Origin of the sequence: Brevibacillus halotolerans (assembly GCF_026891775.1) — a bacterium.
Classification (GTDB): Bacteria; Bacillota; Bacilli; order Brevibacillales; family Brevibacillaceae; genus Brevibacillus_B; species Brevibacillus_B halotolerans.
The window spans coordinates 1-115,343 of the sequence record NZ_JAPTNK010000003.1; the positions used below are offsets into that span (position 1 = coordinate 1).

Sequence of the window (115,343 nt, forward strand, 5' to 3'; positions counted from 1 at the left end):
ATTTCCATAGGGTAACTCACTCTCGTTGCCAAAGAAAAAACACCTCCAGGTTACTTCCATATCTTACGACATGGTTGCATTCTCTTGAAGGTGTTTTGATTTGTCTCACGTTATGGGGTCAGTCCCGTTCTTGTACTACAGTATTTATTTATTGACCCCCTTCTGCAGACATGGCATCTGCCTTTGTTTTATGAACAGTACCATATAGATGCTCAGGCGGAGCATAGATAACGTAAATTTTCAGTGGCTTATTCCCCGTATTGGTTACATTGTGCCATGTTCCAGCTGGTATCAAAATTGCATAACCATCATAGGCCATTTTTTGAAAGTCTAATTTATCTTTGCTATTCCCCATTTGAACAAGTCCCTGGCCTTCTTCAATACGTATGAATTGATCAGTACTCGGATGGACTTCTAAACCGATGTCATCTCCAACATTAATACTCATCAGCGTCACTTGTAAGTGCTTCCCTGTCCATAAAGCGGTGCGGTAAGTATTGTTTTGCTTAGCAGCTTTTGCAATATTCACTACAAATGGTTTTGATCCATAATCTTTTAAAAGGATGCTTCTATAATAAGGATTCCCGTTGTTATTCCAATTGTAATAATGAGGATACCAATTATAACCCCAATTATGGTTATAACTTGGATTATTCCATTGATAGTAATTGCATGGTCTAGGGTACATACTCATTCTCCTCCCAAGATTTCTATATTTTTCTTTTATCCTATGCAATTGCCTATTTATCGGAATGCAAAATGGGCATTAATGGGCAGGAGCCTGAAGCCTAATCATTTGTGAAACCATGGTGTCTTTCATATAGTTATTGAAGAAACTGCCCGTATGAGTAATAATTTAAATTTTTTCGATCGCTTTAGGACGGCAGCATAACACTCTGAAAGGGCAACACCGTCAAATATAATGAAATAAAAATCGGCACTCAAATGATACCGAGTGCCGTTGCCATCTGAGAGATTACTTCTCCCTTTTTGATATAATATTGATCCTTAGTTCATTGTTTATTAACCCTTTAGCAACGACTTTTCTAACTGCTTCCTCATCTTCGGGCGAAAATATAGCTAGTTGCCCGTATATTGTGCATCAATCATGCCCCCCAACATGTGCCCATAGTATACTTTACTTGACGAAACTAAATTCATGGCTCCTTGACGAGTGGGATTTTTTGTTGTTATAAACTTGCTCTATCTCCCTATAATCAACGCATTCAACTTTTGAAGAGTCGGGATTATTCATAAACGATTCAGGTTCTTCCAACATGTTCATACCCAGTTACTTTAGAAGTCCCATGAAATGCGTCGGAATCCGCTAATCTGCTTTCGGTCTGGTCAAATAAATTACTTGTTCAGCTTGATCAGGGCAAACATCACAATTCTCCCAAAGACTATCAGCATATTCCCTGAAGATTTTTTGTCGCACGTTCTTATGATCTCTTGAAAAATCATACTGTTTACAATCCTGTTCCTGTTGCATAATCGCATAGGCTTGTATGCTCACGTTTTTTCAAACTTCACAAAAGCAATCTTGTTCTTCTCTTTTCTCGCCTATACCTCTGGAATAGGTGTTACGTAATTTTTCCAAGAATTAGGTTTTTCTCGTACAATCAATGCCTATACCTTTCATTCTGGACTCCCATATCTTGATAGGGATCATAAGGAAAGGAGGTATGGCATTTGAAAATTAGCCCTCTTTGTCGTAGATTCGCGGAAATTCTTAACGCCAAGCCCACAGTCGTGAATGGTGTCTGTACCGCCCAGACCTTCCGTACCAACATAAAACCTACTATCTTAGGTAGAAGGTCGAAATCTCCCTTAACCATCCCACAATTTCACTCTTTTGAAAGTAGTAAGAAAAATGGTAGGGCTTTGTGTCTTGGTGAGACGGTCATTCTCACTGAGGAGATCAATCCGTATATTTCAAGACTTAGAGAACATGGCATAAAGGTAACTGCCCTTCATAACCACTGGCTATTTACCAACCCTAATCTATGGTATATCCACTATGAAAAGATTGAGAAACCTTTGGTCTTCGCTAAAAGTGTACGTGATGCCCTGAAAGTGTTAACAAAAGAAATCGTACGCCCGTGTAAATAGAGAACATAAAGATAAGAACAGAAACGATGACGGTCGGCGCTCCCCCCCGGCTGTCTTCCTTTTTAGCTAAGGATAAGGTGCGTAATTTGTAGCACAATTTCTTTTATGTTACATAGAGGCTAGGGCTACTTTATAAATTTCTCCTGCTTTAATGATTCTTTTACAACACGCCCATGCCACCGAGTAAAGTTCTGCGGGATCGGCAAGTTCGTCATCCATGCGAACATAATACTCACAGTCGGATTCAAAAACATCTACAACGCCTCCGCAGTTTTTGCGTCATCTCTTTATTCATGAATTCACTCCCCCATTATTAGACATAATTTTCCTCCACACACAAGTAATGTCGTGTTAAATCCCCTCATTTTGGATAGGTTTTCAAAAAGTGGTGAAACCTAGAACATAAAATAACTACATGTTAGAAAGATCAAATCCGTAGGGTGGTGATTATAATGGACTCAAGAAAACGTTCCACAAAGGAAGAACCAACAATAGCTCCAAGTATGAACGGTCATGATCCACTTGAAGAAAAAGCGAGCGCTGATGAGGTAGAAAAAGGAGAGTATACTTCAGTCACTAAGCTTTTTCTTGACCGCACTCCAGAAGATTAGAAACGGGTAACATGTCCGTTTCTTTTTTTGTCCTCATCATATCTTGCGTCAGGATCGGCTGTGGTTTAGCAGTATAAATTGTTAGCGAGACACCTGTTCATTTTTTTATGCTTGTAACACGTGTTCAAAAAGTCTCATCCGAGCTTTATGGTAAATGCTACTCCCCCCTAGCAGAAGACAACCATGAAAACAATTAATAACAGAGTCCGCATTTCCTACTGTTTTATAATAAGCTAACAGACAAATCAGTTTATTTCCGGGATATATTGGAAAGGATTGTTCTAGATAGCATAATGTTCACCTACTAGGCTGATGTACAAAGCTATCATTTTGCAGGTTATTACAATAACAAATATCTGCATCATTCCCGAGGAGAATTAGATCAATATGAAGAAAAAACATGAGACATCCCAAAAACCTTCCTTTATCCCTCCATTGGCTGCTCGAATGCGATACGATCATACAGCCAGACCAGGCATGGTCAATTGGTACAATCCTAAGCAACTGATTGTAACAGGGATCAAAACATTGCTTTCGACACTATTTGGACTCTACTCGGATTTTAGATTGATCGAGGCTTATGGACAAAGCGCACCCCGTTTCGAAGATTACTCGAAAGCTATTAAACAGGATGAGCAAGGTAATTATGTAACAGACAAACAGGGCTTCTATTGTTTAGATGAGTCGCGCGAACGTGAAGAGGTATGGATTGATTATGTTAGTGACTTGGGTGATGGCTTCAATTCTACTTACACAATAGCCTACTATCTTTCCCGTCCGACATTGTGTCTAGAGGATACCGATTCTAATCATAGCCACATCACATCAAGAGGCAACATCTTAGTTTTCGGAGGCGATCAGGTATACCCTACCGCTAATAAAAAGGCATATGAGACACGTTTAATTACACCCTATTATCTTGCTATGAGATACTCTGAGCATCCCCATCCCCAAGTATTTGCCATACCAGGTAACCATGATTGGTACGATGGACTTGTTGCATTCACAAGATTGTTCTGCTCTCGTAAGTGGTTTAATGGCTGGCAAGCACCTCAGCAGAAAAGCTATTTTGCCATCAAACTCCCTCACCATTGGTGGCTGTTAGGCACAGATGTACAATTAAACTCTGATATCGATGGCCCCCAAATTAAATTTTTTGAAAGTATTGCCGAACAGATGCAAGAGGGTGACCGTGTTATTCTATGCAATGCAGAGCCCTATTGGGTTTCCTCTTCAAAATATGGAGAGTACGATCATACCTATAATGAAAACAATCTATTCTTTCTGGAAAAGCTTTTGAAAAAACAAATACAGGTGTTCATTGCAGGTGACCAGCATCATTATCGTCGTTTTGAATTCGTCCCTGAGGATTCAAAGGGGAATCCTGACCATAGCAAAAAAGTAGTCAAAATAACTGCTGGTGGCGGAGGAGCATTTTTACATCCCACACATGACTTTAAAGAGCAATACATTAAGGAACATTTTTCTGAACAAATCACTTCAAAGGAAAAGCGGATGTTTAAACGAATGAAAGATTTTCCTGACCAGCAAAAATCCAGACAGCTTTGCAGAGGAAATCTTTTATTTTTGGCCAAAAACAAAACGTTTGGTATCGTGACCTCTATTATTTACGTCATATTAGCTTTTGCTGTTTTTGGGGTGGATAGCCCTTCTCCTCCAGATGGATCTTTTGGGGACTCTCTTGTGATAACAATCTATAAAGCAACCCACTCCATTCAGGCTATATTTTGGATGTTAATCATTGTTGGTGGCTTTTGGCTATTTACCGACACTCATTCTCGAAGGTATAAATGGATTGCAGGATGTATACATGGTTTAAGCCATATAACTGCTGCTCTACTAATCAATAGCGGGGTAATATTTTTGCTTAGGTCGTACTTGGAATTGGATTGGGGCCCAGGCACTCTTGCTCTATACATGCTATTCATGGCAATTGGTGGGTGGGTAATCGGATCCTCTATAATGGGGCTTTATCTCTATATATCGTTAAATGTTTTCGGTCGGCACAGCAACGAGGCTTTTTCCTCTTTAAAGGTTGAAGACTGGAAAAACTTCCTTCGCATCCATATTGACAAGGAAGGAAACCTGACGATATATCCAATTGGCTTGGAGAAAATTGTTACCCATTGGAACCCAGCTCCCCTCACAGACACAGGTCCATTACTTGAGCCTGATGTCAAATATCCCGAGATTAGGAAAGCTGTCCCTAAATTAATCGAATCTCCCATCGTCATTTATCCGCGGATTTCAAGCAAATGACCCTTCGGCACATGCTTTTCTTATAATTCATGGCCAAAGGGTCATTTTTTTCTAATCTACTCTTGTTAAATGCTCCAGAATGTAGGGATAAACATCTCGTATGGCATTTTTTCCAAAAAGACAATCAATATGGCCATACTCTGGAATTATGTGATGTTGATAGAGAAGGCTTCCATTTCTTTCACATAGCTCGTGATAGGTCTGTTCTGTCCCTTCTGGCGTATTTACTTGGTTTTCTGCTCCATGAATAAAAGTGATCGGTATAGCTAAACGGTCTAAATGTTCCATATACACATCCGCTCCATCATGTCGCAATAATCTTCCCTCTCTAAACACAAGAGCTACTTGTTCAAAGGCAGTAATATTAGCTCCACCTAGCATTTCATGAAGACAATCATGTGTCAGTTCATTGAGCTGTTCATGCTCAAATAAAAGTCCGTACATAAAGGTCGCACGCCTACAAACAGGGCTGTGACATCTTTCCTCTAGCGGCAGAGGGTAAAGCTTCAAGGCCTGGTTATAAATCACATTAAACCAATCGTCTTCAGAATCGGAATAAGCCTGTAAAGAGTCTATGCCAAGTTTACTAAGTAACGTAGGCAAGTATAACCCTACTTTTAATCGGTTGAGGAGTGGCGGTCTAAAATGAGCAGCGATTTGGGATAAAATGATAGAACGAACTCCTTGAAGCCCATTTAGCATGGACATGGTAAAAGTTGCAGCACCGACGCAATGGGCAAGTACATCGATGTACTCGGCTCCAGTTACCGTCTGGATTTTCGATATAGCAGCAGGATAATCAAATTTTGCAACAGCATCCAATGTAAATTGATTATGATGATATGGCAATTCGATACTGGCACGCCAATCCAGTAACCATACATCATAACCATGCGCATAAAGATACTCCAATAGATTGGTTTCGATCGTATCAAGTGAAAAAATAATACTTGATACACCGAAACCATGAGTTAACATAATAGGTCCCTTATCTCCCCCTCGATACCGACTTAAGCGAAGTTCTACACCATCTCCAGTAACAAAGTAATGAATTTCTGGGGCTCCTGTACGCAATGAACGCTTTTTACGGGGAGGAGCTGTGGGATTAAATACATGCTCCTTAGCAAAAATACTTCCATACGTTTCATAAAGAGAGCCAGCAAAAAACGTTCCAAATCGGGCAATTGCCTTCATTTTTTCGATTTGATTGGTCTCATTTAATATTCGGATCGTCGTTAATTGCTTCATAAAATCTTCTTTTCCCATCATCAAAATTCCTCGGCCAAGCATGGGAGCAGTATGATCCTCTCCAGCATAAACAGAGATGTATAGAGTTGTAGTATCCGACCACATGTCTAGCTTCGAGTCATGTCTAATCTTTTTGAACCCCTCCATAAAATAAGCTTGTCCTTCTACTGAGCTCATACATAAGCGATACCACATCTCTTTGCTATCAGGGGTGGATGGATCATCTACAAGTAAATGAAATGTACCTTGATGTACTGTTAAAGGCTTGTTGGATAAAGCAGGAGCCTCTATTAAGCCGGTAACAGAAGCTTGATGTTCTTTTTTTTCCAGTAGTTCTTCTACATTATTAGTTTGTATGGTTAGATTAAACATAAAAGAAGAATTTTGTTGCTTACCAATCTCATAGCCCTTGCGATAATCATCGAGCACCTTTTCGGCAAAATAACCTTTCATGGTCTCGATAAAGGATAACCCCATTGTCCCCTGATTTTCTTTTGTCTCAGACGGCTGCATTGAGAATTCATAGTCTATTTGTAAATTACGGTCTTCCGCTAGCAAGTAACAGATACGCTCCGCCAAGGAAGCAATGGTTAATAAAGGATTGACCCCAAGCGAACGTGGAATAATTGACCCATCGCAAACATACAAACCTTCGTGAACAGCATCCCCATTTTTCCCAGAAAATAGTTGTCCCTTATGGTTAACAGCACCTTGCTCAGCACTATCAGCCATAATACAACCTCCTAAAGGATGAACCGTTATCAAATCCTTATCGAAGTATTTACTCCAAATGGGATTAATGACATACTGGCCTCCACCTAGAGATTCACTGGCCTTTTTTAAGGTTTTATTCACCGTTTTAAAAACGGCTTGCTTGCCTACGCCCTTCCATCGGACTCTTAGGCGATTATGTGTGTCATCTAGATACAATTGCCCATTCGCATCATCATGTGCCATGACGAGGTAGGTTTGAGTATTTCGGACAGCTCCGGTGCGAGCCCCACAAACAAGACTGATGAGCTCTCTTTCTTTTTCTTTTATATGATCCTCAATATGTAAGCTAAGCGGTTCTCCGAATTCCTTAGCTACTTTAGCTAAGTTCACAGGCAATAGATTAGCCAAAGGCGAAGGCAGATTCCCTTCCTCAATGACCATTCCATCTTCTAATACTGGCTGGTTTCGCATATCTATGATGCTTGTGATGCATGGTCCCACAGGCTCCATGTGTCGAGGATCTAAGAATCCGAAGCCTACCCCATTGATTTGGGTTTCTGTATTATAACTAAAAGCAACAGCGTCCCCATTTCCGGTGAAATGTTTACCAATCTGATCGGATAAAGGTAATCCAAATTTTTTAGATCTCATCAAAATTTCTGTACTTCCTAAAGATCCTGCTGAAACAATAACAATATCTGCGGTCACAAATAAGGTATCTTGAGAATGCAGAAATTCACGGCCATCATGTAGGAGATTATAGTAGACGAAATACTGCTTATCCTTTTGTTCAATATGAGAGACACTTACCTGAGTGAAAATTTCTGCGCCGAAATTAGAAGCGTCAGGCAAATAATTCATTGCCAACGTATTCTTTGCTGCATAATTGCATCCAGACACACAATCTCCACAGCATACACAAGGCTCCTGCTCAATACCTACATGGTTTTTTCCGTCTTTGAACGCTTCAAAAGTAACGGTAAGCTCTGGCTTATAAAACGGATATCCCATATCTACCGCTGATTTCTCAAGTGCTTTTGCTTTTGCTAATACAGGATAGTTATCAGGATAAGCTCGTGGCATTAGCATCTCCCGGGCTCGGGTATACCCGTCTTCAATCAAGGTATGCACATCTTCACGAATTTGTTTTGGCCAACACGTACATTCAAATACGCGAGGTTCGGCTTTTATGGCAACGTTTGCATTTATTAATGATGTCCCCCCCAAGCCACAGCCTGTTAGTACATTGATATCCTCGTCTACATGAAAGGTATATAACCCATTAGAGGAGCCTATGGTAAACTCCGGTAACTGAATCGATAACTCCCTAACAGCTTCGAATTCCGTATTAGGAAATTCCCCAGGACAAAATTCTTTCCCGCGCTCTAACAGGCAAACCTTTAGTCCAGAGCGAGCCATTCTAGAGGCAGCAATGCTTCCTCCATAACCAGAACCAATCACAACAACCTGATAATGAGGCTTTATTTCACTTGGAGCTGAGGATAACCGTTTGATTCAAATCCCTCCTATCATATTTTAAAGCATAGCGATTTCTTCTTATTATTTTTCATTTATTTACCCTTATATACAAATGGAGGTAGAATTAAAGGTATCCTGAGCATAAACATTACGATACACAGAGCTATAAATAACTCATTTTTAAAAATTTTATGATTAAAGGATCACAATAAAATGAAGAAATCCTTAAACAAGTTATAACCCATTTGGCAAACTAGCCTTCGTATGGTTCGTACTCGTACTCGTGGACCGCCTACTCGTATACTCAATTGATCTACTCTACGAACTGTGAATATGGAGGTTAGAAAACAATGAGATCTGAAAAAGAAATGCTGGAGATGATCCTTGGCTTTGCAAAAAATGATGAATGCATTCGTGCAGTAACGCTAGAAGGATCACGGACGAATCCAAATGTGCCAAAGGACCTGTTTCAGGATTTTGATATTAGCTATCTAGTGACCGATATAGATTCCTTTATTGAAGACTCGGAGTGGATTCATGTTTTTGGGGATCGAATTATTTTACAAACTCCTGAGGCTATGTCCATGTTTCCCCCTGAATTAGGCAGGCGTTTCTCATACCTGATGTTGTTTACTGATGGAAACCGCATCGACCTGACCTTAATTCCACTAAGTGAAGCGCAGAAATATAGCAAGGAAGATAAGCTACTTCTCGTTTTAATGGATAAAGATAACTGCCTTCCTAAGGTCCCTTCTCCAACCGATGTAGATTATTGGGTAAAGCGTCCGTCAGCTGCATTTTTTGCAGATTGCTGCAATGAATTCTGGTGGGTCTCTACTTATGTAGCAAAAGGATTATGGAGAAGAGAAATTCTTTACGCCCAGGACCACCTTAACAGATATGTGAGGCCGATGCTGTTGACAATGCTGGAATGGAAGGTTGGTATCCAAACGGACTTTTCAATTAGTGTAGGAAAAAACAGCAAATATTTGGAGAAATATCTTTCAGAGCAATGCTGGGAATCCCTTCTATCCACCTATGCCGATGGGAGTTACGAAGGTACATGGAAAGCGCTCTTTACGATGGGGGAATTATTTCGAAGTACAGCAAAATATGTAGCAGATCACTTGCACTATACCTATCCGCAGGATGATGATCAGCCTGTTACGACTTTTTTAAAGCATGTCCAAACATTGCCCTTGGATGCCACCAAAATCTACTGATTTTTAGGTACTTTACAGGGCTTATGTTTGCGTGCTTTGTTTGTACAAAAAAATCTGCCGTATCGACAGATTTATTTTCCGTAATGTCCTCGCCAAAACTAAAGCACTTCATTTCTATTATAGAAATGGTGCGGTACTGTTAGCCTCAAATCGTTTTTGATCAGTTTCTCCCTAAGAGGTCACTGCACACTATAGATTTGCCTTATCGTATTTAACATGAAACAAAATACTGTACCAGTTACTATATAGATTTTAAGGGAAGTCCTTTTTAGGCTCCCCGTTAGACTTAGCGGTTAACTGGTACTGGTACTGATCTAGATGTAGCATGTGCTTGTAAGCATCATATAGTATTTTTACACAATCGTTTCCCGTTGTTACATCATCTATTCAAAAGCTTAGAGCTCATACTGCAATAATGGCAGCATCCTATCTTTCCACACAGTAGAAGGTATTTCTCCTATTTGTCTAGCTCCCATTTTTAAATAAAATCCTTTTGCATGAGGATCGCTGTCAATCGTAAATTTGTCTATTCCTAATTCAATTGCTTTTTCTTTTACAAAGCTCCATAAAATGCTACCGTATCCCTGCCCCTTATAGTCCCGATGCATGTAAAGGAAATCGAGGCTATCAAGCTCTTTCCTCACAAATGAAAAAAAGCCAATGACTCTGCCTTCCTTTTCTAGCACATAAACATGATTTTTTTCTATGTATGCTTGGTTTATGGTTAAGTCCTGTTTACAAGCTAAAATAAACGCCCCGTCATAATCCCATGTTGCCTTAGAATCTAGAGCAAGTTGGCTTAGTTCCTCTGCTTCCGATACAAGAGCCTCTCTAAGCATCATCACCCATTCACCCCCAGGTCTATCGTGTGCCTACACTCGACTAGAAACGATTATCATCAGCTCAGTAGTTTCTTCCATAGTTCATCATAGTCGCCATTTACTCGTAAATTTTTGAGTTCTTCATCGGTGCTTGCTATTGGTATATCTCGCTTTGTTGCTATTGATCCTACATGATTTTTACAATACGTTGATCTAGCTATTATTTGAATGTCTTTGCTTTCTCGATTAGGAATCGCACACTGAATGTAAGAGGCATTTGCTTCACATTGAATACATGTTAAGTTAGTTGGAATGAGTTGCAATGGTTTTAATAGTTCAACGTTTACGTATGCTTTCTTGTCTGACATTTGATTCCTCCAATATTTCATTATGACTGTTTTATATTTGTATGATCTTCATTCATTCTATCTTTACATATTGTATGTCGCTATTGACAATAGTCTACTAAATGAGCATGTAACATTTGGAATTTATATAATCTTATATTATAATTCTTTATATGTAAAATAGGTGTTTTCATCATTTCTATTTATTCTCATATCAATATCAATGATACGGAGTGTTTCTAGAAGTCCGTATCATTGATCGTTTGTAAAACACAAATCCTCTTCGTGTATTCATATTTCATCAAATCATCAAAATCTCCCTGATTTCCTGCTCCGTTAAAGTAGATAAAGCTTCATGACCTGGCTGAATTACTTCCTCAATTAGATTTTTCTTTTTCTGCTGAAGCTCGTACATTTTCTCTTCCACTGTGCCTTGAGTGACCAGACGTAGAACCTGCACTACTTTTTTCTGTCCTATTCGATGGGCACGATCAGCTGCTTGCTGTTCTACAGCCGGGTTCCACCATAGATCATAGAGAATAACCGTGTCTGCCCCGGTCAGGTTCAAGCCAGTACCACCTGCTTTTAAAGAAAGAAGAAACAATTCTCGCTCCCCTTCATTAAATCTGTTACACAGCTCAACCCGTTCAGCAGCGGGTGTACTCCCATCCAAATAAAAGTACGGTACCCCTAAATACCCTAGCTCACGACCAATTAATCCAAGCATCTGGGTAAATTGAGAAAACACCAGTATTCGTTTCCCAGCGCTTAGGCACTCTTGAATAACCTCTAGGAATTGTTCAAGCTTGGCGGAGCTTCCTGCGTAGTCCTCGACAAACAGAGCAGGATGACAGCATATCTGGCGAAGCCGAGTCAAACCAGCTAGAATTTTAATCTTGTTTTTCTGAAAGTCATCCTCATCCAAATGTTTTAATGTCTCCTCCTGTAATTTTGCCAGATAGGCGACATATAATTTTTTCTGATCTGGTAGAAGCGCAGACGCTTGCAGTGATTCAATCTTTTCGGGGAGTTCCTTTAATACATCGGTTTTCACGCGGCGTAATATAAACGGTCGAATCTTTTTAGCTACCACTTCTTGCGTTACATTATGGAACGCCTTTCTATTCTGAAAGAGTTCTGGGAACACGGCGTCAAAGATCGACCACAATTCCTCCAGTTTGTTTTCCACAGGTGTTCCAGTAAGAGCAAAGCGATACTTGGCCTGAATTTCCTTTACTGCCTGTGCCGTTTGAGTAACGTAATTTTTGAAAGCCTGTGCCTCGTCCAAAATAAGAGTATGAAACATCGAGGCAGCATACAAATCGATATCCCTACGCAGTAGTCGGTAAGAGGTAATGATAACATCTACCCCTGATGCTTCTCGTATGATGCTAGTGCGCTCCACTCTGCTACCATCAGCGATGACTGTCTGAATCTCGGGTGCAAATCTTTTCAGCTCATTGCGCCAGTTGTAGACCAAAGAAGCTGGGCAGACAATTAACGCTGGCATTCCCTGTTCTCGGATCTCTGGTAGCACGGACACGATAAAAGCGATGCTTTGCAATGTTTTGCCCAGTCCCATATCATCTGCTAGAATACCGCCAAAACGATAGTGCGCTAACGTTTTCATCCATTGAAATCCATATATCTGGTAGTCTCGAAGTACATGAGCTAAGCTTTCGGGTACAGGAAAATCCAGATTGTCAGGATTTCGGATATTTTCTAAAAGACGTCGAAGCGATTTGCCCAGCTTGACGTTCTTGCCCCTTTCATGTGAATCAATCAAATGAAGTCCACGGACTAATGGAAGGCGTAGATTCGCTTCCTTCCACTCCTCTTTTCGTATTCCTAGCTCATTTATAAAGAGGGAAACCTCCTGGAACTCCACACTCTCCAACGGTAATAATGCTCCATTAGGTAATCGATAGTATTTTCGTTTCTCTTCTATCGATTTCAGTAGCTTTCGAATATCTGAATCAGGTATTCCAGCCATATCAAAATTAAATTCAAGCCATTGCATTCGCTCATCTACATCTACTGTTATCTTAGGAGGAGTATGCCCAGTGTGAAGTCTTACTTTTACTGCTGTGGTTGCATATACCTGTAAGAGCTTCTCTAGCACGGGAATGACATGGTATAAAAATTCATATTCTGCCTCTTCATCATCCATAAAATATCCTGCTTCCGTCTGCACAAAGGAGCTGTTTTCCATAAGCTCCAGAATGCGTCGCTCCTGATCACCATCCCTCATGAGAATCGGATCAGTATCTCTCTTCCGGCTAGTAGTCTCCAAAGGATTGATAATAATATCGCCATATTGAAATTCAAGACCTGCAAGCAATCGATCTCTCACTCGGTCTAGGTATAGCCTTGCCTGTAACGGTGTTTGTACGATTTTCTCAGAAACAGCTTGAGCAATATGCACACTTCCTAGCTTTATCAGACAAGGTATAACCTTTTCCATAAAAGGTTCCATTTGCTCGGGCTGAATCTGAACCTGATTCCTGTGAGATGGATCAAGCATTCTTTTTAGTTCAAGGAGACGCTTGCACTGTTCCTGCTGGAGCTTGATAAGCTTTCCATCCGAGAGGACTACTTCATATGTTTCCATGATGGTGAGCTTATTTAAGCCCCGAATATCCAACCGATAGCCTGTAGACTGCGCTTGGTCGAATTCAAATTCCAGAGGTAATGGTCCGTCGGATAAATGGATACCATCATATAGACGATCTCCCTGCTCAAGCTTTACCAATGGGGCCTTCATTAGCAGAGCTAGAAGAGACTCCCATGAAAAAGGAGGAATCAAAAGCATCCGATCATCGCTCTTCCTATTAGCATGGACGGAAATATTCCATGTATCTTGAAACATTCTTTCGTTTTTACTAATTTGAACTAATTGCTGAAGAACTTCATCATTTTCTTTTTGAAAGCTATGAAGCTCAGGATCATAGGCAAAGTGTTTCGAAAAAATAATCCCTTCACGACGATCCATTCGGTCAAGAAATTCTCTTATATGTTTAACCACATAGAGTCGTTTTGGCCCTAATTTAAGCTCTAGACCAAACATGTACCTACCATACCCATAATGGAAGGGTCTACAAATAAACTCAACGTCAAGAACCTCCCGTGTATCTAGGGGTGTACGTGTACTGCTTGGACGCAACGATTGGCGGCTAAATATCCTCAGCATATGTTTTGCCATTTGTGCATCTGAATCAGAGAACATTGCAGGCCGCTCCATAGAATCGGCAAATTTTGCTCTGGTATACTCGCGCCCCTCAGCTATCCCCTCTCTAGCCTGTATCTGAGTAGCACTAATACGATTAAATGGTCCACTACTATCCTGATCACGTTCCCGTATACTTAACAATACAGCAGCAATATGCTGACAAAATTTATCGTACGAAGAAAGGGTAGGACAAGTGCATTCCGCACTCACTTCCCCTCGGTCTACTCTAACAGTAACCTGGTAACCACTCCCCTCATTTACCGTTGCTTGATAGCTTTGTTGATCTGGGTCATAATGCGTAATCATCACCTTGCCCGTTCGATAATATACGTCACCTTTTTCGTAAGAGACCTGACCGCACAAGGTTTTAATGATCCTTCGACTTAACTGAAAGCTCATTGCACTGTTCCTTCCTTTTGCATGTTAATTTACTCTATCCGGTTTTACTTTCGTACCTATGATAGCAGAAACAGCTCCAAATAAGAAAAGGTTCCTTGATAACAAACATCTTTTGCTACTAGAATCGAAAAAATGTTCCTTCTGCAAGACAATCCCTAGTTAATATGTTTTGTCCAAATGTAAATCAAACAGTATAATGAAAGTATTTCATGCATGAGAGGAAGGTGCCCGGCTTTTGTCTACAGCAGGAGTCTTCGAACGTATTCAAATTAATTTTCACCTGTTATCTTCTAAGGAAAAAGAAATTGCAGAGTACATCCGGAAGCATAAGGATTTGATGTTAAATATTAATATTAAAGAATTAGCACAGAAAGTAGAAACATCCACTTCGACCATCACACGGTTTTGTAAGAAGATTGGCTGTAATAATTTTGTCGAATTTAAAATCATGTTAAGTCGTGAGGTTGCTCCTACAGAAACAAGTGAAAATACATTTGCTCAAGTAGGAAATACCTATTTACAGATCATCCAGTCTACGATTGAAATGATTGATCCAGCGATTATCAAACAGATTGTTCAATTGATTATAAACTCACGGGTTATTCACATCTATGGGATCGGCAGCTCAGGCTTGACCTCTCTGGAGATGAAAAACAGATTGGTACGGTTTGGCTTGCTGGTCGATGCGATTATTGATCCTCATATGATGCTGATGGATGCTTCGCTTTTAACCAGCAATGATTTGGTCATTTGCCTGTCAAATACAGGGCTGACACGTGAAGTCATTGATGCTGCTAGAGAAGCTAAGTCGCATGAAGCCACTGTCATTAGCATCACGAACTATAATCACACGCCCCTCACCGATACCTCTGATATCGTCCTGTTCACATCCAACCTTCGACGAAGTGATGAATTGCAATTGGTGCAAAGCCAGCTTGCATTCTATTTCATCATTGATGTCATTTCTATGCTGTTAGCCGAGGATAGTGATTTATTGGCAAAACGCCAAGAAACATTGCGCGTTCTTTATCAGCATAAACAAGGATAATCTTTGAAAAAAAGAAGGCTTTCACCAAGTGGCGAAGCCTTCTTTTTTAGACTCTACATCTGCCTTTCTCTTACTAATAGAGAGATAGAGTGATTATTATGCTTTCGCAAGCTGATCAACAAAACGCTTTGTAATCTGCTGTGGACGCGTTATGGCCCCTCCTACAACTACAGCATAAACCCCTAGCTCTAAGCAGCGCTTAGCCATATCAGGAGTCAAGATATTTCCCTCCGCAATGACTGGCACAGAAATACATGCAAGTATTTCTTGCAAAAGGGAAAAATCGTTATCGTACAGCCTTTGCCCGATACTCTGAGGGGTGTAGCCAACGAGAGTAGTAGAGACAAAGTCAAAACCAAGCTCCTCTGCCTTTTTCGCTTCTGCCAAGGTAGCAACGTCCGCCATAAGCATTTGGGACGGGTATTTCTCTTTTACTTCCTGAACAAATCGTTCTAGTGTTTTCCCGGCTGGTCGGATTCGATCAGTCGCATCTAGCGCAATAATTTCGCAGCCTGTCTCGACTAGCTCATCTATTTCTTTCATCGTTGGGGTGATATAGATTTCTGAATCGTCGTAATCGCGTTTGACGATTCCCATAATTGGTAGCTTGACCTGCTTTTTAATTTCTGCAATATCTTCCCGCGTATTGGCACGAATACCAACGGCACCGCCTTCCTCAGCTGCCCGTGCCATTCTCCCCATGATAAAAGCGCTGTGCAAGGGTTCATCAGGCAAAGCCTGACATGATACTACCAAGCCATGCTTAATTTGTTCTTTTATTACTTCATTTGTAATCTCATTCACGGTACCTACACTCCCAATGTTTCTTCAATTTCATTTTTAATGATAGTCACATGTGGTCCATAAATAACTTGAACGCCGTTTCCCTTCAAAATGACTCCTTTTGCTCCTGTCTTCTTCAGCTCTGCTTCAGACACTTTTTCACCGTCAAAAACGGTCATACGTAAGCGAGTCGCGCAGCAATCCACATCTTTAATATTTTCGCTTCCACCTAAGGCTTCAATAATAGTAACGGCACGGCTTGTTTGTGCTCCATCCGTTTCAGCCTCATTTAATCCCTGATCCGTTTCACGTCCTGGGGTTTTAATATTAAATTTCTTAATCGCAAAGCGGAAAGTGAAGTAGTACAAGAAGAACCAGAAAACACCAATTATCGGAACATATAACCAGTTTGTTTTGGCAGTACCTTGCAGAACTCCAAACAGAACAAAGTCAATAAAGCCACCAGAGAAGGTTTGACCAATCGTAATCTGGAAAATATGAGCCATCATAAACGCTAGACCATCAAAGAATGCATGCACAGCATACAAAACAGGTGCGATGAACAAGAATGAAAATTCGATCGGCTCCGTAATTCCTGTCAAAAAGCAGGTTAGACCCGCCGAAAGCAGTAGACCGGCAACTTTTTTGCGATTTTCTGGCTTCACACATTGATACATGGCCAGTACCGCTCCTAGTAGTCCAAACATCATGGTGATAAAGCGTCCTGACATAAAACGAGCCGTTCCGATATAAAACTGCGTTGTGTTTGGATCAGCCAATTGGGCAAAGAAAATTTTCTGAGTTCCTTCCACCAATGTTCCATTGACAACCAATGAACCGCCAAGACCTGTCGTCCAGAATGGCATGTAGAAAATATGATGCAAGCCAAAAGGACCTAGTAGACGAAGAATAAATCCATAGAAGAATGTTCCAATGTATCCTGTTGATTCAACGAGGCCACCTAGCTTGAAAATTCCTGATTGAATAGGTGGCCATACAAGAAACATCGCTACTCCCAGCAAAATAGAGGCAAATGAAGTGATGATAGGTATAAAACGTGAACCACCAAAGAATCCTAAAAATTGAGGCAGTTCAACCTTGTTATACCGATTATGCAGAAGGGCTGTTAAAACACCAACAACAGCACCTCCGAAAACCCCAGTTTCTAATGTTTGAATACCAAGCGTCATTCCCTGACCATCGGCTGCCAAATTCTCAGTTGCTAGCTTGCTCGTAATAATGAGCATCGCGTTAATAGTGGCGTTCATAACTAAATATCCTAATACTGCTGCTAATCCAGCGGTTCCTTTATCAGAACGAGCCAAACCTACTGCTATCCCAACAGCGAAGATGATAGCTAGGTTAGCAAACACAATAGAACCGGCTGAACTCATAATGGTGAAAATGGCTTGTAACCAAGGTACATCTAAAAATGGATACGCTACCAATGTATTGGGATTTGACAGGGCTCCTCCAATACCAAGTAATAAACCTGCTGCAGGAAGAACAGCGATAGGTAGCATGAATGATTTCCCAAAGCGTTGTGCATGTTCAAAGAATCCGCTCATTTTCTTCTCCCCAGTTCTATGATGAAAATTATTTTCGTTTTAATTTTAAAATAAGGTAATAATTTTCGTCAAGGTATTTTTGTAATCGTTCTCATGATTCCCCAATCCTCTCCTTTTTCCTACGTACAAAGATAAAAAAACCAGTACACTCCTGTTTTGGATTGAATGTACTGGTTTTACTCTTTTTTATTCTATCTATGTTTAGCTTTCCTCACAAAGCAGTAGCTGAACTAATCTATAATTTGGATGTCTTCTACTTTTCCATATATGGACCACCATGGAGAAGCTTTATCTAATAATTCGTTTAAATGATCAATATTATACTTCCCTTTGGTTTGTAGCCACTGACGCAACCCCTCTTCGTCTCCTTCTCCATAAGCAGCTACGCCGTCAAACCAAGTAGCCCGTCCACAAAGTACACCGCAAAAGGCAGACTCAGCTTCGATTGCGAACTCAATTGTTTTCCGGAATAATTCCGATGTAACGCCTGCACTTAAATAGATAAAGGGTAGGGTAGCTAGGTCTGACGCTTCTTTAAAATGTCTGGCAGCTTCCTCTTTCGTATAAGCATGCTCTCCATCTGCAAATCCCTCAACATAGTTGAAGTTAACAGGAACCTCTACCTTTAATACATCTATCCCGTAACGTGGCTTCGAGAATTCTTGGATGGATGCCTTAACTTTAGCAGGCTTTATTTTTGCAAACTCGATGCTTTTTGTGTCTTCCACAAGCTGATCATAAACAATGGGCTCCACAAAAAGCGGTATATCTACCGCTCTGCATTCCGCTCCTACTCTTTCCAGGAATGCATGCTTCTTTTCATTAATCTCGGCAGGTTCGCAAGGATCATAGTAGACTAAAATCTTAACGGCATCTCCTCCTTGTTCTTTAATTCGAAGAGCAGACAAATCTTCTATCACATCTGGTAAACGTCCTGGTTCCGTAGCATCATATCCTGTTTTCTCATAAGAAAGTAACAATCCTGCTCGATCATCCTTTGCTTTCATACCGTATTCTCCTGTTTCTAGGTCTAATAGGATCGCACTAACGTAAGGAGTTAATTCACGGGAAACAGCCTCTTTAAAAATCTTGACCTGTTCTATATGATATGAGTCTCCTTTGACTTTTTGAATCATTTTCTTCATAGAGCCCCTCTGGTCAATGGCTAAAGCAGCGATTACTCCTTTATCGTTCGATAACCTCTGTAATCCTTCAAATTTTCCGCGTTGCATCTTCATCTTACCTTCACTCCCTACAATTCATTGTGGAAAAGGAGATACTCCAATGCCAAACAATCCAGTTAATGCATATCAATATGCTTGGGAACTTGGCCTTCAGGAACCTTGCCGTCCATACTTAAATAGTAATGATTAATTGGGTTTAATTGATCATCCAATTCATATACCAGCGGAATACCAGTCGGAATGTTTAAGCTTACAATACCGTCCGCCGAAATTTGATCTAAATATTTGATTAAGGCCCGAATCGTATTTCCATGAGCGGAGATAATGACCTTTTGGCCTTTTTTCAATGTAGGGGCAATTTCCGTATCCCAATAGGCTAAAACTCGTTTTTCGGTATCCTCAAGATTTTCAGTGAGAGGAAATTCCCCTTCCTTTAGCGCTTTATATTTTGGATGAGAGGCTTCAAAGCGCTCATCATCCTGTGTTAGAGCAGGTGGGCGTACATCGGTTGATCTTCTCCATAATTGAACCTGCTCTGCTCCATATTTTTGACTCGTTTCTGCCTTATTTAAACCTTGCAAGGCCCCGTAGTGACGTTCATTTAGCTGCCATGTTTTATGGACAGGAATCCACATGAGATCCATTTCATGTAAAACAATCCATAAGGTACGAATTGCTCTTTTTAAAACAGAGGTGTAGCCTACGTCAAACACATATCCATTTTTCTTCAGGATCATTCCTGCTTCTCTTGCTTCTTGAAGTCCATTCGTGGATAAGTCCACATCTGTCCATCCTGTAAACCTATTTTCGAGATTCCATAAACTTTGTCCATGCCGAATAAGTACTAGTTTCATCATCACTGATACCCCTTTCTTCCCAAAAGGTCCTTTCGTAAGTGATCAGCCTGTCAGGTGTACATGAACGATTCTTTTTCTCAACTTCAAGTAAGGTTATTCATATGTAGTATAGCATTAAATTGGTATTTTATTTCCTGCGTGGAAACGACACAAACGATACAAACAAATAAAAAAGGCAACTAGAACAGTTGAATCCTTTGTCCTAGTTGCCTTAAGTCCTTCCATATTGCTACCGCTGTTATTTACGGTTGATGATTTAATAGGTCATAGCCTGTTGCACAACATGACTATCAACATATTGTTTAAATTTGACAATTTTCCCCTCATGAAGGTGATAAATGTGTACAAACTCTGCTTGAAACGCTTTGCCTGTTGCTTTATAGGTTCCAGAATAAACCCCTTCAACGATAATGATATCCTTCTCGTTTACTTCATGATAGGTGTGTACGCTTGCCTTGAAATCGTCCCATTCCGTTGCCAAACGGCTAAATACATTCTGCATGACAGCCTCTACACCAATGTATGTTCCACCATAGGGAAAGCCTGGTGCCTCCGTCCATTCTACGAAATCCGAAAGGGCTGCAAGCAAATGCTGAGCGTTAGAAGAAGATGGACCCTCGTATGTTCTGCGAATGATTTCTAAGTTAGTTAGTTGACCCATATAAGTATCCTCCAAATTCAGATAAGCAAGTCTGAAATCAATCTATTAGCATTCTCCGTCCAGTGAGCATTGCAATCCATCAAACTCGTTTGTCTTATTTTTATCTAGTTCCTTATCAATAATTTTTGCTAAGGTTTCCTTGCTAGCTAATCCCTGTACCACTTCGTCACCAATCACGAGCGTTGGAACAGCCATAATTTGTGCTTCTTCATAGGCATGCTTTAATAGCTTCTGATGCACTTCTTTATATTTTCGTGTTACCAAGGCTTCCCTGCACTCATCCATATCAAGTCCAACTTCACCCGCTAGTTTTGTCAGCACATCAATATCTTCAATGTTTTGTTCTTCTTGAAAAAATGCTGTAAACACTCTATGGTGATACTCATTTCCTTTTCCCTGTTCCTTCGCGTACTGATAGGCTTCAAATGCCAAGTGTGTATATGGATGTGGTGAAACACGCGGCAAACGCATATCAATTCCTAGCTTTTTAGCAGTCGGAAGAATAAAGGAATCCCAGGAGCCAAGCTTGTCAGGCTCCTTCCATGGATCAATTTTTGAATAAGGACTTGGACGTAATTCAAATGGCATCCATTCTACCTCTACATCTTTTTCCTTCGCGATCTCATCTAAAGGGCCTTTTCCTAAAAAACAAAATGGACATATAAAATCAGAGTAAGCTTTAATTTTTATCTTCATCGCTACATTACCTCAGCTTTCCATTTATAATCCTATTGTCATAACCATGCTAGTCCTATAAAAAGATTCAAAAATATACTATTCAACGACTGGGGATTCACAAGGAATCTTCTACAGTACTTGTCGTCTTGTTAACATGTAACAATTATAGTTACAACCAAAGTTTAAGTCAACCATTTTATACGATCCATTTTAGAATTACTAATACGTTAAAAATTTATCCTCATTCAGCCACATTTCATAATCACCTCTCTCCTTACCTTGCCGCATATGAAAAAAAGCCTTTTCTCCGTTACGAAAAAGGCTTCCACACAAAGCTTATCAATGTAATTTATCCATTTCACTCAACATCTGATATTGTCTGCGTAGCTCTCTTTTTACAATTTTCCCGCTAGGATTACGCGGTAGCTGATCCGTGACCACAACAAACTTAGGCACTTTAAAGGAGGAAAGACCTTTTTTACAAAATTGCAATAATTCTTCTGTTTCTATTTCTTCTCCTGCTTGCGCTACTACAATCGCTGTAACTGCTTCGATCCAATACGGATGCGGAATACCGATCACTGCCACCTCCGAAACCTTTGGATGCTGATACATCCATTCTTCAATTTCACGACTAGCTACGTTTTCACCTCCCGTTTTAATCATATCCTTTTTGCGATCTACCACTGTTATATAGCCCTCTTCATCCATGCTACCGAGGTCACCACTATGAAACCAGCCACCTTGAAAAGCACTTCTCGTTTTCTCCTCATCCTTAAAATAGCCAAGCATGATATGACTGCTCCGATGTACAATCTCGCCGATATGGCCAATTGGCACTTCGTTTCCTGACTCATCAACAATTTTTGTTTCTACATGTAATGCAGGCTTCCCAGCCGAGCCTGTTTTGCGAAGCTGATCATGTGGTTTTAATACGGTGGCTAGTGGAGCTACTTCTGTTTGTCCATAAAAATTATATAGCTTGCTTTGAGGTAAGCGCATACCAAGCTCTTTGATAATCTCTACAGGCATGATGGCAGCTCCGTAGTAGCATTTTTGTAACGAAGATAAATTACGTGCTGCAAAATCCTCGGAACGCAATAATGCGATCCACACAGTAGGCGGACAAAAAAGCTGTGTTGCCCCGTATCGTTCTACCGTCTCAAGCATCAGTGCAGGTGCAGCATGTTCTAAAATAGTACCGCTTGCGCCAACATATAAATGAGGACCTAAGAAACAATGAAGCTGGGCGGAGTGGAATAACGGTAAAGCATGAACAAAAATATCCTGCTCCGTCAAATCACCATCTAAGATTACACTCACGTATTGCGCTATCAAGTTTTTATGAGTAAGCATCACGCCTTTTGGCTTGGACTCCGTACCACTTGTATACATAATCTGAGCGACGTCATCATCATCCAAGTTCACATCAGGCTCCACTGTTGGTAAGTCAGTAATCATCGTACGCAATGGCATCCATTCTAAATTAGGATCGGCAGGGCTTGATATGATGGCTCGTAGTCGCAGCTCGCAGTTCGCAATCTCATTCGCTTTATCTGCTACAGCTAGGAATTCTGGCGCAACAAAACAAGCCTGAATCTCTGCATGTCCCATGATATAGGCAACATCCTCTACATTCAGCATATAGTTGATCGGGACCATAATAACTCCCGCTTTGGCTAAAGCGAACGTAACAATTACAAAGTCAAGCGAGTTACGGGATAGTACGGCAGCACGATCACCCGTTTGCAGTCCCTTAGAGCAGATATATTGAGCTGTTTGGTTTATTAATGAATCGAGTTGTTGGTAGGTAACCTCCTCCCTTTTAAAACGCAAAGCTATTTTTTTCGGAAAACGAAGACTGCTTCTTCTGATAATATCCCCTAATGTATTGCGGCGAGTTCGTTGAATTTCGCTCATTTCCATACCTCCCCACTATTTCTCTTTATTATATATGGGTTTGGTACGTTTTCAGAATGTTTCGTCATAAATAAAGCCTTTTCTTGCTCATGCACCAGTGACTGTCGCAGAGACTGCTCAGACGTTGAACAGTCTCCTTTAATCCGATTTGGTTACCCCTATTTTTTTCTGTCTGCTTTCATTAACTGTCTCTGCAACTCGTCCTTCTGTTCCTCTACTAGCAGTTGGTTTGCCATTGGAAAAAGAACCATCTCTTCTTTCATAAAGTGATCGGATAAAACTACGTAGGCTTTCGCTACAGGATCGGCCGTCATAATAGCTGAGTTCTTGTCAATCGTTACACCTACTGTGCTCATTTTTTCTTTGAAATGTACGAAATGTTGTTTCGCTTCTTGGTGTTCCTCTTCCATGACTGCAATAGGTCCGTTCTCTCCACCCGTCAGCTCAAATATCATGGGGAAAAAGAAGGTTTCTTCACGTTCGGCGTGCGTTTCTAGCATAAGCAAAAAACTGTCTACCTTTTCTTCTAATGAATGCAGACTTTGAGCATAGCTCTTCTCATCTCCTGTTTTCCCCATTGTAACGGCTTGTTCATACAACTCTTCCATTAACTGCCGGAGCGGACCATGCTCGTTCTTTAATTGTTCAAATGCAGGTGATAAATCTTTATGCATGGCACTTTTCCTCCTTGTTTTCTCTGCTTCTAGTATACTTGTTTTTGCTAGAAATAGTGAGAAGTTGTAACGTTTTTACCAAAATAAAATAGGCACCTCCTTTTGCCCCTCAAGAGATGCCTATATCCTTTTGGATCTTTACCGTTTACCTTGTATTCTCTTCTTCCTGATGGATGAATTGCTGTTCGACCAATTCCTGGTGAAAACGTAAAAAGTGTAAATAGACACGGACAGCCTCATCAAAGCGCTCCATACGACTTTGTAATTGTTGCTGTTCACTAAGACCATAGAAGCGGCATTCGTGAACATGCATCACCCAGCGATCGAAGTCTCCTTTTCCAAACCAAATACGCTGATGAAAAAATTTTCTCATCATGTATAAAAATGATTCTTGGGAATAGTGATCTTGAAACTTTACGACTTGGTTCTCCCATTCATTTCGGACTTCCTCATGAAAAACGCTTAGGAACCATTTCATCGTACCTTCCACTAAAAGTCCGATATTCGTCCAAGCAAGTAATAAATCCCCAGGCTCTGTGCTCTGCATATGTAGCCAACGGTGCAGGCTTTTCGATAAACTAATCTGGCACAATAAGGTATCTGCCGTGACTAGATGAGCAGTAGACAGTTGTTTCGATCGAGGAGGAATGCTCCAACTTGCATGAATGCTAGTGTGTCGTTCAATTACTTCATCTACGACTTGTTCTAATGGCATTTGCTCTACTTGTTCCCATGACACCATAACACGTTCTCCCCCTCATCTGTTATAATACAGTTATTCTACTCGCTTTTCTCTGTTTTGTATAGCGTAACTATTGCCCTGTTATTCTTGAACTAAGCCGTTGAACATTACCCTAATTTCTGGCTCGATCATAATCGTTATCTTTGCAAGTGCACTTCCCCAGTCCATCTGCATGTTTTTCCAATCCTGATAATAGTATGCTCTCATGTAATCTCCTAGGCCTAGAGGATCTACTTTGTGCTGCTGGAGTTTTTTTATGACCTTCTCTGTTTCTTTTTTTACTGCCTTTTCAAGAAACTTTTCGATTGATTTCATGGTGTTCTGCGCAGGAAATAAATTTACGCTTTCATTCAGGTTCGCATCCATTTTTAGCTTGATGTTATAGTAGAATTGATCATCCTTTTTTACTAGCTTCACCTTACGAGTCACACGTTCAAAGGTGGCGCTTATGATTTTGCTGTCAGCTTTATTTTTTGTTTCCTTCAGAGGTAACGACAGGGAGAACAAGCCTTTATGTAAGCGTTGAAGCATATGCATAATCGTAGTCTCCTGAAGAGAAAGCGTCGTTACAGCCTTTCCCTGCCCATTTAATAAAGCGGTTCCTTTTATCTCCAATTGATTTTTTTCTTTCTTGACAACGCCAATATAAGGTGTAATCGTCTTCTCCATTACCGTCCATTGAAAATCGAGTAACGTAGAACGCGAAATCAGGTTACGCACTGCTGTCGAATCAATTAACTGACCAAGATATATGGGCAGACGGGGCCTGTTTTTCGCTTCGAACATAATCACATCCTTCACCGGCCCATCCACCATTAAAACATTCGCATTACTAGCACTAGTCACATCCCGATACAAAACATCTAATAAGGGAAACACATCATGCGACTCCAATAATTCCCGTCCAATCAATACCTGCTGGAGTTTTGCAGTAGTTAAAAGTCCGATAGAGCTAGCATCAAAAAAATTACGTGCGTTACGAATACTATCTGCTTTAACTTCATGTGTCTCTACTTTTTTAGGTGCATCTTCATTAAAAATAGGACTTACTGAATAGTAATACAGATTTTTCCCTTTTTTATCCAAACCAAGTGTTAAATTAAACGTTGAATTCTCAATATTGATCCGTTGCGAGCATCCACTCAGCAATAAAGAGAGCAGAACGATCCACAGAAACATGTGAACATAATACTTGTTAATCATCTCTCTCGCCTCCTCTGTATGACCTTTTGAAATAGGACAAGATACAGGAAGAAGATTAGAGGGAACAAATAGCTCACGAAATAGCTGAGTGGCTGTGCTATCTCTAAAAAATGACGGATTTCCGAAAAACTAGGCGAATATAAAAGCGAAATGACGATCAAACATCCTAAAAAAATCAGAAAGTGTTTCTTCCTCATCTCAGCATGGAATAGATTCTCTACGGTATAGACAGAAAAATAACTGAGGGTAATCCATGATATCGAAAGAACAAACAAATAAAACGACAGAAAAATGACTTCAAAACGCTCTAAAAACGGAAACTCCACTACTTTTAATAAGGTAAGCGTGGGCCACATATAGTTAGCCACTTGTTCCTGTGAAAAAAAGAGAAAACAGATGATGGTGACAAACAGCAAAACCAGCATCGAAATAGTATTGGCGATGAGAGCACCCGCTGTTGCTTTTGATTTATCCTTTAAGAAGGGATAGAAAAACATGATCATCTCAAAGCCCCAAAAGAAGGTAATGGCAGGCGTGATACCTTTTATCACAGGTTCTAGTCCTTCCCGCATAATCGGAAGCAGATAGAATGGATTAGCATATTGTAAGGGAAAAATCAACAGCAAAGGCATCCACACACTTATCAAAATAGCAAATTGAGCATAGCGAGTAATGTTTTTAAACCCATGAGAACACAGCATATAAATCGGGATAACAAATAAGCTCATTAGCCAAAAGCTCGAAATTCTCTGGAGAACCCATACCTGGATTAAAAAAATGGAACCTGCTACTATCGCATAGGTAAACAAGATGAGATGGAGTGCTATCAAAAAATACATGAACCAACCAACAATTGGACCACAATAGATACGTAAAGACTGGAATAGCGTAAGTTCGGGATTTCTGGCCATCATTTTTGTGATAATGATGCTAGCGATACAAACGATGATCCAGCTCAGCACAATAGATATCCAGCCATCTATTCCTACTTCACGTGCTAAGTCTCTGGGAATATATAAAATCCCCAAACCTACCTGATTCCCCGCAATTAAAAAAATATATTGATACAGCGTTATTTGATTATGCTTCACATAACCCATCTACCATCACCTATCTGTTGGATCAGTAGCCTTTTTCTTCTTTCCCTGTAATGGACTTGCACTATGAGGTCTGATAGTCAAATATTTTGGTGCAGTAAGTACGACGGCATCTTTCCATTCTTTCATTCGAACCGGAGCAAGCGGCGAACCATACGGCGTTCCAATAGAGGTTAGCGTAATAAGGTGGATAAACATGATCATTAACCCCATGATAATTCCTACATAGCCAAAGAAATAAGCAAGCATCATCATGGGAAAGCGAAGTAAACGAATGGTTGACGACATATCGTAGTAAGGGATGATAAAGGAAGCAATTGCTGTAATGGATACCACGATCACCATAATGTTGCTTACGATACCAGCCTGAACTGCAGCCTGACCAATTACAATACCACCTACAATACTAACCGTTTGACCGATTGGCCCCGGCAGACGCAATCCCGCTTCCCGGAGCATTTCCAATGATAATTCCATTACTAAAGCCTCTAATACGGGCGGAAAAGGTACTTTTTCCCTTGACTCTCCAATGGATAATAACAGCTTTAACGGGATCACTTCGAAATGAAACGAAATTGTCGCCACATAAAAAGCCGGAAGCACAAGAGAAATCATAAAAGCAATATAGCGCAGTAGCCGAACAAACGAAGCTAATAGCCAGTTGACATTATAATCATCCTTCGTTTGCAAAAAACCAACCAGATCCATTGGTGCAATGAGTACTCCTGGGGAACGATCCATGATAATAGCGACACGCCCTTTTAAAATTTGCATTGCTGTCGTATCAGGACGTTCTGTCACCAAAAACTGCGGAAATACTGTGAATGTATTCTTTGAGATTAATTGCTGTAATTCACCGATATTTATAATGACATCCAGACTCAGCGCTTGAATGCGCCGCTCCAATTCCTCTATGACCTTTGGGTTAGCTACATCCTCCAAATAGGCCAAGGTAATAGTAACTTTTCCCCGTTCTCCAATTTTTAGCTGCCGAAGCTTTAATTCTGGGCTAGGTATGTATCTACGTAGTAAACCAAGGTTTTTTGAAGCATTCTCTACGAAACCATCATGCGCACCCTTGATTGTTGGCTCAAGATACGGCTCTTCAATCGAACGATCAGGATATGAAATGGTATTGACCTGGTAAGCTGTAGCATGGTGATGAAACAGTAAGATGCTTTTACCAATTAATAAGCTTTGTACAATCTCCTCTAGCGAGTGTGTTGGCTTCATCTCACAGCTTATTAAGGAAGAATCCTCAATCTGTGTAAGTGACGTCATGTTTTTTAACATAGGAGAAAGTACATCTTCATAGATTAATTTTTTATCAGAAAGCTCCTCCATATATAAGATGGCAGCCTCTTCACCTTGATTCCACGAAAAGCGTTGTACGGTAAGATCTGGCATCTGATCAAGCTTGGACAGAATTTGATTTATATTGTCCGTAAGTGATGTAGTAATAATAGAATCAGCTTGCGCGTGTCCTTTTCCCATGCTTCGTTTAAAAAATGGATGTTTGGGCATGCAATCACCTCTACATGTCCTTAGACTGTATGTTTAGTATGTACTGTTAATGGAGGATTATGCACATAATAGAAAACCTTGGATATTCCTTATACAAACTTGCAAAGACCCCCTTTCTTTTAAATCGATCCACTTCGAAAATGATAAAAAAAAACAGTGTAGAAGCAGGAAAAGATTCCCTTGCTACTACACTATTTTTACACGTTACATTAAAAATCGAATTCTTCATCCTCAAAGGCATCTGGTAGCGCTGACGAATCTGAGTTCCTACTAAGCTCAAAACTAGCGATTGTCTTGTCGAATCGAGATGGGATTTGCTTTAAAATTTGTAAATAAGCTTGCCCCAAGTCCTCCGCCGTTTCTCTTTTGAATAAGTTACTTGAATAGTACAGATCAAATAATAGACCCTCATCAGGCGTCTCAACAGCGATGATGGATAAATCCATTTTGGAGGTAGTATCCGCAAAGTCATAGGCTATATAAGTTAATTCTTCCGATTCTATCCTCGCTTGGTTCATATTTTGTAGGGTAAGCATCGTTTGAAATAGTGGTGTTCGACTCGTATCCCTTGGGATTTTAAGCTTTTCTACTAGAGCATCAAAGGGATAATCTTGATGGTCGAACGCTTGAAGTGTTCGTACCTTTATTTCTGTAAAGAATTCTTCAAATGTTTTCGCAGCTTGAGGATAATTACGCATTGCTAGGGTGTTAATAAACATCCCTACCACTCTTTCCAGATCAGCATGCTGCCTTCCCGCTACTGGGGTGCCAACAACAATATCCTCCTGTCCTGTACATGTAAACAGCAAGATATTATAGGCTGCTAACAGAAGCATATATAAGGTAGATTCAGTATCTTGAGCGATTTGATAAAGTTCTTCACTTTCAGCCCTAGGAAGGGTAAAGGAGATTCGTCCCCCTGCATTTGTACGTATTGATGGGCGTGGATAATCGGTCAGCAAACGTAGAACTGGTGGCTGAACAGCGAACGTATCCTTCCAATATTTTTCTTGTATCTTTACCTGCTCAGAAGCAAACCATTGATTCTGCCAATGTGTGAAATCCTTGTATTGTATAGGTAATGGCAAAAGTTCCTTTCCTTTATAGAAATCAATCAAATCCTCAATCAGGATTGCCATAGATATACCATCAGAAATGATATGATGCATGTCCATGATCAAGAAATGACGCTCTGGTCCTAACTCATACAAGCCGACGCGAAACAGAGGTGCCTGTGATAAATGGAACGGTCTTATGAATTCTTGAATTGCATCACGAAGCTCATCCTCTTGTATCTTACGTTGACTCAGATGAAAGGTTACCTGTTTATGGATTCGCTGAACCTGCTCTTCTCCTTGCCACTCAAACGAGGTACGGAGTGCTTCATGACGTTCGATTAGTTGAGTAAGAGCTGTTTCAAAACGTTCCCGATTGACTGGACCTTCAATGAGTACGCAAGTAGGAATGTTATAGCTTGTATCCCCTTGATTCAGTTCGTCGACAATCAGCATTCTCCTTTGGGCAGCAGAAATTGGGTAATACGAACGCTCTTCCACGGGTTCCAATGGGGTTTGAATAAAGGCGGAATCGCCAGACACCTGAATCAACTGCTCCAGCGACTCAATGGTAGGATGATCAAAAATTTGTTTAACCGAAAGACTCACATTAAGTTCTTTGTACAGGATAGTAACCAGCGTCATTGCCTTTAGAGAGTGACCTCCTATCCGAAAAAAATGATCCTGTATTCCGATTTTGTCTAGCTTCAAAATATCTTTCCAAATCCGTACCAATTCCTCTTGCAGAGGAGTTTTAGCCGCCTCATATGAAGCAGCTGAAGTAAGGTAATCATTCCATTGAGCTAGTTTTAATCTATTGATTTTCCCATTTGGAGTAAGCGGAAATTCAGGCAACTGCATAAATTGAGATGGAACCATATAATCTGGTAAATGGCTTTGAGTAAACTCGGAAATTTGATCAAGGGTTACTTCATTTTCCGAAACGAAATAAGCAACTAAATATTTGATCCCATCCTCGTCTGTTTTATCAAGAACAATCACTTCTCTCATGCCAGGGAATTGTAATAGCCTTGCTTCTATTTCCTCCAGCTCAATACGAAAACCTCGAATTTTTACTTGATGATCCATTCTACCTATAAATTCCAGATCACCACTTTTGAGCCAACGCATTAAATCACCAGTTCTATAGACGCGTGGCACGCATAGATGCGGTGTATCAATAAAACGCTCTTTGGTCAGCTCTGGAGCGTTAAAGTATCCATTCCCCACGCCTTCCCCACCAATACATAATTCACCTGGAATTCCCGGAGGAAGCAGTTGCAAATGTTTATCTAAGATATAAAGCTTGGCGTTATGTATTGGTTTTCCAATAGGAACCGTAGTAATTTGCTGTAATTCCTCCTTATTCAAGATATGGTACCCAGAAATATCTGTACACTCTGTTGGACCATATGTGTTGGATAACTCCGCTCTAAAATGGGGCGATTTGATCCAAGGCTGTAGTTGAACCATGTTGATCGGTTCACCACCAAGACTGATGTGGCGAATGCTTTTCAGCTTAGCAAAATCATCGGCGACATTTTCATAAAGTAAGGGATAAAATGCACTAGGAGCGCAGTTAATCGTAGTTATTTGCTCTCTATCGATCACAGTAGACATCTGACGATAATCGAAAGGACCCGGAGAATAGATGATTAATCTTCCTCCAACAAGTAACACGCTAAACAAATTTTTCTGTGCCAAATCAAAACTATTAGGAGCAATCAGCAAAGCCCGTTCATTCTCTGAAAAAGACAGCTTCTTGATATACCAGTATAAAAGATTAACAAACGAATGATGTCTAATCATAGCTCCTTTTGGATTTCCTGTAGAACCTGATGTATAGAGAACATACAGAATTCCTTCAGGTTGATAAGGTAGGTTTAGGTTTTCCGTAGGAGCAGTTGCTTGCGTCAAAATTTCTTCGATGATGAAAGTACGAGCTTGTTCTTGTGTGCCGTTCATTTTATGTTTTTGTTGGGTTAGTATCACAGAGGCTTGAGAATGTGTTAGTAAATAGTTGATTCGCTCCTCTGGATAATCAGGATCGACTTGTAGATATGTCGCACCTGATTTAACAATACCGAGGATACCAATTAATAATTCAAGAGAACGTTCCACCATAAAACCAACAATTGTCCCGGCACTCACCTCTTGTTCATGTAAGAACCAGGCAACTTGATTCGCACGATCATTTAATTCACGATAGGTTAATGATTTCCCTTCGAATACAACAGCAATCCGATCAGGCGTCCGTTCAACCTGCTCTTCGAAAAGCTGGGATACCGATTTATCGCGTGGATAGTCAAAGCTACTCGCGTTAAAATCATAAAGTAACCGGCAACGTTCATCTTCATCTAGGAATGAGATTTCCATTAAGCTTTTATCCGGTTCTCTCATCACTTCAGAGAGATAATTGTCTAGATGATGAACGATCATTTGCATCCGATCATGACTATACAAACTAGCATTATATTCAAGAGCCAGTTGTAAATGATCCGCTTTCTGAGAAAAGCTAAAGAGCGAGTCAGCTTTTAATTGGCTTACGCTGCTTTTCTCGTGGATGTCGTCTAGCATAATGCATGTATTACATAATGGGAATATCCCATCTTCAACCTGCAATCCAGCTTTTGTCATCACCTGGTAAAATGGATAGTTGGAATTTTGGCTAGCTTCCTTGATGTTTTTACTCATTTGCATAAGTAACTGCTTAAACGTCATCTTATTTCGTTGTACCTGAATACGTAACGGTAGTAATTTATTTACGATTTTCAATTCTTGCTTTTGTTTAAAGACAGGTGTACTAAACACAATATCATCTGCTTCGGTGTAGCGTGAAAGAAGATCTGCAAGAGCAGTAGCAAGAATCGTCAATATTGCATATGGAGATTGATTTGCAATCATCCGAATTTTTTCTGTTACCTCTGCCGAAAACGAATGAGTGATGACTCCCTTTTGGAATTCCTCCAGCGATGTACGTAAAAATTCAATAGGGAACGTAGAAAGCGCACTAATCCCGTTCATTTGATCTAGCCAGTATGCTTCTTCTTTTTCTAATTTTTCATGAGAGAGTATGAGATTTTCTGTGATTTTGCTAGTCGTCATGAATGCAAGCCTCCTAGATGTAGAAGATAGATGATTCCTCTAGACGTTATAATCGTTGCATTTTCCAAGTGCCATGGAGATGAAAATAGGGAACCTGCCCTTGCTCATCAATGTGAAATTGCACCGATTTAAACGTATCACTGACAAATAAAGCGTGTTCCATTGGGATCAGAACTTCTGTAACCCCATCCTCTTCCATGATAAGTTTATGATCCTGATACGTTACATGATAAACCCAGTCTGGAAATCCATGGTGTGAATAAGTCCCACAGCAAGCTTCTAGTTCCTCTGCTGATAGAGACGTCCGATCATCTGGCAATAAGTAACGGTGACAGCGATTGTTATTGATCATAAGATACTGCACACAACCGTCACTTTCCCTTATCACTTTCAGATTCAGCACATGATTTCCCTCTTCGTCATACCCCTGCAAGAAATCGCCTGTTCTCAGCAGTAGCCTAATTGGTTGGTTATTTAAGGTTAATAGCGACTGATCTTCCTTCGTAATTTCTATAAATCCTACGTTAGCTCCAAAGAAGGTTCCCGCAATGCCTGAGCATTCCTCGGTGTTATTTTGATCTTGGAGAAGCTCTGTGGAGGTTTTTGCTTGGACAAGCGGTAATTGCAATTGCTCGAACACGAGACGGATAATTTTTTCATGCGGAAAGGGGCGATTATTAAGGATAATGACAGCACTCCCCGCCTCCGTATGCATAACAAAATCACCACTATAGCTGCTAATATCGCCAAAATGTCGGGAGATACGATGACCTGTCTCTGTTTCTTGCAAGAAAAATCCCAATCCAAACCCACTTTGATACGTGTTAAATAATGGCGTGTTATATTCATGCATTTGCTGAATGGATTGGGCCTGAAGGAATTGCTTATCCATATCACATTCCTTATTCATATGTAAAAGGGCAAACTTAGCTAAATCTGTCACTGTTGACATCGCAAAAAAGGATGGATAATACGCTGTATTTTCTACAAAGCGATGCAGAACACAAATCTGATCATCATGTATATAATGCGGCAACGCCAGTGAATGGGTCATGGCAAACAATGGATCATATGTGCTGCTATTCATTTCTAGAGGAGCAAAGACTACTTCTTGAATTAAGGCTGCAAAAGCTTTTCCTGTAACCTCTTCTGCTACACAGCCTGCTAGATTGTAATGAAAATTACTATATGTATGAAGCTTTCCTGGTGGAGCCATCAATTTCATTTTAGAAAGCTCCTCAGAAACATGTCGCCGTAAGCCATCTGATTCGCGACTTCCAAGATAATCTCCACCGTTATTAAATCCTGCCGAATGGCTCAATAAAGTCCGAAGAGTTAACAGATTATTGTACGTGGGATTTTGGAGTGAAAACCAAGGAATGTAATTGATGATGGGAGTATCTAATTCAAGAAGTCCATCCTCTACTAATTTCATGATCAACGTGGCGGTAAACAGCTTAGAAATCGAGCCTATACGAAATAATGTCTGTGGACTTACCGCTACTCCTGAATCTTGCACACTAGTCACACCAAATCCCTTTGTATAGACTAATTCCTTATTATGGATAATAGCGATGGCCAGACCCGGTACACGGGCCTGCTCCATTTCCATCGTGATTTGATGCTCAAGCTCTTTTATACGTAGCATGCAAATCTCTCCTCTTCTTCTATAAATTCTCTAGATAATCAGCTAATTCTTCAATCGAGAGCGTATGATTCCCTACATCACTTGGAGTGATCTCTTTTTCTTTCTTATTGAGACAATGATTGATAATATCAAGCAAATGTTTTTTATATAGATCAATCATATTTTGTACGGTACTAAAATCGTACATGTTTTGGTTATATTCAAAGTGAAGTCGTAATGCACCATCCTGAATGATGCCAACAATTTCAAAATTGTACTGTCTCTGTACCCTGCGACTCAGAGTTGAACCTGTACGAAAAGGTGAAATTGAAAAGGCATCCGTTGAGATATCCTGATCAAATTGTCCCAGGTAATTGAACATAATTTGCGGCTTTACATTTAGATGACTGACGGTCTCTATGTCAGCAGATGTTACGTAGCGTAAGATGCCATAGCCAATTCCCTTATTCGGAACCTTCCGCAGATACTCTTTGGTATATTTAATATGATAGGCGATATCTGTATCTTTTGTTTCAAGCAACACTGGATAAAGAGAGGTAAACCAGCCAACCGTCCGCGAAATGTCTATATTCTCACTGATGGGTTCTCTACCATGACCCTCTACATGTATGAGAGTGCGATTTTCACCAGTCCACTCTCTCATTGTAAGAGCAAGTGCCGTTAACAATACGTCATTTATTTCTGTGTTGTAGGCATGGTGAACTTCTTTTAATAAATGGTTAGTCTCTTCCTGATTAAGTTCCATGGTTAATGTCTTGCTATCCTGCATCCGATCATCAATGACAATATGATCCTGAGGCAAGGACGCTATCGGTACATTAGCCAGTTGCTCCCAATAAGTAGATTCCTTTAGAATGGTTTGACTATTGGCATAAACATGAAGCTCTGTTGACCATTCTTTAAACGAATCCGTTTTATCCTGAAGTGAAATGGCTTCTCCGTTTTGTACCTGCATATAACCACTGGCAAGATCTTCAAGCAGAATTCTCCAAGAGATTCCATCAACTACTAAATGATGAATCGCGATCAATAAATGATCACCCTGATCCGTTTTAAAATGTCCAATCGCGATCAACGGACCTGTGCTAAGTGTAAATCCAGCCTGAATATTAGATGCTTCAGCCTCGATCATAGCTGGCGTCACATGCTTACCTCTGAAATCTAAGCATGTATAATCAAACAAACGATCTGAAAGTCCACGGATATTCTGTATAACGTGCCCCCCTTCTACATGAAACGTCATACGCAGAGCATCATGGTGTTCAACAAGTCGTGTAAATACCTTTTGGAGCAATAGCTCGTCCCAGCCTTGTTCATGATGTAGCATAACTGCGTGATTGTAGTGATGGGCATCTGTTACATTTTGCTGAAAGAACCAATGCTGAATAGGTGTTAGACGTACGTTCCCCTCAACTAGCTGGTTTGTTGTCCGTTTTGTTTTCATTTGTTTTACATGCATAGAAAGCTCTCTAATGGTTGGGTATTTGAATAAATCATTGATTTGAATTTTGTATTGATATTTCTGAATTAAGGAAGACACTTGTATCGCACGTATCGAATCTCCACCTAGTGAGAAAAAATTGTCATGAACGCTTACATTAGTGACACCTAGGACTTTTTGCCAAACAGCAACTAATGCATCCTCTTTATCATTGGAAGCCTCCACATATTCAACGCCCGTGTCTATCATGGTCCAGTCTACTGGTAAAGCACTCCGATCTATTTTGCCGTTTGGAGTTAAAGGTAATTGTTCCAGGGGAGCAAAATATGCAGGGATCATATAGCCCGGTAACCTCTCCGCAAGGAAACTGCGCAGTTGAGTTACATTTTTGTTTATTTTATTTGTTCCCGCTTTCCAGACAATGTAGGCAACGAGTTGTTTATCATCATTTTCATCCGTTTGCGTAGTAACTGCTGCTTCTGCAATATCTGGATGTTGAAGAATTGCTGTTTCAATCTCGCCTAACTCCATGCGATAGCCACGTATTTTGACCTGATAATCTTTTCGATCTATAAATTCAAGTGTTCCATCTGCTCGATATCGACCTAAATCACCTGTTTGGTACAATCGAGACTGTGGATCGGAAGAGAATGGATTCGGAATAAATTTCTCACTAGTCAAATCTTCTTTATTCCTGTAACCTTTCACTACTCCTTTTCCACCGATATAAATCTCACCGATCACCCCAATCGGTAGAATATGATGGTGCTCATCAAGAATGAAAATTTGGGTGTTAGCAATCGGGTTCCCAATGTAGGCAATCTGATCTGTCTCAGCTATCTGATGAATCGCCGACCAAATTGTTGTTTCGGTCGGACCATACATGTTGTATATGCTTGCCTTTGTTTGCCTTTGTATCTGATGCATCAGAGAAGCTGGGAAAGCTTCACCGCCCACTAGCAAGGCCTCAAGAGATTGTAAAAACTTCTGAGAGCTAGGATCAGCGGCAATCATCTTGAGCCGTGACGGCGTGGTTTGCATCATGGTGATCGGACGGATACTCGGAGTTGTATCGCTAGCTAAAGCTTTGACCTCGCTTTTTCTAGCGTACTTATCCTTGAAAGCAGCTAAGTGATGTAAGCTTTGAATTACAGAAGCATGATCAATACCAAAATCGAGTAAACAAGCGATTTCATTCACACCGATATGATAGAGCTGTTCAACTAATTTATGACAAGTCTTTGGTGTCCCAAGTAAAGTCGCCGTATTCCAATAGCGTTGAAAAGCGACTTCCAGAATTTGTTCAATATCCTCCTCTGATACGTTGCTCATATCCAGCATATCTGTGCCGATAGTAAGATTTTTAGCCAGATTACGTATCAAGCTCACACTAGATCTTAGATAGTCACAAAATGGTTTTTTTACTTTGTCATGTACATAATCAATATCATCATCAATAAAGGTATGAAGCATGAGTGACACCTTGAACAGCTTTGGATCATACCCATTCTCGCGGAGGGTCTCATGATACAGACAAATATTTTTTTCTAATTGATAAATATCCTGTCCAAGAAAATGCGTTAAAATGTTGGCTCCCATTTTTCCAGCTTCAATAAAGGATTCGGCTGTCCCTGTTGTTGTCACCCAAACTGAAACCTCCGATTGAATTGGTTTTGGAAATGCTTGGACTTCTACAGGGTATCCCTTCCCATTTATACGCGTTACTTTTTCACCGCGCCATAATTGGCGGACTTCTTTTATTTGTCTAAACATAAGATCATAACGCTCTTCGTAGTTTTCCGGACGTAAAACGAAATCGTCTACATGCCAGCCCGGTGCAAACGATAGGCCAACACGTCCCTTTGAAAGATTATCTACGACTGACCATTCCTCAGCAATGCGTAGAGAGTCATGCAAGGGAGATACGATGCTACCAGAACGGATCTGCAGGTTTTGGGTAATCATAGCAAGCGCCGAACTGATTACGGACGGATTAGGATATAGTCCACCGAACTCGTGAAAATGGCGTTCTGGAGTCCAAACAGCATTAAAGCCATGCTTGTCTGCGAACTTGGTTGTTTCCAAAAGCAATGAATATTTATCATCTACCTGTTGATGATCGTAGCTTGAGAAAAAGAATACGCTAAAATCCATCTGTGGCTGTTCCGTATTCGTTAAAAAACTGTCGTAGTTTTCGTACGTATCATCAGGGCTTATGACAACTTGGATTCCGCGTGTTAGTGTCCAGAATAGTTCTAGAACAGAAATATCAAAGGAAATCGTTGTTACTGATAAAAAAGCATCCGTTTTAGTTGGCTGTAGTTTTTGATCCATTGCTGTAAAAAAGTTGCTTACATTTGCATGTGTAACCATTACGCCTTTTGGATTACCAGTTGAACCGGATGTATAGATCACATAGGCCAAATCTGATCCCTTGTTTATCCCATGTGGAACAGTAATGGATTGAGTTACCAGCTTAGCATCTACTTCATCAAGGAGTAGGATAGCCGTTTCAGATCTATCACCCATTCGATTTTGAAAATGTGATTTTGTTACAAGCACTTTCATTTGACTATCGTTGATAATATAACGAATGCGCTCAACTGGATACGTTGGATCAATCGGTACATACGCTGCCCCGGATTTTAAAATAGCCAGCAAAGATACGATCATCTGCTCACTACGATCTAGCATGATTCCGACCAAATCATTTGGCTTAATTTGATACTGTCCCCGCAAATAATGGGCAAGTTGGTTGGAAAGCTCGTCTAGTTGACGATACGTCAATGTTTTATCGCCATAAACGATTGCAATCTCATCTGGAATTTTCGTGACTTGGACCTGAAACCATTCTTGAATTGTTTTTTCATCACATAAGACTAGTTCCTCATTCGTGAATGTTTGAATGATATGATTTTTTTCTGCTTGATCCAATAATTCTATATGAGCGATCAAACGATCTGGTTCAGACGTCACCGTATGCAGGATATGCATAAAATGCTTCTTGAATTGTTCCGCTTGTTCTTTTATGTAAACCAGTTCATTAAAAATAATTTTTATCTTGACTACTTGATCAAATTGAATATGCAAAGTTAAATCATAATTTGGATGTTCAGTAAATTGAATGTCTGTTACAGAAAAGCCCATGTTTTGTTTATCTTGCAAACGTTCTAATCCTTTTGAGAGTGGATAATTATCAAAAATCAAAAGGTGTGAAATAAGCTCTTGCTTCAACTGAGATTGTGACTGAATTTCATAAAGAGGATAGTACTCATAATCTTTAGACTCAAGGGAAGCTTGCTGTATTTTTTGCAATAAGGATGAGAAAACTTGATTTTCTTCGCATTTCACTCGTTTTGGAACGGTATTGATAAACAAACCAACCATTTCATCACTACCGAGTAGCGTAGGAGGGCGACCCGAAACAACCGAACCGAACACAACATCTGTATGATTGCTATACTTCTGCAAAAAGATACCGAAGCATGCCTCAAATATTGTATTGATCGTAACTTGGCGTTGCTTAGAAATTTGCATTAGCTTTTCGGTAATCTTCTCATCTAATTCGAAGATAACTTCGCCATGTTTAAATTTTCCAGATGCGCTCCCTTCACCAAAAGCTGGAAGACTTCTTGGCTGCTCATATTGCTCCAGATATTGTTTCCAATATGCGCCCGCTTCCTCATGGTTTTGTTGCTCTAGCCATTTGACGAACTGGCCAAAGGGCTGTACCGTTTTAAGCTCACATTTTTTTTCATTTCGAAGACAATCGTAAATATGGAAAAGCTCATCTAGGACAATACTTGATGACCAACCATCCATAAGGATATGATGAAATCCCCAAACAATGTAAAAGCTATCAATTGCCGCTTGAATGACTGTAACTCTAAATAAAGTATCATGAGTAAGATCAAACCCTTTTGAACGATCTGACCTAACAAATTCTTCGATATAGGACTCTTTCTCTTCCTCATCAAGATGTGATATATCGACAACCTGGATTTGTAGTGGTCGTTCCTTTAATACAATCTGTTTTGGCGTTTGAATCTTCTCATATACAAACATTGTCCGAAAAATCTCGTACCGTTCAATCAGGATATTAAAGCTTTGCTCTAAAAGCTCTGGCTGAAGCAAGCCATCTACTGTAAAGACGGCTTGCTGATAGTATGTTCCCGATGTACGATCAAGCATGGAATGAAACAGCATTCCTTCTTGAGTCGAAGTGAGTGAATATATTTTCTGAATTTGTGCGTTGTTAGTCTCCATATTTCACCTCTGCTCATGTATAAGAGATCATTCTTCTAATAGACTTAAAATATCATCCAAATCTGACATAGATAAATTGTTGTCCCCAAAATCGCTTGGCGTAAACTCTTGGGTCTTTTTACTCGTACAGTGACGAATAATTTCTTGTAGATGTCTGAAAAAACCATCCAATACCTTTTGCATCGTATCTCGCGAAAATTGATTTCTGTCGTAGTCCATCCAAAATGTCAGCTCTCCATTTTGGATCATTCCTGTAAAGATTAGCTTATGGGTGCGACTGTTGGCATTGCTGATTGGATGATCTGGTTGGATGGAGGAAAGCTGAAAAATAGCATCTTCCTTTTCCTCATCTATTTCTCCAAGATAGTTAAATAAGTAAGTCGCTTGCGATCCACCTGACAATGCTTGTTTATTCGTGTCCGTTCCAAGATATCTGAGTAGTCCATATCCGATTCCTTGATTGGGGACTTTCTTTAACAGTTCTTTCATTTCCTTTATTTGCATGGAGAGATCAGCATGATGTCTCATATCCAAAAGAATTGGATACAGTGTGGTAAACCATCCCACAGTCCGGGTTATGTCCAGTTGGTCACTCAGCTCGTGGCGTCCGTGCCCCTCGACATCAATGAGTATCATGTCCGATTTCTTCCATGAGCGAAGAGACATGCCGAGCCCCGTTAAGAGAATGTCATAAATTTGAGTATTGTAGGCACGGTGAACCTCTTTTAGCAATAGCTGAGTATCTGATGTAGAAAGTCTGCCAACCAGCCGCTCGTTCTCGCTCATGCTCCCCAAGGCACGGTCTTCTTCTACAGAGTCCTCTGTTATTTTTCCCCAGTATGAAAGCTCTTTTTGTAGCTCAGATGAGGTTGCATATTCGTATAGTTGCTGTGACCAGACAAGATAAGAATCTGTTTTATCAGGAAGCGAAACAGCTTGATTATTCACAGCAAGCTGATAGCCTTGCTCTATATCCTCTAATAAAATTCGTAAAGAAAGGGTATCGACAATCAAATGATGGAAGGTAAGAAATAAATGATCTCCAAAATCCGTGTGGAATAAACCAACGTTAATTAGCTTACCACCCCACAAATCAAGGCTTGATTGCAGCTCTCGACATATGTTTTGTATGTCACTCTTCACCTCTTTATCTGTTTTTGATTTACCTGTCAAATCAAAAACCTGACATTCATAGACCGGTTGAGCTATATCCCGAATCGTCTGTACAATGGCATTTTCTTCCTGTCGAAAGGATATCCGTAGAGCATCATGATGAGCAGTGAGCTTGTCCAGAACCTTCATCAAGCTTTCATAGTCAATTGGAGACTTGCTATCTAACATCACTGATTGATTATAATGGTGTTTTTCTTCCATCGGCTGGGCAAAAAACCAGTGTTGAATAGGAGTCAGAGGAACGATTCCTTGTACAATTTCCTGACTAGCCCGATGATTAATTGGCTGTAGATGTGGTCGCAATTCTATAATCGTTGGATATTCAAACAGGCTTTTCACTTGAAGCTTGTATCCACGCTTATAAAGCTCAGAAACGACCCTCATGGCTTTTATTGAATCTCCGCCTAAATCGATGAAGCGATCATGAATACTAATCTTATCCTCGCCAAGTACCTGGCTCCAAACACTGATAAGTACCGCTTCCTCTTCATCTCTGGCCGCTTCAAACACAGTGGAGCCTACATCACTTCTAGTCAGTAGCGAAAGCGCTTGACGGTCAATTTTTCCGTTTGGTTTAAGCGGAAAGCTAGATATCTTGCTGAAAAAATGTGGCAACATATACGCAGGTAAATGCTGCATTAGATATTCACGTATTTCTTGTGTCGATGTTCCCCTCTCTCCTTCTGAATTCATGACTAGAAAGGCTAAGAGCTGCATATCTCCCTGATGGTCTGGTTCGGCAAGCACGATCGAATTAGAAATTCCCGGGTGCTGGTTTAATGTATGCTCAATCTCTCCTAATTCAATTCGGTACCCACGTATTTTTACTAAATGATCGGCACGCCCGAGACATTGTAGCGTTCCATCCGGGAGCCATTTACCAATATCCCCCGTTTTAAACATTTTTTCATCCTTCGTTTTACCAAAGGGATTCGTTACAAACTTTTCCTCAGTCAATTCAATGCGATTCAAATACCCTTTCGCTACTCCCTCCCCAGCTATACAAATCTCTCCTTGCACTCCGATGGGAGCCAGCTTTTGATGCTGATCAAGAATATAAATTTGCGTATTTGCGATTGGCTTTCCTATTGTTATATTTTCGTTGTGCTTAGTAGCTAGTCTAGGTATTTCATGAACCGCAGACCAGATTGTTGTCTCCGTAGGACCATACATGTTGAATATTCTTGCATTGGTTTTCTTATGGAGATCGTCTATATATTGGGCAGGAAATGCTTCTCCGCCTACTAACAAATTCCGAAGAGACTGTAACAAACGCTGTGAGTCAGGCGCATCCATTAGTAGTTTAAGTCGGGACGGTGTGCATTGCATCATCGTGATCATCTCAATATGCGGTTGGTCAAGATAATGGTCATAGCTACCTAACGTATCCTCCTGCGTGTCTACCAAGACAAGACGAATTCCTCTAGTCATTGTCCATAATAGCTCCAAAACAGAAATATCAAATGAGATGGTTGTCACCGATAGAAACGTATCACTCTCTATAGGCTGTAGTCTTTCATCCATCCCGACAAAAAAATTCCCTACATTTCTATGGGTTACCATAACACCTTTCGGATTGCCTGTTGAGCCTGATGTATAGATAACATAAGCTAGATTGTCAGCGTTACGGATCGTGTCTAGCCCAGCAGTTGGTTCCGTATCTATCAAAACTTGATCCCGATCAAGAACCACAAGCGAAATAGGTTTGTATTCAGCAGAATCATTATGCTCAATGTGATTCAAAAAAGCAGATTGAGTAATGACTGCCTTCATCTTGCTATCATGAATCATATAAGCGATCCGCTCGGTTGGATACGTAGGATCAATCGGTACATACGCTGCTCCCGATTTAAGCACTGCCAGTAAACTAATCACCACTTCCTCTGTCCGCTCAACCATTACTCCCACACAATCATTGGCCTGAATAAAGGCATGACGCTGTAAATGCCAAGCAATCTGGTTTGCTCTCTCATCTACCTCTTTGTAGGTAAGTGCCTGATCTTTATACACGACTGCAATTTGATCAGGTTTCTTGGTAACTTGTATTTCCCACCAGTCTGTAATGGTTTTGTCTCGTGCAAAGGCTCTCTCTGTCTGATTAAAGCCATGGATAATCTGATTAGCCTCCTCTTCACTCATTACTTGTAGCTCTGTTAATGGCTGGGTAGAGTTTTCCATCACATTCGTAAATATCTGGAAGAGATGCTTGGACATTTGGTTCACAGTTTCTTTATAAAATAAGTCATTCGAATAAATAATTTCCCCCGTCAGTTGTTCTCCAGAAAAATGAAACTGAAAAAGAAGGTCTGAGTCATTATGTACATCCTTATGAATATTGCGAAGGCTTACTACCACGGGAAAAGCGGGGAGTCGCTGATCTTTTGGTACCAGCCCTAATTCATTAAAAATTTTCATGATAGGAATATTTTGATATTGATCTGCTTCCATGACTGATTGCTTCACTTGATGCAAGATGGTGCGAAAGGTATCATTTGGCGTCATCTGCGTTCGAATGGCTAACCGTTGACTCAGGTCTATGGCGTCATCGTTCTTGAACACAGGCATTCCAAGGATCAAATCCTCGTAACCAGTATATCTATAGAGTAGACAGTTGATCCCGCTCAAAAGAACCATATAGATGCCATGCTCTGACCCGTTGACAAGTTGTACCATCCATTTACTCACTTCATCAGGAAAAGTAAAAGGTATACTCGTCTTGTGGGCTTCTTTCTGTTCACCTCTTGAAAAATCAGGTGGATAAATGGTTACCTGTTCAGCTCCAGCTAGTTTGTTTAACCAGTAATGTCGTTCTTCTTCTAATTCACCGCTTGAGAGAAGCAGATTCTGTGTAATGTTATCCATCGCTACTTTTTTCTCCTCTCCATTTGCATGATTACCCCTGGTTATGCATTTCCCCTAGGTTTTCTATATAAGTCCCGATCACCCTCAGGACCAAAATTTTCGCTCAAGGGTGATCAGGCTTTGTGTTTCCATACACCATTAGAAATGAAAGTCGATTTCTGTTTGAATTGATTTATTAACTTTAGTAAAGGTTTTTTCCAAGGAGATATCTCGTAATTGTACTTGATCGTCTAACACAATCGTACGCAGAATATGCTGATAATCTCTGGTCATTCGTTCCGCGGTTTCTGGTGTAAATAGGCTTGTCGCATATTCCAATTCGAAATGAAGTCGATTATCCTGCTCTTTTGCTTCTAACGTAAGATCGAATTTTGCCACTTTAGTAGCATATGGATATGGTGAAACCCGCATGCCCTCCAGTTCTATTTCTGGGATTTCCATGTTCTGCATAGTAAACATCGTATCGAATAGTGGATTGCGGCTAAGATCACGTGAAAGCTTCAATGATTCTGGCAATTGCTCCATCGGATACTGCTGGTGCTCAAATGCCTGAAGGATAAGTTGCTTCACTTCGCCAAGATATTGTACGAATGTTTTATCGCTTTGAGGCTGCGTACGTATTGGTAGGATATTAATGAACATCCCCATTACGTTTTCAAGATCAGCATGCGAACGCCCTGCAACCGCAGTACCTGTAACAATATCCTCTTGATTGGCATATTTGGCCAGTAATATCTGATAAGCCGCCATTAACAACATGAAAAGGGTTGTATTGCTTTTTTTACTTACCTCATATACTCCTTGACTTATATCCGAATCAAGCACGAAACGTATCCGTTCACCCTCAAAACTTTTCATTTTTGGGCGCTCCCAATCCGTTGGAAGCGAGAGAACAGGAACTTCATTAGCGAACATATTTTTCCAGTATTCCCCTTGTGTATCCATGATTTTTTTGCCCTCTTGCGCCTGCCAATTGGTAAAATCCTTGTACTGAATAGACAGTGGAGCAAGCTCTTTACCTTGATATAAATCCATTATTTCCCGAATGAATACTCCCAGAGACACACCATCAGAAATAATGTGATGCAAATCAACGAATAACAAGTGTCTTTTAGCCGACAACTCCGCGATTGTAACCCGAAGTAATGGAGACTTGCTCAAATCAAACGGCTGGACAAACAGTTTGATTTGTTCCTCAATCTCGCGCTCCTCTACATTTATGTCATTGAGAGTTAGCTGAGATTCTTCTTGAATAATTTGCATCGGTTCCCCATCTACTAGGTCAAACGAGGTGCGTAGGCTTTCATGACGATGTACGATTTCTTGCAATGCTTTTTCAAGGCGTCCTTTATCCAGCTCACCTTCCAACAGCAGAATGCCCGGCATATTATAGCTGGTGCTTTCCATATTTAATTGATGCTGTAGGAAGAGACTCTTCTGTCCGTCAGATAATGGATAACAATCCTTTTTTGGAGCTGGCTGAATGGAAACATGCATGCTTTTCTGTGCATTACGAAGATACGTAGCCTGCTCCTTGATCGTCGGCATTTCAAAGATTTGCCGTAGACTCATCTCGACATCAAAAACCTTGTGAATACGTGATAACAGCATGATTGCCTTTAATGAATGCCCACCGTTTTCAAAGAAATGATCGGTCACGCTGATTCCCTTTATTCCAAGCACGCTTTCCCATATTTGAAGCAATTTTTCTTCTGTTATATTTGCTGCTTTCACTGATTCTCTTGTTTCATCGCTTACAGGTATAGGTAACGCTTTACGATCTACCTTTCCATTTGTATTCACAGGCATCTTATCTAATTGGATCAGGTAGGAAGGAATCATATATGCAGGTAATACCTTCGATAAGATTGCCTTCACTTCTGCGTTATCGATCTGGCTGTTGCAGACTATATATCCGCAAAGATACTTATTGCCAAATTCATCTTCAAGATCAGTGACAATTGCTTCATTGATGGCCGGAATTTGAACCAATTTACTCTCAATCTCACCTAATTCGATGCGGAAGCCACGAATTTTTACCTGATGATCCTTGCGTCCGTAGAATTCGATGATTCCGCCTGGGAGCCATCTTCCTAAATCCCCTGTTTTATACATACGCCGTCCTTTTTCTACAGGAAACGGATCATCCATAAATGCTGCTTGAGTTCGCTTGGTATCATACAGGTATCCACGACCTACTCCAATCCCAGAGACAAGAATTTCACCTTTTACACCAATTGGGCACTGCTGAAGGTTTTCATTCACAATGTAAATATTAAAATTTTGCAATGGCTGTCCAATTGGAATAGTCGGCATATCTGGTACTGTATCCATATAATAATGGGTGATGTCGTCAGATGCCTCCGTAGGACCATAAGCATTGATTATTGGAATGGAAGGATACAGGCTGAACCATTTCTTAACTACGTTTTGTTTAAGAGTCTCTCCTGTGACTAACAGGTACTCAAGTGACTGGAAGGCTTGACATTCTTTTTCCAATAGATCAAGCATGACTGACAAATAAGAAGGAACCACCTCTAGTACAGTAACACTGTCTTGTCCTACTTGATCGATAAAGTGCTTTGTATTGAGAATCAGCTCATTGGGATAGATCACTGTAGTTCCGCCGCATACAAGGGCAACAAAAAACTGCCATACCGAAATATCAAAGCAATGGGAAGAATTTTGCGCAACGATACTTTCTGATGTTATTTTTACTCCATCAACCTTCGCAAAAATATGATTCATCATCCCGATATGCTCCACCATCGCACCTTTTGGCTTTCCAGTAGAGCCAGACGTGTAAATGACGTAAGACAACTGATTCATATCAAGCGGTATGTTTACGTTATCTGCACTTTCCTTCATAAGATCATCTCTAATTTGGTCGAGACAGATTATTCTTCCCGCAAAGCCATTTCTTACTGTGTCGCTAACCAAATCACTTGTAGTTAGTAGTGCCTGTGCTTGCGATTCCTGTAGGATTCCAAGCACACGATCCAGCGGATATTCTGGATCAATTGGCGTATAAGCAGCTCCTACCTTCCACACAGCAAGGATGCTTTCTACCATACGTGGAGCTCGCTCCATGTAAATACCGACTAATCCTTCTGTTGTTAGTCCAGTTTTACTTAGGAGATGACCCAGTCGATTCGCCCCTTCATTTAATTCTTGGTAGGTTATCTGACAATCTTGGTAATGCAACGCTACCTTCTTAGGCTGTTTCAGCGCGTAATCTTCTACATAATGGTAAATCGAACGTTCTGTGTCAAAAGCTTGCTCTGTTGCGTTAAATTGATCAATAATCTCCGCTTGATTTCCCAGATAGTCTAATTCCGACAAGGTATTCTTTCCATCTGTAATCTGCTTGGCTATATGAATGAAGCAATCTAAAAATGATTCACCCGGAAATAGCTGTTGATCATAGTAAACGGAAAGCTCAACGGTATCTGATAACGCTTTGACCCATATATTAACCTGTCGCTCAGAATAACGAGGATGATAATAGTGAATATAAGTCATCTCTTGACAAACCGGAATCATCGTAAAGTTAAGATAATTGAAGTAAAAAGATACCTCTTCTTCCCCTATGATGTTTTTTTGCTCCATCATGGAAATATCTCGATATGCATGATCTTCCGATTTTATTTTCATCAAGTGAGCGAAATAGTCTTTCATTTCCATTTCTGGTTTGAAAATATGACGTGGAAACAATAAGGGTGTCACTTGATAAAAGTTTCCGACAGTATGGGAGTACTCTCGCGAACGTCCATTAATAACATTGCGTATCAGAAAATCGGATTGCTGGTTGCTATAAATTTTAACCAACAAACCATATACCCCCCATAAGAAATGGGAAAGCCGTACCTTCTCCTGTTCACAATATCTTTTGATCTGTACAAACAGTTCATCTGGTATCCGAGTGGTTTGACTTACAACTGCTGATTCCTGTTCTATACCGCTAGTAGAAAGTTGCTCCACATTAGAAAGCTTTTCCTTCCAATGTTTTTTGATGATATTGGTATCAAACGATTGTAAGTTATCCGAAACATAAGCAGGGAAGCTCTCTGTTTCCTTTGGTTTATATTCTGTACCGTTCTCCAAAGCTTCATAGCTTGCGATGATATGCTCAATAATAATTTTTACTCCTACACCATCAATGATGAGGTTATGAGCTAAAATGCAAAACGTATGATTCCCAGCCTGATCAGTAGCAAATACGAATCTGACAAGCTTTGGCTCAAATAAGTTCCATGGAACGTTTAGCTCCTGTTCAATCAGCTTTGTTATAAAAGCACTGCTTGTTTCGACTCCCTCTGTTTTGTATTCTTCGTAGGAAAACGGACTATTTTTCTTTACAGCTTGATAAAGTGTAGCGCCATCCTTAAGTAGATGAGCATGAAGCTGTGGTATCTGATTAAAGACATGCTCGGTTGCCTGCTTCCATCGCTCTTGATTGATCTTTGCTGGGAGATCGATGGAGGTGGAGAAAAGATAACATAGCCCATTGTTTTGAGTAAGCAAAATATCGTAATACATGTCTCGTTGAGTGGTTGTCAATGGATAAACACATTCATAATCAGACTTTGATAAGGCTAAATGGTTAAATAATGAGTTTTCCGTCCCGTTACTCATTTGTATCTTACTAATTTCGCTCATAGGATGCTCAAGCAGCTCTATCAGTAGCTTTTTGAACCAATCGATCAATACATCCAGCTTTGTTTCGTTAAAAATCGCTGCATTGCATTCCATAAGGCAGGATAAACCATCATTCGTTTCTTGGATTAACAAGCTTACATCACTGCGAGTAGCTGCATTTTTAACCTCAAAAGGTGTCAGCGTTAATTCCCCTGCTGATAAGGTATTTGGCAATTCATGATCTGCGCTTTGATACGTAAAGCCTGCGCGGACCTTTTCGATAGGAAATTGAAGCCGCTCTACCATGTATTCCAGTGGGTAATCCTGATTTTCAATCATTTCCACAATTTGCTGTTTCATCTCTTCAATTATATACAGCCATGTTTTATTACTCGTCACCTGTAAGCGGACAGGTAGTGTATGGACAAACATGCCTACCATATTTTCGACGAACGGATGAGTACGACCAGAGGTTACTGTGAGTACCGCAATATCCTCGGTGTAGCAGCATTTAGCAAGAAAAATCTCATAAACGGCAAATAGGGTATGATATAAGGTTGCCTTGCACTGATCACTGATTTTTTTGAGAGCTGCTGTTGTTTCTGCATCGATCTTGAAGCTTTGCACATGCCCCCGGCCATTTTGAGTCGTATTCACGTCAACATCAACTGGTAAATTTAATTCAGGAAGCGGTTCAGCTAGTAGATTACGCCAATAGGTTTCTTGCTTCTGCACATTTTCTGTAGATAAGAATGAATTCTGCCAGGCTGCAAAATCCTTATAGGTGACACTTAGTTCTGGCAACTGTTCACCCTGATATAAATGAAGCAGTTCTTTTATCAGGATATTCATGCTTAGTCCATCTGAAATAATATGATGCATGTCCAGTAGTAAAATGTGCTTTTCCTCTGCGACTTTTACTAGTTGCAGGCGTATTAGAGGTGCCTCAGAAAGCACAAAGGGTTGAACAAATTCCTCTGTCAGACTACTTAGCTGTTCCTCTGTTCCTTCTGTATACACCAATGGAATGTCTACTTCATCGTGAATTTGTTGAACAATCTCTCCCTCTCTTAGGTGAAAAGATGTTCGCAATGCTTCATGCCTCGAAATGACATGCTTAATCTGTTCACGAAGTTTTGCATAGTCCAGTTTTCCTTCGATACAAATCCCTACAGGCAGGTTATAGCTAGTTCCATTTTGGGCTTCCTGCTCTGCTAGAACGTATAACCTTTTTTGAACAGAAGAAACCGGATAATCATCTTGTTTTGTCAATTTCGTAATAAGAGGTACACCCATACCAGTTCCCTGTACAGTATTAGCCGCTAGCTCCCTGATGGTTGGATAGAGAAACATATGATGCAAAGGGATAAAGCAATCAAACTCCTTCTGCATTCTCATAGCAATGGTAGATGCCTGTAGAGATTGACCGCCTAAATCAAAGAAGTTATCTTCCGTGCCAAACTGCTTACTTCCTAAAACATCACTCCAAATCGCCCAAATTTTTTCCTCCGTATCATTGGCAGGTAAAGTAAAACCATTCTCAACTTCTTGGTAGGAAAATGGATCAGGTAATTCAGACAGATCGATCCCTCCAGCACTGCGCAGAGGCATTCCCATTTGTTTTACAAAATGAGTAGGCCGCATATATTCTGGAAGACAAGACGATAAGAACGAGCGAAGCTTTTGAATATTCAATTGATCCTGCTGACTAGTAAAGAGATACGCAGACAGAAGCTCTTTATTGTGGGCCTGATCATCAGCATTCCTCACGATTGCTCGATCTACACCAGGAAATAGCTCAAGCACGGCTTCAATTTCTTGTGTATAAATGCGATGGTTATTACGTCTCGCTCGGTTATCTGTGTTTCCTATATACTCCAATTCGCCTTCTGGTAAGAATCGAGTTAATTCCCTGGTCGCATACACAAATTGTTTATCAACATGTCCCCATGTAAGGTACAAATTCCCTGCTACACCCACTGGTACAGGCTGTCTCTGACCATCTACGATCTCTGGTTGAAAAAAGCCTATTGGATAACCTAATGGAACCTTTTGCAGGTCCGCCCCTTCTCGATCAAATGCTTCATGTGCTGTTATAAGCATCGGAACTTTCTTCATGCTAAAGGTGCGCAACAGACTTGAACCACTCGGCAAAAATTCCTTCCATTGAAGTAGGTGTTGGTAAAGTAATACTTCTGCATCAAGGACAATAAGCTTGAGCAGATCAACTTCTTGTAGGGAAGTCAGTATACGCTTTGTATGCTCGTCTAGCTGGCTACCTTTATGAATGAAAATGATTTTACCAGTGTCATTGCTTTTGCCAAGGAAAGCATCATCTTGATGAGCAATTCGCAGAGTCGCTCCATTTACTAGAGCTGGTATCCATAGCTTTTCCCAGAAGCCTACTTCATCAGCCGAAGTAATATACACACAATCCGAGCTTGTAAGCTCACATTTTTCTTTTACTGCCTCTGCATAACATAGGAGCTGTTGATGCGTAAAGCCGCCAACATCTGGTACGATTTGCACCATTTTGTCTTTACGATTCTGCGATTGGAGGTTTGTAGAAGCTACCTGTTTTACATCTTCCTGTATTTCTTGAAGATCAATAATCTGCTTAGCATGCTCCTTGACAAATGCTGTCGCTTCTCGTGTTATAACTACCGCATGCTGTAATAGATCGCTTGCTTCTTCGTTTAGATAGGTGTACGTGTAGCCTGCTTTTATCACAGCAAGAATACTTACAATCGCTTCTATAGAAGTAGGTAAGCAAATGATCATTTGCTGATTTGGTTCGATATTCATTTGCTGTATCCAGCGCGCTAATTGATTAGACTGCTCATGAAGGGATTGATACGTAATTTCACTGTTCCCGCATAAAACAGCATTCTTGTCGGGATGCTCTAACGCCCACTTTTCTACCTGCTCATGAATAAACAATTGATCCTTACTTTCTAGAAGGACTTGCTCTTTCAGGTTCTGCGAAGCTTTTAGATGATGTGTAAGCAGTGGTATACCGGAAAGTGAGCGATCAGAATAACGGACCAAATCCTCTACTAATCTAGCAAATCCATTGATCCATCCGTCTATGATTCCATGTTCAGAGAGATCAGCATTGTATTCAAATTCAAGATGTAATTCGGCCCCTACTTCAATAACATTAAGTCCAATATCCTGCTTGGTTGTAACCTTAGGAAAAGGTACAAACTCTACTGCACATTCAGGAAATTGCAAATTGCCTGTCGGCCGATCCATGTTGAAGGTTGCAGTAATTCCAGGTAGCTTAGGACTCTTTGCTTGAGCTGCTAGCATTTTGCCAATTAAAGCCATTGAGCAATGCTGATATTGGTAAACCTCAAAGGCATTCTTTTTCACTACGCTACTAACCTTTTCAAAGGTCATATCTGGCTCAATTTGCCCATGAATCGGTAGCATATTTACACATTGCCCTACTAAATGTGAGGAGCCTGCAAGCGCTTGTCCTCCACTAGGGATACCAATGAACATCGAATTTTGACCTGTTATCTTATGCAAAAACACCTGAAAAGAGGCTAAAAGAGTCATAAATAAGCTATTTCTCTGCTTCTTACTAAACCCTTTTAGTTTGTTTACAACATCGGCTTGTAGAATGAGAGTTGTGCGATTACCTATGTAGCTACGTTTTGCAGGCTTCATTTTTGAACTTGGAAAATCCAGCACTTCAAACGGTTTTGTACTCTGTTGCTCCCAAAAAGGTACTGCTTCTGAAAGCTGACTCTGCTGCTTATCTTGCCATACGATAAAATCTCTATACTGCATAGGCTCAGGGAGAACTATTTTCTGATCATGATAGGCAGCCGTATAAAGGGACTCCAATTCCTTTACAAGAATACCTACTGACCATCCATCAGCAATAATATGATGAATAATGAAAACGAGCTGATAAACATCTTTTTCTATTTGCAGGATATAGGCTTTGAATAACGGACCTTTTTCCAGATGAAAGACTTGTTTACCCTCGTTGTCCATCCACGCCTGTGCTTGTTTTTTGGCATCCACACCCGGTTGATCTAAAAAATCAACCAATGGTACGTCAATCACCATTTTGGGATGGATACACTGATATTCGCCATCTGCGCTTATTGTTGTTCGTAGGGATTCATGTCTATCAACAAGTTGCTGTATGGCATGACGCATGCTATCCACTTTTAATTGACCTGTTAATTGAAGCACGAAGCATTCATTATACGAACGCGACTCTTCCTCTCCTAATTGACAAAAAAACCATAATTGCTTTTGCTCTTCTGATAATGGTACCTGTAGCTTATTTTTAACTCCCTTATCTAGGCTCTCTTCTAAGGGAGTGTCAGGAAAAAAACCTGCTTTCTTCATCTCCTCTACACTGTCTTTAACTGCGTCAATGATCTTTTCGACATCTTGATCAGTATGAGCAGTGGACAAGAAGCAATTTCTTCCTTCCCAGGTATAAATACCACGGAACAGCAGATGGTAAAATAATATTTCTTGCGTACCTTTTAATACAAAACGGAACAAAGAGCCAAAATGAACCATTCGAATAGAGATATTTTGTTCTCTAAAATAAGCGTTAAGCGTTTGGCACATACGTGCTGTTCGTTGGTTTACCTCTTCTTGTAGGGTACTTCCTTGTTGTTTCAGATGCTCTAGAGTCACTTTTGCGGCTACCATGGTCAAGGGATGATGGCAAAATGTCCCTGCAACGAATGTACGCTTTTCCGCAACTGGTGGATAAGATTGATCGCCGTATTGCCAGTATCCTCCGTCAATACAATCTAAATAGGCAGTTTTTCCAGCAACAACACCTATAGGCATTCCGCCTCCAACAATTTTCCCATAGGTTACCATATCAGCCTGAACACCAAACCATGCTTGGGCACCGCCGGGATGGATACGGAAACCGGTAATCACTTCATCAAAAATGAGGGCTGTGCCAAGCTCAGTTGTCAGAGCACGCAAGGAGTGTAAAAACTCTTTTGGCTGTAATTCTGGATCACGGCTTTGAACTGGTTCAACCAATACCGCTGCTAGATCATCGGCATTCTCCCGGATGATTTGCAAGGCCTTCTCACTGCCATATTCAAGCACCAAAATATCATCACTCATGCTTTCTGGAACACCTGGAGCCATCGGTTTGGAGCTACCATCGTCTTTAGCCGTATCAGTGCGAGCTAAGATACCGTCAAAGCTGCCATGGTAAGAACCTGCAAAGATAGCAATTTTCGAGCGGCCCGTATAAGCTCGGGCTATCCGGACAGCAACCATAACCGCTTCCGTACCTGAGTTATAAAAGGCAACCCGATCTACTCCTGCGATTTCAGAAATTAATTGAGCCACTTCTCCGCTTAATCGTGACATGGGACCTACAGGGAAGCCTCGCTTCAACTCTTCATTGATAGCCTCTGTGATAAAGGCAGGATTATGTCCAAGCAGGTTAACCCCAAATCCCATGCATATGTCGATATATTCATTTCCATCGATATCCCACAGCTTAGAACCCATAGCTCGATCGCTAACGATCGGGTATATCATTTCTTTCCAGTTGGAACGATATCCCGCCACATTTCGATTATTAGCAAGTACATTGCGATAGTTTTGAGCTAACAGCTTGGAGGAGCGAGTTTTGTCAGAATACCTCGTTATAAAATCCTGTAGATGGCTACGTTCTTGCATTGTTACGTTCTGCGTTGACTCAAAAGAAACCTTTTGATAGGGAACGAACACTTCTTTTTGGTTGTTTTCTTTTGCTAGATTTCTAAAACCAACGGGAGATTCTTGTACAATCGCAGCTTCTCCTCTAGCTTGTAAACGACGCTCATCAATTGCTACAACAGCTGGGGCTAAGCTCTCCCTCTGACCATTCGGCTGTAGTAAACGAAATACATCCAGTTGTTTTGCCATTATTTCTAATTGCTGACTCATCAATTGCTCAAGCCCACCTAGATCGTTCTGTCCATGTCCATTGTTCGTTGGAACTGGTTGATAGTCAGAAACGTGCGGTTGAGAAGCCTCTTTACTGGCTACCTGTTCAGTTTCTTCAGATGGTTTCGTAGCCCTAGCCTCGCACTTCATAGAAGTTGCAAAGAAACTGTCAGGTAAGACTTGCGCTAGATAATTTGCTACATTGTATGTGTTATTTAATTCTTCAAAAAACATAGTAAAGGATATTTGAACACCGTATGTATCCTTGATTTGGTTGTTCAGTTGAATAAATAGAATTGAGTCAAATCCTAGATCATAAAAATTAGCATGCACATCAAATTCTTGCTCATTTATTTCTGCTTGCGTGCACACCATGTGTTTTACGTTCTGTAAAATCGTTTCTATTCTCTGACTCTCAAAATGATCGTTGTTTACTTCAGAGTTAGTAGAATGTGCATTCAAAATGTTTCCCTCTCTTTCGTCGATACATGCTGTTCGGGATTCAATCCAATATCGCTTGCGATCAAATGGATACACAGGTCCGCTGATCCGTTTTCGTTTTTCATTCCTATAGATAAGATCCCAGTCAATAATCGCTCCTGACACATATGCCTGACATAAGCTGACTAAGGCTTCAGAGCTTGTCCGGTCTGTATCCAGGTATTTCTGGGCTGCTTCTTTTGCTTCTTGCGTAAATCCTTGAATTTCTCGTTCGCTAACTTTTCCTCTTGAAAGATCACACTGTTGTTCGCGTACGATCTTATGGATTCCATAGAATACATGATGACTCACATGTAATCTGGATTCGTTTGGATGAACTGCTGATAATACGGTAGCTGCTTGTTCTAACTGCTCTATCAATTCCTGCTTGGTAGAAAATGCAAGAGCAAGACGATGAGTATAATGCGAGCGGCCTCTGTTCGCCGTATAACAAATATCTGATAAAATCTCATCTGGTTTATCCGACAAAAAACGAATATATTCCTGTACCAGCGCTTGAAGAGAAGTCAAGCTTTTGGCAGAAATCGCTAAAACTTCAATTTGCTGAGGCAAATAATCTGCTTTCTCATCCTCCTGTACGGGAGCTTCCTCTAAGATGATATGGCAATTCGTTCCACTTAATCCAAAGGAGCTAATACCGCATCGCAAAGGTTCTTCCTTTGTTTCCCATGTACGCAAAGCCGTATTAACATAAACCGGCGAATTCTCAAATGCAATCTGACGATTTGGCATTTCAAAATGAAGAGTCGGTGGGATTTTCTTGTGTTTTAATGCTAGAACCGATTTGATAATCCCTGCTAAGCCGGCTGCTGCTCCTAGATGACCAATGTTTGATTTAACAGAACCGATTGCACAAAATTGGCTTCGATCCGTGAATGTACGAAATGCTTTTTGGATGGCCTCTACTTCGATAGGATCACCTAACGCCGTACCCGTACCATGCGCTTCTATATAAGAAATGGTTTCAGGTTCAATGCCTGCATCCTGCCAAGCGGCAAGAATTACTTCTTTTTGAGCCAGTACATTAGGTGCAGTCAGACCATTGGACGTACCATCATGATTAAGCGCACTTCCTTTAATCACTGCATAGATATGGTCACGATCATGAATGGCTTGGTGTAGCGGTTTTAAAATAAGGGCGGCCACACCTTCTCCCACCCCTGTTCCATCCGAATTCCTATCGAAAGCCCTTGTACGTCGTGTCGATGATTCAATCCCTAGTTTTAATTCATTGTCTAACGGCATAAAATGAAGACCTACACTCCCGGCAATGGCCATATTGCATTCTCCGTTACGGAGAGCTTGGCAAGCGGTATGTATAGCCACCGCTGATGAGGAGCAAGTCGTATCAATTGTTAATGACGGACCTCTCAAATCTAATAAATATGCGATTCGACTGGCAATAATCGGTGACAAATTGCCTGGTATAAACAAAGGGATCGATTCATGTCCCACTTCTTTTATCAATCCTTTGTAATCATGCAAAGCATCTCCACTGAATCCCACGTATACGCCTGTCTTGCTACCTTTGCATGTTTCACCACCGTAGCCCGCATCCTCCAGAGCATGCCATGCTGATTCCAAAAACAAACGCTGGGTTGGACTCATGTACGAGGCTTCTTTAGGTGAGAGCCGAAAAAATGCAGCGTCAAATTTGTCGATTTCTTCTAAGAAGGCACCCTCATAATAAGTATCTTCAGCAGTAGATTTAATCGTACGTAGATACGCTTTTGTATCGGCCTGCCTAGATTCAGGGAAAGGACCTATACAATCCTCTCCATTGCAGAGATTATTCCAAAAAGCTTCCAAATGAGATGCCTTAGGAAATTGGCCAGACATACCAATAATTGCAATCGATTTTTTATCAACAGCTTTAATGTCACTCTCAGTCTCGCTGATTAAGCTATCAAGTTTAAATGAATCAAAATTAAGCACAGATGTCTCACTCCTACTTCTTCAGGTTACATTGACTGTTGCCTGATCCCCCGATACTTGCCACGGATTGAATCAGGCAACAATCTTTTTGAAAATACCGATCCTGTCGAAAGTTACTAATTTTCTAAGATCATTGCAAGGAGTTTCCGATAAGCATGAAGTAGTTCTTTCATTTTTTCGCTTCTAAGCCTTTGAGGCTGATAGTCGAGACGGAAGTTGATATAATTGCTATCTGATTCGATCTCAAGCAGGATATCAAATATGTCATTTATCTCACTGCGCTTCGTTGCATGTCCTTTTCGGTAAAGTAACGGAGTAACAGTGAATGGTTCCTTGGACATAACAAGTCCAGAAAGCCTATCTGCCTCGTATACCTTGATCTCCTCTTCTGCTTTTTGCTTCTGATGGACATAGCGGAACAACTCAGAAAAATTAGTCATTGAGCTTATATCTACATCTAGTGACATAAACTGATTAGGCTCTTGCATCAGTAGCTGAACAGACACTTGCTCGGACCCACTAATTTGCGATAGCAAAAATGCATAAGCAGCGACAAATATATCGTCTATGCTCACTTGTTCTACTTCCGCTAATCGCTGTAATTTCAGCATAGTGGCGGATGTTAATTCTGCTTCAAATATAGAACCCGGTTCGCTCATTTGATTACTAGCAAAATAATCTCGCCCCATAGAAATGCTTGGTAATGTAAAGGTTCTGGCTTGCTCCTTATCACCATGCATAATTAGATTCGCGATCTTACTAATTGATGGATAAGTGAACATATCGGTAACAGTCACACGATTGGGATATTTTTCATCCACACGGCTGTGCATCCGCACCAATAATAAAGAATTTCCACCGAGATCAAAGAAATTGTCGTGAACACCAAAACCAGTGACTCCAAGTAATTCTTCCCAAATAGAAAGTAGCACTTCCTCTATCTCATTTGAGGCAGCGACAAATGCCGTACCTGTAGAAAGTCTAGATGTCGTATTTTCAAGTGCCTTGCGATCAGCCTTACCGCTTGGTGTAAGTGGCATCTTCTCTGTTTGAACAAAATGTGCCGGAACCATATATTCTGGCAGTGCTTCTTTTACAAACTCACGCAGAGGAGCAACCGAAAGCTCGGTGTGAGCGACAATGTAGGCAATCAATATTTTGTTGCCAAACGTATCCTCGCTACTAAGAACGATCGCTTCCGTAATCTCATCATGGCTTAGTAAGCGTTGCTCAATCTCCCCTAATTCGATTCGATATCCCCTTATTTTTACCTGATGATCAGATCTTCCCAAATATTCAAGCGTTCCGTCCTCACACCATCTTGCTATGTCACCTGTACGATACATGCGAACAGAGCTGTCAGCATGAAACGGATCGGACACAAACTTTTCAGAGGTTAGCTTAGGCTGGTTCAAGTAACCTCTTGCTACACCATCACCCGCTATACACAATTCTCCTTGGACGCCAAGGGGGACTAGCTTGTTATGTTTGTCTACAATATAGATACTTGTATTTCCTATTGGCTGTCCGATGGTTACTGTTTCTTCATTGGTCAAATCAGCAATCGCGGAGTAAACCGTCGTCTCAGTAGGCCCGTACAAATTGAACAGCTTGGCCTGTGTGATGGCTTGCAGTCCATTCAATTGAACAGTTGAAAAAGCTTCTCCGCCAATCATAATGACCTCAAGCAAATGCAAGCTGCGATGACATTCCTTATCATTCATCAGAAGCTGGAGGCGTGATGGAGTGACCTGTATCATGCTTGCCTCTTTGTTGATGATTAACCTGCTCAAGCGTTTAGGATCACGTTGCTCACCTTCCGTAGCAATAACGACAGTAACTCCCTTTAACAATGGGACAAAGGTCTCTAGCACTAGCACATCAAAGCTAATATTAGTAACAGAGACAAGTCTTTTTCCCTCTTGGAAAGGCATGATTTTCACAGCAGCTTCTATAAAATTATGGACTCCGCGATGCTCAATCATTACACCTTTTGGCTTCCCAGTTGAACCAGAAGTAAAGCAAACGTAACAAAGCGAATTAGCGTCGATTGAAGTATGGATTGCTTCTGTAGATTGACTATTTATCATAGAAGCACCATGTTGTTGTCTGCGTTGAATGCTCACATTCTTTTTCGTCAAAGCATCCTCTGATAGACATGCTTTATCAATCGTAAATAAAGCATCATATCGATATCGAGTTAACTCATTTTCGATGGTGTGTTCTTTTTGAGAAAAAGTCACATGTGTAACCTCGTCATGCTTCGATAGCCAATCCTCTAAGAAAGAACGCGAGATAAACAGTTCAGTTGTAAATTCAGTTTTTGTACGATGCTTATCATCTTGAATCTGTGTTTTCTTATGCTCCGTTAATGACTGTATCATCTCTTCCTTCAACGACAAATCCATAATGTCGCCAACAAATAAAACCCCATTTTCCCCCAACAGCTCTAGCGCTTTTGCTAGGATAAAGCGTAAATAATTATGATTAGGGAAATATTGAATGACACTATTTAAAATCACTACATCAAAATCTCGTTCATCCAATTGGTCAATTTCGTGAGCAGGCAAAGTGGCAAGCTTCATGTTCGAAACACCTTCACGTAGCATTCTTTGCCTATTTTTTTCAATAATGACATCAGATAAGTCCGTACCATAATAAGAGCCAACATATGGAGCTAGCTCAAACATTGTCAAACCTGATGAGCAGCCAATTTCCAAAACTCTCGTCTGAGAATGTAGATGAGGTTTTAGCTTATGCAGCACGTTTTTACTATACTCCCTCATTTCCTCTAAAGAGAGGGGCTGCCCTGTATAACTGCTTACCCAGCCGCCAATTGAAATCTCATCATTTCCAACTGAACCGATATGATTCCACAATTTCTGATCAATCAGATCGTTCGTTTGGTTGGCGTCTATGGAAGTAATCTCATCTTTATCAAGGCAGACAAAGGTATCTAACGTTGGACATTCCCATTGCAACGCATTAAGCTGATGGATAAAACGCGAAGTAGATAGGACAACACTTATGCTAGCTTCATTTACGATTACCTTGACTCGTTCATCGGGTAATACGGGATCAATTGGTACATAGGCGGCTCCTGCCTTTAGAATGCCAAGCATTGCGATTAAGATAAATTCAGATCGTTCAATCAGGATTCCAATTAATTGATTCGGTTGTACCCGATGATGCTCAAGTAAATAATGAGCAATTTGGTTAGCCCTCTCATCTAATTCCTGATACGTTAGCGATCGTTCTTCACACATGAGAGCGATCTGATTAGGCGTTAGCTTTACACGTTCAGCAAATAATTGATGAATCGTTTTATCCTTGTCATAGAACATTGCCGTATCATTAAATTCAACGAGAAGCTGATTTTTTTCCTCAGGCAACAATACTTCCAAACTTTCAAACGTCAAATTCGGATTCTTTGTCACCATTTGTACGAAATGGATAAAATGTTTTAATAGTTGCTCTGCCGTTCTTTTCAGGAACAAATCTTTGCAGTATTCCAGACGGAAATGATATCGTCCTTCCCTTACTTTTGCTTCAAGAGTTAGGTCAAATTTAGATGTTTTATTTGGAAACTCCAATTGGCTAATGGAAATATCCTCTAATGTCAGCTCTTTGCTGTCCATATTCTGTAAAATAAACATGGTATCAAACACAGGGTTTCTGTCTACATTCCGTTCAACATCCAGCTTTTGGACCAATTCCTCAAACGGATACTCTTGGTGCTCATATGCTAGCAATACGTTCTGTTTCACTCTTGCAAGAAAGGAAACGAAGCTATCCTCTTGATCCACACGATTACGAATTGGCAACGTATTTACAAACATCCCCATTACGTTTTGTAAATCAGCATGTGTTCTTCCTGCAATTGGCGATCCAATCACTTGATCATTTTGTCCTGAATAGGTAGCCAGTAAGAAATGATATGCTGCAAGAAGCACCATAAATGGAGTCACGTTGTTTTCAAAGGCAAATTGATTTATCGCGGCAGTCTCTTCTTTATTCAACCCCATCCATACGGAATCTCCACGAAAGCTTTTTAGTGGAGGACGGGCAAAATCGGTCGGAAGATGCAAGATTGGAATTTCATCAGCAAATTGTGACAGCCAATATTGCTCTTTTTTAGCCCATTCATCTGAAGCTCCCTGTGAATTGTGCCAAACCGTATAATCTTTATACTGAATAGCCAATTCAGGTAATGACTTGCCTGCATATAAGCTCATGAACTCTTCGATAAATAACTCAAGCGTTGAACCGTCTGAAATGATGTGATGCATGTCAAACAAGAGTAGATATTCTTCCTTCTCTATATGTACTAGCTTGACTCTTAAGAGTGGTGCTTGTTGTAGATCAAACGGTTGCACAAAGGCTTCTACGATTTGTGTGATCAATTCAGACTGACCTATTTCCTTATCCATATTTTCTAGTAATGAGTGTTCGGATATGGAAAAGGTAACCTTCGAATGAATCTGTTGAACAACCTCATTATTTATAAAATGAAAGGATGTCCGTAAAGCCTCATGGCGATCAATCAATTGATGAAATGCTTTTTCCAGTCGGTTACGATCTACATTGCCTTTTAGTGTGATCATTGCTGGCATATTATAGGTTGTTGAACCCTGTTCCATTTTATCTAATACGAACAATCTCTTCTGTGCAGAAGAAATCGGATAATAATCCTGTACAGGTGCTTTTTCAATGTGCCCGTATGCTATGGATGCTTCACTTTCTATCAATGACGCTAATTCTGCAATGGTTGGTGTATGAAATACTGCTCGTAGCGAAATCTGTTTGTTAGAGACTTTTCGTAATTTCGAGACAAATTGGGATGCTCTAAGTGAATGTCCACCCAGTTCAAAAAAATTATCATGAATTCCTATCTTTTCTACCTGTAAAATTTCACTCCAGATTTGCACCATTTTGATTTCTAGCTCTGTACGAGGCGCTACGTATTCTACTCCTGTGTTGATGCTAATCCCCTCTGGAGCGGGGAGAGACTTACGATCAATCTTTCCATTTGGTGAATGAGGTAATTTATCTACCTGCATAAAATAAGAGGGAACCATATAATTAGGAAGCTCAGACGACAAGCTTCTTTTTAGTTCATTTACCGTTAATTGCTTATCCGCCACAAAATAAGCGCACAAATGCTTAGTCCCCTCTTGATCTTCCCGTGCAACTACGACAGCTTCCCGCACATCTTTTATTTTCACAAGCTGCGCTTCTACTTCTCCAAGCTCAATGCGATAGCCTCGAATTTTAACTTGATGATCGATTCTTCCTAAACACTCGATGGTTCCATCTGGGAGCCATTTTGCCAAATCACCTGTTTTATGCATCAGGCTCCCTGGCACAAATGGATTTTCTACAAACTTTTTAGCCGTTAATTCTGGAAGGTTCCAGTAGCCCTTTGCTAGTCCTTCACCCGCAATACATAGCTCACCTGCCACACCTATTGGTTGAAGCTGATTTTGAGCACTTAAAACATAGAAGTATTTATTCATGAGCGGCTTACCGACTGTGATAGCCTCTCCTGTCTTTATTTCTGCAACAGATGACCAAACAGTGGTTTCCGTGGGACCGTACATATTATACAGTCGTGCCCCCGTGTAGGTGCGCAAGGTTTGCAGCAATAAAACAGGTGGGGCTTCTCCACCCAGCATAATCTCACGAACTCCCTCTAAACATTTGACACGCTCTGTGCCATGCATGGAAGACAATAACATTTGCATACGAGGAGGTGTCATTTGAAGCATATCAATTTTCTCTTTCCAAATGATTTCACTCAATACTTTTGGATCAGCCTGTTGAGCTTCACTAGCGATGACAACCTTTACCCCTTTACTTAGCGAAAGGAACGTTTCCAAAATGAATGGATCAAATGAAATCGTCGTAATACAAAGGATCGACTTCCCTGGAGAAAAATCAATTCGATCCGTAATGCCATCCACCTGATTGATAACTGATTGATGAGTAATCACTACCCCTTTAGGCTTACCTGTTGAACCTGATGTGTACATAACATAGGCTAAATTAGATGGGGTACTAATCGGTTCAAGATTGGTTGTGAGATCCTGATAGGAAGATTCTTCATCCACAGCGAGACATTTTCCAGCAAAGGTGATTCTCTCTTGTAAATGACTATGTACCACTACCAGTTTGGCATTCGTATCCTCTAGCATGTAGCGAATTCGCTCTTCTGGATACCCTGGATCAATCGGAACGTAGGCCCCTCCGGCCTTCAGGATTCCTAATAGCCCAACTATCATGTCCATGGAACGCTCGACCAAAATACCAACAAGTTGATCAGGAGCTACTCCCTCTGCTCTCAGAGTACGTGCCAATTGGTTTGCTCGTTCATTTAACTCACGGTATGTGAGGTGCGCTCCTTCACAGACGATAGCAACTTGATCTGGGGTACGCTCAACCTGCCTTTCAAATAACTGATGAATCGTTTGCTGCTCTAGATTCTCTACTGTTGTATCGTTGAACTTCTCAAGGATCAATGTTTTCTCGAAAGGAGTCATCATCTCAATCGAGAAGAGTTTTGCATTTGGGTCACTTAGTATCCCTTCTGTCATTTGTAGCACATGCCCAGCAATACGCTCGATGGTAGATTCGTCAAAACGATTTTGGTGATAAGTAATTCGTAATTCTACGTCCTCGTTCATGACGATTTCCAAGCAGAGCGGATAGTTGGTTAATTCGTTCATCTCGAAGGACCGTACTGACAAATCGGAAAATTTGTTCATCAGACTAAAATCCATTGGGTAGTTCTGAACGATCATAATAGAATCAAATATCGACTCCTGATGATCCAGTTGGGTCCATTTTTTAACATCAACAAGTGGACTTGCCTCAAAAGCTTCTCGGGCTTTCACTTGTTGGTGAACCATTTGCAGCAGATTGATAATTGTCTCGTCTGAGCGGTTTTGTACACGGAACGGTAGTGTATTGATAAAGAGACCTACCATTTGATCGATCCCTTTGATCGGTGCTGTACGTCCCGAACTCGTTACGCCAAACACAACGTCCTGATTGTTATTGTAGCGTTGCAATACCATGCCCCAAACGGTATAAAAAAAGGTAGCAATCGTAATATTCTGCTCTTGGACAAATGCTTGTAAACGTTTTGTCAATCCTTGAGTGAAACCATATGTATAGCTTTTCCCCTGTTTCATAGCTTCAAGGCTATATTCTTTACGGGAAAGTACGTCTGATTTTGTGTCGAATCCATCAAGCAGGTTTTTCCAAAATAAAGTAACTTCTTCCTTCTTCTGCTGAGACTGACTCCATTTGATAAAATCCTTAAATTTACTTTTCTCTTTTGCCGTATGCTCCTGTCCTGCTTTCAGATTATGATAAGCTTGGAAAAATTCGTTCAGTAAAACACCATTACTCCAGCCATCATACAAAATATGATGATTTGTAATAATCATTTCATATTGATTGTCCGTCAATTTACATAAAGTAACACGGAACGGCTCGATATGTAGATGCAAAGGTTCCTGGAGGTCTTGTTGCTTCACACTTGCAAGCTTCTCCATTTTTTGTTCTGCAGGTACTATCGACAGGTCAATCTGTCTAAAAGAAACCGGCTTGTCCTTTAAAATGATCTGCACTGGTTTTTCTAAATTTTCCCACCGATATATCGTGCGTAGCATCTCATTCTGTTGGGCCATGTAATCCCATGCTTGTTTCATTAGCTCTGGTTGAACACTGCCTTCCAGATTTAGCGACAACTGTTCATAATACTCTCTACTTTCAAGATTATATAAATAGTAAAATAATATCCCTTCTTGAGAAGGCGTTAATCCCAAAATTTCTTCGACGTTCGCTTTGTCAATCTTCATTGCTTCCCCCATATACATCCACTCCATTTGTACTCTTGTCGGCCTTCTATTCAGTTCAAAAACGTACTTAGAAAAACAGAAGTTGATGAAAAAAGAAAAATGTCATACGCCAGAAAATTCCATGACTTAACAATATCATACAATTAAAAAATTTTCACTAATACTATAATAAAATAAGGAAAAAAGGTAAGACCGTGGTTTTTATCCCAAGGTCTTACTTCCAATCCATTTTATTTAAAACTGAAAGTCCAATTGATCAGAAATATCCATTTCGATTAAGTCATAGGATTCAGCAATCTCTATATCACTTAATTTTGTACCCGCTTCATTAACAATGATCGTTAGCAGCTTAAGAAAGGATTCTCCGAGAATGTTGATCGTACTCTCTGTAAATAATGTATTAGCATACTCAAATTGAAATACTAACTCCTCATCAGCTTCGATCGTAATGACGCTTACATCAAATTTAGACATACGATATTTATAATCAAAGCGAGATATGGATAGCTTATCAGTAGCATCATTACCTTCTGTGATGTAAGGCTCCTCAATATTTTGCAGGATAAACATGGTGTCAAACAGAGGATTTCTGGACTCATCCTTTGCTGCATCCAGCTTTTCTACGAGCATGTCAAATTGATAATCCTGATGATCAAAGGCTTGTAACACATGCTCCTTAACCATAAGCAGGAACTCGGTAAATGTCTGCTGCGTATCAGATTGTAAACGGATGGCCAATGTATTGACAAACATACCGATTACCTTTTCCAAATCTGCATGATGTCTGCCAGCAATCGGTGTTCCGATAATGATATCCTGCTGATGAGCGTATTTGGATAGCAGCACGTGATAGGCAGCAAGTAACACCATGTAAAGTGTGGTACCTGTAGAGCTAGCTAGATTACGCAATCCTAACGTCAATTCTTTATCTGCAAAGAACTCAACAAAACTACCTTCAAAGCTTTTCACAGACGGACGCGGATAATCTGTTGGCAACCCAAGCACAGGTAATTGGCCGCTAAATTGCTCTAACCAGTATTTCTCTTGACCTTGCATGACCTCAGACGCCAGTAGCTTGTTTTGCCAAGCTGAAAAATCCTTGTATTGAATTCTTGGTTCTGGAAGTTGCTTTTCCTGATAGAATTGCACCAGTTCATCTAACAAAATAGCTATGGATGACCCATCCATGATGATATGATGCATATCCAGAACAAGTACATGGTATTCATCCTCTACTGTGACCACGAAAACACGTAGCAGTGGTGCCTTGCTCAAGTCAAAAGGAGCCACAAGTGACTGCACAACGGAGTAGAGCTGTTCGTGTGTTGATGTCACTTCTTTTATGTCTAGCTCCAGCTTCTCCTGAACATATTGAACAGGCTCTCCTCTTTCCCATCCGAAAGAAGTACGAAGAATCTCATGACGCTCCACCAGTTTTTGAAAGGCTTGATGTAGACGCTGTTTGTCCAGTTTTCCCTCAATAATAAACATATTAGGAATATTATAGGCGATACTCTCTGAATCACGTAGATTTACAAGAAACATCCGTTTTTGTGCAGAAGAAAGCTGGTAGGCTTCTTGTTTTTTGACAGGTTGGATCATCGGATAAGCTTTTTTTCCACTGCTCTCTACTAGCTGTGCTAAGTCTTTGATGATAGGTCTGTCAAAAAAGTCCCGTAATGAGATATCTACCTGTAGCTCCTTATTGATACGTGAGATGACGGTCGTTGCCTTGAGTGAATGACCACCGTTTTCAAAGAAATGATCTTCAATACCGATCCCAGTTGTATCAAGCACGCTTTCCCAGATCGCAATTATTTTTTCTTCAATCTGGTTACGCGGTGCTACGTATTTGCTTTCTAGTACATTTCGATCAGGTTTTGGCAACGCCTTGCGATCTACCTTGCCATTTGCAGTCAAGGGGAGTTTCTCCATTTTTACGAAGAAGGCTGGAATCATATAGTCTGGCAATGTATTTGCTAAATGACTTTTCAACTGATTAATTGGCACATCTTGTTTTAGCACCACATATGCACATAAGCTCTTCTGACCTCTTGCATCCTCAATATCCATTACTACTGTTTCTAAAATATTGGGATGATTGTTGATCTGATTCTCAATTTCCTCCAATTCAATACGGAATCCCCGAATTTTAACCTGATAATCTTTACGCCCAAAAAACTCAAGTGTTCCATCAGAGAGCCATCGTCCCATGTCTCCTGTTTTATAGAGTCGTACCCCTTTATGATCAGCAAATGGATCGTCCATAAATACTTTGGCGGTTCTTTCTGGATCATGTAAATAACCTCGTCCAACCCCTATGCCAGACACACAAATTTCACCTTTAATTCCAACCGGGCAAAGATTCATTTTTTCATCCACGATGTAAACCTTAAAATTGTGCAGAGGTTTACCAATCGGAACAATTTCGCTCTGAGGCAATTGATCTATGATATGAATCGTAACATCGTCTGACGCCTCACTAGGCCCATAAGCATTCGCTAGCGGAATATGCGGGAAGAGCTTTAGCCATCTCGCTACCAGGCTACGTTTAATTGCTTCTCCTGTGACACTTACATATCGAAAACAATCTAACGACAAGTTGTTTTCTTCCACATGATCTAGCATCACAGACAAAACAGATGGAACAACTTGAAAGATATTTATTTGATCTTGAATAATTTGTTCAATGCAAGAGTTAGGCTCCATTGTCATCTGATTATCATAAATAATGGTCGTTCCACCTAAGATAATAGATGTAAAAAATTGCCACACTGAAATATCAAAGCAGTGAGAAGCTGTTTGAGCGATTCGACAATCTTCACCCAAATTAAGCCGCTGTTTCATCATATGTAGATGATTAGTAAGTCCGATATGCTCTACCATCGACCCTTTTGGCTTGCCCGTTGATCCTGATGTATAAATGATATAAGCAAGTTGATTAGGCTCAACCTTCACTCTGAGGTTATCTTTCATTTCCTGATTGATGGCATCCATTTGGGCATCGAGGCAAAGAATGGTGCCCTTGTAGTTTTGTTTAATCTCAGGCGTTACAAATGCAGATGTAGTTATCAGTACCGTCGCTCCTGAATCTTCGAGAATACCCATAATTCGCTGTATAGGATAGGCCGTATCAATAGGGATATAAGCCCCACCTGCTTTCCAAATCCCTAGAATACTTTCCATCATTGGAATGGAGCGTTCTAAGAAAACAGCAACGATCTCTTCCTTTTGCAAACCGGTTCTTTGGATAAACCGCGCCATTTGATTTGCCCGAGCATTTAACTCTTCATACGTGATTTGTTGATCCCGATGTATCGCAGCAATGTCAGTAGGTCGACATTCCACCTGCTCTTCGAATAATTCATGCACCGTTTTGTCCATTGGAAAATCACATGTGGTGTTATTGAAATCATCGAGAATTTGTTTCTTTTCCTGTTTTGTCAACATCGTAAGATCAGAAATAGGTTGTTCTGGATTCTCCACAATGGATTCAAGCAGCTCTCGATAATGCTCCATCATCCGGCTAATGGTGGTAGAAAAAAAGATATCCATGTTATATTCCGCTACCAACAGCAGGCCGTCTGGATGCTCTGCGATATCAAACAAAAGGTCAAACATAGACGTGCCTCTATCAATTTCCGGATGAATCAGCGTCTCATCAGAGAGTTTAAAATCTGTGCGACGAGTATTTTGCAATGTGAACATCACCTGAAAAATGGGCGTGATGTTTTTGGTACGTTCAGGTTGTAAAACCTCCACTAATTTTTCAAATGGAACATCCTGATTGGAAAACGCTTCAAGCGTAACCTCTCGCACTTGCTTTAAGAGTTGAGTAAATGTTGGATTATCCGCCAATTGAGAGCGTAATACAATTGTATTAGCAAAGAATCCAATCATCCCCTCAGTCTCCAAGCGTGTCCGATTAGCAATTGGAGAACCAACTAGGATATCTGTTTCGCCCGAATATCGACTAAGCAATACGTTAAACGCTGACAGCAAAGCCATATAAAGAGTCACACCTTGACGCTTGCAAAGAACATGTAATTTCGTAACAAGCTCTTTCGGCATAACTAACGTGTCCCGCTGACCTGCACCACTAGCTACACTCGGACGAGTCCGGTCTAATGGTAATTGCAAAACAGGCAAATCTCCAGCCAACTGCTTTTTCCAATAGGCTAGTTGCTGATTCATCACTTTACCATCTAGCCATTTACGCTGCCATGCGGCAAAATCGGCATATTGTAGCTGCATTTCTGGTAAAGGTGACGGTTTTCCTTGGCTAAATGCTTCATATAAAACAGATAACTCATGTGTAAATATCTGTAAGGACCAACCATCCATAATAAGGTGATGCATGGTGTAATAAAAGACATAATTCTCATCATCTTTTTTGAATAATATGAACCGCACCAATGGACATTTCGTTAAATCAAACGGTCGATTAGCATCCTCATTGGCCATATCAATGATACGCTGATGGCGTTCTGAAGCCACAACGTCACCCATATCAATCACCGGAATGCGAATGGGCTGGAATGGATAACTGACCTGATAAGGTTTTCCGTCTTTTGAGATAAAGCTGGTGCGCAGAATTTCGTGTCGACGAATAATCTCATTGACTGCACGCTCCAGAGCATCAATGTTCAAATTCCCTTTGAGTGTATTTGCCACTGGGACATTATAGGTTGCACTTCCAGGCTCAAGCTGCTCAACAAACCAAACTCCCTGCTGTGTATACGAAAGGACAAGATCACTATCGCGTGACACCGGAACTAATGGAACTGATACAGATTGCTCTCCGGAAGCTATGATTTCGTCAATTTGTTTTCCCATTGCTTGGATCGTTGGATTTTCAAAGAACGTTCGCAAGGATATTTCGATATGAAACGTATGGTATATTCTCGATAACAACTGAGTAGCTAGTAGAGAATGGCCACCACTATTAAAAAAATCATCAATGATACTAATGCGATCAATTCCTACTATTTCTTTCCAAAATCCAGCTAAAATGAGCTCTGTTTCTGTAATAGGTTCAATAAGCGGTGTATTGCTTTCCTCTCGTTCTATCAAAGGAGCCGGCAATGCTTTTCGATCTACTTTCCCATTTGGAGTAACCGGCACATGATCCAAATAAATAAACGCAGCAGGGATCATATGCACTGGCAATTTCTTCTCTGCATAGCTGCGAAGCTCACTAGCGGAAAGTATCTCTTGATTATAGGTAGTAAAATAAGCAATCAGTTGCTTGTTGCTATTTTGATCTTCTCTCATGATTACTACTGCATCTCGAATTTCTGGATGCTGCCCCAAAACAGCTTCAATTTCACCTAATTCAATTCGAAATCCGCGGATTTTCACCTGATCATCCTGGCGTCCGATGTAGCTTAAAGTCCCATCTGGCAAGTACCGAACAATATCCCCAGTTTTATATAAACGATCCGTTGCGTTTGGCGAAAATATATTCTTTATGAAGCGTTCATTTGTGATCTCTGGTCGATGTAAATATCCTAGAGCAAGACCAGGCCCTCCCACATACAGCTCACCTGGAACTCCTATAGGGACGATTTGTAAATATTGATCGAGAACATAGACCTGAGTATTAGCAATAGGCTTCCCGATTGGAATTGATAAAGCATCAGCAGGGACTTGCGTAACATGATGGGTCGTAGTAAACGTTGTACATTCTGCTGGACCATAAACATTAATCAGCTTCTTCGGTTTACCTTTTTCTAAGGCTACTCTTACCCATTTCGCATCAGCCGCTTCTCCCCCGAATAAAACCGTAATATTTGTAAACATGTCAGGACTTTCCCCTGCATATTGGTTGAACAGGGCAGTCGTGCATAGCATCACGGTTATCCCATAACGTTGAATCTCTTTCTGGAAAGCATACGGAGATAGAACAACGTCCGGCGCAATAAGCACAAGCGTCGCACCATGCAGTAGCGTCCCCCATAGCTCAAAGGTAAATGCATCAAAGGATGTGTTATTAATCTGCGCTAAACGATCGCTAGGCTCCCATTCTATATAGGAATGATTTTTTACGAGACGAACAATCCCCTGATGTGTAACCCTTGTCCCTTTTGGGATACCTGTTGATCCGGAGGTATAGATAACATAGGCCATATTCATAGCAGTAGCGTTGCTATTAGGTGTTGATAGGCTTTCCTGATCAAGGTCCTGAGCGTCGCTATCTAGTAGTACTAGTGTCAGATCATCGTTTGAAAACTGTTGATAATGAGACTGTTTGGTAATCAGCACAGATAATTGAGAGTCCTTGATAATAAAGGAAATTCTCTCCTCAGGATAGGTAAGATCAATCGGTAGATACGCTGCTCCCGCTTTCAGTATTGCTAGGATGCCTATGATCATCTCTGGCGATCGTTCCATACTAATGCCCACAAGCGTGTCTGGCTGCACACCTAATCGTTGAAGTCGATGAGCCATCTGATTGGATTTCTCATGTAATTCTCGATAGGTAAGCTGACTTTTTCCGTCAATAATTGCGATTTGGTCTGGAGATCGTCTAACCTGCTCTTCAAATAACTCTTGAACAAGCGTTTGACTAGGAAATGGAATATTCGTCTCATTCCAAGTCGTAAGAAGTAGGTTACGTTCGGAATCATCTAGGAGAGAAACCTGCCCGATCGAAGTTTCCGGATGAACCATGATATCTCTTAGCAATGTAGTTAGATGCCCTGTAAAGCGTTTGATCGTTTCCTCTTCAAAGCGTTCCGCATCAAAAATGATGGTCCCTACTAAACCTACTTCGCGTTGGGAAATAGCAAGAGCAAGCTCTGTATCATTACTCCAGAATGGATCATCTATCTCACCCGTTACAAATAAGATCTGAAATGCAGACTGTCGATAGACCGAAAATTCCTGCTCAAAAGCGCTAGCGTCTACTGTACGTTGGACACGCTGAAGCAATTCATTGAAGCTTGGATTTCCAGAAAAGTCACTGTATATAGAGAGCGGAGAATCTTTGCTAGGATCATCCTGTCTGATCCATCCGCTTACAATGCCGTTCTCACCTGTATAACGGTGAAGAAGCAATTGCCAGACACTTAATAGCGTAACAAAAAGAGAGCTGCCAGCTGTTTCTGCTAGTTTTGTAAGTTGTTTGCTTTCCTCATTTGAGAGAGTAAATTCAATATTTCCCCATTTGTTTGGGGCATGATGTAAAAGAGAATGCTCCAATGGTAGCTGTAAGGTAGGAACACCCGTCAGTAACCCATTCCAATGCGTGAGAAGTTGATCCATTGCTTGCAGTGAATCCCCTGTTTTACTGGTAATCAAGTGTAAAACAACAAACAAACGATTCACTAGCTGTCCAACACCCTCATCACTGTAGAGAGCTGGGTGATAATCTAATTGGAGAATCAGACCCTTATCTTGTTTTTTAAAATGAAACACCATATCAGCAGGAATAGACTCTACACTTGCTTGATCATGTATGCTATCTAGCAGAACGATGGTTCCAAAGATCGGTCTGCTTTTTTCCTCATTTGGCATCCCCAATAAGCTAGCAATTACATGATGCGGCAGACTTTGATGTTTCACTGCATTGGCTATCGTAGCTTTTAAGGTAGGAAGCACCTGTTTCCAGGTTAGGGAACGATCTAAGGAACTGCGAATCGGCAAGACATTGGAAAAAGCCTGCTGACCACCCTCTTTTTGTTGAAAAACAGGCATTCCGACAATAATATCGGAACGCTGTTGGTATGTAGACAAAAGATACTTTATCCCCGCAAGCAAAAACATGTATATGCCGTAGTCTGAGTTGTTACTCATGCGCATAATGCTTTCCACTATCGCAGGTGGAATTGGATAGCTGACGGAATTCATATCCTCTACTTTATTGGCAAGAGGGCGTGTTTCAACGGGGAAACCACTAAAATCAGCGACACCCTCCAAGTTCTGAAGCCAGTAGGTGCGTTCTTGCTCAAATTGTCCGCTTGCAAGTAAAATGTTATGCAAAAAATTGGTGCTCATTGGAATCCCCCTTTCTACATGCTATGTTTATTCCAATAGTTGTCCTACCTTTAAATCCTCTGCTTTTTTCACAAAATAATGCCCCATCGAAATATCAAAAACAGCCATCCCCATAGGATTAAACATAATAGCCTGATCTTCACGATAACTAGACATGGCATTATGACAAACCACATCAATAATCGATTTTGTGTCTTCTTTTTGCAACCCACATTGCAAATGCATAGACTCTATATCCGTTTTTTCCCGACATACCTCTTCCCAGTTGTCTACAATAATTGAACCTTTTACATGCGGGAAAATCTCTGTAGTAAAGTCTCGTAACGAAACATTAAGTAGAAGTGAGCCTGCTTTTGGTGCTGCATCAATGTATGGTGCTTTAGAGACTGTGCATGTCATGAAGATATCCGAATGTTGATAGGCTTGTTTCCAGTCCTTAGCGATGATAATCTTCTCTTTCACAGATGGATCAATCGACGTGATGTTAATTGGATTGAGATCATATAAGTAAATATTTTTTATTCGATCCCCTAGTAATGAAGTGACCATCTTAAAGTGATATTGACCGATCGGACCCCAGCCGATAATGCCAACCGTGATATCTTTTTGCTTGCGAACACCATCATAATGTTTCAAGATCATTCCACTGACAGAAGCAGTACGAATTACGCTAAGCAATGCTGTGTTAACAATGGCTTCTGGAACCCCATTCGTTGCGTTATTTAGAATAGTGACGCTGTGCGCTCGTGGAATACCTTGATGAATATTATTTGGAAAGCTAGCAATCCATTTAATCCCCGCTTGATTAATCGTACCTCCTACAAAAGCCGGCATAGCAATAATTCGATTTTGCTCTTGTCCATAGCGTAAATAAGGTTTTATTGGTTGGGAAAAGTCATCTTGCTGTAAGCATTTCACTGCCTGTTCAATAACAGAAGTCGTTTCATCCCAGTTAATTCCGATGCTCAGCAAGTCCTTTTCATGTAGATATCTCATTCGGTAATCTCCTCTCCCTTTTTACATCTTGCTTGTTTCGAAACCGCTCAAGATCTCCCTCGTTGATTCTTGCAAGATCGCGCAGCCTTTTTGTAATTCATCCCATTCAATGGTTAATGGAGGCAGAAGCTTAACCACGGTATCATTGCGACCTACACACTCGATGATTAAACCGCGCTCGTAGCAGCGTTTTGCTATCTTTTTCGCAGTGTTTACATCTGAACCACTAGCTTTAGCCACATCCACACCCCAAATTAATCCCATTCCACGAACTTCAATCTGGTCGTGCAGGCTAGCAATCTGTTCATGTAAGAATTGCTTTACATACCCTTCTTTACGTAGGACCTCTGCTTCCAATTGTTCTTGCTCTCTGTAATGCAAGGCGGCCTCGGCAGCAACAAAGGCTAGTTGATTACCGCGGAATGTTCCATTATGTTCTGCTGGTTGCCAGATATCTAATTCTGGTTTAAACAACAAAAGAGACATTGGTAGACCATAACCGCTGATAGATTTGGAAAGTACGACAATATCCGGAACAATGGCCGCTCTTTCAAATGAGAAGAAGGAGCATGCTCGACCGCATCCAATCTGAACCTCGTCGCAAATCAACAGCACATCATGCTTGTCACACAATTGGCGTAATCTTTGAAGCCACTGGATAGGGGCAACGTTAATCCCCCCTTCTGCCTGAATCGTCTCGCAAATGATTGCCGCTGGTTTCGCAATGCCCGAATGGCTATCGCTAAGCATTTTGTCCATATACTCAATCGTATCGAACGAAAAATCAGTAGGGTACGGCATAAATGTGACTTGAGGCAAATCAACACCTGCCGCCTGCCGATTGTAGCTATTGGCGGTAACAGACAAAGCACCTAAAGACATACCATGAAAGCCACCTGTAAAAGCAAAAATACCTGCGCGTTGCTTTGTCTTACGGGCAATCTTTAGTCCCGCTTCTACCGCATTTGCTCCCGTAGGACCACAAAACATGACTTTATACTCCAAGTTTCTGGGACGAAGAATCAACTCATTAAAGGTCTGCAAAAAACTTTCCTTGGCAGAGGTATGCATATCTAGACCATGAGCAAGCCCATCCGCTTCTAAATAATCGATGAGCTTTTTTTTAATAAAATCATTATTATGCCCGTAGTTGAGGGCCCCAGCTCCTGCAAAGAAGTCTATGAACTTTGCTCCTGATCTGGTATACATCGTTGCGTTTTTTCCTTTTATAAATACATCTGGAAATGATCTGCAATAAGAACGGACATTAGACTCTAGTTGTTCGAATATGGAAGTTGATTGCGTAAGCATAGAGATTCTCCTCTAGTTTGTTTTATAAGTTAGAAATTAAAATCAAAATCTCCCATGATGCTTGATACCTGTGCTTCTTTCCATTCCTTCAGCTGATTTTGGGACAAAAGCTGTACGTCAGGAATGCGCAAACCACTCTTGCTGATTTCATACAAGATATTCAAATAATAGTCAGCTAGCTTACTTATCGTTTCTATTTTGAACAGATTCGTATTGAACTCGAATCTAAAATCCAGTTGTTCTGTGTCAGCTCCGCCTACCAAGCTTAAATCATACAAACTGACGCCATCGTTATTAGCAGGCATTGATTCATGCCATTTAAACATCGTAGAAAAGATCAGATTTCGTTGACTACGCTTGGCATTAACCTGGGCGACAATAGCATCAAATGGGTAACGACTGTGTGTAGTGGCGGCCATTCTCGTTTTTTCTACCTTGGCAAATAATGCTTCGATTGTATCTGTTTCTTCTATCTTCACACGCATACAGAAGATATTCGTTAGTGCTCCCACTATTTCATTGCTATCTAAATGACCTTGGTGACGAGCCGTCATCCCTATGATGATATCTGTATCAAGAGTAAGCTTGTGTAGCAGAAGATAATAGGCTGACAATAGATAGGTTTCCATTGGAATATCTAATCGTTTGATTGCTTCTTGAATGGATGTGTAGATCTTTTTATCCGTTACCTGAAAAGGAAAAAAGCTTCCTTGATAGCTTGGAGTCTTAGGACGTTGAAAATCTGTTGCTAGGTTTAATTGAGGAAGTGGATTCCGTAATTCCTGTTGCCAGTATGCCTGGTCTAGTTGAAACCCTTCACTCTTTTCCCAGCTAAGCTGATCGCGTATCCAGGAGATATAGCTACCCTCTGGTGAAAGCACGATTTGCTTCTTTTCTTTTAGATCGTGATAGACCTGAAGAATCTCACTTGCAATATACTCAGAACTCGATTGATCTGCAATCAGTGAATGGATAATCAGAGCAAAGAGCGTTTTCTTTTCCGGTAAACGATATAAAATCGGACGCCATGTTGACTTTGAAAGCTCGCAAGCTCGAATTCTAGCTTCTTTCAGCTTTCTTCTAGCTAATTGATGTGCATCTGCCTCATAGGAGAGGTCCTCATATTCTGGCTCTACACGCAAAGCTGGCAAAATAACTTGTTTGGGTAGTCCATTCTCTTCACGGAAAATTGTCCGCAGAGCCTCATGCTGTTGGGTAACTACGTCAATCGCCTTTTGCAACAACTCAATGTCAACAGATGCAGAAAGCTCTTGTTCAATCAATAGGGTAAGTTCAGTCATCAAAGGATTGTAGGATTGAAGGAAGTAGATATGACGTTGCATACCCGTCAGCTCCATTCCTTCCTCTGACTCCGGCACCAAATTCGATGCTTCTGTAGCTTGCTCAGAGCTGGTGCTTTCTTTCGTACCCTCTTCTTGAGAAGAAAGATGTGCCGCAAGTGAAAAAATCGTTACGTTTTGGAATATTTCACTTATCCCAATATTCTTATTCAGATACTTTTGAACCGAATTGACGATCTTGACGGCAATAATAGAATCTCCACCGAGACTAAAGAAGTCATCGTAGATATTTATTTCGTCGAGTCCTAATTCCAAGCAAAAGACCTGCGCTACTAATCGCTCATTGGTAGAATAGCTCTCACTAGCATTACGCCCTAGCAACGTAATGTCTGGTAAGCCTTGAGATGCTACTGCTCCTTGTCTTCTATCTTTTAATCTCTCCATTTTTTCCAACTTGGTTTTAATTGGGTTTGCGAGATGAAATGATAGAGCATCCAAATGTTCAGAAGTGTTATCATAATTGATTTCTGCTATGGTTACTCTTTTCAACTGCTTATGCAAAACCTGCTGAAATGCTTGGATAGCATGATGAGTTGACAATGACTTAAAGAATCCTACATCATGATTAGCTCCGTATTCTACCGCCATCCCTACTTCTTTCCATGCCGCCCAATTGATAGTCAATGTTTTCCCCGTATGGCGATTACGATAGGAAGTAAATGCATCTAGGTAAGCATTGGCAGCCGCATAGTCCCCTTGTCCAACTCCTCCGTACAGGGAGTTAATTGAGGAAAACAGTACCATAAAATCAAGCTGATCATCTTTCGTCAGATAGTCTAATAACCAGGTACCCTTTACTTTTGGCGATAACACCGGTTGGCTACTAGCTTCCTCTTTACGCAGGATAAATCCCTCGCCAGCTACACCCGCACTATGGATGATGCCATTGATCGTCGTAAATTGTGACCGAACTTGAGCAAGTACAGCTTGTAATTCATCCTGATCACTGATATCGGCGCTTAGTACCGTGACATGACTTCCCAACGCTTCAATCTGGCGGATAGCTTTGATTTGTCGATATAATTTTGGCTGGGACTGTTCTTCTACTTGGTCCCAAAGCTCTCTACTTGGCAACGAAGAACGATTAATTAATACAAGATTGACAGAAGCCTGCGAAGCAAGATAATGAGCCATTTCGAGCCCAATTGCACCAAGACCACCTGTAAGTAAATAAACTCCATTTTCGCGAATTTCAATAGATTCGTCTGCAATATCATCTAAATTCCACTCGCAGAATTCCTCCACAAATCGTTGATCCTTACGGTGCATCACAAGATAATCCTTGTCTTTACTCCCTAGTTCAGCAAGGATGGTTTCTGCAGTAGTCCATTTGTCAATATCGATTGCTCTACACAATAGGTGCGGGTACTCCTGCGTTACCACTTTTCCCAATCCGAATAAGGTAGCGTGATGTGGCTGAATGTATTCCTGCTGTTCATCCAACTCGTATACATATGGAGCCACGAGCAAAATCTCTATTTCGTCATGAATGTTATGCTCTAAAAGAGCTTTCGTCAGGCGAACGAGACTCTCATAGCCTCTTTTCTGGGTTTCTTCCAAGTCCACAAGATCGTTGACATCCTGCTTTTCCACAACAGATAGCAAGTGCACGATTTGAGTAATGCCTCTTTCTTTTAGTAATCCGATTAAAGTCATATAGTCGGATTGAAGGCCGTTTATTTTATAACTGCGCTGGTCAAGCTCTTCAAACTCGGCTCCCCATTCAACCTGAATCCACGGCCTGTCCATGGAATCAAATGCTTGTCTCATTCGTTCACCAATGCTTGTCTCATCTTTAAAGATAAGTACAGTCCCCATATCTTTGGAGCTCTCATCTGTAAGATTTATTTCCTTCTCAATCCAATTCAGGCCATAATAAAAGCTAGCATTTTTTGCTTTGTTTACTCCCAAATCCATTTGGTGTACACGTTTTATCGCATAATCTTCAATTTCTGCAAATACGACGCCCTCTTCATTTACTAGTGTCACATCAAAATTAATAATTTCCTTACTTTCAGACTGATCAGGCTTTAGTCTGAGATGACTGTAAAATCTGCTTGGCATTGTGTTGTACACTTTACAAATACGGTAGGTAAACGGCAGATAAAAATCCTGACTAACTGTGTTAATCGCTAAGTTAACAGCATTATCCATCAGAGAAGGATGGAAATGATACAAATCTTTATCTGCTGCAAAGCGTTCTGGCAGACTAAAGTGTGCGAGTACTTCACCATCACCAACATATACCTGCTGCACATTATTCCAGCGAGGTCCTGTAATGATAGCCCCTGAACCAGAGAAATCCTCTTCGTATTGAATAAACTCTTTGCGCTCGATGCTGCATCTGTTTTTTATTTCTTCAAGTTGTAACAGCGGAGCATGATCATCTAAGCCAACTATTACTTTCCCTTGGGCGTGTCGCACCCACTCTCCGTTGTAACGACTGGCAATGATAAAGTCATAAGCTTGTCCATTTTCTTTTAAAATGGTCTGGACCTTATGAGACTCTCCTTTTTCGCAAATGAATGGCGCAAGGAACACAATATCTTCTACTTTCACTTGTCTAGTTGGTATTTGTTGATAGCAGGCTTCAAGTAGCATTTCAAGATACGTAGTTCCCGGCACAACAAATTTATCATTGACGATATGTTCATGTAGCACCCAGTGTTTATCTACATGAAAATCAGTTGCATAAATAATAGTATCAATCGATTCTGCTTCTAATCGATCTAGTAGAGGCAAATCAAGCTCTTTTTCTGCTCTTTTTATAAGCGGGTAAGAATTTACGGCTTCTGGCTTCACCCAGCACCGCTTACGATTAAATGGATATACGGGAAGACTTATCTTATGAGCATGTTCCTTCTGCACCAGTCTTTCCCAATCCACCTCTGCTCCACGGACGTATAATTGGCTCAACTGATGAAGAAGCACTTCGGAAGACTCTGCCTTAACAAGCTGACTAATTAAAGCATTTGCCTGTTCGCTCAATTGTCTGATATCTGCTTCCGTAATCTCTTTTTCACTACGATTGGGTTTCTGATCATGTATGATCTTAAATGAATTTGAATAGCAGCCGATCCGCTCTTCCGTAGCAAATAATTCCGTTTTACATAAGGAAAGCTTTTCTATTAAATCAGTACGATCACGCACTACCAGCGCCAATCGTGATTCATAATGTCCTCTGCCTGTATTAGACGTATAGGCAAGATCAGTTATACTTACCTTTTCATTTTTCTTAATATACTGAATGTATGCATCCACTAGCTGACGCAGTCCATCCTCAGTTTTTGCGGAGAGGGATAAAATGTGTGGCTTAGATGCTTGATCTGATAATGGAGGACGCAGCTTAGGCGCAGGCGCTTCCTCCAAGACGATATGGCAGTTGGTACCACTCAAGCCAAATGAACTGATTCCACAACGACGCGGATGCCCATTCGATTCCCATTCCCTTAGACAGTCGTTCACATAGACCGGTGAACTGTCGAACGGGATTTTTTGATTGGGATATTGGAAATTAACTGTAGGAGGAAGTTCCTTGTGTTTTAGCGATAAAATACTTTTGATTAAACCAGCAATTCCTGCTGCATGGTCGAGATGCCCAAAGTTCGTTTTTATCGAACCGATACCGCAAAATTGCTGCTGATTTGTATACTTTGCAAAAGCTCGCTGAATCCCCTTGATTTCAATAGGGTCTCCTAGTGAGGTTCCGGTCCCATGTGCCTCAATATATTGAATAGTCGACGGCTCTATATCTGCATTTTTCCAAGCCCTGACAATCACGTCTTCCTGTGCTAGTGAATTAGGCGCCGTTATTCCAATTGAATGACCATCCTGGTTGAAAGCACTGCCTTTGACTACGGCATAAATATGGTCTTTATCTTGTATAGCTTTATCAAGGGCCTTTAGCATTACAACGCCAACACCCTCCCCAAAGCCAGTTCCATCTGATCGATTATCAAAGGTTTTCGCCCGTCCATTTTGTGAAGAAATGCCGATCCCTGAATTAAAGTCTCCGTCTAAGGGAAGCATGATAATTTTGACTCCCCCTGCAAGAGCCATATCACATTCACCATTAATGATCGCCTGACACGCCAAATGAACAGCAACCAAAGAAGAAGAACAAGCTGTGTCCACTACCATACTTGGCCCGTGCAAATCGAGCGTGTAGGCAATTCTGCTCGCAATGATAGACTTTATGTTACCGGGAATGGCTGCCCCAGACAGAGATGGAGCAACATTTTTAATATATTGCTTATAGTCCTCCCCTGAGTCTGCATCTGCACTATATCCAACAAAAACACCCGTTCTGGTTCCCGTAATTTTTTGACCGCCATAACCAGCATCTTCAATTGCTGAGAATGCTTCTTCTAAAAATAGACGTTGATTAGGGTCCATTAAACTAGCTTCTTTAGGTGAAATCGAGAATAACTGGTAATCGAACTGATCAATTTCTTCTAAATAGGCAGCATGTAAATACCGCTTTTGGATATGCGGCTGAACATGGTTAATAAATCGATCAATATCCTTTTGTCGTGACTCTGGGATCGTACGAATACAATCGTTGCCATTACGTAATGTCTCCCAAAACTCCTCCAAATTTTGCGTTTCACCGAAGCGTCCAGAGATTCCGATGATCGCAATGTCATTTTTTTTCACACTTCTCATTTGAACAACCGTGCGCTCGTCTTTTTGGGTTAAATTCACCCCGGTTAAATCCAGTAATTTTTTCTTCACTTATCTCCCCTCTTTTCCAGCTCGATTAGATAGTTGCTTGATGCTCATTTTCTAGCATGAGAGAAAGTAGCTTGAGATACCCATAAATGAGTTCTTCGACTTTTCCATGGTTTAATTTGTTTTGATCATATCGACATTCAAAAGCAATCATTTTTGGCTCGATTTGCAATTTAAATATGAGATCAAACAAGCGATTAAATTCGTTTGACTGAGAAGAATATTCGGTAAATAGCGGCCATATTTGTTCATTTTTTTTACTTGTATAGCTCTTTTCTAATGACTGTATAGAATATAGAGAAAGGGGATTTGGCTGTATTCGCGCTTCTCTTACATGTCTAAATAAGTCGCCAAAATCTTCAATGCTGTTCATATTTACGTGAATAGCTATGGTTCTATGATCCGTTGTCTGCAACTGAAGGGTGACATCAGTCAGTTCGCCGATTTCAGCATACAAATACAGATTCATTGCAAGTAAAATATCAGCTATCTCGACACTGTACCGATCTGCTACCATATGTAGGCCAGCAACCATTTCTTCCTGAAAAGCAAACGTGAATAGCGTACTGTTATGACCTTCAGTTGCATTAAAATATTCTGAAGGGAGCTGGATGGCCGGAATTTGAATCAATGGTAGATTCTCTACTGTCCTCGATTCAATATAGCTGGCTAACTTCGCAATTGTAGAGTAGGAAAAAACATCTCCAATATCTATTTTCCCCGCATATTTTTTATCTACTTGGGCATGCATCTGAACTAGCAGAATGGAATTTCCGCCTAAATCGAAAAAGCTTTCATGTAAACCAATGACATCCCGTTTCAATACATTTTTCCAGATCTCCACTAACTCCCGCTCAACCTCTGTATGCGAAGACTGAACAAGCACTTCACTTGATCGTACACCTTCGCTCAGTTTAGGTAATTGCTTTCGATCGATCTTCCCGTTAGCTGTAAGCGGAAGCTCCTTTAGAAAAACAAAGTGTGCTGGAACCATATATTCTGGTAATTCCTGACGAAGTAGCTGACGAAGTTCATGCGGATTTACATCATGCTGCCCTACGTAATAAGCGGTTAGATTCTGCGAAACGCCAACCTCCTCCACGATCACGACTGCTTCGTGAACCGCTGGGTGTTTTACTAAGCAATTCTCAATCTCGCCAAGCTCTACGCGGAAGCCCCTAATCTTGATTTGATGGTCGATTCTACCTTTAAACTCAATTGTTCCGTCTGGAAGCCATCTTGCTAAATCACCAGTCCGATACATCATTCGATCTGTTTGGAATGGATTTATCACAAACTTTTCGGAAGTCTGTTCCTCTCGATTCAGATAACCTTTTGATAAGCCGTCACCTGCTAAACACAATTCGCCTGTCATACCGATTGGCTGTAAGCTATTGTGCTGATTGAGAATGTAGGCTTGTGTATTCGCTATTGGTTTTCCGATTGTAATAGCAGTTGTATTTGTCACATCCTGTATTAGCGACCAGATCGTTGTTTCTGTAGGACCGTACATATTAAATATCTTGGCTTGTGTACGTTCTTTCAGTTGAGCTAATAGGGAAGGGAGAAGAGCTTCTCCTCCTATCAGGATTTGTTCTAATTGGCTAAAGCAATCTGCCTCACTGTATAAAAGCAATTGCAGTCGAGAAGGTGTGAGTTGCAAGGAATTGATATTTTGGACCTTGATCAGCTCATTTAATAATTTTGGATCACGCTGCTGTGCTTCTGTTGCAACAACTACACGCATTCCTTGAGTGAGTGGCACTAACGTCTCTACTACAAAAATATCAAAGGAAATGGTAGTAAGAGCCAGGATTGATTTTCCTTCAGTAAAAGCAAGTTTCTCAGTGATTCCTTGGATAAAATTATGAACCGCTCTATGAGGAATCATGACTCCTTTTGGCTGCCCAGTTGATCCGGAAGTGTAAATCACATACGCTAAATCCTCTGACCCAGCAGTATCTGCTTTCCACAAGGACTCTTCTTCATACGCTACCGTCTCGTCAAGATAAATGTATTCCTGCCCCATTTGGTTATCTGAGACTAAATGCCGTTGGGTAAGAATCAATGTAGCGCCACTATCTGTAAGCATGTATTTCACACGCTCCTCAGGATAGGTCGGATCAATTGGTAAATATGCTCCTCCGGCTTTAAGAATCGCAAGTAAGCCGATCATCATATCCAATGAACGTTCGGTCATTAACCCAACAATCGTATTGGGGCCTACTCCTTTATCAATCAAACTGCAAGCGACTCTCTTGGCTTGTTCATCCAATTCACGATATGTTAGCTGCGCTCCTTCACATACGACCGCTATCTGATCCGGTGTTTTTTTGGCTTGTAGCGCAATTAATTCATGAATAGTCTTACTACGATCATATGAAAGCATGGTGTCATTGAATCGCTCAAGCAGCTCATTCTCTTCTGCTAGAGTCGTAATCTTGAGCTGGCTAAGCTTGATTTCTGGATTCGCTATGACTTGTTCTATCAATTCCTCGATATGACCAAAGATTCTTTTGATAAAGTCGTAGCTATGTACATTCGCGTTGTAGCCCATCCGAATGATCAAGGACTCTCCCGTGATGACCATTATGCTAAAGTCATAATTGGTTTGTTCCAATAACTCAAGATGAGTGATTGCTTGAGCAAGCCCCCTCGTACCTGACTCAATGCTTGATTCACTCATATCAATTGGTGATTTTTGAAAAATAGAAACATGGTCAATGATGCCTTGACTCATCTTTGTACCTACTGGCATCTCATAGAGCGGGAAAAAATCATACATCTTTGCTCTAGTTGAGCTTTCCTGAGCCATTTGTACAAGCTGTGCAAACGTTTCTACCCGGTCTGTCCTAATGCGCACAGGAACTGTATTAATAAATAATCCGACCATCTGATTAATACCTGCTACTTCGGCATTTCGGCCAGACACAACAGATCCAAACACTACATCGTCTACATTGTTATATCGTTGGAGAACCAGTCCCCATATTGCTTCCCATACCGTGCTTAATGTAGCATTATTTTGCCGTGCAAGCTTAGTAAGCTGTTGTGTTTTTTTAATATCGATCTCAAATTCCGCTTCTTTTGCCTCATATCCAGTAGCATTCGTTTTATTGATCAAACTTGGCATTACGGCCAACTGATCATAGCCTTCCAGATAACCTCCCCAGTATTCCTTGGCCTGCTCATTATCCTGCTTTTCTAACCATTGAATAAATTGCTGATAGGAATGGACCGGTTCCAGCTTTAGCGTTTTATGGAACGCAAAAGAATCGTAAATTTGTAGAAATTCATGGAACATAATACCAAGTGACCAGCCATCCATAATTAAATGATGGTAGCTCCAAACCACTTTAAAGCACTCTTTTGATGTCTGGAATATAGCAATACGAATAAGGACTTCTTTAGATAAATGAAATCCCTGTGTTTTGTCTTTCTTCAAATAATCTTGTACATATTCCTCCTGATCACGCACTCTGGAAATATCCTCAAAATGAATGCTCGTCAATTCCCGCTTTTTAAGCACCAGTTGCATTGGCTTTTTTACTTTTTCATATACAAAGGCTGTTCGTAAAATATCATGTCGTTCAATTAATACATTGACGCTTTTTAAAAACAGATCAATTTCTACATGACCTTCAATTGAAAAAGTCAAGCTCTGAAAGTAGGCACCAGAATCTTTATGTACAATGGAGTGAAATAAAATGCCTTCTTGTAAGGGAGTCAGCGGATAAATTTTGGTTACTTCTGGTTTTTTTTCCAAGTGAAAAGCTCCTTTTTCTTCCCATAGTAAAGGTGACGGTTCAATCAATTTTCAAATCAGTAATTCTGAAACTCAGGAAGCAAATAGCCCGTCCCTGTTTCGTCTAGAATTTCATCAAAGCGTTTTTTCTGTTCCTCAGTTGGAGTTTTTTTGGTTACAAATACCGATGTCAGCATATCAAGGGCTTCACGCATTTGTTTTACGGTTGGTTCTACGCCTGTCTCTTCCAGCTCATTTTGTAGCTTTTGAATCCGTCGATATGGCTCAATCACACCTTGTTGATACGCTTCAGCATCCATATTTCGATTTGGTGTTGCAACAGCAACAGCTAAGCATTTTGTAATTACACTAGGAATAAAGGCTTGATAATCCGTCGGGAATCCCATCATTTCTTTCACGCCAACAACATCCTGTGCTACATCATATGAATAGGCAAGTACATCAGGATATTCCTTTTTCATTAAATTGCGCAAGACCTTATTCGGTCCAAACTCGATTACTTTCCGAATGCCCTTTTGGTATAAAAACTGCATAGTGGCAAGCCATTGAACCGGTGCCGTCACTTGTGTAGTCAAATTTTCTACAATTTGATCACTGCTTGTGTATGGCTGTCCATCGACATTCGCAATGACAGAATAACGCATAGGCTGATAGCTATTTTGTTGAAGCTCCGTCTGTAAAGAGGAAGCAACTGATTGCATTAGTGGACTATGAAACGGGGCGCTAACACGCAAGAATATGACTGTAGCCCCCATCTGTTCCAGTTTTTTTGCTGCCTTTTCAATCGCTTGGCGATGACCGGAAATAACTACTTGACGTGAGGAATTAATGTTAGAAAGATGCGCAAAGTTCTCCTCATCTGAATATTCACAACAAACCTTTTCAATGTCAGCCTTGTCTATTCCCGAAACAGATGCCATCGCTCCAGTTCCTTGAGCCGTTATTTCCTGCATAAGTAGACCGCGCTTGTGAACGAAACGAACTGCCTGTGAAAAATTCATTGCTCCAGCGCAAACAAGTGCGGAATATTCACCTAAGCTATGTCCAGCGACAAAATGAGGCTTGACACCTATCTCCTGCATATAAACACGCCAAAGAGCAATACTTGTAGCTAAAATAGCTGGTTGAGCATTAGCCGTTTTGGTCAGCTCCTCAAGATCGCCTTCGATGCATAGTTTACGTAAATCAAATCCTACGATCTGCTCGGCCTCTTCAAAGGTCCTTCTAGCAATGGCGTAATGATCGCATAATTCTTTTCCCATATTGACATATTGTGAGCCTTGTCCAGAAAACACAAATGCTAAATCTCTCATGTATTCATCACTCCCCCATTACGTATTTTGGTTTACTAGTCATAAATAACGCCCCCAAAATAGATGCTTGATGATAGATAATCGTGATAGGACGTTTTATATCGTTATGATTGGTGTAGGCAGAATTTTTCTACCCACTCTTTGTTATAAATCGTATCCACATAAGATAAACCGCTATCAGGACAAATAAAGACTACATTCGGCGGTGTTTGAAATGTCTTGTCAGCAAAATAATGCTTGATAGCATAATAGGAGCTGCCCGATGAGCCACCTACAAATAAAGCGTGCTTTTCTAGCAGTTCGTGACACCCTTGGATTGCTCGATACTCAGGTACATGAATCACCTCGTCGATCATAGCCTCCTTCAGTATTTCTGGGACCATGCTAGATCCAATCCCTGGAATAAAGCGTTTTTTCGGACTATTTCCAAATATCACCGAACCCTCTGTATCTACTGCAATAACCTTAACGGATGGAAACTTTTCTTTTAATCTGCGGGACACACCAGCAATGGTTCCACACGAGCTAACACCGATAAACACATAATCCAGATGTTCAAAGGAGTCGGCAATTTCCCTGCCTAATCCATGATAATGAGCCAGGAAGCTATCCCGGTTTGCATACTGATTTGTCCAAAATGAATCTTTGATTGTACGTAGAAGTTCATTTACTTTTCTTATTCGATTTAATAAATAACCACCAGTCTCGTCTCGCTCGGTTACTTTTATCACCTTGGTAGCGGTGACACGTAAAACCTTTTCATATATCTCATTAATATTATTATCAACAATAGGTATAAAGGGAATTTCGAGCTTTTTACATAAATAGGCTAATGCGATGCCAAAATTTCCGGAAGTAGATTCAATTACAGTAGTCGTAGAGGTTATTTCGCCTCTCTCAATTGCAGATTTTAATATGTAATAAGCCGGCCGAACTTTCACACTTCCACTATAATTCTGAAATTCCAGCTTGGTATACAGGTTCATCGTATCGTTTTTCAAATGTAAAAGAGGTGTATCACCAATAAATGACTGTAGCTCGTCTAGTTTTGATAGCATAAATTACCTCTCCCTTTGGTATTCGTATTGCCTCAATGCAACACTTCGCTTGCATTCCTTTTCATAAAAGTGCATGCTGATTAAGCTATCACCTTCAATCAAACAAAATAAAGTGCTCTAGCTACTTTCTGTTAGAAGCGAATAATCAAAAAGTGAATTGTGAGTAAATTCAAAACAAACAGCAAATAGTATTCACATTCCTGCTATGAAATAAAATGACTTTTTAAGATAATCTTTACTATAAAAGCATATTATTGAAAAATTTTTTCCATATTTTTAATATACCTAAACTTTCCAGCGATGTCTATATGACGAAAAGCTAAAATTTACTATATTCACTTTTTTTCAAAAAGGTAATTCTTTTATTATTATGGAAAAATAGGCCATTATTGAATTTTAAGAATATATTATAAATAAATGCTTCCTTATATTTTATAAATAAAATTTTTCCTCCAGCGTTTTTTTATCTAATAAAGAAATTATTAATTTTTGTTAATAAAGCGCACCATCTCTTCATGAGATCAGCGCGCTTTATCGTTACTTGTTTAAATAGACAGTCCGCCATTCACCTCTAAGACCGTCCCGTTTACATAATCTGCATCCTCTGAGGCTAAGAATAGGTATGCTTTTGCAATATCAGATGGCTTCCCTAGACGATGGAGAGGAATTTGGGCAACCAAATTTGACAGTACCTTCTCAGGTACCTTTAGAGCCATTGAAGTTTCAATAAAGCCCGGAGCAACCGCATTGACCGTTATTCCCTTTCTACCTAGCTCCTTGGCCCACGTTTTTGTCATCCCAATTACTCCTGCTTTAGATGCAGCATAGTTGGTTTGGCCAATATTACCAGCACAGCCGACAATAGATGATGTATTAATAATTTTACCCGAACCTTTCTCAATCAGATGCGAAATAACTGCTTTTGTGCAGTAGAAAACCCCATTCAGGTTAACATCAATAACCCGTTGCCATTGCTCTACCGTCATTTTTGCTACCATAGCATCCTGCGTAATCCCCGCATTGTTAATCAAAATGTCCACTGTGGAAAATGCTTCGATTACACTTTGAACCAGCTTCTCGACACTCTCCATGTTGGAGACATCTACCTGTACATACCTAACATGCTCAAAACCAGCCTGCTGGCACTCCTCCAATAGGGTGATTCCCGCGCTTTGATTATAATCAGCGATGACCACCTTTGCACCTTCCGCTAAAAACAGCTTCACGGTCTCTTTTCCTATACCATTGGCTCCTCCTGTTACGATCACTACTTTTCCTTGTAGCTTCTGCGTATTAATCTGACTCATAGCAACTATTTCTCCTCTCTATCAGCTATTTGGAGTATATTCACTCGAAAAACCAACATGCACCATTATTTTTTAGTCCGATGGAACGAATTTTTGAAGCCGTTGCAGCAGCCCATCCGCAATCCACAGTGCTCCTGAAGAATCAATCCCTACTCCCTGCGGAGAGAAAAAATGTCCGTCTGCTCCACTAAAATGCCCCCATTCCTCAAGAAAATTTCCCTCTTGATCGTACATTTCCATTCGATTGTTCGAGGTATCCGTGACATAAACACGATCCTGTTTATCTATGGCAATACCGATTGGGAGAAACAAATCCCCTTTTCCTTCCTTCCAATTTCCCAATGGGTCTGTTGCACCTGCGCCACCATTTGTTCCCCATTTAGCTAGAAACCGACCGCTATTATCAAACTTCTGAATACGATGATTATTCCGATCCACCACATATATGTTGTCTTTTGAATCAATGGCTAATTGCATTGGCTGGTTAAACTGGCCGTCTTTTGTTCCCTTTTGGCCCCATTCTGTCATGTAAATGAAAAACGGATTAAATTTTTGAATCCGATGATTAAGTGTATCTGCCACAAAGATGTTTCCTTTACTATCAACTGCTACTCCTGCTGGAAATTGAAAAAAACCGCTGAGATAGCCCATCGAACCATAGGTAGCTACAAAAACACCCGTATAGGTAAATTTCTGAATGCGATGATTCACAGAGTCAGCAACATAAACAAATCCGTAAGCATCTATAGCAACCTGACGTGGAACGATAAATTGACCAGGCAAACTGCCAAAAGCATTGGGGCCACCATTTCCGAAATTATTGCCCCATTTTCCAACCAGCACTCCACTGGAATTATACTTTAGAATCCTATGATTAAATGAATCAGCCACAAAGATATTGCCGCTTTTGTCAATTTCCACATCGAAAGGACCCGCATACTGCTTTTTGTCACCACGAGAGTTTCCGATAGAACCATCTAGCACAGCACTCAAAACGGAATCTTTATAGACAACAATCCGATTATTCCCCGTATCTGTTACGTAGAATTTCCCACCCCCATCAGGCAACACCTGGTTTGGATAGATTAAAATCGGAAATAGTCCCACAGTATACAAAAAGCGATCCTGCTGATCAAATTTCATGATCCGATTGTTAAAGGTATCTGCCACGTAGAATGCACCTGATAAAGGATCGAAATTGATGCCTCTCGGAAAATTAAATTGGTAGGGTCCAAGACCAGATTCACCTTTTCCAATCTGTCTTTGGAACTTGCCTTTATCATTAAATACCTGTATTCGATTATTAAATGTATCAGCTATGTATACCTCATCAGTTGGACTAATTGCAATTCCTTGTGGGAGAGCAAGCTCCCCTTGTCCTTTTCCGTATGTGCCAATCGTTAGTAGATACGTCCCAGCCTGATCAAACTTTTGAATACGATGATTATATTCATCAGTAACATAATAGTTATTCTTGCTGTCAACCGCTAGCTCTCGTGGAAAACCAAACTCTCCTTCCCCTTTCCCACGGGTTCCCCAGCTTTTTAAAAAATGGAATTGATGATCAAACTTTTGTATCCGATAATTCCCCGTATCTGCTACTAGAATATTCCCCTCCTTATCAATAGCGACTCCGAACGGCATGTTGAACTTTCCTGGCTTGTCACCAAGACCACCAAAGGTCTCTAGTACCTTACCAGACTTATTCATTTTCACAATCCGATGATTCCCCATATCAGCCACATATATATTGCCAGTAAGATCCTTTGCCATAGCGACTGGCGTACGAAACATCGAAGGATCGTCTGCTTCATTTCCCCAAGCTTCTGAATACGTAAAGCTTGAGGCAAACACAGGTGACCCCACAAGGAAAATTAGGGAAAACGAACAGATTATGGCGAGTAGGTTGGTTACAAAAAGTGTATGAATCCTTGATCGCTTATGACAAAAAGGGCGATTTTCCAAGCTTTTCATATTAGCAATCCTCCCCCATCGATTCAAGAACGGTAGCTGCCCAGGTATATCCCGTACCAGCACTTACTGCTACGACAATGTCTCCCTTATGCAACAGATGCTTCTCCTGTGCAAAATGCAAACCAATGCATGGGTCTAATGCTGACATATGTCCATGATGATCTAAATAAATCGCCTGATCCTCAGCTAGGCCTAGACGTTGTAATAACCCTCTAAACATGGAACGCTTGGTATGCAGTGGTAAAAGTAGCTTTATATCCTGAATGGTTTTTTCGCTCTTTTGTAGTGCTAATTCAATCACTTTCACAAAAGCAGGAACGGATATGGGATCAAGACGCTCCTTCATGCCAGAAGGGTTCGTCACGTCAATATAATGAAGACGCTTCTCCACCGTATCGTGGCTTGCTGGATTTTTACTGCCACCCCCAGGTACCTTGACATCATCGTGAAATGATCCATCAGTTATCACAGCTGATTGTAAAATGCGACTCTTAGAAGCTCCGCGTGTAACTAATGCAGCAGTTCCACCATCAGCGAAGTTAAACATGAACCGGGATCGCGGATTGTCGTAATCAATAATGTGCGATTCTTTACACCCAGCAACGAGCAGAATATTGCGAATACTATTATCAGCCGTTAGCATATCCTTTGCCACCTTTAAAGCGATAGGAAAGCAGGAGCTGACATTCATAATTTCAAAAGCATATGCGTTTGTAGCCCCTAGCTCATGCTGAATTTTAGCTGCACACGACCACACGTAATAATCCTTGTGCGGGCTACCAAAATAGATAATGACATCAAGCTCTTCTGGACGAATTTTCTTTCCTACAAATGATGTAGCAGCCGCTACCGCCAGATCAGATGCGTGAAGCGTATCATCCGCTACATGTTTTTCATAAAGTCCAAACTTTTCTATGATAACGGATGCAGGAATACCTGTTTTTTGAGCGAGCATGTCTGCTGTTTCGATGTGAGGAGGGAAATAAACACCCGTTTCCTCAATCCCAATACTAACACTTGCTATGTCACTCTGTTTTCTATTCATATCTTCTCCCCTTCTCCTGGCACCACCATAGTAGCTATCCCAGTAAGAACTACTTTGCCATGTTGATTCGTACATTCTGTTACTAAAGTTAACGTTTTTCGTGCTTCATTAAACTCTTTTACAGTAGCAGTGGCTGTGATGGTATCTCCAATAAACACAGGAGCCTTAAATTGCAAGGTCTGATCCTTATAAACTGACCCTTTACCTGGCAAATGCATCCCTAGTAGACGGGATAATAGGCTAGCTGTTAGTAGTCCATGGGAAATTCTCTGTCCAAACCGCGTATCACCTGCATATTCCTTATCAACATGGATGGGATTGTAATCGCCGCTTAATCCAAACATCACGAAATCTGTTTCTGTCATGGTTCGGCTAAATGAGGCACTCTGTCCAATCTTAAAACTCATTGTTGCAGTCACCTTCCTTATCAATGATTTGATCCTATCCTTTGCAAAGCAGTTTTATTGATCTTACCTGTCGCATTTCGAGGCAATTCAGTCAAAAAGACAAAGTATTTAGGTATTTTATATTTTGCGATTTTCATTTGACACGCTTGCCGAATTATTTCCTCTGTAAGCGTAGCACCTTCTTTTATGACTACAAAAGCCTTTGCTACCTCACCCCATTTCTCATCTGCTACACCAACCACAGCCACTTCAGCTACTTCCGGTAATGAGCCAATCGCTTGCTCTACCTCTAAAGGATAAATATTTTCGCCACCGGATATAATCATTTCCTTGCGACGTCCAGCAATATAGAGAAAGCCTTCTTCATCCCTTCTCGCTAAATCACCTGTATAAAACCAACCATTACGCATTGCCTTTGCCGTCTCGTTGGGTAAATTCCAATACTCCTTCATCACGTGAGGACCCTTTATTGCCAGTTCGCCCACTTCCCCATTTGGTACCTCCTGATCATGCTCATCCACTAGCCTAATTTCACAAAAAAGGACAGGCTTGCCAATAGAGCCAACCTTATGGCGTGCGTCCTCAGCTGAAAGCATACAAACAGTGGGGGATGTCTCGGTTAGACCAAAACCCTGTCCAAAAGGAAGCCCTCGATCCTGATAATACAAAATCAGCTCATGTGGGCAAGGGGCGCCTCCATTATAAAACCAGCGGACGGAGCTCAGGTCTGTAGTGGAAAATAATTGACTTCTTCTAAGTGCATCATGAATAGCTGGAACCCCCATGACGATTGTCACTTGATACTGTTGGATCATTTCTAAGGCTTTGTCTGGATGAAATCTGCCCACAATAACAATGCTTCCTCCTGCAAACAATGTTGGAAAAGCAAACAGTCCAATTCCTCCGATATGAAATAAGGGTAGTAATACAATGGAACGATCACTCGAAGTAATATCTAAAGAGGTCAAATTATGGAGCGCATTCCAAAACATATTTTCTTGTGTTAATACTGCTCCTTTGGGGCGTCCTGTGGTGCCAGAGGTATAGCAAATTAGATAGGGGTCTTTAGCATTCATCTTTTCATATATGAGAGGTTCACTTGACAACAGATTGATAGCGTTTTCAAAATCAGCTTCAATAGCAGTGGCTACTCGATCTCGTGCTTCTTCACCGGAAACATGTTTCTTGTGATCCATCCAAATAATCTGTATCAAACTCACCTTCGTTTCCAGTTGATCGATGATAGGCTGAAATTCATGTTGTGTAAACAATACTTTGGTCCCACTATCCTCTAGCTGATAGGTGAGTTCATTCGCAGTCAATCTTATATTCAGCGGAACCGCAATACCGCCCAGCTTAGCAATAGCAAACAATAATAAAACATAGGACAGACTATTTTGTGCTAAAATCCCTACTCGGACTCCAGCATCTACCCCACATTCCTGTTGGAGAAACCGAGCGAACTGATTCATCTTTTGCCCCATTTCCTTATAGGTAAGCTGTTGCTCTTCTGTAATGATGGCTATTCGATTAGGCGTATTCTGTGCTCGCTGGTCGATCCAGTAAGCAATCCCTTGCATAGACATCCTCCTTTCCTAATTACTTGTTCTCAGTTTTTTTCCCCATACCTTGCAGAATAAAACTCATCGCTGTTTCAAATACCTCTACCGGCACCTCTTGATTTTCCCAATAAACCCATCTCATGCCTAAAAACTGTCCAATTGACATCAGACAATAAGCTAGTGTCTCCTTATCTAGTGAGCGAAAAGCCTTCTCCTCCATTGCAGCCTCCAAGCTTTTGATAAAGCCACTCGCCAGCTTATCATAGTACCAGCGATACAACGCCTCATCTACTAACACGGCTTGTTGTACGATCCCATATAGGTTCCGATGTTCTTTTACCCACCGAAAAAATGCTTGGAAGCCAAGTCGTAAAGCTTCTTCATGGGAATGAGCTTTTATCACCTCTAGCTTAATTTGGGAACGTAAATCACGGCTTAGTTGTCTAATTAGCTCTTCATAAATTGCTTTTTTGGAAGAAAAGTAATTATAAAAAGTGCCTTGGGCTACTTGGGCCTCTTGGGTAATCATAACGATGGACGCTTCATAATACCCATTTGCCCCAAAGACCTGCTCGGCTGCTGTCAATAATTTTTGTCTGGTTTCTTGCCCTTTTTTTGTCATGTGTGTCGTGGCTGTTTGCCCTAGTTCTCGCTCTATTTCTGACACCTGAATCACCTCTCAGTTTTTATTATAATTAATTTTCTGATTTTTTCAATATTTTTATCCTTTAAAAAGAAAAAGGACAGAGTGCAGATTATTCTGACTCACTCCATCCCTTTCCTGCGCGAATTAGCTTATTGGTTTGAGCTTATCTACATCAACGATTTTTTCTTTGATTAAAGCAGCTATTGCCTTATAGTGAGCATCTCCATTCTTTACAAAGGAGACTTGGTAACATATGTCATTTTCTACCCAGAAATAAGAGATGATATCCGGCTCACTTGAAGAGCTCATTTCCTCATCAATTTTATATGGCTCCGTTTTTAGTACTTCCCGGCCTTCTATGATTACCGGTATAACTTTAACAACGAATTTCTTGCCATCTATCCGCTCGAAAGGAGCATCCCGCTCTTTTTCATATTCGTATACATTTTTTTGTCCTTGATTTGTTTGTAAGAAAACCCTGAAATTCCGTCTGTTTTTTTGTTTATTTGTACTAAATAAAGCTCAGGATATGGGGGAACTCGGAATCGCTCATCTCTTTACATACTTCCCGAGGGCAATATACCAATAAGCTAATAAAAAATCCCCTCCCAAGCGAAAATTAACGCAATCAGGAAGGGAAGTTCATGTGCAGCCCCATGATGTTCAACTTACATGACTAGACATTTTGGATGGAGGATTTCATTCTCAGAGTCCTCTAGCTGTGCTTTTTTTGAAGAATGATATTTTCTGGTCAGTTCTGTAAAGTTTTCAACTAATTGCTGGCCAAATTCAGTACAAATTGACTCCGGGTGAAACTGTACTCCCCAAATGGGCCGTTCTGTATGGCGCAATCCCATAATGATACCATCACTTGTCCACGCCGTTTTCTCAAGGCATTCAGGGAGTCTATCCTCAACTATTAGAGAATGATAACGAACCACCTGAAAGCCTTGTGGAATTCCACTAAATAACGCTGAATGATTATGCCATATGTTGCTTAATCTCCCATGCATCGCCTCTGGTGCATGAATGATTTTTGCACCAAATATATGACCAATTCCCTGATGCCCAAGACAGACCCCTAAAATGGGAACTTCAGCTTTAAGCAAAGCGTCTCTACAAATCCCAAAATCCTTTACATTTGCCGGGGTTCCTGGTCCAGGTGAAATGACAATGTTATCAAACGACAGGTTCTGTAATTCCGACCATGTAAATTGATCGTTACGAACGACTGTTGGCAACACTCCACTTGTAGACGCGAAAAGTTGATAAAGATTGAACGTATAGGAATCATAGTTGTCAATTAATAAGGTCTTCACAGTCTTTACTCCTCTCCACTGCAAAAGGGCATCCTCACATTATACTGGGATTATTTTTTCGAAAATGTATGGTTTCAGGAAACATGCTGTATCAATCATACGTGAATTTAGGCGATCAATAAATCTTTTTAGGATAAGTAATTCCATCCAGATGCCCTTGATGCGTTTACAAGACTTTTAGACTCCTCAAAAATAATTTTGCAATTGCTATCAATTTTATGTAACTATCAAAGGGAGGAAATTTCCTACACACAATACTTACGTGATTAACATATACAAGGAGATGTGTATTTTGTCTAACATTCCACCTCATTCAATTGTCCCTCAGGGAATATCTTACAAAAAGACAGATACATGCCCAACTGTCAAGGTTATCAGCCGAAAAGTAACGATGTATGTAGAACCAGAAAGAGTCTTTCTTCATTTATTCGCAAAAGAAACATATACATACTGGTTAGATAGCAATCGTGTAGACTCAAATTTGTCACGTTTTTCATTTATGGGAACAAACGATGGTCCATTAAGCCGGGTTATTTCCTATGAAACAGCGACCAAGCAGATCAAAATAAAAGATTCTACGGGCCAAACTGAAGTCACTGAGAGCATTTTTGATTATTTAGACCGCGAATTATATAGCATGCAACAAGAATCTACTGAATTGCCTTTTGATTTTAACGGAGGGTTCGTTGGTTACTTTGGCTATGAATTAAAAGCAGAATGCGGTGCTTCCCTACACCACACCGCAGCAACCCCTGACGCAATGTTTATCTATGCCGATCGACTGCTTGCTTTTGATCATCAGGAAAAGTGTATCTATTTGGTTAGCATTGTACCCATTCATGATCCTGCTTCAGCTGACCTGTGGTTTGAAAGTATGGAACAAAAACTCAAAAACCTTCCCCTACAGCCAGCTTTAGAAATTCCCAATACAGGTGATGTCAAGCAACCGCTTTCCTTTCACTTAAGTCAATCGCACTCACAATATGTAGATAGCATAGAGGCATGCAAGCAATATATTTTAGACGGTGAAACATATGAAATTTGTTTAACGAACCGAATTCATACGCGGGAGAATTTCGATCCAATGTTGACGTACCGAATTCTACGCGAGATTAATCCAGCTCCTTACTCTGCTTTTTTCAAGTTTCACGACCTAAGTATCCTATGTTCATCTCCAGAGAGGTTCCTAAAAATCGATCAAAATCGATTGGTTGAGGCCAAGCCTATAAAAGGTACCATAGCACGCGCCTCTGATTCCGAGGAGGATATGCGTCTTGCAGAACAATTACGCAGCAGTGAGAAGGATCGGGCCGAAAATCTCATGATTGTTGACCTGTTGCGCAATGATTTAGGCCTAGTATGTGAAACGGGAAGCATTCGTGTTCCCAAATTAATGGCTATTGAATCCTATCAAACGGTACACCAAATGGTATCTACAATTCAAGGAACACTCAGACCTGAGCTGTCAGCAATCGATTGCATACGTGCTGCATTTCCTGGAGGTTCAATGACCGGGGCTCCGAAATTGCGCACATTGACATTCATCGATGAATTGGAAACCAACGCTCGGGGCATCTATTCTGGTGCTATTGGATTTCTAGGGTTAAACGGAACAATTGACCTCAACATTGTCATACGAACCATTGTAATGTCCCCACAAACAACGACAATAGGTGTAGGAGGCGCCATTATAAGTCTCTCTGATCCAGAACAGGAGTTTGAAGAAATTTTGTTAAAAGGACATGCTTTGATCAAAGCACTAACCATTTCACGTTATGGCAAATTTGACGATCAGCTATGGACATTACATGAGACGAAGGCCTAAGTGCGCATATAACCCAAAGATCAGTACTTAGAACATGAATGATAACGACAGCTCTAATGTATTTACTTTTTTACCATTTAGTTATCAGCTCTCTATCATCGTACCTTTTTGATGGCGAGACTGTTGTGAAAATGACAGTAACTCTCCTTCAAAAAGGTCCTCTCGTCTTCTCGCCTCTCTGACTGTAGACAGTAATAAACCAGAACAATACTTCTCTCTACTCTATGTATATCCGTCCTAAAAAGCTTGCAGAGACTGGTTGTTTATGTAGTTCCCTCGCCCAAACAGATAATTGACCAATATGATGAATTTCATGAGCAATAACATGGTGTAAAATTTCTCTTACTGTAAACCTTCCTTGATCCCATGGAACTATTACTATGGTGTTTAGTAAAACATGTACATCTGTCTTCAAAAATCCCTCATGTACTCTACAACATGTATCAGAGAGGGATTTCACTTTTTCTATGGTATGATAGTCCTCACATTGCAAAGCAACATCCTGTTCTCCCCGGATGGCCAGAATCCAACTATATTCCACATCAATCATATGTAAAAGCGTATTTAGTATATTGTCTACGCCCCCAACTTGGTTCATCATCAGCTCTTCTGTAGTCAGTTGCTTGCACCATTCTAACCATTCATCTCTAACCTGCCAATTATACTGAAAAAATGCAAACATGAAAATCACTCCTTCACTAGAATGGAAATACAGATGTATCACGTCACCAAAACCAAACAAACGTTCCTTTACTATAAAATGAGTATTCACACAAAACAAACAAATAATTGTCAATTTTCATTACTAACCGAACATATTTTACTGAATCTTCAAAATAAAAACCGGATTATTTTTTTGTATTGCTGTAATATGTTTTTACACTACAAAAATTGCATTTTCTACATTTTAGAGGTGATGATTTGGAGAGTATATATGAGAAAATGAGAAGCATTCGCTTACAAAAGGGATTAACGCTTAAAGATCTGAGCGAAAAGTCAGGTTTCTCGATCAGTTTTTTATCACAAGTAGAGAGAGGCAACAGTTCGCTCGCTATTACCTCCCTTCAAAAAATTGCAGAGAGTTTACAGGTTCCGATTACTTATTTTTTTGAATCTCAAAAAGCTAACAAATATGCCACACGCGTTAAAGATCGACATCCGTTTCGAATAGAAGGATCTCCTAGTATCTATACCCGATTAGGTGGAGATTTTCCTGAGAGAACGATGGAGCCCCTGCTAACGATATTGCCTCCCGGTCAAACCCGCCATGTCAGTTTTCACCATGCTGGAGAAGAATTTTACTACGTCCTAGAAGGAACCATGACCATTTGTGTTGACGAAACAGAGTATATCCTCAAAAAAGGCGACGCAATCCACTTCCCTTCCACATTAGAACACACTTGGTTCAATCCATCAGATAACGAAGAGACCCATGTCCTATCAGTCCTAACCCCAGTTATTTTTAAAAGCTAACACCCTACAATCATGTAAATCCAGCTTGTCATGTTTATCACAATTCAAGAAAGAATGGTGATCTGATGAAATCAAGAATAGAGCATCTCTACCTCTATATGGAAAAAGAGGCAATCGACGTACTATTGATAACCCTTCCTAAAATTTCAGTAGGAAGCACAGAGCTGGACATTGTTGCTGAATTAGAATTTCAGACGAAAAAGCTAGGAGCCCAAGGACCGTCATTCTCCACCATCGTACTTGGCGGACAACGAACCGGACTGCCTCATGGCGACCCAACTAAGCACGCTATTCAGGAAGGAGAATTACTGCTAATTGATGCTGGGGTTTTTGTAGGTGGTTATGTTTCTGATTTAACAAGAACCTTTGCTGTTGGAAAAATAAATCATGTACTTACAGACATGTATGACACAGTCTTACGAGCTAATCTGCGAGCTATTGAAACTGTTCGTCCCTCTGTTCCTATCGCTAATGTTGATCTCGCAGCCCGTGAGATCATTGAAAATAAAGGATATGGAGAATATTTTATTAATCGTGTGGGTCATGGCATCGGATTAGAAATTCATGAATATCCTTCTGTTCACAGTAATGCCCAAGGTACTCTCCAAGAGGGGATGGTTTTTACAATCGAACCAGGAATCTATATTCCACGACTAGGCGGAGTGCGCATTGAGGATGATGTACTTGTTACAGCAAGCGGAGCTGAAGTGTTAACTACTTTCCCTAAGGAACTTATAACCCTTGAATGTTAGGAAAAGCTTAGCTCAGCACCCCCGCTTAATTCTCCTTCAGCAAAAAGGAGGTAGCATTGAATAGATCAATCGTTATTGACGTCAAATAAAAAGGATAGAGCATAGCCATTCATCAGCTCGCTCTATCCTTTTACAACCCCTAATCTATTAGCTTAGCTAGATACGATTAGTGAGTTTTGCACTTGTCATATAGGCCTTTTTCTTTTAATACGGAAATTAATAGCTCACCCATTACTGCTGGAGTCTCTGCTACCTTAATACCGCATTCGTTCATGACACGAATTTTTTCATCTGCTGTTCCTTTACCACCTGAGATGATAGCACCAGCATGTCCCATACGTTTTCCTGGAGGTGCTGTGCGACCACCGATAAAGCCTACTACTGGTTTAGTTGCATGCTCTTTTACCCAAAGAGCCGCTTCCTCTTCAGCTGTACCACCGATCTCACCGATCATAATGATCGCATATGTTTCCGGGTCTTCATTGAAAGCTTTTAGCACATCGATAAAGTTCGTGCCATTTACCGGGTCTCCACCAATTCCGACTGCTGTCGATTGACCGATACCTTCAACAGTTAATTGATGTACCGCTTCATATGTTAAAGTACCAGAACGGGATACGATTCCTACATGGCCTTTTTTATGAATGTAGCCAGGCATAATACCGATTTTGCACTCATCTGGAGTAATAACGCCTGGGCAGTTTGGACCTACTAGGCGAGTTTTCTTGCCTTCCATGTAGCGTTTTACTTTAACCATATCAAGAACTGGGATATGCTCAGTGATGCAAATAACCAAATCTAATTCAGCGTCAACTGCTTCTAGGATCGCATCTGCCGCAAAGCGGGCTGGTACATAAATAACGGATGCTGTTGCACCAGTGCTCTCAACTGCTTCTGACAAGGTGTTGAATACAGGTACGCCTTCTACCTCTGTACCACCTTTACCAGGAGTTACCCCACCTACGATTTTTGTTCCGTATTCCAACATTTGTTTTGTATGGAACAATGCTGTTGAACCTGTAATACCTTGGACGATTACCTTTGTATCTTTATTAATAAATACGCTCACTTATTTTTTCCCCCTAACCATTAACCCACGAGTGATACAATCTTTTGAGCGCCGTCTGCCATTGAATCAGCAGAGGTAATGTTTAAACCAGAGTCTTTTAGGATCTGTTTGCCCAATTCAACATTTGTACCTTCTAGACGAACAACCAATGGTACTTCAAGGCTTAGTTGTTTCGCCGCTTCAACTACACCAGTAGCAATAATGTCACACTTCATGATTCCACCAAAGATATTAACGAAGATTCCTTTTACATTTTTATCAGACAAAATGATTTTAAAGGCTTCCGTTACTTTCTCAGCAGTAGCACCGCCCCCTACATCTAGGAAGTTGGCAGGATCTCCACCAAAGTGTTTGATAATATCCATCGTAGCCATTGCTAGACCTGCACCATTTACCATGCAACCGATATTACCATCTAGGGAAATATAGCTTAGATCATATTTGGATGCTTCGATCTCTTTTGGATCTTCTTCTTCCAAATCTCTATAATCCATGATGTCTTTATGGCGGTATAGTGCATTGGAGTCAAAATTCAATTTTGCATCCAATGCCATTACGTTTCCATCACCTGTGACAACTAATGGATTGATTTCAGCGATAGAGCAATCTTTCTCAACAAAGGCAGTGTATAAAGCAGTCATAAACGCTGCAGCTTTATTGATCAGCTCTGTAGGAATATTGATGTTAAATGCTAGGCGTCTAGCTTGGAATGGTGTTAAACCAACTACCGGATCAATATATTCCTTAAAGATTTTTTCAGGCGTTGCGGCTGCTACCTCTTCGATCTCTGTGCCGCCTTCCTCGGAGCCCATCAAAACCACACGAGAAGTAGCTCTATCTAAAACTAGACCTAAATAATATTCTTTTTTAATATCGCAGCCTTCTTCAATTAAAAGGCGCTTAACTTCTTTACCCTCTGGACCTGTTTGATGAGTGACCAACGTTTTGCCCAGAATTTCGCTTGCGTAAGCTTTTACTTCATCTAGAGACTTCGCTACTTTTACGCCACCAGCTTTACCGCGTCCACCTGCGTGGATTTGAGCTTTTACTACACATACTTTTGTACCTAGTTCTTTTGCTGCTGCTACGGCCTCTTCAACTGTGAATGCTACTTTCCCGTTTGGAACAGTAACCCCATATTGTCGCAGAACCTCTTTTCCTTGATACTCATGAATGTTCATCGATTATCCTCCTGTTACCTGGTAGGAACCATTGTAATTCAACTATCTTGTACTGCTTCTTTATAATAAGGGCCTGCCCCTTCCTCCCACTTGCTTCACCGCGCTTAGGCAAAGAAGAGGCAGACCGTACTCACACCTAGATATTAGCCTTCAAGCAATAGTGACTCTGGATCTTCCAATAGATTTTTCACTGTTACTAAGAAGCCTACTGCTTCTCGACCGTCAACAATTCTGTGATCGTAGGAAAGTGCGATATACATCATCGGTCTGTTCTCCATACGGTCTTGATCAATCGCTACTGGACGAGTCTGGATTGTATGCATCCCCAGAATACCTACCTGTGGAGCATTTAGAATTGGGGTAGACAATAGTGAACCGAATACGCCACCGTTTGTAATCGTAAACGTTCCGCCTTGCAAGTCAGACAAGGCTAGTTTGTTTTCTCTTGCTTTTACAGCTAGATCGCCAATTCCTTTTTCAATTTCAGCAAAGCTCATACGATCTGCATCGCGAACGACTGGAACTACCAAGCCTTCTGGAGCAGACACAGCGATACCGATATCATAGAATTTTTTCATTACGATTTCATCGCCTTGAATCTCAGCGTTTAGAAGTGGGTATTTTTTCAACGCACCAATAACAGCTTTTGTAAAGAAGGACATAAAGCCAAGCTTTACATTATTTTTCTTTTCAAACGCATCTTTACGTTTGTTGCGTAGTGCCATGATCGCTGTCATATCTACTTCATTAAAAGTAGTAAGCATCGCTGCAGTTTGTTGTACCTCTACTAAGCGTTTTGCGATCGTCTGACGGCGGCGAGACATTCTTTGACGCTCAACTGGTTTAGCAGGGTTAACCTCTTCGGCCTGCGGTGCTGCTTTTGGAGCAGAAGCTGCTTGTTTTGGTGTAGCTACTTGCTGACTTGGGTCAAAAGTAGAAACATCTTGTTTGCGAACGCGACCTAACGGGTCCATTGTAGCCACTTCATTAAGATCAATGCCACGTTCTCTAGCATGCTTTCTAGCTGCTGGAGAAGCTACTACAGATTGTTTACTTTCTTCTTGAGTAACAGCCGGTTGCGCTTTTACTTCTGGCGCAGGTTGTGAAGTTGGCTTTGGTTTGCTTTCCGCTTTTGGTGTTGATGCTGCCCCAGCTTCATCAATAACTGCGATGGTTTCACCCACTTTAACGGTGTCACCCTCTTCTTTTAATACTTGCGTTAACACACCTTCATTTTCAGCGATAATTTCCACGTTTACTTTATCGGTTTCCAATTCAAGTAGGATATCCCCCATGGCTACTGCTTCACCTTGCTGTTTTAGCCATTTACCTACTGTTCCCTCTGAAATGGATTCTGCTAATTCTGGTACTTTTACCTCTGCCATCTCTATCACACCCTTACCAAGTTTCTAGTAACACTCTGTGCAAGAATACGTTGTTGTTCTTTTTTATGAGCAACTGGATCTCCTTCTGACGGACTTGAGCGTCTCATGCGTCCGTTGTAGGATACATTTACTCCTTTTGGTGCTAGTGCTTTTAAACGTGGTTCAACAAAAGTCCATGCTCCCATGTTTCTTGGTTCTTCCTGTGTCCAGACAATTTCACGCAGGTTTTTGTATTTACGAATAATCTCGTTGATTTTTTCTGTTGGGAACGGATATAGTTCCTCAACTCGAACAATTTGCAACCAATCAAATTTTCCGACGTCCGCTACCTGATCGGACAAATCAACAGCCATTCTTCCTGTGCAGAATACGAGGCGCTCTACGGCTTCAGGTTTTTGTCCCAAATCTGGCTGCTCGATAACCGTTTTAAACTCCCCATTGGTAAATTCATCAATAGCTGATCCCGCAGAAGGATTACGTAGCAAGCTCTTCGGTGACATAATCACCAATGGTCTTACTTCGTCTTTGTTTAACATGGCAGCCTGTCTTCTTAAGATATGGAAATACTGAGCAGAAGAAGAAAGATTAGCTACTGTCCAGTTGTTTTCCGCTGAAAGCTGTAAGAAACGTTCCAGTCTCGCACTGGAGTGTTCTGGTCCCTGACCTTCATATCCATGTGGTAGTAGCATCACAAGACCTGATTTCTGACCCCATTTTGCACGACCTGCTGAAATATATTGGTCAAATATTACTTGTGCCGTATTGGCGAAATCCCCGAACTGTGCTTCCCACATGACGAGCGTTTCAGGAGCAAAAACATTATAACCATATTCGAATCCGAGTACGGCGTATTCAGACAATGGACTGTTGCGCACCTCAAAAGAAGCTTTTGCTCGTGGCAATCTGTGCAATGGAGAATACGTTTCACCCGTCTTAGAATCATGCAGTACTAGGTTGCGGTGAGAGAACGTACCACGCTCAGAATCTTGACCGCTTAAACGGATAGGTGTTCCGTCTTCTAATATAGTAGAGAATGCCAGAACTTCTGCATGTGCCCAATCAATCTTCGAGTTATCTGTGAAGACCTGCTGACGACGGGATAAGATTTTTTCTAGTTTATCAAAGACATGGAAACCCTCAGGCCATTTTAATAAATCCGCGTTAATCTCTGTCAGCTTTTTCAAATCAACAGAAGTTTTAACCTTTGGATAACCAATTTTGACCGCATCTGGAAGATCGGGAATCAAGCCAGAGTCATCATGTGCTTTGTTTACTTTCTCATAAGCTTTTACAAATGCTTGTTTAACCGTTTCTTCGATCGCTTCAATTTGCTCTTTTGACAGCTCGTTTCTTTCGGTTAAACGATCTTTGTAAATTTGAGTAATCGTTGGATGTTTACGAACCACGATGTAGGTCATTGGATTTGTCGCCATTGGTTCATCCATTTCGTTATGGCCAAGACGTCTATAACCTATTAGGTCAATTAGTACATCTTTATAAAATTTACTACGATATTCGAAGGCTAATTTTGCGGCGGCAATGCATGCTTCAGGATCATCTGCATTCACATGAATAATGGGAATCCCGTATCCTTTGGCAAGATCGCTCGCATATCTGGTGGATCTGGAATCTTCACTTTCCGTGGTGAAACCAACACGGTTGTTAGCGATGATGTGTACGGTTCCTCCTGTTTTATAGCCTTTGATACCGGAGTAGTTCAGCGTCTCTGCAACTACACCTTGACCTGGGAAGGCAGCGTCACCGTGAACAAGAATAGACATCGCTTTGTATTCATCCTGTTTTGGATAGCCCGCTTGAGAGCGATCATCCTGAGCTGCTCTTGTGTAGCCCTGTACGATAGAACCTGACACTTCCAAGTGACTTGGATTGTGCGCCATCGTGATGCGTGTGGTTTTATCGCCATTCTTAATCTCTTTAACTGCTCCAAAGTGATACTTAACATCACCTGTCCAGCCGACATGAGCTTCTTGGGCCTTGTCCAGCTTTTCTTTTGGTGAATGCTGGAATTGACTAAAAATATCTTCGTAAGGTTTGCCCAGCACGTGAGTTAGTACGTTTAAACGACCACGATGTGCCATTGAGATAGTTACATCGCTTGTTCCCGCTTGAACGGAGTGCTCCACGAGCTCATCAATGACAGGTACTAGGACATCCAAACCTTCTACGGAGAAGCGTTTGGCCCCTACAAACTGCTTGTGTAGAAACTTTTCAAAACCTTCTACCTCATTCAATCTTTTTAAAAGATCAGTCTTTTTCTGCAAAGAGAGTTCCTTCGTTACTTCGCCAGACTCAATCATACTTTGAATCCAAGCTTTTTCTTCTGCCTCATCCACATGTTGAATTTCAAAGGCAATATTGCTAGTGTACGTTCCTTTCAAATACTGGATCGCTTCCCAGCCATTAGCGAAACGTTCCGGCTGATGCTTGCAAATGAATTCAGCTGGAATATCTCGAAGATCAGCCTCGGTCAAACCATATTGATCCAGATTTAACAAATCCGCTTGTGGAGCTTGAGCTTCCAAAGGATACAGATTAGCACCTAAGTGTCCAAACCCACGGATGGTATCTGCCAACTGAAGAGCAGCAACGAATTTCTTCATTTTTGCAAATGGTAGCGTTCTTGGTGTGGAGCTTTCAGGTGTCATTTCCTGACCATGAAGATCATTTTCTGGAAGGACCGGCGATCCCCAATTATCAAACAATTTTCGTAAGTCTGCAGGTACTTCTTCCGGATTTTCCATATAGATCTCATACTGCTCAAACACATAACCAAGATTCGGTCCATAAAATTCTGCCCAAGGGCTAGCTGGCAGTTTGTTATTCATACTCATTTGTAACCCTCCTACAGTCTTGTTGTGATCATGACCTGCACGAAATTGAGGTTTGTTGATCTCCTTTTATTTCAATTAAACTCCCAATTGGATGAAAATACCTAATCGAAGCGGTTTCAAATAGAAGGAGATCAATCCCATTAAACAATTTAAACCTTTTGCGTCCTAAAGTAAACCCATCCACTGCCAATAAGTCATACTAAATGCAATTATGAGAATAAAGCCCGCTATTGTAAGAGGTACACCCGACTTCACAAAGTCGCTGGTCGTAAAGGAACCTGTACCGTAAGCAAGCATATTTTGCGGTGCACTTACTGGTAAAAGGAAGCCAAAACTAATGACAAATTGCTGGATTAAGACCATACCAGGCTTGTTAAACGTAGGCTCCATTGCGGTTACCAATGCAATAACAATTGGAATAAACGCAGATGCCAAGCTTGTTGCACTAGCAAACCCGAGGTGAATCAAAATGTTAAATAATGTTAATATGATAATAACAGTAATTACTGGCATAGCAGTTAAACCCATTGATTCAAACAATCCTTTGGAAATCCACTGAGCTCCCTCTGTTTTTAATAAGAGGTTCCCTAGAGACATTCCGACCGCAAATACAATTAGCGTTCCCCATCCTACTTTTTGCTCTACCTGCTTCCAAGTATACACCCCAATGACAGGGCATAAAAGGATGGCAACAGCCGCAAGTGTAATTGTAGTGGAATCCAATGCATGCAAGACTCCCTCAGTAGACCAAAGGAACAATAGAAGCAAGGAAACTATCATTAAACGCCACTCTTTTGGGGTTAGCTTCCCTAGCTCAGCCAATTGTTTTTTGATTAACTCTCGGCCGTTTGGTATTTCACTAAGCTCTGGTTTGATTAATTTTGTCATCACAAAATATAGAATGACAGACATGATAACAGCCCATGGAGCTGCATAAATGAACCATTCTCCCCAGGAAATATGGTAATTGAAAGCGGTTTCCATGAATCCCAAGGCAACCATATTCTGCGCTGCAGCCGTTTTAATCCCAATGTTCCATATGGAAATGGATTGGACGGTTGTAATCATCAGCAAGGCAGAAAGACGGCTATTCTTTTCAAGACCAAAAGCAGCTACCATTCCCATTAGGATTGGAATAATAGCACCTGCTCTAGCTGTTGCACTAGGCACAAACAAAGCAAGTACAATGCTTACAAGAATAGTTCCGAGTACGATATTGTTTGATTTGGACCCTACTTTTGATAGTACCAATAGAGCAATACGCTTATGCAATCCGGTAATTTCCATCGCTACAGCAAGGAACAATGCACCGGCCACTAACGCAACTGCTGAATTACTAAAACCTCCCAGCGCCATAGTAAGCGCTTTCTTTGTTGTGTACACGACATTTGGGTCTTCAACTGTTGGCGAAAATCCGATTAAAACAGCAATAAGCCCAACGATTAAAGCCGCACTAACCGGATATGTAACCGCTTCCGTAACCCATAAAATAACGGCGAATGCAAGGATTGCTAGTGTTCTTTGACCAGCAAGTGGTAAGCTTTCTGGTGTTGGGAGTAACAGAATAATAACCAGTACAGCTAGTGCGATGCTTAACGAGATGATATTCTTTCGACTAAAGCTCACTATAATACCCCCCTTGTCTAGTTATAGTGTAACCAAGTTGTTACACTATAAATTATAACGAATAAAAGAATAGACAGGATGGTTTTATAATTTACTTTATTGTTTTATTATTTACTAAATTTAATTATATATGAATTATACGGTATTTCCATACCTGTAAATAAATAAAAGGCCGTCGAATTTACTCGACAACCTAATTATCAACTCAAATTTATTTTTGTAATGTTATTAATGTGTATTTCACACATTTTCGATTTATTTTTGAGTTGCCCAATCTGCTGGATAAGTTACATACATAAAGCGAGCAAACTCAGGCACAGAGAATTGGATTTTAGTTCCTTTTGGAATTAAAATGATTTCTCCAGCTTTTGCACTAACTTTGCGGCCATCAATGATGATTTCCAAGTACCCTTCTATTACATAATCAATTTCATCATAATTAAGGGTCCAATCAAAGGTTGTCTCTTTCATTTCCATAATTCCACAACCTAAGCGTGGGCTTTCTTCTAATGAAAATAGATCCTTGCAATATACGATATCTTCTTTATTGCCAGTATCCAAACGGTCTGTTTCTGCTACACGTACAACTTGCAAAGGTATAGAGGTAACACCACTACTATCCCGATGTTTTGGGAATTCTTCAGGAGCTGATGCTGTGCTAGCTCCTACTTTTTCAGTAATGATTTTACGGACAATTTCTTCAATGGCTTTAATATCTAAGTTTTCCATTTTACGCAACCTCCGTTTTCTTATCTTTATCTTTTTTTCCTTCAATCATCTTTTTAGAAATGAAGATCGCTACAAAGATTGCTGTAATACCACCGACTAGTTTACCTACAATCATCGGGAAGATCATATCTTTTGCAACACCTGCTGTGAATCCTAAATGGTCACCAAGAACAAATCCTGCTGATACAGCGAAGGCAACGTTAATAATTTTACCTCTATCATCCATATCTTTCATCATTCCAAACATCGGAATGTTATTAGCAAGAGTAGCAACCATACCTGCTGCTGCAACTTCGTTCATTCCAAGTACTTTACCCAATTTAAGCAATGGCTTCTTAAACACCTTTGTAATAACAAATACCATACAGAACGCTCCTGCTAAGACAATGGAAATGTCTCCAACAATCTTAATACCTTCTGAGATAGGAGCTAGTCCTGGAATAATAGTCAGACCCACTAGTTGTTCAATGATGCCAGCTGCTAATGCAAGCGTTGCCACAATAACGATGAATTGGCCAAAGATTGTAAAGCCTTTGATCATTCCATTCGGGAATTTCACTAATCCTAGTACAATAAGAGCCGCAAAAATGAGAATTGGCACTAGATTGGTTAAAATCATGCCAATTGAATAACCAGCAACTAGTCCACCAGCAATACACCCAATCGGAATTGTAATAATTCCTGATAGAACACCTGTTGCTAAGAACTTGTGATCTTCTTTACGAATAATACCTAGAGCAACTGGAATCGTAAAAACGATCGTTGGCCCTAACATAGCACCTAAAATAACCCCTGCAAACATTCCTGCTTCTGGATCTTTCGCTAGTTCTTGCGCTAATGCAAAGCCACCCATATCATTTGCTAAAATCGTAGTAGCAAACATTGCTGGGTCTGCTCCTAGTGCATTAAATACAGGTACAACAATAGGACTAAGCACTTTGGCTAATACAGGAGACAAAGAGATAATACCTACCATGGCTAGTGTTAAGGAACCCATTGCCATAATACCCTCTTCGAATTGTTGACTTAAGCCAAATTTATTCCCAATACACTTATCAATCGCACCCAAAACCATAAAAATGACCATTAAGTAAATAATGATTTCATTTATTCCCATACATGACTTCCTCCGCTCTTACCGAAACTGTTTTTTGATCTCTTCACTTGGTGATGGCATAACGGTATAATGAACGATTCGCTTCTGATCGATGGATGAAACAGCTATATCCATCGCTTGTTCAACATCGCTTACACTTCCAGTAATGACAGCAAGTAGCTTGCCTCCGATACCCATACCTAGGTTGATTCTTTTCAAGAAGGTATGGGCACCTTTTAAGGCAAGGTTTATCGCGTAAATACCAGATGAGACGTTGGATGTTTCGAAAATTCCAATGGCATTTATAGGCTCAGTTGAGTAGCTTTTTTTCAAACCATTAACGATGTCGTTATGAACACCATTTAGAATAAATTCACTCACAAGAAAATCCTTTGAGACCTTTTTGGCAATCTCCATGGACTCTTGTACATTTGCAGTATCACCACTAACAATGATCAGAAATTTACCCGGGCAAATGGAACGCATATGATGGATATCCACAGTGGATTTTTTTAGCATGAAGTCAGCCGTCTCATATCCCTTACTTATACTTCTTAATTCTAGGATGCCAATAGAACTACTCATCGTTCATCTCCAGAGAATCTACAATACCCACGATAACTGCATCAATAGGTACGTTTTGATCTTTCATGGAGCTTCTTGCTGCGCTGCCTTTCGTTACGAGAACGGTGTCGCCTATGCCCGCACCGGCATGATCCGCCGCAACAAAGCATTCCTTGGAAGTATTTTCATCATATGAATGTGGTTTAACTACTAGAAACGTTAAACCATTTAGCTTTTCATCTTTTCGCGTAGCCCAAAGACTGCCGACAACTTCTCCAACAATCATACGTTCACCCCGTTATTTTCTCCGTACTTGTATCTGCTGCATTTTGATATAATCTTTTGCCAGTGGTGTAATAATGCTGTTTTTGTTCACGATGATTTGATTCACGCGACGCAGATGAAATTTCTTTAAATCAGACTCTGTAATCAGCTTCTTAGAAAGAACTTCCTGAATTACTTCTTCTCGTTCAATCTCGATCTCTTGCTTAGTACTTACAACCTCTGGGTTATGTTCCTTGTCATCCATTTTGAGTAAGTCAGATACTTGAACCATTTGAATGCCAAAACTTTTGATTTTCTCTTCAAACGCCTCGTATTGCTTAAACAACACCGGGTTTGCCGTCTGTTTATATTTTTTATAAACCATGGAATTTTCTAAAGCGACTACTTTTTTACCTTTTAAAAGCATGGTTAAAATAAAACGTTCACGACTTCCCGCACTGATGCCATTTGCCAAATTTCCCAGTAGCTGTATGCAAATAGTCGGGATGATAACGAGATCGCAATCCCTCGCCTGCTCATCGTAATATTGAAAATCGTAGCGTGATTCGATTTGTGCTTCAATTTCAGGGTGTGCTTGGTTGTCCATAATGATTGCTTTTTGCCGCTTGATTGGCTGTTCCTGCAAAAGCTTCATACCTTGGAGCTTTTTATATACCTCGTTTGTAACCGCTTCGACTAAAGCTTCTATGTTCATTTTTTCACACTCCTAGGTACTTTTCTTCAAAATTTTCCCCATAGTACCTTTCGTAAATCCACACGCATTCGCTTCATCATAGTCAATATGCATGAATGTTGCATAAGAAGGACTTACACGAATCATTACATCATCGAAAATCAATGGTCTGTTGCTGAACACCTTAACTTGAACCGTTTCGCCATTGACAACATTATGTTTTTTCGCATCTTCAGGAGTCATATGAATATGGCGTTTTGCTACGATTAACCCTCTTTGCAATTGAACCATATTTGTCGCTGAGGCGATTACAATTCCTGGTGTTCCTTCTAGCTGTCCGCTCTCTTTGATAATTCCTTTTACACCTAGTGCAACAGAATCTGTTAAAGCAATCTCTACTTGCGTCTCTTTACGTTCAGGTCCAAGTACAACTACATTATGCAATGCACCTTTAGGACCAATTAGCGTAACCCGTTCCTTGCAAGCATATTGTCCAGGCTGAGACAAATCTTTCATCTTTGTCAGCTCATAGCCTGGGCCAAACAAAGTGTCAATGTCAGCTCTGCTCAAGTGAACATGTTTCCCAGATGCTTCAATAGGAACACACATTTCTTCATTAACACGTTTTACTACTTCATCTACAATGCTTTCAATCAGATCGTTTTTCATAGTTCTCTCCTCAAGCTTTGTATTTATCTAGACGAACGCGGAACATCAATATCCAAAATAAGGAGGAAAGGCGATTCAACGCTTGAATGATGTCTTCACGTTCCACACTTCCATGCTCTTGTTTAAATGCTTGATAAGCCAACAATTCCGTTTCTCTAGTGAAAGTACGCAATGAATTTAAGGCAATGACCATCTCACCCATTTCATAGCTCGGTTTAAAATGATCTAATCCGAAGTATTTCTTGGGATGATGCGATTGCTCTCTTATTTCATCAGATGTCATATCTAGCAATTGGATATTCGTTAGCCTCTCACCAAGAACTTCACAGCGCACAATATTTCGTACAAATAGAAGCACTTCTTCCAAGTCAACTGCCAGCTTTGGCAAACCTGCTCTTACTCCAGTGATTTGAGCTTCGAGAATGTTAGCTTCTAATGAATCTAGTTTTCCACGAAAAATGATGCGAGGATGGTCTTTATAGACAAGGAGATTTCCATATAAATGAGTCATATGCTCTGGCTTACTTTCAAGATATCCACCATAGATCGTTTCATAACGCATAGATGGCTTACTTGAAATTTCTGTTGGTGGCACAGGAGCATTCTGTTGTTGGGTTGCATTCTCATCATAGTAGCGAAGCTCTATCTGATGATCTGTTAAAAAACTTTTAGCAGAAGGCGTGAGAATGACGCCTTTTTTCACTTCAAAAACCTTGCTATCTTTAGCTTCTTGATTTTTAAAGTGTTTTCGCAAATCGCTTTCTGTGATAAGAGCCATATGTTCACATCCCTCGTCGGAAAAACTTCTCACAATGACTAGCCAAGAAGCTTACCTGACCCCAATATGGTAGATAGGGAGATGGATGCAAAAAGTTCTGCATCCATCCGACTATAATTATTCAGCTGTTTTAGGCAAGATTGCATCTACTTCAGTATGTGGTCTTGGAATTACATGTACAGATAGCAATTCTCCAACGCGTTCTGCTGCTGCTGCTCCAGCGTCTGTAGCCGCTTTAACTGCACCTACGTCTCCACGTACCATAACTGTTACTAGACCTGCACCGATTTGTTCTTTACCAATCAATGTAACGTTTGCTGCTTTTACCATTGCATCTGCTGCTTCAATAGCTCCAACTAGTCCTTTAGTTTCTACCATTCCCAATGCGTTTGCGTTTGCCATAATAAAATTCCTCCTAGAATCTTGTTAGATTTATGATTTTTAGAAAAGTACATATGATGTGCAACATGTTTATAAGTAAACTTGAACTAGCCAAGTTTATAGCGTAACGGGGTCTTACATTTCAGCTAAGATGCGTTTCACAATTAAGCTGATCAATTCTTCTTTATTAGTAGCTTCAAGAGTAGGTTCTTTTACTTCAGTTGCTCTTGTTCCTACAATATCTTCCAATTCCTTCAAACCATAACCTACGCGACGAATGTTAAGTAGGTTTAATGGACCAACGTTATCGGAAGTTGAGCTTCCTCCAACCGCTCCACAACCCAATGTTAATGCTGGGAATAGAGCTGTGCTTGCACCGATACCGCCTAGAGTACCTGGTGTATTAACAAGGATACGGGATACAGGCTGTTTCAAAGCGAATTCACGAACGATAGCTTCATTGTTTGTATGAACCATCATTGTGTGTCCAGCACCTTCGTTATTTAAGATCTCAACGCAACGATCTAATGCTGTTCTCCAGTTGTCTTCTGTGTAGAAAGCAAGGATTGGAGCCAATTTTTCACGAGAGTATGGAACTTTGCTTCCAACTTCTGTTTCTTCAGCGATTAGAACTCTAGTTGATTCTGGAACTTCTAGGTTAGCTAATTTCGCGATATGCTGAACGCTTTTTCCTACGATTTGAGGATTCATTGTGCCATTTGCACGCATGATGAATTTTCCAAGTTTTTGGCTCTCTTCTTTAGACAAGAAGTAAGCTCCTTGTTTTTTGAACTCTGCTACAATTGTCTCTTTGTTATCTCTTTCGACAACTACAGATTGTTCAGAAGCGCAAATCGTTCCGTTATCAAACGTTTTAGAATCCATGATACGTTTTACTGCTAAAGAAATGTTAGCACTTCTTTCAATGAATGCTGGTCCATTACCAGGTCCAACACCAATTGCTGGTGTACCAGAAGAGTAAGCTGCTTTTACCATAGCTGTACCGCCAGTGGCAAGGATCATAGCTGTATCATTGTGTTTCATCAATTGATCTGTTCCTTGGATAGTTGGTACAGTCATGCAGCTAATCGCGCCATCTGGGCAGCCTGCTTTTTTAGCAGCTTCACTGATGATTTTTACGGTTTCCAAGATACAACGTAGTGCATTTGGATGTGGGGAAAATACAATACTATTTCCCGCTTTAAGAGCGATCATTGCTTTATAGATAACGGTAGAAGTAGGATTTGTTGATGGAATAAGACCAGCTACAACACCTACAGGTACACCGATCTCCATTGTTTTCTTCTCTTTATCTTCATTCAAGATACCTACAGTTTTTAGGTCTTTAATCTCTTCATAAACATGCTTGGAAGCAAATGCGTTTTTAACAACTTTATCTTGCCAACGACCAAAGCCTGTTTCTTCGTTTGCCATTTTAGCTAACTTCTCACGATTCTCATAAGCAGCATCCGCAATTGCTTTTACAATGGAATCAATTTGAGCTTGTGTCATGGAAGCTAGTTTGGCTTGAGCTTCTTTTGCTTTTTTGATTAAAGTACGTACCTCTTGAATGGACATTAAGTCTTTATCTAGAACTTCCATTTTCTACTCCTTCTCTCCCTCATGTTGTTGGATCGCTTGGATAAGCTGATCCTTTTTGGCATACTTTACTTGCCCTTTTGTAATGTTTGTTAATTTTAACTTGTAAGCTATTTTTCTTAACTCCGCTAGTTTCATATCTTCTAGGCGTTTATCTTTCTTTTTGCTAGAAGAAACAAGGGAGGTAGCTTCTTCTAGTAGTTGCTCTTGGATTACCGCATGATGTAGATCTTGTTCTTCCGCTTGGGCATGATCCTTTGGCGTAACAGAGACTTCTTCAAGGTGATCAACAACAGGTGATGTCTCTGATACTTTTCCTCCAGTAATCACTTCAAGTGGAGTACTTTTGATGTCTTTTTCAGGTAATTCCTTAGGCGTAACCTTAGGTGCTTGTTTTGATGTTTGTTTTGGCAAATCAACAGCTACGATTTTAGCTGTTTCTTCATGTGGTCTTGCGATGACAAGACTATTAAAGAGACAGTTTAGTTGTCTGGCAGCAGCACTTCCCGCATCAACAGCAGCTTGTACCGCTCCGACATCGCCTTTGACTTTAACTGTAATCAAACCATCTTTTTTTAATCTTTCAAGACCAATCAATGTTACGTTTGCGGCTTTGAGAGCAGCGTCAGCAGCTTCCATTGCTCCCAAGAGTCCTTTTGTCTCTACAAGTCCTAATGCTTGATTTTTCATGGATTATCCCTTAGTAACTGGTAGGGTTGTCAGCCACAAATTGAACGGCTGCTGCAAATGCATCACATGCTGCTCTGCATGCAGATTGACTACC

General features: G+C 40.7%; 63 protein-coding genes (1 of these 63 running past the window's edge). 8 read left to right on the forward strand and 55 right to left on the reverse strand.

Annotated features, from left to right (window positions below; genetic code table 11):
- Positions 1-148: 148 nt before the first annotated feature.
- Positions 149-688 (reverse strand): cupin domain-containing protein, encoded by a 540-nt coding sequence (locus O0550_RS05150; RefSeq protein WP_258425745.1) that lies wholly within the window; start codon positions 686-688, stop codon positions 149-151.
- A 1,004-nt stretch (positions 689-1,692) separates the two neighbouring features.
- On the opposite strand from O0550_RS05150, the gene O0550_RS05155 reads away from it, so the two are divergent.
- A complete protein-coding gene (locus O0550_RS05155) occupies positions 1,693-2,112 on the forward strand; it encodes a DUF1259 domain-containing protein (protein WP_096887147.1) in 420 nt (139 codons plus the stop codon).
- 125 nt (positions 2,113-2,237) lie between these two features.
- On the opposite strand, the gene O0550_RS05160 is transcribed toward O0550_RS05155, so the two are convergent.
- Entirely contained in the window at positions 2,238-2,366 is a 129-nt protein-coding gene (locus O0550_RS05160) for a hypothetical protein (RefSeq protein WP_255253122.1), read from the reverse strand.
- Between the two features lie 198 nt (positions 2,367-2,564).
- Here O0550_RS05160 and O0550_RS05165 point away from each other — a divergent pair, with 198 nt between their 5' ends.
- Together O0550_RS05165 and O0550_RS05170 are read left to right on the forward strand one after the other, a co-directional pair.
- The gene (locus tag O0550_RS05165) at positions 2,565-2,723 is read left to right on the forward strand and encodes a hypothetical protein (protein ID WP_003345829.1); all 159 of its coding nucleotides are present in this window, start codon (positions 2,565-2,567) and stop codon (positions 2,721-2,723) included.
- Between the two features lie 387 nt (positions 2,724-3,110).
- Positions 3,111-5,003, forward strand: a complete 1,893-nt coding sequence (locus O0550_RS05170; RefSeq protein WP_258425746.1) for a metallophosphoesterase — start codon at positions 3,111-3,113, stop codon at positions 5,001-5,003.
- Positions 5,004-5,054: 51 nt separating this feature from the next.
- Here O0550_RS05170 and O0550_RS24485 read toward each other — a convergent pair whose 3' ends face one another.
- Complete coding sequence (locus O0550_RS24485) at positions 5,055-8,426, reverse strand: alpha/beta fold hydrolase (RefSeq protein WP_258425747.1); 3,372 nt, start codon at positions 8,424-8,426, stop codon at positions 5,055-5,057.
- Positions 8,427-8,794: 368 nt separating this feature from the next.
- Here O0550_RS24485 and O0550_RS05180 point away from each other — a divergent pair, with 368 nt between their 5' ends.
- Entirely contained in the window at positions 8,795-9,667 is an 873-nt protein-coding gene (locus O0550_RS05180) for an aminoglycoside 6-adenylyltransferase (protein ID WP_258425748.1), read from the forward strand.
- 395 nt (positions 9,668-10,062) lie between these two features.
- On the opposite strand, the gene O0550_RS05185 is transcribed toward O0550_RS05180, so the two are convergent.
- The 3 genes from O0550_RS05185 to O0550_RS05195 form a co-directional block, all read right to left on the reverse strand.
- Complete coding sequence (locus tag O0550_RS05185; protein WP_258425930.1) at positions 10,063-10,509, reverse strand: GNAT family N-acetyltransferase; 447 nt, start codon at positions 10,507-10,509, stop codon at positions 10,063-10,065.
- Between the two features lie 56 nt (positions 10,510-10,565).
- A complete protein-coding gene (locus O0550_RS05190; RefSeq protein WP_022586925.1) occupies positions 10,566-10,856 on the reverse strand; it encodes a hypothetical protein in 291 nt (96 codons plus the stop codon).
- A gap of 280 nt (positions 10,857-11,136) precedes the next feature.
- Entirely contained in the window at positions 11,137-14,463 is a 3,327-nt protein-coding gene (locus O0550_RS05195) for a DEAD/DEAH box helicase (RefSeq protein WP_258425749.1), read from the reverse strand.
- 235 nt (positions 14,464-14,698) lie between these two features.
- Here O0550_RS05195 and O0550_RS05200 point away from each other — a divergent pair, with 235 nt between their 5' ends.
- Positions 14,699-15,511: a MurR/RpiR family transcriptional regulator gene (locus O0550_RS05200; RefSeq protein ID WP_003340195.1), complete on the forward strand. Its 813-nt coding sequence runs from the start codon at positions 14,699-14,701 to the stop codon at positions 15,509-15,511.
- 96 nt (positions 15,512-15,607) lie between these two features.
- On the opposite strand, the gene O0550_RS05205 is transcribed toward O0550_RS05200, so the two are convergent.
- From O0550_RS05205 to O0550_RS05360, 32 genes are all read right to left on the reverse strand, one after another.
- Positions 15,608-16,291, reverse strand: coding sequence for an N-acetylmannosamine-6-phosphate 2-epimerase (locus tag O0550_RS05205; protein WP_199770808.1), 684 nt, complete (start codon positions 16,289-16,291; stop codon positions 15,608-15,610).
- Positions 16,292-16,320: 29 nt separating this feature from the next.
- Positions 16,321-17,862 (reverse strand): PTS transporter subunit EIIC, encoded by a 1,542-nt coding sequence (locus tag O0550_RS05210; RefSeq protein ID WP_258425750.1) that lies wholly within the window; start codon positions 17,860-17,862, stop codon positions 16,321-16,323.
- A gap of 230 nt (positions 17,863-18,092) precedes the next feature.
- The gene (locus O0550_RS05215) at positions 18,093-19,100 is read right to left on the reverse strand and encodes a tagatose 1,6-diphosphate aldolase (RefSeq protein WP_035318287.1); all 1,008 of its coding nucleotides are present in this window, start codon (positions 19,098-19,100) and stop codon (positions 18,093-18,095) included.
- Between the two features lie 62 nt (positions 19,101-19,162).
- On the reverse strand, positions 19,163-19,903 hold the full coding sequence (gpmA, locus tag O0550_RS05220) for a 2,3-diphosphoglycerate-dependent phosphoglycerate mutase (protein ID WP_258425751.1): 741 nt from the start codon (positions 19,901-19,903) through the stop codon (positions 19,163-19,165).
- 256 nt (positions 19,904-20,159) lie between these two features.
- Positions 20,160-20,564 (reverse strand): nuclear transport factor 2 family protein, encoded by a 405-nt coding sequence (locus O0550_RS05225; protein WP_258425752.1) that lies wholly within the window; start codon positions 20,562-20,564, stop codon positions 20,160-20,162.
- 45 nt (positions 20,565-20,609) lie between these two features.
- Positions 20,610-21,260 (reverse strand): DsbA family oxidoreductase, encoded by a 651-nt coding sequence (locus tag O0550_RS05230; RefSeq protein WP_258425753.1) that lies wholly within the window; start codon positions 21,258-21,260, stop codon positions 20,610-20,612.
- 321 nt (positions 21,261-21,581) lie between these two features.
- Positions 21,582-23,162, reverse strand: a complete 1,581-nt coding sequence (locus tag O0550_RS05235; RefSeq protein ID WP_258425754.1) for an acyl-CoA synthetase — start codon at positions 23,160-23,162, stop codon at positions 21,582-21,584.
- A 158-nt stretch (positions 23,163-23,320) separates the two neighbouring features.
- A complete protein-coding gene (locus O0550_RS05240; protein ID WP_258425755.1) occupies positions 23,321-23,836 on the reverse strand; it encodes a hemerythrin domain-containing protein in 516 nt (171 codons plus the stop codon).
- 145 nt (positions 23,837-23,981) lie between these two features.
- Positions 23,982-24,578: a hypothetical protein gene (locus O0550_RS05245; protein WP_003336223.1), complete on the reverse strand. Its 597-nt coding sequence runs from the start codon at positions 24,576-24,578 to the stop codon at positions 23,982-23,984.
- A gap of 81 nt (positions 24,579-24,659) precedes the next feature.
- Entirely contained in the window at positions 24,660-25,781 is a 1,122-nt protein-coding gene (locus O0550_RS05250; RefSeq protein WP_258425756.1) for a Ger(x)C family spore germination protein, read from the reverse strand.
- Positions 25,778-26,881, reverse strand: a complete 1,104-nt coding sequence (locus O0550_RS05255; protein WP_096887160.1) for a GerAB/ArcD/ProY family transporter — start codon at positions 26,879-26,881, stop codon at positions 25,778-25,780. Before O0550_RS05255 ends, O0550_RS05250 begins: the two co-directional genes overlap by 4 nt.
- A 6-nt stretch (positions 26,882-26,887) precedes the next feature.
- A complete protein-coding gene (locus O0550_RS05260; RefSeq protein WP_096887161.1) occupies positions 26,888-28,402 on the reverse strand; it encodes a spore germination protein in 1,515 nt (504 codons plus the stop codon).
- 209 nt (positions 28,403-28,611) lie between these two features.
- Complete coding sequence (locus tag O0550_RS05265; RefSeq protein ID WP_258425757.1) at positions 28,612-32,562, reverse strand: amino acid adenylation domain-containing protein; 3,951 nt, start codon at positions 32,560-32,562, stop codon at positions 28,612-28,614.
- 46 nt (positions 32,563-32,608) lie between these two features.
- Complete coding sequence (locus O0550_RS05270) at positions 32,609-34,210, reverse strand: serine hydrolase domain-containing protein (RefSeq protein WP_258425758.1); 1,602 nt, start codon at positions 34,208-34,210, stop codon at positions 32,609-32,611.
- Between the two features lie 19 nt (positions 34,211-34,229).
- Entirely contained in the window at positions 34,230-39,917 is a 5,688-nt protein-coding gene (locus O0550_RS05275) for a MupA/Atu3671 family FMN-dependent luciferase-like monooxygenase (RefSeq protein ID WP_258425759.1), read from the reverse strand.
- 27 nt (positions 39,918-39,944) lie between these two features.
- Positions 39,945-43,952, reverse strand: coding sequence for an amino acid adenylation domain-containing protein (locus O0550_RS05280; RefSeq protein ID WP_258425760.1), 4,008 nt, complete (start codon positions 43,950-43,952; stop codon positions 39,945-39,947).
- Positions 43,953-44,090: 138 nt separating this feature from the next.
- Positions 44,091-56,963 carry a non-ribosomal peptide synthetase gene (locus O0550_RS05285; RefSeq protein WP_258425761.1) on the reverse strand — a complete coding sequence of 4,291 codons (12,873 nt, stop codon included), beginning with the start codon at positions 56,961-56,963 and terminating at the stop codon, positions 44,091-44,093.
- A gap of 116 nt (positions 56,964-57,079) precedes the next feature.
- On the reverse strand, positions 57,080-64,840 hold the full coding sequence (locus O0550_RS05290; RefSeq protein WP_258425762.1) for a non-ribosomal peptide synthetase: 7,761 nt from the start codon (positions 64,838-64,840) through the stop codon (positions 57,080-57,082).
- Positions 64,841-65,062: 222 nt separating this feature from the next.
- On the reverse strand, positions 65,063-72,826 hold the full coding sequence (locus O0550_RS05295; RefSeq protein WP_258425763.1) for a non-ribosomal peptide synthetase: 7,764 nt from the start codon (positions 72,824-72,826) through the stop codon (positions 65,063-65,065).
- 27 nt (positions 72,827-72,853) lie between these two features.
- Positions 72,854-73,822, reverse strand: a complete 969-nt coding sequence (locus O0550_RS05300; RefSeq protein WP_258425764.1) for a 2,3-diaminopropionate biosynthesis protein SbnB — start codon at positions 73,820-73,822, stop codon at positions 72,854-72,856.
- A gap of 21 nt (positions 73,823-73,843) precedes the next feature.
- Positions 73,844-75,133: a diaminobutyrate--2-oxoglutarate transaminase gene (ectB, locus tag O0550_RS05305; RefSeq protein ID WP_258425765.1), complete on the reverse strand. Its 1,290-nt coding sequence runs from the start codon at positions 75,131-75,133 to the stop codon at positions 73,844-73,846.
- Positions 75,134-75,162: 29 nt separating this feature from the next.
- Positions 75,163-81,228, reverse strand: coding sequence for a type I polyketide synthase (locus O0550_RS05310; protein WP_258425766.1), 6,066 nt, complete (start codon positions 81,226-81,228; stop codon positions 75,163-75,165).
- Positions 81,229-81,253: 25 nt separating this feature from the next.
- A complete protein-coding gene (locus O0550_RS05315) occupies positions 81,254-84,991 on the reverse strand; it encodes a non-ribosomal peptide synthetase (RefSeq protein WP_258425767.1) in 3,738 nt (1,245 codons plus the stop codon).
- Between the two features lie 56 nt (positions 84,992-85,047).
- On the reverse strand, positions 85,048-86,304 hold the full coding sequence (gene fabD, locus O0550_RS05320) for an ACP S-malonyltransferase (RefSeq protein ID WP_258425768.1): 1,257 nt from the start codon (positions 86,302-86,304) through the stop codon (positions 85,048-85,050).
- Between the two features lie 104 nt (positions 86,305-86,408).
- Positions 86,409-87,362, reverse strand: coding sequence for a 2,3-diaminopropionate biosynthesis protein SbnA (gene sbnA / locus O0550_RS05325; protein WP_258425769.1), 954 nt, complete (start codon positions 87,360-87,362; stop codon positions 86,409-86,411).
- A 545-nt stretch (positions 87,363-87,907) separates the two neighbouring features.
- Complete coding sequence (gene fabG, locus O0550_RS05330; protein ID WP_003340247.1) at positions 87,908-88,669, reverse strand: 3-oxoacyl-ACP reductase FabG; 762 nt, start codon at positions 88,667-88,669, stop codon at positions 87,908-87,910.
- Positions 88,670-88,741: 72 nt separating this feature from the next.
- Positions 88,742-90,643: a 6-bladed beta-propeller gene (locus tag O0550_RS05335; protein WP_268900745.1), complete on the reverse strand. Its 1,902-nt coding sequence runs from the start codon at positions 90,641-90,643 to the stop codon at positions 88,742-88,744.
- Position 90,644: 1 nt separating this feature from the next.
- Positions 90,645-91,688, reverse strand: coding sequence for a 3-oxoacyl-ACP synthase (locus tag O0550_RS05340; RefSeq protein ID WP_258425770.1), 1,044 nt, complete (start codon positions 91,686-91,688; stop codon positions 90,645-90,647).
- The gene (locus tag O0550_RS05345; RefSeq protein ID WP_258425771.1) at positions 91,685-92,095 is read right to left on the reverse strand and encodes a MaoC family dehydratase; all 411 of its coding nucleotides are present in this window, start codon (positions 92,093-92,095) and stop codon (positions 91,685-91,687) included. Before O0550_RS05345 ends, O0550_RS05340 begins: the two co-directional genes overlap by 4 nt.
- A 20-nt stretch (positions 92,096-92,115) precedes the next feature.
- Positions 92,116-93,675, reverse strand: coding sequence for an o-succinylbenzoate--CoA ligase (locus O0550_RS05350; protein ID WP_258425772.1), 1,560 nt, complete (start codon positions 93,673-93,675; stop codon positions 92,116-92,118).
- Positions 93,676-93,694: 19 nt separating this feature from the next.
- Positions 93,695-94,279, reverse strand: a complete 585-nt coding sequence (locus O0550_RS05355; RefSeq protein WP_258425932.1) for a TetR/AcrR family transcriptional regulator — start codon at positions 94,277-94,279, stop codon at positions 93,695-93,697.
- Positions 94,280-94,971: 692 nt separating this feature from the next.
- Positions 94,972-95,622, reverse strand: a complete 651-nt coding sequence (locus tag O0550_RS05360) for an anthranilate synthase component II (protein ID WP_003340259.1) — start codon at positions 95,620-95,622, stop codon at positions 94,972-94,974.
- 283 nt (positions 95,623-95,905) lie between these two features.
- Here O0550_RS05360 and pabB point away from each other — a divergent pair, with 283 nt between their 5' ends.
- Complete coding sequence (gene pabB / locus O0550_RS05365; protein ID WP_258425773.1) at positions 95,906-97,447, forward strand: aminodeoxychorismate synthase component I; 1,542 nt, start codon at positions 95,906-95,908, stop codon at positions 97,445-97,447.
- Between the two features lie 217 nt (positions 97,448-97,664).
- On the opposite strand, the gene O0550_RS05370 is transcribed toward pabB, so the two are convergent.
- A complete protein-coding gene (locus O0550_RS05370; protein WP_003340265.1) occupies positions 97,665-98,129 on the reverse strand; it encodes a DinB family protein in 465 nt (154 codons plus the stop codon).
- A gap of 239 nt (positions 98,130-98,368) precedes the next feature.
- On the opposite strand from O0550_RS05370, the gene O0550_RS05375 reads away from it, so the two are divergent.
- The gene (locus tag O0550_RS05375; RefSeq protein WP_003340267.1) at positions 98,369-98,920 is read left to right on the forward strand and encodes a helix-turn-helix domain-containing protein; all 552 of its coding nucleotides are present in this window, start codon (positions 98,369-98,371) and stop codon (positions 98,918-98,920) included.
- Positions 98,921-98,985: 65 nt separating this feature from the next.
- Positions 98,986-99,672 carry a M24 family metallopeptidase gene (locus O0550_RS05380; RefSeq protein WP_396125697.1) on the forward strand — a complete coding sequence of 229 codons (687 nt, stop codon included), beginning with the start codon at positions 98,986-98,988 and terminating at the stop codon, positions 99,670-99,672.
- Positions 99,673-99,838: 166 nt separating this feature from the next.
- On the opposite strand, the gene sucD is transcribed toward O0550_RS05380, so the two are convergent.
- The 16 genes from sucD to eutL form a co-directional block, all read right to left on the reverse strand.
- The gene (gene sucD, locus O0550_RS05385; protein ID WP_003336193.1) at positions 99,839-100,741 is read right to left on the reverse strand and encodes a succinate--CoA ligase subunit alpha; all 903 of its coding nucleotides are present in this window, start codon (positions 100,739-100,741) and stop codon (positions 99,839-99,841) included.
- Between the two features lie 20 nt (positions 100,742-100,761).
- Positions 100,762-101,922: an ADP-forming succinate--CoA ligase subunit beta gene (sucC, locus tag O0550_RS05390; protein ID WP_003336192.1), complete on the reverse strand. Its 1,161-nt coding sequence runs from the start codon at positions 101,920-101,922 to the stop codon at positions 100,762-100,764.
- A 143-nt stretch (positions 101,923-102,065) separates the two neighbouring features.
- Positions 102,066-103,307: a 2-oxoglutarate dehydrogenase complex dihydrolipoyllysine-residue succinyltransferase gene (odhB, locus tag O0550_RS05395; protein ID WP_003340271.1), complete on the reverse strand. Its 1,242-nt coding sequence runs from the start codon at positions 103,305-103,307 to the stop codon at positions 102,066-102,068.
- A gap of 5 nt (positions 103,308-103,312) precedes the next feature.
- Entirely contained in the window at positions 103,313-106,159 is a 2,847-nt protein-coding gene (locus O0550_RS05400) for a 2-oxoglutarate dehydrogenase E1 component (protein WP_258425774.1), read from the reverse strand.
- 165 nt (positions 106,160-106,324) lie between these two features.
- Complete coding sequence (locus O0550_RS05405; protein WP_003336189.1) at positions 106,325-107,785, reverse strand: DASS family sodium-coupled anion symporter; 1,461 nt, start codon at positions 107,783-107,785, stop codon at positions 106,325-106,327.
- Between the two features lie 255 nt (positions 107,786-108,040).
- The gene (locus O0550_RS05410) at positions 108,041-108,514 is read right to left on the reverse strand and encodes a cupin domain-containing protein (protein ID WP_003336187.1); all 474 of its coding nucleotides are present in this window, start codon (positions 108,512-108,514) and stop codon (positions 108,041-108,043) included.
- A 1-nt stretch (position 108,515) separates the two neighbouring features.
- Entirely contained in the window at positions 108,516-109,631 is a 1,116-nt protein-coding gene (eutH, locus tag O0550_RS05415) for an ethanolamine utilization protein EutH (RefSeq protein WP_003336186.1), read from the reverse strand.
- Positions 109,632-109,649: 18 nt separating this feature from the next.
- Positions 109,650-110,195 (reverse strand): BMC domain-containing protein, encoded by a 546-nt coding sequence (locus O0550_RS05420; protein WP_003336185.1) that lies wholly within the window; start codon positions 110,193-110,195, stop codon positions 109,650-109,652.
- Positions 110,188-110,460, reverse strand: coding sequence for a EutN/CcmL family microcompartment protein (locus tag O0550_RS05425; protein ID WP_003336184.1), 273 nt, complete (start codon positions 110,458-110,460; stop codon positions 110,188-110,190). Before O0550_RS05425 ends, O0550_RS05420 begins: the two co-directional genes overlap by 8 nt.
- A 12-nt stretch (positions 110,461-110,472) precedes the next feature.
- A complete protein-coding gene (locus O0550_RS05430; protein WP_258425775.1) occupies positions 110,473-111,153 on the reverse strand; it encodes an ethanolamine utilization protein in 681 nt (226 codons plus the stop codon).
- 12 nt (positions 111,154-111,165) lie between these two features.
- On the reverse strand, positions 111,166-111,801 hold the full coding sequence (eutD, locus tag O0550_RS05435; RefSeq protein WP_003336182.1) for an ethanolamine utilization phosphate acetyltransferase EutD: 636 nt from the start codon (positions 111,799-111,801) through the stop codon (positions 111,166-111,168).
- Positions 111,802-111,811: 10 nt separating this feature from the next.
- Entirely contained in the window at positions 111,812-112,579 is a 768-nt protein-coding gene (locus O0550_RS05440) for an ethanolamine utilization cobalamin adenosyltransferase (RefSeq protein WP_003336181.1), read from the reverse strand.
- 117 nt (positions 112,580-112,696) lie between these two features.
- Positions 112,697-112,981, reverse strand: a complete 285-nt coding sequence (pduA, locus tag O0550_RS05445; RefSeq protein ID WP_003336180.1) for a propanediol utilization microcompartment protein PduA — start codon at positions 112,979-112,981, stop codon at positions 112,697-112,699.
- A gap of 114 nt (positions 112,982-113,095) precedes the next feature.
- Positions 113,096-114,562: an acetaldehyde dehydrogenase (acetylating) gene (locus tag O0550_RS05450; RefSeq protein WP_003336179.1), complete on the reverse strand. Its 1,467-nt coding sequence runs from the start codon at positions 114,560-114,562 to the stop codon at positions 113,096-113,098.
- A gap of 3 nt (positions 114,563-114,565) precedes the next feature.
- Entirely contained in the window at positions 114,566-115,249 is a 684-nt protein-coding gene (locus O0550_RS24365) for a BMC domain-containing protein (RefSeq protein WP_276564922.1), read from the reverse strand.
- Positions 115,250-115,259: 10 nt separating this feature from the next.
- Positions 115,260-115,343, reverse strand: partial view of an ethanolamine utilization microcompartment protein EutL gene (gene eutL / locus O0550_RS05460; RefSeq protein ID WP_003336176.1) — the 3' portion only. 570 nt of this gene lie beyond the right edge of the window; the window shows 84 of its 654 coding nt (coding positions 571-654); its start codon lies off the right edge, out of view; the stop codon is at positions 115,260-115,262.

What these genes read in the sequence shown, in the direction of transcription:
- O0550_RS05235 (WP_258425754.1), bottom strand. Translation starts at nt 23,162, where the DNA reads ATGAGCGAAATTCAACGAACTCGCCGCAATACATTAGGGGATATTATC.
- O0550_RS05340 (WP_258425770.1), bottom strand. Translation starts at nt 91,688, where the DNA reads ATGAATAGAAAACAGAGTGACATAGCAAGTGTTAGTATTGGGATTGAG.
- O0550_RS05255 (WP_096887160.1), bottom strand. Translation starts at nt 26,881, where the DNA reads ATGGGTTATGTGAAGCATAATCAAATAACGCTGTATCAATATATTTTT.
- eutH (WP_003336186.1), bottom strand. Translation starts at nt 109,631, where the DNA reads ATGGGAATAAATGAAATCATTATTTACTTAATGGTCATTTTTATGGTT.
- O0550_RS05180 (WP_258425748.1), top strand. Translation starts at nt 8,795, where the DNA reads ATGAGATCTGAAAAAGAAATGCTGGAGATGATCCTTGGCTTTGCAAAA.
- O0550_RS05440 (WP_003336181.1), bottom strand. Translation starts at nt 112,579, where the DNA reads ATGGCTCTTATCACAGAAAGCGATTTGCGAAAACACTTTAAAAATCAA.
- sucC (WP_003336192.1), bottom strand. Translation starts at nt 101,922, where the DNA reads ATGAACATTCATGAGTATCAAGGAAAAGAGGTTCTGCGACAATATGGG.
- O0550_RS05295 (WP_258425763.1), bottom strand. Translation starts at nt 72,826, where the DNA reads ATGAGCACCAATTTTTTGCATAACATTTTACTTGCAAGCGGACAATTT.
- O0550_RS05150 (WP_258425745.1), bottom strand. Translation starts at nt 688, where the DNA reads ATGTACCCTAGACCATGCAATTACTATCAATGGAATAATCCAAGTTAT.
- O0550_RS05225 (WP_258425752.1), bottom strand. Translation starts at nt 20,564, where the DNA reads ATGGGTCAACTAACTAACTTAGAAATCATTCGCAGAACATACGAGGGT.
- O0550_RS05265 (WP_258425757.1), bottom strand. Translation starts at nt 32,562, where the DNA reads ATGACGACTAGCAAAATCACAGAAAATCTCATACTCTCTCATGAAAAA.
- O0550_RS05335 (WP_268900745.1), bottom strand. Translation starts at nt 90,643, where the DNA reads ATGAAAAGCTTGGAAAATCGCCCTTTTTGTCATAAGCGATCAAGGATT.
- O0550_RS05270 (WP_258425758.1), bottom strand. Translation starts at nt 34,210, where the DNA reads ATGCTACGTATAAAAGAGCTTGAGCATCAAATCACGATGGAAATGGAG.
- O0550_RS05230 (WP_258425753.1), bottom strand. Translation starts at nt 21,260, where the DNA reads ATGAAGATAAAAATTAAAGCTTACTCTGATTTTATATGTCCATTTTGT.
- O0550_RS05245 (WP_003336223.1), bottom strand. Translation starts at nt 24,578, where the DNA reads ATGGTGTCATGGGAACAAGTAGAGCAAATGCCATTAGAACAAGTCGTA.
- O0550_RS05350 (WP_258425772.1), bottom strand. Translation starts at nt 93,675, where the DNA reads ATGCAAGGGATTGCTTACTGGATCGACCAGCGAGCACAGAATACGCCT.
- O0550_RS05410 (WP_003336187.1), bottom strand. Translation starts at nt 108,514, where the DNA reads ATGGAAAACTTAGATATTAAAGCCATTGAAGAAATTGTCCGTAAAATC.
- O0550_RS05260 (WP_096887161.1), bottom strand. Translation starts at nt 28,402, where the DNA reads ATGCCCAAACATCCATTTTTTAAACGAAGCATGGGAAAAGGACACGCG.
- O0550_RS05290 (WP_258425762.1), bottom strand. Translation starts at nt 64,840, where the DNA reads ATGGGGGAAGCAATGAAGATTGACAAAGCGAACGTCGAAGAAATTTTG.
- pduA (WP_003336180.1), bottom strand. Translation starts at nt 112,981, where the DNA reads ATGGCAAACGCAAACGCATTGGGAATGGTAGAAACTAAAGGACTAGTT.
- O0550_RS05185 (WP_258425930.1), bottom strand. Translation starts at nt 10,509, where the DNA reads ATGATGCTTAGAGAGGCTCTTGTATCGGAAGCAGAGGAACTAAGCCAA.
- O0550_RS05355 (WP_258425932.1), bottom strand. Translation starts at nt 94,279, where the DNA reads ATGACAAAAAAAGGGCAAGAAACCAGACAAAAATTATTGACAGCAGCC.
- O0550_RS05400 (WP_258425774.1), bottom strand. Translation starts at nt 106,159, where the DNA reads ATGAGTATGAATAACAAACTGCCAGCTAGCCCTTGGGCAGAATTTTAT.
- O0550_RS05160 (WP_255253122.1), bottom strand. Translation starts at nt 2,366, where the DNA reads ATGTTTTTGAATCCGACTGTGAGTATTATGTTCGCATGGATGACGAAC.
- O0550_RS24365 (WP_276564922.1), bottom strand. Translation starts at nt 115,249, where the DNA reads ATGAAAAATCAAGCATTAGGACTTGTAGAGACAAAAGGACTCTTGGGA.
- O0550_RS05370 (WP_003340265.1), bottom strand. Translation starts at nt 98,129, where the DNA reads ATGTTTGCATTTTTTCAGTATAATTGGCAGGTTAGAGATGAATGGTTA.
- fabG (WP_003340247.1), bottom strand. Translation starts at nt 88,669, where the DNA reads ATGAGTCAGATTAATACGCAGAAGCTACAAGGAAAAGTAGTGATCGTA.
- O0550_RS05165 (WP_003345829.1), top strand. Translation starts at nt 2,565, where the DNA reads ATGGACTCAAGAAAACGTTCCACAAAGGAAGAACCAACAATAGCTCCA.
- O0550_RS05195 (WP_258425749.1), bottom strand. Translation starts at nt 14,463, where the DNA reads ATGAGCTTTCAGTTAAGTCGAAGGATCATTAAAACCTTGTGCGGTCAG.
- O0550_RS05425 (WP_003336184.1), bottom strand. Translation starts at nt 110,460, where the DNA reads ATGATTGTTGGAGAAGTTGTCGGCAGTCTTTGGGCTACGCGAAAAGAT.
- O0550_RS05430 (WP_258425775.1), bottom strand. Translation starts at nt 111,153, where the DNA reads ATGAACATAGAAGCTTTAGTCGAAGCGGTTACAAACGAGGTATATAAA.
- fabD (WP_258425768.1), bottom strand. Translation starts at nt 86,304, where the DNA reads ATGAGAGATTTAGCATTTGTGTTTTCTGGACAAGGCTCACAATATGTC.
- O0550_RS05250 (WP_258425756.1), bottom strand. Translation starts at nt 25,781, where the DNA reads ATGATTAACAAGTATTATGTTCACATGTTTCTGTGGATCGTTCTGCTC.
- O0550_RS05190 (WP_022586925.1), bottom strand. Translation starts at nt 10,856, where the DNA reads ATGTCAGACAAGAAAGCATACGTAAACGTTGAACTATTAAAACCATTG.
- O0550_RS05170 (WP_258425746.1), top strand. Translation starts at nt 3,111, where the DNA reads ATGAAGAAAAAACATGAGACATCCCAAAAACCTTCCTTTATCCCTCCA.
- sbnA (WP_258425769.1), bottom strand. Translation starts at nt 87,362, where the DNA reads ATGCTATCAAAACTAGACGAGCTACAGTCATTTATTGGTGATACACCT.
- O0550_RS05345 (WP_258425771.1), bottom strand. Translation starts at nt 92,095, where the DNA reads ATGAGTTTTAAGATTGGACAGAGTGCCTCATTTAGCCGAACCATGACA.
- O0550_RS05240 (WP_258425755.1), bottom strand. Translation starts at nt 23,836, where the DNA reads ATGCATAAAGATTTATCACCTGCATTTGAACAATTAAAGAACGAGCAT.
- O0550_RS05275 (WP_258425759.1), bottom strand. Translation starts at nt 39,917, where the DNA reads ATGGAGACTAACAACGCACAAATTCAGAAAATATATTCACTCACTTCG.
- pabB (WP_258425773.1), top strand. Translation starts at nt 95,906, where the DNA reads ATGTGTATTTTGTCTAACATTCCACCTCATTCAATTGTCCCTCAGGGA.
- odhB (WP_003340271.1), bottom strand. Translation starts at nt 103,307, where the DNA reads ATGGCAGAGGTAAAAGTACCAGAATTAGCAGAATCCATTTCAGAGGGA.
- ectB (WP_258425765.1), bottom strand. Translation starts at nt 75,133, where the DNA reads ATGCTTACGCAATCAACTTCCATATTCGAACAACTAGAGTCTAATGTC.
- eutD (WP_003336182.1), bottom strand. Translation starts at nt 111,801, where the DNA reads ATGAAAAACGATCTGATTGAAAGCATTGTAGATGAAGTAGTAAAACGT.
- O0550_RS05450 (WP_003336179.1), bottom strand. Translation starts at nt 114,562, where the DNA reads ATGGAAGTTCTAGATAAAGACTTAATGTCCATTCAAGAGGTACGTACT.
- O0550_RS05215 (WP_035318287.1), bottom strand. Translation starts at nt 19,100, where the DNA reads ATGAAGATGCAACGCGGAAAATTTGAAGGATTACAGAGGTTATCGAAC.
- O0550_RS05420 (WP_003336185.1), bottom strand. Translation starts at nt 110,195, where the DNA reads ATGAGTAGTTCTATTGGCATCCTAGAATTAAGAAGTATAAGTAAGGGA.
- O0550_RS05300 (WP_258425764.1), bottom strand. Translation starts at nt 73,822, where the DNA reads ATGAGATATCTACATGAAAAGGACTTGCTGAGCATCGGAATTAACTGG.
- O0550_RS05210 (WP_258425750.1), bottom strand. Translation starts at nt 17,862, where the DNA reads ATGAGCGGATTCTTTGAACATGCACAACGCTTTGGGAAATCATTCATG.
- O0550_RS05280 (WP_258425760.1), bottom strand. Translation starts at nt 43,952, where the DNA reads ATGGATAACATTACACAGAATCTGCTTCTCTCAAGCGGTGAATTAGAA.
- gpmA (WP_258425751.1), bottom strand. Translation starts at nt 19,903, where the DNA reads ATGATGAAACTAGTACTTATTCGGCATGGACAAAGTTTATGGAATCTC.
- O0550_RS05380 (WP_396125697.1), top strand. Translation starts at nt 98,986, where the DNA reads ATGAAATCAAGAATAGAGCATCTCTACCTCTATATGGAAAAAGAGGCA.